Origin of the sequence: Pseudomonas sp. CP-1, from assembly GCF_021213715.1 — a bacterium.
Lineage (GTDB): Bacteria > Pseudomonadota > Gammaproteobacteria > Pseudomonadales > Pseudomonadaceae > Pseudomonas > Pseudomonas aeruginosa.
The window spans coordinates 55,840-170,043 of the sequence record NZ_JAJQKY010000013.1 but is presented as its reverse complement, the minus strand read 5'-3'; the positions used below and the strand labels follow the sequence as shown (position 1 = coordinate 170,043).

Annotated in this window: 98 protein-coding genes and 3 pseudogenes (2 of these 101 cut by a window edge); 58 read left to right on the top strand and 43 right to left on the bottom strand. The window is 68.7% G+C overall.

What is annotated here, in order from left to right; all coding sequences use genetic code 11:
- From LT948_RS23425 to LT948_RS23405, 5 genes are all read left to right on the top strand, one after another.
- Positions 1-464, top strand: the final stretch of a protein-coding gene (locus LT948_RS23425; RefSeq protein WP_033995566.1) for a microcin C ABC transporter permease YejB. Its footprint begins 610 nt before the window's first position; only the last 464 of its 1,074 coding nucleotides appear in the window; its start codon lies beyond the left edge, outside the window; its stop codon occupies positions 462-464.
- A gap of 1 nt (position 465) precedes the next feature.
- Positions 466-1,482 carry an ABC transporter permease gene (locus tag LT948_RS23420; RefSeq protein ID WP_073656899.1) on the top strand — a complete coding sequence of 339 codons (1,017 nt, stop codon included), beginning with the start codon at positions 466-468 and terminating at the stop codon, positions 1,480-1,482.
- A 1-nt stretch (position 1,483) separates the two neighbouring features.
- Positions 1,484-3,094, top strand: a complete 1,611-nt coding sequence (locus LT948_RS23415; RefSeq protein ID WP_023091884.1) for an ABC transporter ATP-binding protein — start codon at positions 1,484-1,486, stop codon at positions 3,092-3,094.
- 145 nt (positions 3,095-3,239) lie between these two features.
- The gene (locus LT948_RS23410) at positions 3,240-4,421 is read left to right on the top strand and encodes an aminotransferase class V-fold PLP-dependent enzyme (protein ID WP_033995564.1); all 1,182 of its coding nucleotides are present in this window, start codon (positions 3,240-3,242) and stop codon (positions 4,419-4,421) included.
- A 202-nt stretch (positions 4,422-4,623) separates the two neighbouring features.
- The gene (locus LT948_RS23405) at positions 4,624-5,847 is read left to right on the top strand and encodes a DUF2235 domain-containing protein (protein ID WP_003088736.1); all 1,224 of its coding nucleotides are present in this window, start codon (positions 4,624-4,626) and stop codon (positions 5,845-5,847) included.
- A 19-nt stretch (positions 5,848-5,866) separates the two neighbouring features.
- Here the strand turns inward: LT948_RS23405 and LT948_RS23400 are convergent, their stop codons facing one another.
- From LT948_RS23400 to LT948_RS23370, 7 genes are all read right to left on the bottom strand, one after another.
- Positions 5,867-6,922, bottom strand: coding sequence for a copper resistance protein B (locus LT948_RS23400; RefSeq protein ID WP_033995562.1), 1,056 nt, complete (start codon positions 6,920-6,922; stop codon positions 5,867-5,869).
- Positions 6,919-8,817, bottom strand: a complete 1,899-nt coding sequence (locus tag LT948_RS23395) for a copper resistance system multicopper oxidase (RefSeq protein WP_033995560.1) — start codon at positions 8,815-8,817, stop codon at positions 6,919-6,921. The genes LT948_RS23400 and LT948_RS23395 overlap by 4 nt, the downstream gene beginning before the upstream one ends.
- Positions 8,818-8,965: 148 nt before the next feature.
- Positions 8,966-9,604 (bottom strand): YdcF family protein, encoded by a 639-nt coding sequence (locus LT948_RS23390; protein ID WP_003088740.1) that lies wholly within the window; start codon positions 9,602-9,604, stop codon positions 8,966-8,968.
- Entirely contained in the window at positions 9,601-10,269 is a 669-nt protein-coding gene (locus LT948_RS23385) for an HAD family hydrolase (protein ID WP_003103648.1), read from the bottom strand. The genes LT948_RS23390 and LT948_RS23385 overlap by 4 nt, the downstream gene beginning before the upstream one ends.
- A gap of 1 nt (position 10,270) precedes the next feature.
- Positions 10,271-11,434, bottom strand: a complete 1,164-nt coding sequence (locus LT948_RS23380; protein WP_073656898.1) for an MFS transporter — start codon at positions 11,432-11,434, stop codon at positions 10,271-10,273.
- 43 nt (positions 11,435-11,477) lie between these two features.
- Positions 11,478-13,202 (bottom strand): carbamoyltransferase family protein, encoded by a 1,725-nt coding sequence (locus LT948_RS23375; RefSeq protein ID WP_023109162.1) that lies wholly within the window; start codon positions 13,200-13,202, stop codon positions 11,478-11,480.
- A 179-nt stretch (positions 13,203-13,381) separates the two neighbouring features.
- Entirely contained in the window at positions 13,382-16,024 is a 2,643-nt protein-coding gene (locus tag LT948_RS23370) for a TonB-dependent receptor (RefSeq protein ID WP_073656897.1), read from the bottom strand.
- 275 nt (positions 16,025-16,299) lie between these two features.
- Between LT948_RS23370 and fusA the strand changes: the two genes are divergently transcribed.
- The 3 genes and pseudogenes from fusA to LT948_RS23355 all read left to right on the top strand — a co-directional run.
- A complete protein-coding gene (fusA, locus tag LT948_RS23365; protein WP_003088751.1) occupies positions 16,300-18,408 on the top strand; it encodes an elongation factor G in 2,109 nt (702 codons plus the stop codon).
- A 171-nt stretch (positions 18,409-18,579) separates the two neighbouring features.
- Positions 18,580-21,174: a bifunctional diguanylate cyclase/phosphodiesterase gene (locus LT948_RS23360; RefSeq protein ID WP_003128667.1), complete on the top strand. Its 2,595-nt coding sequence runs from the start codon at positions 18,580-18,582 to the stop codon at positions 21,172-21,174.
- 159 nt (positions 21,175-21,333) lie between these two features.
- Positions 21,334-21,522: pseudogene (locus LT948_RS23355) on the top strand (nitrilase-related carbon-nitrogen hydrolase); the annotation flags it as partial.
- A gap of 53 nt (positions 21,523-21,575) precedes the next feature.
- Here the strand turns inward: LT948_RS23355 and LT948_RS23350 are convergent.
- Both LT948_RS23350 and LT948_RS23345 read right to left on the bottom strand, forming a co-directional pair.
- Positions 21,576-23,237: a hypothetical protein gene (locus LT948_RS23350; RefSeq protein WP_034054257.1), complete on the bottom strand. Its 1,662-nt coding sequence runs from the start codon at positions 23,235-23,237 to the stop codon at positions 21,576-21,578.
- 176 nt (positions 23,238-23,413) lie between these two features.
- Positions 23,414-23,623, bottom strand: coding sequence for a hypothetical protein (locus LT948_RS23345; RefSeq protein WP_003088759.1), 210 nt, complete (start codon positions 23,621-23,623; stop codon positions 23,414-23,416).
- 513 nt (positions 23,624-24,136) lie between these two features.
- Between LT948_RS23345 and LT948_RS23340 the strand changes: the two genes are divergently transcribed.
- Positions 24,137-25,039, top strand: coding sequence for a LysR family transcriptional regulator (locus LT948_RS23340; protein ID WP_004349593.1), 903 nt, complete (start codon positions 24,137-24,139; stop codon positions 25,037-25,039).
- Positions 25,040-25,075: 36 nt separating this feature from the next.
- Here the strand turns inward: LT948_RS23340 and LT948_RS23335 are convergent, their stop codons facing one another.
- The 5 genes from LT948_RS23335 to kynB all read right to left on the bottom strand — a co-directional run bounded on the left by LT948_RS23335 (position 25,076) and on the right by kynB (position 32,637).
- Positions 25,076-26,980: a 10S-dioxygenase gene (locus tag LT948_RS23335; RefSeq protein WP_033995550.1), complete on the bottom strand. Its 1,905-nt coding sequence runs from the start codon at positions 26,978-26,980 to the stop codon at positions 25,076-25,078.
- A 39-nt stretch (positions 26,981-27,019) separates the two neighbouring features.
- The gene (locus LT948_RS23330; protein ID WP_009876351.1) at positions 27,020-28,894 is read right to left on the bottom strand and encodes a (7S,10S)-hydroperoxide diol synthase; all 1,875 of its coding nucleotides are present in this window, start codon (positions 28,892-28,894) and stop codon (positions 27,020-27,022) included.
- A 285-nt stretch (positions 28,895-29,179) separates the two neighbouring features.
- Positions 29,180-30,586, bottom strand: coding sequence for an amino acid permease (locus tag LT948_RS23325; RefSeq protein WP_073656896.1), 1,407 nt, complete (start codon positions 30,584-30,586; stop codon positions 29,180-29,182).
- A 155-nt stretch (positions 30,587-30,741) separates the two neighbouring features.
- A complete protein-coding gene (gene kynU, locus LT948_RS23320) occupies positions 30,742-31,992 on the bottom strand; it encodes a kynureninase (RefSeq protein WP_003088773.1) in 1,251 nt (416 codons plus the stop codon).
- A gap of 3 nt (positions 31,993-31,995) precedes the next feature.
- The gene (gene kynB / locus LT948_RS23315) at positions 31,996-32,637 is read right to left on the bottom strand and encodes a kynurenine formamidase KynB (RefSeq protein ID WP_003109664.1); all 642 of its coding nucleotides are present in this window, start codon (positions 32,635-32,637) and stop codon (positions 31,996-31,998) included.
- 132 nt (positions 32,638-32,769) lie between these two features.
- On the opposite strand from kynB, the gene kynR reads away from it, so the two are divergent.
- From kynR to LT948_RS23250, 13 genes are all read left to right on the top strand, one after another.
- Positions 32,770-33,246: a kynurenine pathway transcriptional regulator KynR gene (gene kynR, locus LT948_RS23310; protein WP_023099637.1), complete on the top strand. Its 477-nt coding sequence runs from the start codon at positions 32,770-32,772 to the stop codon at positions 33,244-33,246.
- Between the two features lie 201 nt (positions 33,247-33,447).
- The gene (locus LT948_RS23305) at positions 33,448-34,722 is read left to right on the top strand and encodes an aromatic ring-hydroxylating oxygenase subunit alpha (protein ID WP_003109665.1); all 1,275 of its coding nucleotides are present in this window, start codon (positions 33,448-33,450) and stop codon (positions 34,720-34,722) included.
- Positions 34,723-34,809: 87 nt separating this feature from the next.
- On the top strand, positions 34,810-36,642 hold the full coding sequence (gene asnB / locus LT948_RS23300; protein ID WP_003139621.1) for an asparagine synthase (glutamine-hydrolyzing): 1,833 nt from the start codon (positions 34,810-34,812) through the stop codon (positions 36,640-36,642).
- A gap of 27 nt (positions 36,643-36,669) precedes the next feature.
- Positions 36,670-37,179 carry an aromatic-ring-hydroxylating dioxygenase subunit beta gene (locus tag LT948_RS23295; protein WP_003088783.1) on the top strand — a complete coding sequence of 170 codons (510 nt, stop codon included), beginning with the start codon at positions 36,670-36,672 and terminating at the stop codon, positions 37,177-37,179.
- Positions 37,180-37,189: 10 nt separating this feature from the next.
- Positions 37,190-38,092: an alpha/beta fold hydrolase gene (locus LT948_RS23290; protein WP_004349596.1), complete on the top strand. Its 903-nt coding sequence runs from the start codon at positions 37,190-37,192 to the stop codon at positions 38,090-38,092.
- A complete protein-coding gene (locus LT948_RS23285; protein ID WP_073656895.1) occupies positions 38,089-38,745 on the top strand; it encodes a hypothetical protein in 657 nt (218 codons plus the stop codon). The genes LT948_RS23290 and LT948_RS23285 overlap by 4 nt, the downstream gene beginning before the upstream one ends.
- Positions 38,729-39,577: a class I SAM-dependent methyltransferase gene (locus LT948_RS23280; protein ID WP_003088792.1), complete on the top strand. Its 849-nt coding sequence runs from the start codon at positions 38,729-38,731 to the stop codon at positions 39,575-39,577. Before LT948_RS23285 ends, LT948_RS23280 begins: the two co-directional genes overlap by 17 nt.
- A gap of 91 nt (positions 39,578-39,668) precedes the next feature.
- Positions 39,669-42,320: a TonB-dependent receptor gene (locus LT948_RS23275; protein WP_073656894.1), complete on the top strand. Its 2,652-nt coding sequence runs from the start codon at positions 39,669-39,671 to the stop codon at positions 42,318-42,320.
- Between the two features lie 12 nt (positions 42,321-42,332).
- The gene (locus LT948_RS23270) at positions 42,333-43,412 is read left to right on the top strand and encodes an LLM class flavin-dependent oxidoreductase (protein WP_023101304.1); all 1,080 of its coding nucleotides are present in this window, start codon (positions 42,333-42,335) and stop codon (positions 43,410-43,412) included.
- A complete protein-coding gene (locus tag LT948_RS23265; protein WP_024008326.1) occupies positions 43,409-44,689 on the top strand; it encodes an MFS transporter in 1,281 nt (426 codons plus the stop codon). Before LT948_RS23270 ends, LT948_RS23265 begins: the two co-directional genes overlap by 4 nt.
- Complete coding sequence (locus LT948_RS23260) at positions 44,676-45,872, top strand: MFS transporter (RefSeq protein WP_009315678.1); 1,197 nt, start codon at positions 44,676-44,678, stop codon at positions 45,870-45,872. The genes LT948_RS23265 and LT948_RS23260 overlap by 14 nt, the downstream gene beginning before the upstream one ends.
- Positions 45,873-45,974: 102 nt before the next feature.
- Positions 45,975-46,484 (top strand): sigma-70 family RNA polymerase sigma factor, encoded by a 510-nt coding sequence (locus LT948_RS23255; RefSeq protein WP_003107976.1) that lies wholly within the window; start codon positions 45,975-45,977, stop codon positions 46,482-46,484.
- On the top strand, positions 46,481-47,437 hold the full coding sequence (locus LT948_RS23250; protein WP_023094078.1) for a FecR family protein: 957 nt from the start codon (positions 46,481-46,483) through the stop codon (positions 47,435-47,437). Before LT948_RS23255 ends, LT948_RS23250 begins: the two co-directional genes overlap by 4 nt.
- Before the next feature lies 1 nt (position 47,438).
- Here the strand turns inward: LT948_RS23250 and LT948_RS23245 are convergent, their stop codons facing one another.
- Complete coding sequence (locus LT948_RS23245) at positions 47,439-48,284, bottom strand: CmcJ/NvfI family oxidoreductase (RefSeq protein ID WP_003107935.1); 846 nt, start codon at positions 48,282-48,284, stop codon at positions 47,439-47,441.
- Positions 48,285-48,432: 148 nt separating this feature from the next.
- The gene (locus LT948_RS23240) at positions 48,433-49,467 is read right to left on the bottom strand and encodes an AraC family transcriptional regulator (RefSeq protein WP_003118509.1); all 1,035 of its coding nucleotides are present in this window, start codon (positions 49,465-49,467) and stop codon (positions 48,433-48,435) included.
- Between the two features lie 146 nt (positions 49,468-49,613).
- On the opposite strand from LT948_RS23240, the gene LT948_RS23235 reads away from it, so the two are divergent.
- Genes LT948_RS23235 through LT948_RS23225 form a run of 3 tightly spaced genes read left to right on the top strand, consistent with a single transcriptional unit; the run spans position 49,614 to position 52,772 of the window.
- Positions 49,614-51,089 carry a flavin-containing monooxygenase gene (locus LT948_RS23235; protein WP_023084306.1) on the top strand — a complete coding sequence of 492 codons (1,476 nt, stop codon included), beginning with the start codon at positions 49,614-49,616 and terminating at the stop codon, positions 51,087-51,089.
- Between the two features lie 10 nt (positions 51,090-51,099).
- On the top strand, positions 51,100-52,029 hold the full coding sequence (locus tag LT948_RS23230; protein WP_073656900.1) for an alpha/beta hydrolase: 930 nt from the start codon (positions 51,100-51,102) through the stop codon (positions 52,027-52,029).
- The gene (locus tag LT948_RS23225; protein WP_003088821.1) at positions 52,014-52,772 is read left to right on the top strand and encodes an SDR family oxidoreductase; all 759 of its coding nucleotides are present in this window, start codon (positions 52,014-52,016) and stop codon (positions 52,770-52,772) included. The genes LT948_RS23230 and LT948_RS23225 overlap by 16 nt, the downstream gene beginning before the upstream one ends.
- A 519-nt stretch (positions 52,773-53,291) precedes the next feature.
- On the opposite strand, the gene LT948_RS23220 is transcribed toward LT948_RS23225, so the two are convergent.
- On the bottom strand, positions 53,292-53,690 hold the full coding sequence (locus tag LT948_RS23220; protein WP_003088822.1) for a four-helix bundle copper-binding protein: 399 nt from the start codon (positions 53,688-53,690) through the stop codon (positions 53,292-53,294).
- Between the two features lie 170 nt (positions 53,691-53,860).
- Between LT948_RS23220 and LT948_RS23215 the strand changes: the two genes are divergently transcribed.
- A complete protein-coding gene (locus LT948_RS23215) occupies positions 53,861-55,633 on the top strand; it encodes a thiamine pyrophosphate-requiring protein (protein WP_023091864.1) in 1,773 nt (590 codons plus the stop codon).
- Positions 55,634-55,651: 18 nt separating this feature from the next.
- Here the strand turns inward: LT948_RS23215 and LT948_RS23210 are convergent, their stop codons facing one another.
- The 6 genes from LT948_RS23210 to LT948_RS23185 all read right to left on the bottom strand — a co-directional run bounded on the left by LT948_RS23210 (position 55,652) and on the right by LT948_RS23185 (position 61,145).
- The gene (locus LT948_RS23210; RefSeq protein WP_003121670.1) at positions 55,652-56,128 is read right to left on the bottom strand and encodes a DUF4142 domain-containing protein; all 477 of its coding nucleotides are present in this window, start codon (positions 56,126-56,128) and stop codon (positions 55,652-55,654) included.
- A gap of 67 nt (positions 56,129-56,195) precedes the next feature.
- The gene (locus LT948_RS23205) at positions 56,196-57,137 is read right to left on the bottom strand and encodes a biotin-dependent carboxyltransferase family protein (RefSeq protein WP_010794134.1); all 942 of its coding nucleotides are present in this window, start codon (positions 57,135-57,137) and stop codon (positions 56,196-56,198) included.
- Positions 57,134-57,847 (bottom strand): 5-oxoprolinase subunit B family protein, encoded by a 714-nt coding sequence (locus LT948_RS23200; RefSeq protein ID WP_003111803.1) that lies wholly within the window; start codon positions 57,845-57,847, stop codon positions 57,134-57,136. Before LT948_RS23200 ends, LT948_RS23205 begins: the two co-directional genes overlap by 4 nt.
- The gene (locus LT948_RS23195; RefSeq protein WP_023097667.1) at positions 57,844-58,587 is read right to left on the bottom strand and encodes a 5-oxoprolinase subunit PxpA; all 744 of its coding nucleotides are present in this window, start codon (positions 58,585-58,587) and stop codon (positions 57,844-57,846) included. Before LT948_RS23195 ends, LT948_RS23200 begins: the two co-directional genes overlap by 4 nt.
- Positions 58,588-58,619: 32 nt before the next feature.
- Positions 58,620-59,849: an OprD family porin gene (locus LT948_RS23190; protein ID WP_003111801.1), complete on the bottom strand. Its 1,230-nt coding sequence runs from the start codon at positions 59,847-59,849 to the stop codon at positions 58,620-58,622.
- A gap of 24 nt (positions 59,850-59,873) precedes the next feature.
- Positions 59,874-61,145 (bottom strand): MFS transporter, encoded by a 1,272-nt coding sequence (locus tag LT948_RS23185; RefSeq protein WP_003088828.1) that lies wholly within the window; start codon positions 61,143-61,145, stop codon positions 59,874-59,876.
- A 254-nt stretch (positions 61,146-61,399) separates the two neighbouring features.
- On the opposite strand from LT948_RS23185, the gene LT948_RS23180 reads away from it, so the two are divergent.
- Together LT948_RS23180 and LT948_RS23175 are read left to right on the top strand one after the other, a co-directional pair.
- On the top strand, positions 61,400-62,353 hold the full coding sequence (locus tag LT948_RS23180) for a LysR family transcriptional regulator (protein ID WP_003088829.1): 954 nt from the start codon (positions 61,400-61,402) through the stop codon (positions 62,351-62,353).
- A gap of 106 nt (positions 62,354-62,459) precedes the next feature.
- Entirely contained in the window at positions 62,460-63,257 is a 798-nt protein-coding gene (locus LT948_RS23175) for a putative hydro-lyase (protein WP_023091862.1), read from the top strand.
- Here LT948_RS23175 and LT948_RS23170 read toward each other — a convergent pair.
- Entirely contained in the window at positions 63,242-64,225 is a 984-nt protein-coding gene (locus LT948_RS23170; RefSeq protein ID WP_019371825.1) for a hypothetical protein, read from the bottom strand. The two genes, LT948_RS23175 and LT948_RS23170, sit on opposite strands and share 16 nt — an antisense overlap.
- Before the next feature lie 191 nt (positions 64,226-64,416).
- On the opposite strand from LT948_RS23170, the gene ada reads away from it, so the two are divergent.
- Positions 64,417-65,493 carry a bifunctional DNA-binding transcriptional regulator/O6-methylguanine-DNA methyltransferase Ada gene (gene ada / locus LT948_RS23165; RefSeq protein WP_016561851.1) on the top strand — a complete coding sequence of 359 codons (1,077 nt, stop codon included), beginning with the start codon at positions 64,417-64,419 and terminating at the stop codon, positions 65,491-65,493.
- Between the two features lie 166 nt (positions 65,494-65,659).
- Here the strand turns inward: ada and LT948_RS23160 are convergent, their stop codons facing one another.
- From LT948_RS23160 to bsrA, 4 genes are all read right to left on the bottom strand, one after another.
- Positions 65,660-65,902 (bottom strand): DUF2790 domain-containing protein, encoded by a 243-nt coding sequence (locus LT948_RS23160; RefSeq protein ID WP_023091860.1) that lies wholly within the window; start codon positions 65,900-65,902, stop codon positions 65,660-65,662.
- Positions 65,903-66,027: 125 nt separating this feature from the next.
- The gene (locus LT948_RS23155) at positions 66,028-67,140 is read right to left on the bottom strand and encodes a DUF2855 family protein (RefSeq protein WP_023091859.1); all 1,113 of its coding nucleotides are present in this window, start codon (positions 67,138-67,140) and stop codon (positions 66,028-66,030) included.
- Positions 67,141-67,156: 16 nt separating this feature from the next.
- Positions 67,157-67,585, bottom strand: a complete 429-nt coding sequence (locus LT948_RS23150; RefSeq protein WP_003088837.1) for a nuclear transport factor 2 family protein — start codon at positions 67,583-67,585, stop codon at positions 67,157-67,159.
- A gap of 147 nt (positions 67,586-67,732) precedes the next feature.
- Complete coding sequence (gene bsrA / locus LT948_RS23145) at positions 67,733-68,638, bottom strand: LysR family transcriptional regulator BsrA (protein ID WP_033995534.1); 906 nt, start codon at positions 68,636-68,638, stop codon at positions 67,733-67,735.
- A gap of 124 nt (positions 68,639-68,762) precedes the next feature.
- Between bsrA and LT948_RS23140 the strand changes: the two genes are divergently transcribed.
- The 4 genes and pseudogenes from LT948_RS23140 (at position 68,763) to LT948_RS23125 (ending at position 74,079) form a co-directional block, all read left to right on the top strand.
- Positions 68,763-69,899 (top strand): SRPBCC family protein, encoded by a 1,137-nt coding sequence (locus tag LT948_RS23140; RefSeq protein WP_023980968.1) that lies wholly within the window; start codon positions 68,763-68,765, stop codon positions 69,897-69,899.
- A gap of 36 nt (positions 69,900-69,935) precedes the next feature.
- The gene (locus LT948_RS23135; protein ID WP_003088848.1) at positions 69,936-70,868 is read left to right on the top strand and encodes a LysR family transcriptional regulator; all 933 of its coding nucleotides are present in this window, start codon (positions 69,936-69,938) and stop codon (positions 70,866-70,868) included.
- A gap of 104 nt (positions 70,869-70,972) precedes the next feature.
- A complete protein-coding gene (locus tag LT948_RS23130) occupies positions 70,973-72,610 on the top strand; it encodes a GMC family oxidoreductase (protein ID WP_023091857.1) in 1,638 nt (545 codons plus the stop codon).
- A gap of 21 nt (positions 72,611-72,631) precedes the next feature.
- Positions 72,632-74,079: pseudogene (locus tag LT948_RS23125) on the top strand (aldehyde dehydrogenase family protein).
- Positions 74,080-74,114: 35 nt separating this feature from the next.
- On the opposite strand, the gene LT948_RS23120 reads toward LT948_RS23125, so the two are convergent.
- From LT948_RS23120 to LT948_RS23110, 3 genes are read right to left on the bottom strand one after another with little or no spacing between them, the layout of a single operon-like run.
- Positions 74,115-74,750: an IbrB-like domain-containing protein gene (locus LT948_RS23120; RefSeq protein ID WP_218816325.1), complete on the bottom strand. Its 636-nt coding sequence runs from the start codon at positions 74,748-74,750 to the stop codon at positions 74,115-74,117.
- Positions 74,668-75,180, bottom strand: a complete 513-nt coding sequence (locus LT948_RS23115; protein ID WP_003088854.1) for a GNAT family N-acetyltransferase — start codon at positions 75,178-75,180, stop codon at positions 74,668-74,670. Before LT948_RS23115 ends, LT948_RS23120 begins: the two co-directional genes overlap by 83 nt.
- Positions 75,177-76,403, bottom strand: a complete 1,227-nt coding sequence (locus tag LT948_RS23110) for a phosphoadenosine phosphosulfate reductase (protein WP_016253473.1) — start codon at positions 76,401-76,403, stop codon at positions 75,177-75,179. The genes LT948_RS23115 and LT948_RS23110 overlap by 4 nt, the downstream gene beginning before the upstream one ends.
- 852 nt (positions 76,404-77,255) lie before the next feature.
- Here LT948_RS23110 and LT948_RS23105 point away from each other — a divergent pair.
- The 8 genes from LT948_RS23105 (at position 77,256) to LT948_RS23070 (ending at position 86,216) form a co-directional block, all read left to right on the top strand.
- Positions 77,256-77,807: a fimbrial protein gene (locus LT948_RS23105; protein WP_003120281.1), complete on the top strand. Its 552-nt coding sequence runs from the start codon at positions 77,256-77,258 to the stop codon at positions 77,805-77,807.
- A gap of 87 nt (positions 77,808-77,894) precedes the next feature.
- Positions 77,895-78,641: a fimbrial biogenesis chaperone gene (locus LT948_RS23100; protein WP_020750769.1), complete on the top strand. Its 747-nt coding sequence runs from the start codon at positions 77,895-77,897 to the stop codon at positions 78,639-78,641.
- Positions 78,625-81,243, top strand: coding sequence for a fimbria/pilus outer membrane usher protein (locus tag LT948_RS23095; protein ID WP_073656893.1), 2,619 nt, complete (start codon positions 78,625-78,627; stop codon positions 81,241-81,243). The genes LT948_RS23100 and LT948_RS23095 overlap by 17 nt, the downstream gene beginning before the upstream one ends.
- Positions 81,240-82,601 carry a fimbrial protein gene (locus tag LT948_RS23090; RefSeq protein ID WP_003139578.1) on the top strand — a complete coding sequence of 454 codons (1,362 nt, stop codon included), beginning with the start codon at positions 81,240-81,242 and terminating at the stop codon, positions 82,599-82,601. Before LT948_RS23095 ends, LT948_RS23090 begins: the two co-directional genes overlap by 4 nt.
- A complete protein-coding gene (locus tag LT948_RS23085; protein WP_073656892.1) occupies positions 82,591-83,304 on the top strand; it encodes a fimbrial biogenesis chaperone in 714 nt (237 codons plus the stop codon). Before LT948_RS23090 ends, LT948_RS23085 begins: the two co-directional genes overlap by 11 nt.
- A complete protein-coding gene (locus LT948_RS23080) occupies positions 83,301-84,158 on the top strand; it encodes an EAL domain-containing protein (RefSeq protein ID WP_003109869.1) in 858 nt (285 codons plus the stop codon). The genes LT948_RS23085 and LT948_RS23080 overlap by 4 nt, the downstream gene beginning before the upstream one ends.
- A 140-nt stretch (positions 84,159-84,298) precedes the next feature.
- Positions 84,299-84,823, top strand: a complete 525-nt coding sequence (locus LT948_RS23075; protein WP_003088871.1) for a DUF4142 domain-containing protein — start codon at positions 84,299-84,301, stop codon at positions 84,821-84,823.
- A gap of 28 nt (positions 84,824-84,851) precedes the next feature.
- Positions 84,852-86,216 carry a cation:proton antiporter gene (locus LT948_RS23070; protein WP_023098667.1) on the top strand — a complete coding sequence of 455 codons (1,365 nt, stop codon included), beginning with the start codon at positions 84,852-84,854 and terminating at the stop codon, positions 86,214-86,216.
- On the opposite strand, the gene LT948_RS23065 is transcribed toward LT948_RS23070, so the two are convergent.
- Positions 86,194-86,643, bottom strand: coding sequence for a DUF421 domain-containing protein (locus LT948_RS23065; protein WP_003088873.1), 450 nt, complete (start codon positions 86,641-86,643; stop codon positions 86,194-86,196). The two genes, LT948_RS23070 and LT948_RS23065, sit on opposite strands and share 23 nt — an antisense overlap.
- A gap of 25 nt (positions 86,644-86,668) precedes the next feature.
- Positions 86,669-87,193 (bottom strand): hypothetical protein, encoded by a 525-nt coding sequence (locus LT948_RS23060; protein WP_003088874.1) that lies wholly within the window; start codon positions 87,191-87,193, stop codon positions 86,669-86,671.
- Positions 87,194-87,441: 248 nt separating this feature from the next.
- On the opposite strand from LT948_RS23060, the gene LT948_RS23055 reads away from it, so the two are divergent.
- From LT948_RS23055 to LT948_RS23030, 6 genes and pseudogenes are all read left to right on the top strand, one after another.
- A complete protein-coding gene (locus LT948_RS23055; RefSeq protein WP_003161880.1) occupies positions 87,442-87,831 on the top strand; it encodes a response regulator in 390 nt (129 codons plus the stop codon).
- Between the two features lie 17 nt (positions 87,832-87,848).
- Positions 87,849-90,371, top strand: a complete 2,523-nt coding sequence (gene ligD / locus LT948_RS23050; protein ID WP_023095706.1) for a DNA ligase D — start codon at positions 87,849-87,851, stop codon at positions 90,369-90,371.
- Positions 90,372-90,446: 75 nt separating this feature from the next.
- The gene (locus LT948_RS23045; protein ID WP_003088893.1) at positions 90,447-90,662 is read left to right on the top strand and encodes a PLDc N-terminal domain-containing protein; all 216 of its coding nucleotides are present in this window, start codon (positions 90,447-90,449) and stop codon (positions 90,660-90,662) included.
- Between the two features lie 19 nt (positions 90,663-90,681).
- On the top strand, positions 90,682-90,921 hold the full coding sequence (locus LT948_RS23040) for a metallothionein (RefSeq protein ID WP_003088895.1): 240 nt from the start codon (positions 90,682-90,684) through the stop codon (positions 90,919-90,921).
- Between the two features lie 10 nt (positions 90,922-90,931).
- Positions 90,932-91,479 (top strand): annotated as a pseudogene (locus LT948_RS23035) (CinA family protein).
- Positions 91,476-92,336, top strand: a complete 861-nt coding sequence (locus LT948_RS23030) for an SDR family oxidoreductase (RefSeq protein WP_003109865.1) — start codon at positions 91,476-91,478, stop codon at positions 92,334-92,336. Before LT948_RS23035 ends, LT948_RS23030 begins: the two are co-directional and overlap by 4 nt.
- Positions 92,337-92,355: 19 nt before the next feature.
- Here the strand turns inward: LT948_RS23030 and LT948_RS23025 are convergent, their stop codons facing one another.
- Positions 92,356-92,532 (bottom strand): hypothetical protein, encoded by a 177-nt coding sequence (locus tag LT948_RS23025; protein ID WP_169057975.1) that lies wholly within the window; start codon positions 92,530-92,532, stop codon positions 92,356-92,358.
- A 255-nt stretch (positions 92,533-92,787) separates the two neighbouring features.
- Between LT948_RS23025 and LT948_RS23020 the strand changes: the two genes are divergently transcribed.
- Together LT948_RS23020 and LT948_RS23015 are read left to right on the top strand one after the other, a co-directional pair.
- Positions 92,788-93,075: a DUF2513 domain-containing protein gene (locus tag LT948_RS23020; RefSeq protein WP_003088904.1), complete on the top strand. Its 288-nt coding sequence runs from the start codon at positions 92,788-92,790 to the stop codon at positions 93,073-93,075.
- A gap of 52 nt (positions 93,076-93,127) precedes the next feature.
- Positions 93,128-95,566: a glycogen/starch/alpha-glucan phosphorylase gene (locus LT948_RS23015; RefSeq protein WP_003088906.1), complete on the top strand. Its 2,439-nt coding sequence runs from the start codon at positions 93,128-93,130 to the stop codon at positions 95,564-95,566.
- A 6-nt stretch (positions 95,567-95,572) separates the two neighbouring features.
- Here LT948_RS23015 and LT948_RS23010 read toward each other — a convergent pair whose 3' ends face one another.
- Together LT948_RS23010 and LT948_RS23005 are read right to left on the bottom strand one after the other, a co-directional pair.
- Positions 95,573-95,971: a hypothetical protein gene (locus tag LT948_RS23010; RefSeq protein ID WP_003088908.1), complete on the bottom strand. Its 399-nt coding sequence runs from the start codon at positions 95,969-95,971 to the stop codon at positions 95,573-95,575.
- Positions 95,972-96,056: 85 nt separating this feature from the next.
- Positions 96,057-96,221 carry a hypothetical protein gene (locus LT948_RS23005; RefSeq protein ID WP_003088911.1) on the bottom strand — a complete coding sequence of 55 codons (165 nt, stop codon included), beginning with the start codon at positions 96,219-96,221 and terminating at the stop codon, positions 96,057-96,059.
- 248 nt (positions 96,222-96,469) lie between these two features.
- On the opposite strand from LT948_RS23005, the gene LT948_RS23000 reads away from it, so the two are divergent.
- The 9 genes from LT948_RS23000 (at position 96,470) to glgB (ending at position 108,372) form a co-directional block, all read left to right on the top strand.
- A complete protein-coding gene (locus LT948_RS23000) occupies positions 96,470-96,637 on the top strand; it encodes a general stress protein (RefSeq protein WP_003088912.1) in 168 nt (55 codons plus the stop codon).
- 80 nt (positions 96,638-96,717) lie between these two features.
- Positions 96,718-98,847, top strand: a complete 2,130-nt coding sequence (gene katE / locus LT948_RS22995; RefSeq protein WP_003088914.1) for a catalase HPII — start codon at positions 96,718-96,720, stop codon at positions 98,845-98,847.
- A gap of 96 nt (positions 98,848-98,943) precedes the next feature.
- Entirely contained in the window at positions 98,944-99,078 is a 135-nt protein-coding gene (locus tag LT948_RS33205) for a PSPA7_2676 family Cys-rich small protein (RefSeq protein WP_003088917.1), read from the top strand.
- Positions 99,075-99,566, top strand: a complete 492-nt coding sequence (locus LT948_RS22990) for an MgtC/SapB family protein (RefSeq protein WP_003088919.1) — start codon at positions 99,075-99,077, stop codon at positions 99,564-99,566. Before LT948_RS33205 ends, LT948_RS22990 begins: the two co-directional genes overlap by 4 nt.
- Before the next feature lie 13 nt (positions 99,567-99,579).
- Positions 99,580-99,822, top strand: a complete 243-nt coding sequence (locus tag LT948_RS22985) for a hypothetical protein (RefSeq protein ID WP_003088922.1) — start codon at positions 99,580-99,582, stop codon at positions 99,820-99,822.
- A 22-nt stretch (positions 99,823-99,844) separates the two neighbouring features.
- Positions 99,845-100,726: a non-homologous end joining protein Ku gene (gene ku, locus LT948_RS22980; protein WP_019371816.1), complete on the top strand. Its 882-nt coding sequence runs from the start codon at positions 99,845-99,847 to the stop codon at positions 100,724-100,726.
- 143 nt (positions 100,727-100,869) lie between these two features.
- The gene (locus LT948_RS22975; protein ID WP_034083709.1) at positions 100,870-102,864 is read left to right on the top strand and encodes an alpha-1,4-glucan--maltose-1-phosphate maltosyltransferase; all 1,995 of its coding nucleotides are present in this window, start codon (positions 100,870-100,872) and stop codon (positions 102,862-102,864) included.
- Between the two features lie 10 nt (positions 102,865-102,874).
- Positions 102,875-106,177, top strand: coding sequence for a maltose alpha-D-glucosyltransferase (gene treS / locus LT948_RS22970; protein WP_073657398.1), 3,303 nt, complete (start codon positions 102,875-102,877; stop codon positions 106,175-106,177).
- A complete protein-coding gene (gene glgB, locus LT948_RS22965; RefSeq protein ID WP_023091850.1) occupies positions 106,174-108,372 on the top strand; it encodes a 1,4-alpha-glucan branching protein GlgB in 2,199 nt (732 codons plus the stop codon). Before treS ends, glgB begins: the two co-directional genes overlap by 4 nt.
- Position 108,373: 1 nt before the next feature.
- Here the strand turns inward: glgB and LT948_RS22960 are convergent, their stop codons facing one another.
- The 7 genes from LT948_RS22960 to glgX form a co-directional block, all read right to left on the bottom strand.
- Positions 108,374-109,369 carry a lysylphosphatidylglycerol synthase domain-containing protein gene (locus LT948_RS22960; protein WP_016561864.1) on the bottom strand — a complete coding sequence of 332 codons (996 nt, stop codon included), beginning with the start codon at positions 109,367-109,369 and terminating at the stop codon, positions 108,374-108,376.
- Entirely contained in the window at positions 109,366-110,571 is a 1,206-nt protein-coding gene (gene clsB / locus LT948_RS22955) for a cardiolipin synthase ClsB (protein ID WP_003132149.1), read from the bottom strand. The genes LT948_RS22960 and clsB overlap by 4 nt, the downstream gene beginning before the upstream one ends.
- On the bottom strand, positions 110,568-111,305 hold the full coding sequence (locus tag LT948_RS22950) for an endonuclease/exonuclease/phosphatase family protein (RefSeq protein WP_003113649.1): 738 nt from the start codon (positions 111,303-111,305) through the stop codon (positions 110,568-110,570). The genes clsB and LT948_RS22950 overlap by 4 nt, the downstream gene beginning before the upstream one ends.
- Positions 111,302-112,240: a DUF72 domain-containing protein gene (locus tag LT948_RS22945; RefSeq protein ID WP_003139560.1), complete on the bottom strand. Its 939-nt coding sequence runs from the start codon at positions 112,238-112,240 to the stop codon at positions 111,302-111,304. Before LT948_RS22945 ends, LT948_RS22950 begins: the two co-directional genes overlap by 4 nt.
- Before the next feature lie 3 nt (positions 112,241-112,243).
- Positions 112,244-113,491 (bottom strand): zinc-dependent alcohol dehydrogenase, encoded by a 1,248-nt coding sequence (locus LT948_RS22940; RefSeq protein ID WP_003088939.1) that lies wholly within the window; start codon positions 113,489-113,491, stop codon positions 112,244-112,246.
- A 66-nt stretch (positions 113,492-113,557) separates the two neighbouring features.
- Positions 113,558-113,974, bottom strand: coding sequence for a CBS domain-containing protein (locus LT948_RS22935; protein ID WP_003088942.1), 417 nt, complete (start codon positions 113,972-113,974; stop codon positions 113,558-113,560).
- Between the two features lie 99 nt (positions 113,975-114,073).
- Positions 114,074-114,204 carry the final stretch of a glycogen debranching protein GlgX gene (glgX, locus tag LT948_RS22930; protein WP_003132147.1) on the bottom strand. Its footprint extends 2,020 nt past the window's final position, so the window shows 131 of its 2,151 coding nt (coding positions 2,021-2,151); the start codon falls outside the window, past its right edge — the gene reads right to left on this strand; it ends in the stop codon at positions 114,074-114,076.

Genomic DNA, 114,204 nt, shown 5'->3' with positions numbered 1-114,204 from the left:
AGCGCCTCGGCGCGTTGGCGCGTTTCGCCGATTACCTCTGGCACCTGGCGCTGCCGGTGGGTTCGCTGGTGGTCGGCGGTTTCGCCAGCCTGACCCTGCTGACCAAGAACAGCTTCCTCGACGAGATATCCAGGCAGTACGTCGCCACCGCTCGCGCCAAGGGCCTCGGCGAGCGCCGGGTGCTCTACGGCCATGTGTTCCGCAACGCCATGTTGCTGGTGGTGGCCGGGCTGCCGGCGGCGCTGGTCTCGGTGTTCTTCACCGGGTCGCTGCTGATCGAGGTGCTGTTCTCCCTCGACGGCCTCGGCCTGATGGGCTACGAAGCGGCGCTCGGCCGCGACTACCCGGTGGTGTTCGGCAGCCTGTTCATCTTCACCCTGCTCGGGTTGCTGGTGAAGCTGGCCGGCGACCTGGCCTACAGCCTGGTCGACCCGCGCATCGACTTCGCCGCGAGGAGACAGTGAGATGGCCATCGTCCTTTCCCCGCTGCACCGCCGCCGCCTCGCCGCGTTCCGCGCCAACCGCCGCGGGCGCCTGGCGCTGCGGCTGTTCCTCGCGCTGTTCGTCGCCTGCCTGGTCGCCGAGCTGATCGCCAACGACCGCCCGCTGCTGCTGGAATACCGTGGCCAGTGGTTCCTGCCGGTGCTGCGGGACTATCCGGAAACCGCCTTCGGCGGCGAGCTGCCGTTCCCGCCGGACTACCGCGGTCGCTTCATGAGCGAACGCATCGCCCGCGACGGCTGGGCGCTGTGGCCGCCGATCCGCTTCGACGCCCGCAGCATCAACTACGCGCGCCCGGCGCCGGCGCCGCCCTCGGCGGAGAACTGGCTGGGCACCGACGACCAGGGCCGCGACGTGCTCGCGCGGGTGATCTACGGCCTGCGCCTGTCGATCCTCTTCGCCCTCGGCCTGACCCTGGCCTCGTCGTTGCTGGGAATCTGCGCCGGCGCGGTGCAGGGCTACTACGGCGGCTGGATCGACCTGTTCGGCCAGCGCTTCATCGAGGTCTGGTCGGGTCTGCCGATGCTTTACCTGCTGATCATCCTCGCCAGCCTGGTGCAGCCCGGGGTCGGCTGGCTGCTGGCGATCATGCTGCTGTTCTCCTGGACCAGCCTGGTCGACGTGGTTCGCGCCGAGTTCCTTCGCGGTCGTCACCTGGAGTACGTCAAGGCGGCGCGGACCCTCGGCCTCGGCGACGCCGGGGTGATGTTCCGGCACATCCTGCCCAACGCCATGGTTGCGACCCTGACCTTCCTGCCGTTCCTGCTCTGTGGCGCGGTGACCACCCTGACCGCCCTGGAATTCCTCGGTTTCGGCCTGCCGCCCGGCTCGCCGAGCCTTGGCGAACTGGTCGGGCAGGGCCGTGACAACCTCCAGGCGCCCTGGCTCGGGCTGACCGTGTTCGTGGTCCTGGCGACCTTGCTCAGCCTGCTGGTGTTCATCGGCGAAGCGGTGCGCGACGCCTTCGATCCGAGGAAATGAGATGAACCGGGAACTGTTGCGAGTGGAAAACCTGAGCGTCGCCTATGGCGACACGCAGGTCGTGAAGGGGATCGACTTCAGCCTGCGCGCCGGCGAGACCCTGGCCCTGGTCGGCGAGTCCGGCTCCGGCAAGTCGCAGACCGCCCACGCCCTGCTGCGCCTGCTGCCGGGCGCGGCGCGCCTGGGCGGCAGCGTGCGCCTGGACGGCGAGGAACTGCTCGCCCTGTCGCCGCAGGCATTGCTGGCGATTCGTGGGCAGCGCATCGGCATGGTGTTCCAGGAGCCGATGACCTCGCTCAATCCATTGCAGCGCATCGGCCGCCAGGTCGGCGAGGGCCTGCGCCTGCATCGCCGCCTGCGTGGCGCCGCGCTGCGCGGGCGGGTACTGGAACTGCTCGAACTGGCCGGCCTCGAGCAGCCGCGACGCCTGCTCGAGGCCTATCCGCACCAGCTCTCCGGCGGCCAGCGACAGCGAGTGATGCTGGCCATGGCGCTGGCTTGCGAGCCGCAACTGCTGATCGCCGACGAACCGACCACGGCTCTCGACGTCACCGTGCAGAAACGCCTCCTGGAGCTGCTGCAAAGCTTGCAGCGACGGCTGGGCATGGCGATCCTGCTGATCAGCCACGACCTCAACCTGGTGCGTCGGGTCGCCGACCGGGTCTGCGTGATGCACGATGGCCGGATCGTTGAGGAGAACGCCTGCGAGACGCTGTTCCGTTCGCCCCGGCATCCCTACACGCGCTTGCTGATCGAGGCCGAGCCGGGTGGGCTGGCGGAGCCGGTGGCGTGCCGCGAGACCTGCCTGGAGGTGCGCGCGCTGAGCCTCGACTACCCCGCGCCCGGCGGCTGGCTGCGCCGGCGCGCGGGACTGCGCGCGGTGCACGAGGTCAGCCTGCGGCTGCGCCGTGGCAGCACCCTGGGGATCGTCGGCGAAAGCGGTTCAGGCAAGTCCTCCCTCGGCCAGGCGCTGCTGCGCCTGTTGCCGGCCGAAGGGCAGATCCTGTTCCAGGGCGAGCGCCTCGACCGGCTGCACGGCAAGCGCCTGTTGCCATTGCGCCGGCAGTTCCAGGCGGTGTTCCAGGACCCCTACGGCAGCCTCAACCCGCGCCTTAGCGTGGAACAGATCGTCGGCGAAGGCCTGCGTATCCATGGCATCGGCGATGCCGGCGAACGCCGCGCGCGGGTGCTGGAGGCACTGCGCGAGGTCGGTCTCGACGAGCCTTGCCTGGAACGTTATCCCCACGAGTTTTCCGGCGGCCAGCGCCAGCGCATCGCCATCGCCCGCGCGCTGGTGCTGAAGCCGGCGCTGATCCTGCTCGACGAACCGACCTCGGCGCTCGACCGCAGCGTGCAGTGCCAGGTGGTCGAGCTGCTGCGTCGGTTGCAGCGTCGCCACGGGCTGAGCTACCTGTTCATCAGCCACGACCTGGCCGTGGTACGCGCCCTGGCCCACGACATCCTGGTACTCAGGGACGGCCGGGTGGTGGAGCAGGGCAGCGCCGCTGCGCTGTTCAGCCAGCCGCGCCACCCCTATACCCGCGAGTTGCTCGGAGCGATACCCGCGCTGCGCCTGGAAGAGCATCTGCGGGTGGCCGGGCTGGGAATCTGAGGCGGGAAACCATGCTGACTCTAAGGATGTTCCGAAAGGTTCTTTCCAGACGCCCCGGCGCTTTTCTTAAGATCGGCCTGCGGGCCCGTCAGGGACAAGGAGCCATGTCGGCTTCCGGGGCCGTTCGATCGATTGGGGGAATGCGATGAGTTCGTTACCGTTGTACTTCGATTACGCCGCCACCACGCCCGTGGACGAGCGCGTGATCCGGGCCATGGTGGAGTGTCTCGGCTACCAGGCGTGTTTTGGCAATCCCGCGTCGAACTCCCATGCCTACGGTCGCCAGGCGCGGCGGGCGGTGGAGCGGGCCAGGGAGCAGGTGGCCGCGCTGGTCGGCGCCAGCGCCGGGCAGATCGTCTGGACTTCCGGCGCCACCGAATCCAACAACCTGGCCCTCAAGGGCGTGGCCCAGGCGCTGGACACGCCCGGCCACCTGATCACCAGTCGCCTGGAGCACAAGGCGGTGCTGGACACCGTGCAGCAACTCGCCGATGACGGCTGGAGCGTGACCTGGCTGGCGCCCGGCGCCGATGGCCTGATCCGGCCGGAACAGGTGGAGGCGGCCTGGCGCGCCGATACCCGCCTGGTGTCGCTGATGCGGGTCAACAACGAACTCGGCACCCTGACCGACATCGCCGCCATCGGCGAACGGGTGCGCGAGCGCGGTGCGCTGTTCCACGTCGACGCGGCGCAGGCCAGCGGCAAGGTGGCGATCGACCTGGGCCGCCTGGCGGTGGACCTGATGTCGTTCTCCGCACACAAGACCTACGGGCCCAAGGGCATCGGCGCGTTGTACGTCGGGCCGCGCGCCGAGCGCCGGCTGAAGGCGCAGATCCACGGCGGCGGACACGAGCAGGGCCTGCGCTCCGGGACCCTGGCGACCCACCAGATCGTCGGCATGGGCGAGGCCTTCGCCCTCGCCGGCGAGCTTTTCGAGGAGGAGGGCAGGCGCATCGCCGGACTCCAGCGGCGTCTACTGGAGGGGCTGGCGCAGATCGACGGCTGGCACTTGAACGGCAGCGCCGACGCACGCATCGCGCATACCCTGAACCTGACCTTCGACAACCCGGCCTTCGTCCCCCAGGCGCTGGAGTCCAGCCTGGCGGTGTCCAGCACCTCGGCCTGCAACTCGGCGCGGCCGGCGCCGTCCCACGTGCTTCTCGCCCTCGGCCACGACGCCGCCAGCGCCGGCCGCAGCGTGCGCCTGAGCCTCGGTCGCTACACCCGCGAGGCCGACGTCGACGCGGCGGTGGCCGCCCTCAAGGCCGCGGCGGATAGTGGCGCGCCGGCGTGGCAGCCGTTCCTCGGGGTATCCAGGGCAGGCTGAGCGGCCGGCTCGACCCGCCCTCGCCGAAGCCAGGGGCTGCGGATAACCGCGAAGCGGTTATCCGCCCTGCGGCTCCAGGGGCTTTTCGTCTTTGCCGCCGTTTCCCGGCAATGCGCGCTTGGCGGATCATCCAGGTTGGGTATCATGCGTCGCCATTCCCATCCACCGCCGACGGAAGTCAGGCTTTGCCTGCGTGAGCCCAATGGACGATCTCTCCCCCGATTCCGCCTTGCCGCCTGCCGGCAGCGCCCAGGACAACGACGCGCCGCGCCAGTTGGTGGTCTGCATCGACGGAACCTCGAACCGCTTCGGCGACCAGCCGACCAACGTGGTGCGCCTGTACCGCTCGCTGTCGCGCGATCCGCGCAGGGTGCTGGCCTACTACGACCAGGGCGTCGGCACCTTCGGCCTGAAGGAAACCCTGTTCGAGTGGCAGAAGTTTCCCTCGCGGATCGCCGGCCTGGCCTTCGGCTGGGGCCTCAAGCGCAACGTCGAGGGCGCCTATCGCTTCCTCGCCGAGCACTACCGGCCCGGCGACCAGATATTCCTCTTCGGCTTTTCCCGTGGCGCCTACGCGGTGCGCGTGCTGGCCGCGATGCTGCGTGCGGTGGGCCTGATCGATGCGCACCAGCCGCATCTCTTCGACTACGCCTGGACCCTGCTCACCACCCGCATGCCGCCCCGCGACGAAGACAAGCGGGCCGGCACGCGTCGCCGCGGGCCGGACTTCGGCCTGCTGGGACGCTTCCGCAAGGTCTTCGGCCGGCAGGTGAAGGTGCACTTCCTCGGCCTGTTCGACACCGTGACCTCGGTGGGCTGGGTCTACGACCCGCTGACCGTGCCGTATTCCTCGAACAACGAAATGGTCGACGTGGTCCGCCAGGCCCTGGCCATCGACGAATGCCGCTGCTTCTTCCGGCAGAACCTCTGGTTCGGCGAGAAGGACCGCAAGTCCGACGTGTTGCAGGTGTGGTTCCCCGGCATGCACTCCGATGTCGGCGGTGGCTATGCGCCGAAGGACTCGCGGCTGGCTCTGGTGGCCTTTACCTGGATGCTCGGCGAGGCGCTGGAGGCCGGCCTGCATGTCGACCCGGCGCGCAGCCGCGACCAGTTGCGCGCACGTTCGAAGCAGGGCCCGGACCCGACCGCGCCGATCCTGCCGGTGATGACCCGGCCCTGGCGCCTGGCCGAGTGGCTGCCGCTGCTGGTCTGGGACCGCCGCAGCGGCAACCGCGCCTGGCGCTGGTCGCGTGGCCGGCCGCGCTCGCGGCCGCTGGAACCGGTCGGGCAGGAAACCCGGGTCAAGCTGCACCGTTCGGTGCAGCGGCGGCTGGACGAATGCCCCGACTACCGGCCGTGCAACCTGCCAGCGCTGGAACGCTGCGACCTCATCGACGATTCGCCGTTGCTCGACGGCTACCGCTAGCGGTTGGCCGCGATCGCGTTCAGAACCACATGCGGATACCGGCGACGAAGCGCGCCTCGTCGTCGTCCTCGCCCTCGGCGCGGGCCAGGTCGGCGCTGTTGCCGTAGGAGCGGTTCCAGGTCACCCCGATGTAGGGCGCGAACTCGCGACGGATCTCGTAGCGCAGGCGCAGGCCCAGCTCGCTATCGGCAAGGCCCGAACCGATGCCGCGGGCGGGATCGCTCCTGCCGTACAGGTTGACCTCGGCGCTGGGCTGGAGGATCAGCCGGTTGGTCAACAGGATGTCGTACTCGCCCTCCAGGCGCAGCGCGCTCTGGCCGTTCTCGCCGAGGAAGGCGGTGACTTCCGCCTCGAAGTCGTAGAGCGCCAGGCCCTGCACGCCGAACGCCGCCCAGGTCTGCGGCGAGCCGGGCTTGAAATCCTGGCGCACGCCGGCGACCAGGTCCCACCAGGGACCGATGGCGTGCCCGAACAGCGCCTGGACCTCGGCGTCCTCGGTCTTGCCGTCGAGCCGTTCGCCTTCGCTGCGCAGCCACAGGCGGTTGATGTCGCCGCCGATCCAGCCGCTGGCGTCCCAGGCCAGCGCGCTGCCGTCGTCGGCGTCCTGGTATTCCAACTGGTCGAGCAGGAAGAAGCTGTTCAGCGCGCTGTCGTGCACCTTGTGCCCCTCCAGCGGCGGAAAGGCGGCACGGCGGTCGGCCTCGGTCGGCACCGGGATCGGCGTACGGCTCTGGCTGGGCGCGGCCTGCCCCGGAGGTTGCCGCGCAGCGTGGCTCATCCCCGGCATCCGGCCATGGTCCATTCCCTGGTGCTCCATGGGCTGTGCCGGGGTGGGCGATGCGGCGCCGTGGTCCATCCCCGGCATCCGGCCATGCCCCATCCCCTGGTGGTCCATGGGTTTCGCCGGGGCGGAGGTCCTCTGGCCGTGGTCCATGCCAGGCATCGCGCCGTGGTCCATGGCCGAGTGCTCCATGCCATTGTCCTGCGCGGCCTCGACGGGATTCGGCAGGCCCAGCAGCAGACCCAGGGCGAGGGCACCGCCGGCCAGGCGGGCGGGTTTCGGCTGGCGGCTCATGCGTTGTCTCCTTCGTCTACCCGCACTTCGCGGAACATGCCCATCTCCATGTGGAACAGCAGGTGGCAGTGGTAGGCCCAGCGCCCCAGGGCGTCGGCGGTGACCCGGTAGCTGCGGCGGGTGCCCGGCGGCATGTCGATGGTGTGCTTGCGCACCAGGAAGTTGCCTTGCTCGTCCTCCAGGTCGCTCCACATGCCGTGCAGGTGGATCGGGTGGGTCATCATGGTGTCGTTGACCAGGACGATCCGCAGGCGCTCGCCGTAGGTCAGGCGCAGCGGCTCGGCGTCGGAGAACTTGATGCCGTCGAAGGACCAGGCGAACTTCTCCATGTGCCCGGTCAGGTGCAGCTCGATGGTGCGCCCCGGCTCGCGGCCGTCCGGGTCGGCGAAGCGGCTGCGCAGGTCGGCGTAGGTCAGCACCCGCCGCCCGTTGTCGCGCAGGCCGAGGCCGGGGTCGGCGAGCTTCGGTGTCGGCGTCATGGTCTGCATGTCGACCAGCGGGTTGCCGTCCTCCGAAGCCGGATGGGACTGCATCGGCATGGCGCCCATGCCCATCCTGGAATGGTCCATGCCGTTCATGTCCATGCCGGCCATCTTGGAGTGGTCCATGCCGTTCATGTCCATGCCGGCCATCTTGGAGTGGTCCATGCCGCTCATGTCCATGCCGGCCATCTTCGAGTGGTCCATGCCGTTCATGTCCATGCCCGACATCTTCGAATGGTCCATCTCGCTGGCGGGCCTCGTCGCCGCGCCATGCCCCATGGCGCCGTGGTCCATGCCGCCCATGCCCATGTCGTCCATGCCGATCAGCGGGCGCGGATCGGGCGTCGGCACCGGCGCGCTAAGCCCTTCGGCCAGCGCCAGGGTGCCGCGGGCGTAGCCGCTGCGGTCCATGGACTGGGCGAAGAGGGTATAGGCGCGCTCGCCGCCCGGCTCGACGATCACGTCGTAGGTCTCGGCCACGGCGATGCGCAACTCGTCGACGCTGACCGGCTCGACGTGCTGTCCGTCGGCGGCCACCACGGTCATCTTCAGGCCGGGAATGCGGACGTCGAAATAGCTCATCGCCGAGGCGTTGACGAAGCGCAGGCGGAGCTTTTCGCCGGGGCGGAACAGGCCGGTCCAGTTGCCGTCCGGCGGCTGTCCGTTGAGCAGGTAGGTATAGGTGTAGCCGCTGACGTCGGCGAGATCGGTGGGACTCATCTTCATCTCGGCCCACATCTTGCGGTCGGCCAGGGTCGCGGCCCAGCCGTTGGCGCTGACGTCGTCGATGAAGTCGCCGACGGTGCGCTTGTGGAAGTTGTAGTAGTCGGACTGCTTCTTCAGCTTGGCGAGGATGCGCTGCGGCTTCTCGTCCGACCAGTCGCTGAGCAGCACCACGTAGTCGCGGTCGTAGCTGAACGGTTCCGGCTCGCGGGCGTCGATCACCAGGGCGCCGTAGACCCCGGCCTGCTCCTGTAGCCCCGAGTGGCTGTGGTACCAGTAGGTGCCGTTCTGCCGGACCTTGAAGCGGTATTCGTAGAGACCGCCGGGAGCGATGCCCTCGAAGCTGAGGCCCGGCACGCCATCCATGTTGGCCGGCAGAATGATGCCGTGCCAGTGGATCGAGGTGTCCTCGGCGAGGCGGTTGCGCACCCGCAGGGTCACGCTGTCGCCTTCGCGCCAGCGCAGGGTCGGGCCGGGCAGCGAACCGTTGATGGTCATGGCGGTGGCCGGCGAGCCGCTGAGGTTCACCGGGGTCTCGCCGATGAACAGGTCGAAACTGTCGCCGGCGAGCAGGTTCTGCTGGCCCGGCCCGGCCAGGGCCCAGGCCGGGGCGCGCCAGAGACCCAGTCCGCCGAGCAGACCGGTGGCGGCGAGGCCTTTGACGAAGGTGCGTCGCGAAGTTCTGTGCATCCGCTGGTTTCCACGCAGGTGGCAGGACGGACTGCGCGAGCCTGCGCAGCCGGGAGGTCGCGGCCCCGCCAGGGCGGTGCGGCGATGCGGACACCCTAGCGGCGCGCGCCTGTCGGCAAGCTGTGGGGAAGATTACAGAGCTGTCAGCTCAGCGCGGCGGGTTCACCAGGTGGCGGTCGAAACCCCGCGCCACCAGGCGTTCCCAGGCGTCCATGACCTGCGCCGGGATCGGGCAGGCGACCTGGAAGCCCAGCGCCGGGTAACGCATGATGCGGTCGAGGTCGCCAACCATCTCGTCGATCACCCCGAGTACGCCGACCAGGTTCGAGATGCCGTCGGGAAATGCGTAGTCGGGCGCATCCACGTGTCCCTCCAGCCCCGGCCAGCGGACCGGCAGGGTCAGCGCCACGCGGCGGATCGAGTTGGGCTTGGTGACGAAGGTCGCGCGGCGCAGGTCGGGGAACAGCTCGCGGGCGAAGGCGATGTTCTCGGCGAAGTTGGTCGCCCGCGGCTCGATCACGATGAGGCTGTCGCTTACCCCGCGTGCCCTGGCGTGGCGGGCGAACAGCTCGGCTTCCGGCTCGACCCAGAGATGGCGCGTCCAGTGCCCGGTGTTGCCGGTGAACAGCAGGCGTTCGGCGAGGCCGCGTTCGAGCAGTTCGCAGGCGTGGTCGCAGACCCGCAGGTCGTAGGAGCCGCATACCACCAGCAGTTCGCAGGGCACATGGCAGCGGCCCTGGCCGAGGAAGTCCCAGAGCAGCCGGGCATCTTGCAGGGTCGGGCTCATGGGACGCCAACGCTCCTCTCGCTGCCGGTCGTGGCGGGGTGCCGATGCTGGCAGTACAGCCGGTCGTCTTCGCGGACGATCCGTAGCTCGCGGAAATCCCGGACCGACCAGCGCGCGCCGGCGGCGAGCAGGCCGCTCTCCTCGCCGATCGCCACGCAGGTCGCGCCGGCGGCACAGGCGGCCTGCACGCCGCTGAGGGAGTCTTCGAACACCAGGCAGCGCGACGGTGCCACGCCGAGCCTGGCCGCGGCCAGGCGATAGCCATCCGGAGCCGGCTTGCCGTGGACCACGTCGTCGCGGCTGACCAGGGTGCGGAACGCCGCCTGCAGGTCGTGCTGGCGCAGCACGTGGTCGATGCGTGCCGGCCAACTGCTGGTGACCAGCGCCAAGGGCACGTCCAGCCAACGCAGCTGGCGGATCACCGCGGCGACGCCGGGCAGCAGGGGACAGTCGGCGCCTTCCTCCAGCGCATCGACCCGTTGCTTGAGGATCCGCCGGCGCTCCATCGGCAGGTGGCCGAACAGATAGTCCAGGGTGTAGCCGCCCGGGCGACCGTGCACGTGGTCGCGCAGGCAGTCCGGGCCGAGCGCCACGCCCTGTTCGCCGGCAACCCGGCTCCAGGCCGCGGCGATGGCTTCGCGGGAGCTGATCAGGACGCCGTCCATGTCAAACAGAACGGCTGAAAACGCTAGTCGATGCATCTCGGGCACTCTGTAGGGCAAGCCAGACCAGGACCGCGCCGCCGAGGGCGAACAGCGCCATGATCAGATAGGACCACTGCGGCAGGCCTTCGTACAGCCAGCCAGCGGCCGGACTGGCGAGGCCCATGGGCAGCGCTACCGCCAGAGAGTAGTAGATTCCCTGGGTCAGTACCCGCGCGCTTTCCGGCGCGTGGTCGCGGATGTAGCGCATCACCGCGGCGTGGTAGGCGGCGAAGCTGAGGGCGTGCAGGCACTGGCCGAGGAGGATCGCGGCGAGATGTTCGCTGCCGGCCAGCAAGCCCCAGCGCAGCGCCGCGCAAAGGCTGGAGAAGAGCATCATCTGGAGCGCCGGGTGGCGGTCCAGGATGCGGTTGGAGACGGCGAAGAAGCTGATCTCGGCGATCACCGCCAGGCCCCAGAAGGCGCCGACCGAGAACGACGAGTAGCCCAGCGCCTGCCAGCCCAGCGAGGCGGTGGTGAAGTACAGCGAGTGGCTCAGCTGGATCATTCCCGCCGCGGCGATGGCCAGCAGCAGGGGGCGTTGCCGGAGGATCCCGCGCAGGTCGGGACGGCGCCTGGCGCCCGGCAGCGGCGAGTCCGGACGGCGCAGGCTGCGGCGACGGAGGAACAGGCAGGCCAGCGCGGTGAGCAGCATCGTCAGGCCGACCAGGGCGGGCACCAGTTGCTGGCCGAACCGACCGAGCAGCAGGCCGCCCAGGGTCGCGGTGAGGATGAAGGCCAGCGAACCGACCGCGCGTACCCGCCCGTAGTTCTGCAGGGCGGCCTTGTCGCGCTTGAGCAGGTAGGACTCGGTGAGCGGCAGCACGCTGGTCCAGAACGCGCCGTAGAGCACGCTCAGGGCGATGAACAGCGGTAGGCCCTCGGCCAGCTGGAACAGCAGGGCGCAGGCGCCGGCCAGGGCCGCCAGCAGGGTCGCCAGGCGCAACTGGTCGAAGCGCCAGTCGGCCACGTAGGTCAGCGCCACCCCGGCGATCACCTGCGGCCAGTAGGCCGCGGCGATCAACAGGCCGATCTGGCTGGCGCCGAAGCCCAGGCTGGCCAGCCAGGTCGGCCAGAACGGATAGATCAGCCCCTCGGCGGCGAAGTAGCCGGAAAAGATCAGGTACATGCCGGTTCCCGCGTCGCCGTGCCGGTTCGCTGCGGTTTGCGCCTCACTCGAAGCGCGCCCTGGCGAAGGCGTTCTCGCCCTTGCGCCAGACCAGCAGGGACTCGCCCAGCACCACCAGGTCGACCATGCCGTCCTCCAGCGCGCCGAGGGCGTCCTGCGGGGCGCAGACGATCGGTTCCTCGTGGCGGTTGAAGGAGGTGTTGATCAGCGCCGGCTGGCCGCTACGGGCATGCCAGGCATGCAGCAGGGCGTGCATGAACGGATCGGCCTGCGGCCGGATGATCTGCGGCCGGGCGGTGCCGTCGACATGCACCACCGCCGGGCAGCGCTCGCGGAAATCCGCATGGCAGTCGTAGGTCATGGTCATGTAGTCGGCCGCCACCTGGTCTTCACGCCAGCCAACGTAGCAAGCCTCGGCGTGTTCTACCGCGGTGACCGGGGCGAATGGCATGAACTCGGTGCGTTCCATGCGCTGGTTGAGCCAGTCGTTGGCGCTAGCATCGCCGGGATGGTAGACGATGCTGCGGTTGCACAAGGCGCGCGGACCGAACTCCATGCGGCCCTTGAACATGCCCAGCACCTGGTTTTCCCGCAGCGCTTCGACCAGCGTCTCGATCAGGTTGGCCGGCCGGCTGTAGGCCAGCTGCGGGTACTGGCTGGCGATCAGCTCGGCATTCTGCGCGGCGCTGCGCGCGTCCGGCCCGAGGGCCATGCTCGGCGCCGGGAAGCGCGTACCGTTCTCGCGATAGGCCACCGCCACCGCCGCGGCCAGGGCCAGGCCGCCGTCGCCCATGCAGGGCAGCACGTAGACATCGCGGACCCCGGGGATCTCGCGCAGGCGCTGGTTCAGCTTGACGTTGCCGAACACCCCGCCGGCCAGGCACAGGTTGGCACAACCGGTGCGCGCCACGTGCTCCCGGGCGATGGCCACCAGCAGGTCTTCGGAGTGCCGTTGCGCGGCGGCGGCGACATCCGCCGGGCGTTCCGCCGCGCAGCGTTGCAGCAGCGGATCGCTGTAGCCGTCGTAGGAGGGCAGGTACAGTTCGCCGCAGCGGGCGCGCAGGCGGCCGTTCTCCAGGCGGATCATGTCGTTCATCAGCGGCAGCAGCTTTTCCGCGTCGCCGAACGCCGCCAGGCCGGTGATCTTGCCTTCGTGGCGGTTCGGCTTGAAGCCGAGCAGGCGGGTGATGCGCCCGTAGAAGTAGCCCAGGCTGTCGACGCTGGTCTCGCGTTGCAGGACCGTCTCGCCGCCGTCGGCGCGGTAGTGGGTGACGGTGAGCGACTGGAAGTCGCCGCGGCCGTCGCAGGTGAGGGTCAGCGCCTCGTCGAACGGCGAGCAGACGAATGCGCCGAGGGCGTGGCATTCGTGATGGTCGATGTACTCGACCTTGCCGCGCAGGCCGTTGGCGCGGACGAAGGCATCGAATTCGCCGCGCTTGGCCTTGTCGTTGGCCATCTCGTCGGCGATCCGCTTGCGCAGGTGCGGCAGGCCCTCGGGACGCTCGCGGGCTTCCTCGAGGACCCGGTCCAGGTAGAGGTCGAGGTGCCGCCCGGCGTCGAACCCGGCGTTCCAGCCGTAGGCGATGCGGTCGATGTCGGCCAGGTCGATGCCGGCCTCGCCGAGCACATAGTCGATGGAGCGGCTCGGCCAGGCCTTGTGGTCCTTCTGGCGGGTGAAGCGCTCCTCGCTGGCGGCGGCGACGATCCCGCCGTCGCGCACCAGGCAGGCGCCGGCCAGGTCGTTGTTGGTGATCCCGAGAATGATCATGCGGTGTCCTCTTGCGCGAACGGGTGGGGGGCGAGAGGCGTAATAGGTTGCATGGCACCGGGAGCCCAACAACCTGCCAGATCTGGTCGCCTGCGAAATCTGGCAGGGCTACCGGATCTGGTAGCTGGACAGCCGTCGACGGGCTTGCCGGCCATACCGGCCGGGCGCCCGCGCCGGCATCAGAAGCTGTAGCTGAGGCGGCCGAACAGGATGCGCCCGTAGGGATCGGTGTAGCGCGGGTCGTAGCCGCTCTGGAAGGTGTAGGTCTGGTTGCTGAACGGCGGTTCGCGGTCGAACAGGTTCTTCACCCCGAGGGTCAGCCCCAGCGCGTGGCTGAGGCGGTAGCTGCCGGCCAGGTCCCAGAGGTTCCACGAGCCGACCTTGCCGTGGCTGGCGCGGTCGTAGTCGTTGTAGCCGCTGGTGTAGCGGTTGCTCAGGGTGGCCTGCCAGGCGTCGCGGCTCCAGGTGGCGTTGGCGACGTGCTTCCAGCGGGCGATCACGCCGACGCCCTGGAAGTCGCCGACGTTGTCCATGTACTGGCCGCCGATCTGCTGCTGGAAGTCGTAGCGGGACACGTAGGTGCCTTGCAGGTCGAGCCCGAACTGCCCGTAGCGGCTGGCCGGGAAACGATAGTCGAGGCTCAGGTCGACGCCGCTGGTCTTTACCTTGCCGAGGTTGGCCAGTCCGGTGACGACGTGATCGATCGAGCCGTCGGCCTTGCGCACGATGCGTCCGGCGTAGGCCTGCGGGTCGGCGAAGATCGCCGCTTCGGGAAACTCGGCGATCTGGTTGGCGATCCTGATCCACCAGAAGTCCAGGCCGACGGAAAGGTCGCGCAGCGGCTGGTAGACCAGGCCCAGGGTAACGTTGCGCGCGGTTTCCGGTCGCAGGTCGGTATTGCCGCCGGTGGCGTTGTAGAACTGCTGGGCGCAGTCGCGGTTGGCGATGCCGCCCTGGCTCGGCTGGCCGCCGGCGCACAGGCGTGGGTCGTCGTAGTTGGCGCTGGTATAGGTGGTGAAGGTCGGGTTGTACAGTTCGTACAGCGACGGCGCGCGGAAACCTTCGCTGTAGGCGCCGCGCAGGACCAACTGGCGGAACGGCTGGAAGCGGAACGAATATTTCGGGTTGCTGGTGCTGCCGAAGTCGCTGTACTTGTCGTGGCGGATCGCCGCGCTGAGTTCCAGGCTGTCCAGCACCGGCACGTTGAGTTCGGCGTACTGCGCCTTCAGGTTGCGCTCGCCGCTGACCGTGGCGGCGGGATCGACGCCGAGGCTCTGCACGTTGCCGGCGAAGTCCTGGATGTCCTGGTGGAACGCCTCCTTGCGGAATTCGCCGCCCAGCGCCAGGGCCGCCGGCCCGGCGCCGAACCAGTCGCCGATCTCCCGGCTGGCGCGGGCGTCCAGGCCCTTGACGCGGCCGACCGAGGTACGGAAGTCGCCGCTCAGGGCATGGCTGCCGAGGTAGGCGAGGCCGGCGTCGGTCTGCGGCCCGAACGGGTTCAGCGTCCCGTTGGCGATGCCGAGGGCGGCGGCGCGATCATCGACGTAGCCGCTGTGGATGTGGTCGACCACCTTGTTCTGGTTGTACGAGGCGCCGATATCGTAGTCCCAGCCGGCGAACCGGCCGTCGAAGCCGAGCAGCAGGCGCTGGCCGGTGTTCTGCGAGGATTGCAGGCGTGGCCCGAGCACGCTCTGCCGCCAGTTGACCTCCACCGGCCGGCTCGGGTCGAGGACGAAGCCGCCGGGACCGGGAGTGATGCCGTTGCCGGGATAGAAGGCGGTGCCGGGATCGATCTGCAGGCCGGTGAGGGTCCCTGGGCCGACCTGGGTAGCGTTGTCGTTGCGCGACCAGAAGTACTCCAGGCTTACGTTGTGCTCGTCGGCCAGCTTGCCGGTGGCGCGGCTGAACACCGAGGTCTTCTCGGTTTCCGGCACCAGGTCGAGGTAGCGCCACAGGCTCTGCCGGCAGATGCCGTTGCGCGGGATCAGGTCGGCGCCCTTGCAACCGCCGGCGGCCAGCGGATTGCTGGCGTTGGCGCCCTGGCTCCAGTTGCCGGGGAAGGCGGTGCCGGAGCTGTAGTCGAGGCCGCGTCCCGGCTGGTAGTTGTAGGTGTAGCCGCGGTCCTTGGCGCCGAGGCGTTCCTGCTTGTCGTAGTTGGCCACCGCGAAGACATTGAAGCGATCCTCCTCCAGCTCGCCGAAGCCCCAGCTAGCGCTGACGTTGCGCTGGTTGCCGCCGCCGTCGTGGGTGGGGGAGGCGTAGCCGCTGTCGACGCGGCCTTCGTTCAGGCTCTTGCGGGTGATGAAGTTGATCACCCCGCCGATGGCATCGGTGCCGTACAGTGCGGAGGCGCCGTCGCGCAGCACCTCGACCCGGTCGATGGCGGCGAAGGGAATGGTGTTGAGATCCACCGCGGAGCCGTCGATGGCATTGTTCGCCAGACGCCGGCCGTTGAGCAGCACCAGGGTCTTGTTCGCGCCGATCCCGCGCAGGTCGGCGAACGAGGCGCCGCCGGTGGCGCTGCCGACCGAGCGACTGGAGTTGTATACGCCCTGGTTGCCGGAAAGCCGGCCGATCAGTTCCTCGGTGCTGGTCACGCCCTGTTGGCGCAGCTCCTCGGCGCGCAGGACGCTGATCGGCACCGCGGTTTCCGCATCGACCCGGCGGATCGCGCTACCGGTCACCTCGATTCGTTGCAACTGAACCGTGGGCGGGTCGACAGGCGCCTGTCCCTCCGCCGCGGCGGCGCTGCCGGGAGCGAGCTGCAGGGCCAGCAGCAGGGCGGCGCCCAGCGGCGGGTCGGTGTGGAGCGATCGGTGCATGGTCGGGGCATCCCTTGTTCCGGTGTGTCCAGGGATGTCCGTCGAGCCGGGGGATTTTCCAGGGACGGCTTAGACCTTTGCGCCATGAGTTTATGTCCGCTGGGAACAAGCCCTGCCGTTGCGCCTTTCGTCGGCGGGCCGGAGCGGCAGAACCAGTCCCCTCTGCCGAGGTCGAAAAGCAGGCGTCGCGGCGGTGCTGTGGCGTCCTTTCTTCAGCTACATTTTTCTTTCAGCAGTCGTTCCCATCATCCAGGGCAGCACCCAAGGGGCAGATCATGGCTCGCACCACTCCCATCGAGCTTTATCGCAACATCGGCATCGTCGCCCACGTCGACGCCGGCAAGACCACGACGACCGAACGGATCCTCTTCTACACCGGCGTCAACCACAAGATGGGCGAGGTCCATGACGGCGCGGCGACCATGGACTGGATGGTCCAGGAGCAGGAGCGCGGCATCACCATCACCTCGGCGGCGACCACGGCCTTCTGGCAGGGCTCGACCAAGCAGTTCCCGCACCGCTATCGCTTCAACATCATCGACACCCCCGGCCACGTCGACTTCACCATCGAGGTGGAGCGCTCGCTGCGCGTGCTCGATGGCGCGGTGGTGGTGTTCAGCGGCGCCGACGGGGTCGAGCCGCAGTCCGAGACGGTCTGGCGCCAGGCCAACAAGTACCATGTGCCGCGCCTGGCCTACGTGAACAAGATGGATCGCCAGGGCGCCGATTTCCTCCGCGTGGTCGCGCAGATCAAGCAACGCCTGGGCCATGTCCCGGTGCCGATCCAGCTGGCGATCGGCGCGGAGGAAAACTTCAGCGGGCAGATCGACCTGGTGAAGATGAAGGCCATCTACTGGAACGATGACGACCAGGGCACCAGCTACCGCGAGGAGGAGATCCCGGCGGAGTTGCGGGCGCTGGCCGAGGAGTGGCGGGCGCACATGGTCGAGGCCGCCGCCGAGGCCAACGACGAACTGATGAACAAGTATCTGGAAGGCGAGGAACTGAGCATCGAGGAGATCAAGGCCGGGCTGCGCCAGCGGACCCTGGCCAACCAGATCGTACCGGCGGTGCTCGGCTCCTCGTTCAAGAACAAGGGCGTGCCTCTGGTGCTCGACGCGGTGATCGACTATCTCCCGGCTCCGTCGGAAATCCCGGCGATCAGAGGCACCGACCCGGACGACGAAGAGAAGCACGACGAGCGCCATGCGGACGACGACGAGCCGTTCTCGGCGCTGGCGTTCAAGATCGCCACCGACCCCTTCGTCGGCACCCTGACCTTCGCCCGTGTGTATTCCGGGGTGCTGACTTCCGGCGATGCGGTGCTCAACTCGGTGAAAGGCAAGAAGGAGCGGGTCGGGCGGATGGTGCAGATGCACGCCAACCAGCGCGACGAGATCAAGGAAGTGCGCGCCGGCGACATCGCCGCGCTGATCGGCATGAAGGACGTGACCACCGGCGACACCCTGTGCGCCATCGACAAGCCGATCATCCTCGAACGCATGGACTTCCCCGATCCGGTGATCTCGGTGGCGGTGGAACCGAAGACCAAGGCCGACCAGGAGAAGATGGGCATCGCCCTGAGCAAGCTGGCCCAGGAAGACCCGTCGTTCCGCGTGAAGACCGACGAGGAGACCGCGCAAACCATCATTTCCGGGATGGGCGAGTTGCACCTGGACATCATCGTCGACCGCATGCGCCGCGAGTTCGGCGTCGAAGCCAATATCGGCAAGCCGCAGGTGGCCTATCGCGAGACCATCCGCAACACCTGCGAGATCGAGGGCAAGTTCGTCCGCCAGTCCGGCGGCCGCGGCCAGTTCGGCCATTGCTGGATCCGCTTCGCTCCGGCCGACGAGGGGCAGGAAGGCCTGGAGTTCCACAACGAGGTGGTCGGCGGGGTGATTCCCCGAGAGTTCATCCCGGCGATCCAGAAGGGCATCGAGGACCAGATGCAGAACGGCGTGCTCGCCGGCTACCCGCTGATTGGCCTGAAGGCGACGGTGTACGACGGCTCCTACCATGACGTCGACTCCAGCGAGATGGCGTTCAAGATCGCCGCCTCGATGGCCACCAAGCAACTCTCGCAGAAGGGCGGAGCGGTGCTCCTGGAGCCGGTGATGAAGGTCGAGGTGGTGACCCCGGAGGACTACATGGGCGACGTGATGGGCGACCTCAACCGCCGGCGTGGCCTGATCCAGGGCATGGAGGATACCCCGGCGGGCAAGGTGATCCGTGCCGAGGTCCCGCTGGGCGAAATGTTCGGCTATGCCACCGACGTGCGCTCGATGTCCCAGGGGCGCGCGAGCTACTCGATGGAGTTCGTCCGCTATGCCGAGGTACCGGCCAGCGTGGCCGAGGCGATCGTCGCCAGGCAGGGCCGCTGAGAGCCGCCGCGCGCCGCCGAGGCCAGCGGCGGCGCGCGCCTTTCCGGGAGCGGCAGCCGCATCTCCGGCGCCGATGCGCTTGCCAAGCGGGTTTTTTGACGCCCCCTGGATGCTTAACTATAAGACAGTGACCAAGGCCCGCACCTATACGGTCACAAGGATGGCGAATCGATGCTTGCTTCAGCGATTGCCAGCGGTACCGCAGTCTCCCAGGTCTCCAAGCATCTCCTAATGTTCCTGGCCGCCCTTTTCCTCGCCCTCGGTGCATGCGGCTGGGCGATCCTGCACATCGCCAGGCAGCAGGACGACATCGCCATCGAGCAGAGCCATTTCTACGTGGAAAAGGCGCTGCAGAATCGCCGGGAAAATTCCGAGCAGTTCTCCACCACCTATTCGTTCTGGACCGACGCCTACGTCTATCTGGGAAACCGGGTCGACGTGGACTGGGCCTTCACCAAGAACAACCTCGGCTCGGTGCTCTACACCACCAACGGCTACGACGGCGTCTTCGTCATCGACGACCGTGGCACTCGCTACGCCATGCTCGAGGGCGAGCTGTCCGAGCGCTCGCTGGCCGACTCGCTGGGCGCCGATGCCGGAGACATCCTCAGCGCCGCCCGCCGCGCCGCGGTGGACGAGGCGGCGATCAGCCGCTACGTCGACTTCGACGGCGCACCGGCGATCCTGGTCGCTTCGGCGATCAAGCCCACCAGCGATCATGCGCCCATCGACCTGGACAAGGCCTCGGTGATGGTCTTCGTCGACCGGCTGACCCCGGCGAAGCTGGCCAAGCTCGGCGGCGACTACGGCATCGCCAACCTGCACCTGCTGGCCGGCGGCGCGGCGGGCGACAAGGAAAGCCTTGCCCTGGAGGGCACTCCCCATCGCCTGGCCTGGGTGTCGTCGCGTCCGGGTAGCGCCATGCTGCGGGAGACCGCGTTGCCGCTGCTGGGAATCTTCGTGCTCGCCGCCGGGCTGCTGTTCTGGCTGAGCCGCAGCGCCGTGCTCAACGCTCGCGCGGTGGATCGCCAGCAGAAGGTCCTGAAACGCAGCAACCAGGCCCTGCTGGCCAGCGAGGAACGTTTCAAGTCGATAGCCGAGGCGGCGTCGGACTGGATCTGGGAAGTCGACGGGCATTTCGTCTTCACCTATCTCTCCGTGCGCTTCCGCGACGTCACCGGCTACCAGCCGGAGGCCTGGATCGGGCGGCGGCTGGACGAGTTGCTGGATAGCGATACGGTGAACATCGTCAAGTGGCTGGAAGGGCTGCCCGATGCCGGTGCGCCGTCCAGCCTGGTCTGCGCTTTCCGCGACAGCCAGGGCCAGGCGCGGGTCGGCAAGCTGAGTGCCAGCGCGATCCGCAACGGCGTCGCCAGCGGCTATCGCGGCACGGCGGCCGACATCACCGACGAAGTCGAAGCCCATGCGAAGATCCAGCATCTGTCCCTGCACGATGCCCTGACCGGCCTGCCGAACCGCAACAAGCTGTTCCAGTTCCTCGAACGCCTGCTGGCGGAAAAGGCTGGCAAGTCGCCGGTAGCGGTACTGATGCTCGACCTCGACCGCTTCAAGCCGATCAACGACCAGCATGGCCATCCCGCCGGCGATGCGGTGCTCTACGCCATCGCCGAACGGCTGCGCGCCTCGACCCGCGACCAGGACATGGTTGCCCGGCTCGGCGGCGACGAGTTCGTGGTGGTCAGTACCCACGTGTCGTCGAAGCTGGAAATCGAGAAGTTCTGTAGCCGGCTGATCGACGTGATCAACCGCGAGATCGCCTACGAAGGGCACAGCTTCCATGTCGGCGCCAGCATCGGCGTGGCCCTGGCGCCGGAGCACGGCGGCGATCCGCGCGGCCTGCTGCGTTGCGCCGACGTGGCGATGTACGAGGCCAAGGCCGCGGGGCGCAATACCTGGCGTTTCTACTTGGAAGCGATGGACTCCCATCTCGCCGAGAAGAAGCTGCGCGAGACCGAGTTGCGCGCCGCCTTGCAGAACGGCGAGTTCGAGTTGTACTACCAGCCGCGCTTCCTGGCGCAGGAACAGACGATCGCCTCGGCGGAGGCGTTGATCCGCTGGAACCATCCGCACCGCGGGCTGATCGGCCCGGACGAGTTCATCGGCCTGGCGGAAGAAAGCGACCTGATCGTGCAGATCGGCAACTGGGTGCTGCGCGAGGCCTGCGCCACCGCCGCCTCCTGGCCGGGCGAGGTGATGGTCTCGGTGAACGTGTCGCCGGCGCAGTTCATGACCGGCGATATCGTCTGGCAGGTGCGCGAGGCGCTGCGCCTGGCCCACCTGGATGCCCGCCGGCTAGAGCTGGAGGTGACCGAGAACGTCATGCTCAACGATGTCGACGGCGCGCTGCGGACCATGACGGCCCTCAAGGAACTGGGCGTCCGCCTCAACATGGACGACTTCGGTACCGGCTATTCCTCGCTCGGCTACCTGCGCACCTATCCCTTCGACAGCATCAAGATCGACAAGCGCTTCGTCGCCAGCATGGAGAAGACCGGGCGCGACCGTTCGATCGTGCAGGCCATCATCAATCTCGGCAACGCCCTGAACCTGCGGGTCACCGCCGAGGGGGTGGAGACCGAAGGGCAGATGCATATCCTGCGCGACGAGCAATGCCACGAACTGCAAGGATTCCTGCTCAGCCGGCCGCTGGATGCGCAGGGCCTGCGCGACCTGCTGGCGCGCGAGGCGGGGCAGACCCAGGCGCCACAGGTTTCCGCCGAGGGCCATGCTGCGCGCCGCCCTTGAGCGGGGGCAGAAGAGACCACGCGGAGCCTCAGCGGCCCTCGGTTCAGCGAACGCCCTGCGTATGGTTCAGAGAATGCTCAACTGATTATTTGACCTGACTGATTCCCTTCCCGTCTTCGCTTGCCGACACTCCGTCCTTCCCATGGCCTTGTGCCAGGGCCAGCGCCGGTGGTCGCCACCCGCTTCGGGCGAATCGCGGTGATGGTCTGCTACGACCTGGAGTTTCCCGAATGGGTGCGCCTGCCTGCGCTGTCCGGCGCACAACTGCTCTGCGCACCGGTGAACTGGCCGGCGGCACCGCGTCCCGAGGGCGAGCGGCCGGGCGCGGCCGGGCGCGGTTGGGCGAATGAAAAAGGGCGCGGGCCAGTATCGGCGCCGCGCCCTTTTGCCGGAGGAGAACCTTATTCCAGTTCGGCTGCGCTCTCTTCCTGGCGCTTCAACCCGGTATGACTGATGGCGTGCAGAGCGGTATTGAACTGTACGGTCTCGTTGAAACCCTTGACGATCTGCGCCAGCTTCTCGCGGGCGCTTTCCAGCTTCTTGAAGCGCTCGCCGAGTTCCAGGCTGCGCTGCTGGACGCTGGCTTCGCGCTTTTCCAGTTCGGCCTGACGCAGGTTCTGCTGGCTGCGCAACTCTTCGAGGCGTTCCTGTTCGATCTGCAGTACTTCGGCTCGCCGCGCGCTGCTGCGCTCGCGGGCTTCGACGCTTTCCGCGAGTTGTTGCAGGGCCGCGCTGCGCTCGGCCAGGAGACGGTTGCTCTGCTCGGTTTCCCGCTCCAGCGCCTGGCGGTCGTCCTGCAGGCGCTTGTGCCACTGCCGGAGCTGCTTTTCCTTTTCCTGCAATTGCCGCTCCTTCTCGTGCAGTTGCGTCTGGAGCGACTCCAGCGACTCCTGCTGCTTGAGCGCTTCCTGCTTCTGCTGGCTCAGTTGCTGGGCCATTCCGGCGAGGTCGGCCAGGGTGCCCTGCACGTCCTGTAGCAGATGCTCGGTATCGTTGCCGATATCGAGCGCGGTATCCGTATCCACGTGGGCTTCATCCTCGGGTTGGCGAATGACGGCGGCGGCCTGGGTGGGCGCCTCTCTGGCGTCGGCCTCGCCCTCGGCGCCGGCCAGGCGTGCGGGCGGCACCCGGAGGCGCAGCGACAGGCTGGGGACCCTGGCCGATACCGGTTCCGGCGCGGGTGCGGCGAGGGGGGAGGGGCTCGGGGGCATGGAGGATTCCTCGGCGGCGTCTGGAGACGGAAGGTTGGCGCTGCCCGTGGCGTCGGCGGCGTGCAGCGCGGGGTGGAGCATCTGCGCCAGGTCGGCAAGCTCCTCGCGAAGATGACTGGCGTTGTCGACGAAGGCGCCGATGGCCTCGGCATCCGCTACCTTGGCGGACTGCTCCGCTTTCGTCGCGAACTCGGCTGGCGCCCCACCCTCGGGCGCTGCCGTTTCCGCCTCCGGCCGCGGCTCGGGCTCGACGCAGCCGGCCTCGGTGACGGTTTCGTCTTCCGCCGCCTCGGGCTCGTCGATGGGCTCCGCCGGCCCGTCCGTGGCCTCGTCCGCATCGTCCGCGGCGAAGACATCGGGAGCGGCGTCTTCGAAAAGGGCCTCATGGACGAGCGGCGGGACGTCCGCGCAGGGTTCCTCGCCATCCAGGGCGGGGCCGTAGCCATGGGGGGACTCGAAGGTGACGAGCTTCATCACCCACTCGCGTTCGAGCACCAGGGAGCGGTGTTCTTCCCGGCGCGAGGGGGCGATGGCCGCGTCCTGCAGGTCGATGAGGTGGTAGGCCAGGTCGCTGGTCCGACGGTTGCCGGTGGTGGCTTCGCGGACCAGCTGGCGGAACACCTGGATGGCCGCCTCGCAGGCCTCGTCGGTGTCGAGGCGGCCCAGGCGGAAGCCGTCGTCGGTCTTGAACAGGGAGGCGATGTAGACGCGCGAGTCGTTTTCGTCGACCTGTTCGTTGAGGCTGTAGGCGATGAAGTTGCGGTCGCTGGCGGGAATGGCGAAACCACACAACAAGGCCGCATTCAGTTCCGTCTGCTCGGCAGTTTCCACACTGATGGTTCGAAGAAGCATAAGCCCTGGAGATCCCGTTGGTGCTTGGAAGGTGTAACGGGCGAGGGTACCGGGAGCTATGGGCGAGGTAACTTGGACGAGTCCTATTACCTTGTAAGAAAAATCTTGAAGATTTTACTGCGCACCGTGCCCAGCGCACCGCGCAGGCTCGTCCGCTCGTACGGGTCCGGCGCGCTTCAGCGATCCGCCATCAGGACGACGATGGCCTCGGCGACGAAGTCGGCATTGCGCTCCAGGGTCTGCAGGTGGTTCATGACGACATCGTAGGTTTCGCCGCCTTCATGGCGCTTCGCCCAGATCGCCAGCTCCTCCAGGGCCATGCCGAGGGCACTCTGGTTCTGGTTGAGACGGCATAGCAGGGCGACAGTCAGGTCGTGATCCAGCATGGCGGTACTCCTGATCCTGAAAAACTCAGCGTAGACCCCCTGGCGCTCCGCCGACACGGAAGCGGTTCACGAAAAGACGAAGCGGTTCAGCCGCTGCCGACGAGGTGGCCTGAGTTCGTGGCCGGTGCCCACGGCGCAGCGCTTGCGACGGTCCCTGGCAGCTTCGGACCGACCTGGCAAGGGGACCTATCCGAACGGCGAGGGTGGCCCGCGGTGGTGGCGCGCCGCATGGCCAGTTCCCCATGCCGCCTGGCTATACTGGCGGCGCGGGAACAAGACGCCGCCCATGAAGAGCGTCCCGGCCCCGAACGTCGCGCTTCCTGTCATCTCCGCTACCTATCTTTCGTTCTTCTGCCGCGAAACGGCTTTCGGAAGCAGGCTGCCGGCGGTCGTTCGTCGCGCCGTCCCGGGGTTTCCCTGCCCGTGCCGATCCGACCCGTGTTGCCAGCGAGGGGTATGTACGCAATGTCCGTGACCGATGCCAGTTTCCCGATCATCAACTGGTCGAAGGCGATGCCTTCGTTGCGCCAGCTGATGTATTTCGCCTGTGTCGCCGAGTACGGCAGCATCGGCCAGGCCGCCGAGGTGCTGCACGTTTCGCAGCCGTCGCTGTCGCGGCAGATCCAGGCGCTCGAAGTGCACATCGGCGAGGCGCTGTTCGTCCGCGGTCCGGCCGGGGTGAGCCTGACCGAGGTGGGCAGGGTGGTGCATTGCCGCGCGGTGAAGATCATCGCCGAGGCCAAGGCGCTGACCCGCGACATCGGCGACGGCGACGACCGCCAGTTGCACATCGGTTTCAGCCGCTACCTCGATCCCGGCTGGTCCGGCGAGCTGGCCCGGCAACTGAAGGAAGCGCGGGTGTGCAGCGCCGTTTCGCCATCCTGGGCGCCATCGCTGGACCTGCTCAGCCTGGTCCGCGAGTCGTCCCTGGACGCGGCGATCATCGGCGCGCCGCCGAAGGTGGTGCGTGAATACGAGCTGATGGAGATCGGCAGCTACGAGCACGTCATCGCCCTGTCGGAAACCCTGCACCGGCGACTGGCGCCCGACTGGTCGCTGAACGACCTGGTCGGCGAGCCGCTGCTGGTACCGAAGGACTCGCTGTTTCCCGCCTACAGCCAGTTCATGAACGATGCGATGGATGCCGCTGCCTTCGCGCCCCGGCGCAGCGTGCGGCCGAACGACCTGAGCATTCTCCTGGCCCAGGTCGCCAGCGGCGACGGCTTCGCCTTCCTGCCGTTGTCGCTGACCAAGTTCGCCTATCCGGGGGTGGCCTTCACCGCTCTGCCGGCGGCGGTCAACGAAGGCTTCCGCCTGCCGGTGGGGCTGGCGGTGTCGCCGACTTCGCGGCTTCGTGCCAGCGACACCCAGTTCGAATGCTTCGTCGAGACCGCGCGGCGGGTCGCCGCCGGTTGAGGGAGGCGGCCGGGAGCGCCGGCCGCGCGAGGGGCTTCAGAGGGTCTTCATGTACTCGACCAGGGCGCGGCGCTGCTGCTCGTTGAACTGCGCGTTGCCGTAGTCGTGGCCGCCATTGGCGTTGCCCGGCTTGCCGCTGTCGAAGAGGAAGCGGTTGGCGCCGCCGGCATCGGTGATGTAGCCGACGTTGACCGGGTCGAACTCGACGCTGCCGGTATAGAAGGTCCGCGGCCGCAGGTCCGGCGGCAGCAGCAGATCGTAGAGGGTCGCCACCGAGCCGTTGTGCAGGTAGGGCGGGCTGGCCCAGATACCGTTCAGCGGGCGCGCCTTGTAGGCCATCAGGTCGCTGGTCATCGCCAGGCACTGCTCCAGGCGCTGGGCCTTGTCGCTGCCGGCCGCGACGTTTTCGGCCAGGAGCAGGGCGCCTGGCGCGTCCGCGGCGGTCGCTTCGGCGCTGTCGGCGTCGGGGCTGTCCGGCACCGGACTGATCAGCGGCGGCAACTGCCCGTCGAAGATGCCCAGGGCGGCGGTCTGGAAGGCACCCAGGGCGACGCTCAGGCCGCGCGCGGCCAGGGCCTGGACCACCACTTCCTGGAGCACGTCCACCGCATAGGCCTGCTTGCCGTAGAAACCGCGCTGGCCGGTGCCGACGAAGGACAGGTAGGGCTTGCCGCGCACGTAGCCGGTCTTCAGCTGGGCGATGCTGTTGCAGGCGGTCCACGGGTCGGTACCGATCGGCGCGACCTCGCCGCGCGCCTGCAGGTGGGTGAGCACGGTCTTCACCGGGGTCCGCAGGTCGTTGCGGTCCAGCGGCGTGTGGCAACTGGAGCAATGTTGCCGGTACAGCTCGCGGCCCTCGGCGACCCTGGTCGGCTCCGGGGCGCCGAACAGCTGGTTCGGCCAGGCCGGCGGCTTCAGTTGGCCGAGCTGGTCTTCGATGCGGATCAGGTTGTCGACGTTGATGCTCGACGGGTAGCCGATGTGCAGCGCCGACTGGATCGGGCTGAGCACCTTGACGTCGGCGAATACCCCGACCGCCTCGCCGGCGTTGCGCGCCAGGGCGCCGACGTCGAACTTGCGGTTGTCGATGTCGACCACGTTGATGTGGTTCGGGTTGAAGCCGGTCCACTGCACGCGGTCCAGCTGCGGTACGTTCCACAGGAACGGATAGCTCACGGGGGCGTCCTCGGCGCCGTAGATCTGCTCGTCGGCGTGCAGTTCGTAGCCCACCGAGTTGAAGATCGAACCGATGGCGTCCAGGCGGCCGGGGCCGAACTCGGGATCGTGCGGCAGGTTGAAGTGCGAGCCGTCGCGCAGGCGCACGATGGTGGCGTCCAGGGCTGCTTGCAGGCGCGCCTTGTTGGCGTCGTTGTAGCCGCTGACCAGGCCGTCGGCGCCGAGCACCTTGCGGGCGAAGCGCTCGAACTTGGCGGTGTCGGCGCGGGTGTTCTGCAGGGCGCCGAGGATCTCCAGCTGGAAGCCGGCGAGGTCGCCCATGGTCTGCCCGCCGTAGACGGTCAACTGGGTGCCCTGGTAGCTGATGTGCGAGGTGTGGCACATGCTGCAGGTCGGCCCGACCCAGGGTTCCCTGGAGCCCTGCAGGGCCTTCCAGCGCAGCTTGGTGAAGGTCAGGTCGCTGTCGTCGCTGCGGTCGACCGCGTAGCCCTGCACCACCTTCACGCTGGAACCGCCGAGGGTGTGCGGGACATAGCCGTACTGGCGGATCAGCGCGTCGGACATCAGCGGTTCTTCGCTGGCGCGCTGCTCCAGCGCCACCAGCCAGGCCAGCGGCAGCATCCGCGAGCCCTGGCCGGCTTCCAGCCAGGCGGTCTTCTGGGTCTGGTTCCAGCCCTGGTCGAGGTCGACGCCGCTGTCGTCGGCGAATGCCGGGGCACCGGCGAGGACGGAAAGGATGGCAAGGCTGAGTCGCGATAGGGTCATCGGGCGGTTCTCTCTATTGGGCATGTGGGCGGGGCCGGCTCACAGAGTCTTGAGGTATTCGAGCAGCGCCAGGCGCTGGCTTTCGTCGTACTCGCGGGCGAAGTCGTGGCCGGCGTTGGAGTTGCCTTCCAGGTGGGTGTCGAAGAGGAAGGCGTTGTCCGGGCCGGGCCCGGTGAGGTAGCCGACCCGGCTCGGATCGAACTCGTGGCTGCCGGTGTAGAAGGTGGTCGGCCGTTGCTCCTGGGGCAGCAGCAGGTCGTACAGCGACGGCACCGAACCGTTGTGCAGGTAGGGCGCAGTGGCCCAGATGCCGTTCAGCGGGCGAGCGATGTAGCCGAGGAACGGATGCTCGGTGTTCAGGCAGTAGTCCTTGCGCGCACTCTTGTCGGCGGGGACTTCGCCGGCGGCGAGGCTCGGCGCCTGGCTGCCGGCCGGGTCGCCGCCGGCCAGCAGCAGTTGCCCGGTGGGAAGCGCTTGCAGGCTGTCGGAGCCGGGCAGGGTCTGCTGCCCGGTGACGATGGCGTGGATGATCTCGGCGATGCCGTCGGCCAGCTGGCCTTTCTTGCCGAGCATGATCTGGAACACCTCGGGGACCTGCATGTCGGCGATCTTCGAAGTCCGCCCGACGATGCCGACGCCGCTGGGGGTGCCGAGGGACGGTCGGAACAGGCCGAAGTAGTTGCCGCTGGGGCTGCTGAAGGTGAAGGTGTTGCAGGCCATCCACGGGTCGGTGCCGATCGGCGCGTCGTCGCCATGGGCCTTCAGGCGCACCTGGCGGACCTTGATCGGGGTTTGCAGGTCGTCGCGGCCGATGCTCGCATGGCAGGCCGCGCAGTTCTCCTCGTAGAGGCGCTTGCCCTGGGCCAGCCTGGCGCTGTCCGGGGCGCCGAACAGCTGGCTCGGCCAGGCCGGCGCCTTGAGCTTGTGGATCAGGCCCTCGACACGGGTCAGGTTGTCCACGCGGATGCTCGAGATGTAGCCCTCCAGGCCGGACAGCGGATGGCTGACCACGTCGCCGTAGTCGCCCTGGACCACGCCGATGTCGCCGGCCAGGTAGCCGAGGTCGAAGACCTGGCCGTTGAGATCGAGGACCTTGACGTTGGGCACGAATCCGCTGGATTGCAGCTTGTCCATCTGCAACGTGTGCCACAGTGCCGGGAAGCTGGTCGGCGCGTCGGTCGGGTTCGCTTGCAGGTGACGGGCGCCGGAGTTGATCGCCGCGCGGTTGAGCGACTGGCCGGTGGCGTCGAGGCGCCCCGGGCCGGGTTGCAGGTCGGTGGCGGACATGCTCAGCAGGGTATCGATCAGCGCCGCGCGCTTGGCCAGGGCGGCCTTCAGCAGGTCGCGGTTGGCCGGGCTGTCCTCGCTGCCGAGGACGTTGCCGGCGAAGCGCGCGAACTTGTCGCCGTCGTCGCTGGTGCGGCGCAGCGCGGCGAGTACTTCGTCGAAGATCGCCTGGACGTTGGCCAGGGTGGCGCCGGCGTCGACGGTCAGTTCGCTGCCGCGGTAGCTGATGTCGGTGGAGTGGCAGCCGGCGCAATTCAGCCCGACCCAGGGTTCGCTGGACGACTGGCGGGCTTTCCAGCGCAGGCGGGTGTCGGAGAACTGGCTGTCGTCCTGCTGGTCGAGGGCGAAGCCGCGCGGCAGGCGCAGTTCGCCGCCTTGCCAGTTGCGCAGGGGAAAGCCGAGGCGCCGGGCGTTGTCTTCGGAGAACAGGCGCTCCTCGCTGTCCGGACGCTCCAGCGCCTGGGCCCAGGCCAGCGGCAGCAGCCGCGAACCGAGCGAGGCGTCGTACCAGGAGGCGCGTTGCTCGGCGTTCCAGCCTTGCTCGAGCTGGATTTCGGTGGCGACGGCAGGGCTGCCGGCGCTGGCCAGCGCGGCGGCCAGCAGGACCCGCGAAAAGGTCGGATGCATCGTGTTCCCCTCATGGCTGACGACGTCTGCGTCCCCACAGGGCAGAGCGATGCAGTGCGCTCGATGGCTGGGCGTGCCGCCACTTCGTCCCTGACGGGAGCGCGCCGGCCGCGGCGCGCCGCGGGCCGGAACGTCCGGTTGGGCACTACGCTACGGAGTCGCGGCGGCCGGCGGGTAATGCTTTTTGTGCGACGGAAAAGGTATGGGGAACGGAACCGCCCGGTCCGGAAAGGGCGCGCCGGTCGTGCTTCGCCCTGCGCGCCAGGTTCGCAGGGCGGAGAGCGCCTAGGGCGTTGCCCGTTCTATCGGACAATCCCTGCCGGGCTTGCGGACGAAGACCAGGTAGAGTGCGCTGAGCAGCGCGAGGAACGGCACGCCGAAGACCAGGGTCATGCGGAACGCCTCGGTGAATACGGTGGTGACCAGGATCGCCGCCATCAGCGCCAGGCCGAGCAATGTCGACCAGGGCGCCAGGCGCATGCGGAAGGCCAGCGGCGCGCCGCCGTGGCGGGCGCGGTGGCGGCGGAAGCAGAGGTGGGTGAAGAAGATCATCAGCCAGGTGAAGAGGGCGCCGAACATCGACACCGCCATCATCAGGGTGAAGGACTGCTCCGGGTAGACCAGGTTGAGCAGGGTCGCCAGGGCGATACCGACGCTCGACAGCAGCAGCGCGTTCAGCGGCACGCCCTGGCGGCTCAGTTCGCCGAGGCCCTTCGGCGCGTGCCCCGCGCGCGACAGGCTGAACATCATCCGGGTGGTGATGTAGAGCTGGCTGTTCATCGCCGACAGCGCGGCCACCAGCACCACGAAGTTCATCACCCCGGTGGCGCCGGGCAGGCCGATCGCCTGCATCACCGTGACGAACGGGCTCTGGCTCTGCCCGGCCTGGTCCCAGGGGACGATGGCGAGCATCAGCGCCAGGGTCAGCAGGTAGAACACCACCAGGCGCACGATGGTCGAGCGGAACGCCGACCTCACCGCCTGTTCCGGATGTTCGGCCTCGGCGGCGGCGACCGCGATCATCTCCACGCTGAGATAACTGAAGATCGACACCACCACGGCGATCCACATGCCTTTCAGGCCGTGCGGGAAGAAGCCGCCGTGGGCGCTGTAGTTGTGCACGCCGTAGGCCGGGTTGGCGGAGCCGAACACCAGGTAGGCGCCGAGCAGGATGAAGGCGACGATGGCGGCGATCTTCAGTGTCGAGAAGCAGTATTCGAAGTTGCCGAAGGCTTTCACGCTGCTGGCGTTCAGGCCGATCAGCAGGGTCGAGAAGGAGATGATCCAGACCCATTCCGGGATACCGGCGAACCAGTACTTCATGTACATGGCCACCGCCGTGACCTCGGTGCCCACCGCCAGGACGATGGCCGCCCAATAGGCGTAGCGCACCAGGAACCCGGCCAGCGGGCCGACGTAGTGCTCGGCGAAGGCGCCGAACGAGCCGGGGGTGGCATGGGCCACGGTCATTTCCGCCAGGCAGCCCATCAGCAGCAGGGTGATCAGCGCGCCGATGGCGTAGCTGAGCAGGACGCTGGGGCCGGCGAAGCCGATGGCGAAGGCGCTGCCCATGAACAGGCCGGTGCCGATGGCGCCGCCGATGGCGATCATGCTCATCTGCGCGGCCGAGAGCCGCCGTTGCAGGCCCTGTTCGCGGCGCGAGATGGCCTCGAAGCCCTGGGGGTCGTTCATCTGGATGTCCTCTGGAATCTTATTGGGGTTCTTATGAATTGCCGAGGGAACGTCGGTGGCGATGTGCGGGTGCCGGTCGCGGGCTCCTGTGCGCGAGAGCGGTGGGTGTTCGTGGGCCGCCCCGGGAATACCGGCGCGGCCCGCGCGAGCGGGGCTCAGGTCACCTTGTGCCGGACCTGGTAGCGCGGCTCTTTCCAGGCTTCGCTCTGGAGGATTTCCAGCAACGCCTGCACCGCATCCCAGACCTCGACGAAGCGGGTGTACAGCGGGGTGAAGCCGAAGCGCAGGATGCCCGGCTCGCGGTAGTCGCCGATTACCCCGCGGTCGATCAGGGCCTGGACGATGGCGTAGCCCTGGGCATGCTCGAAGCTGACATGGCTGCCGCGCCGGGCATGCTCGCGCGGGGTCACCAGGGTCAGGCCGAAGCGTTCGCAACGGCTTTCCACCAATTCGATGAACAGATCGGCGAGGGCCAGCGACTTGTCGCGCAGGCGCTGCATGTCGGTCCGGGCGAAGATATCCAGGCCGCATTCGACCAGGGCCAGCGAGGTGATCGGCTGGGTGCCGCAGAGGAACCGGGTGATGCCTTCGCCGGGCTGGTAGCGCGGCTCCATGGCGAACTGGCGGGAATGACCGAACCAGCCGGACAGCGGTTGCCAGACACGCTCGCGCAGGCGCGGCGCGACCCACACGTAGGCCGGCGAGCCGGGGCCGCCGTTGAGGTACTTGTAGGTGCAGCCGATGGCGTAGTCGGCCTCGGCCGCGTGCAGGTCCAGCGGCAGCGCGCCGGCCGAGTGGGCCAGGTCCCAGATCGCCAGGGCGCCGTTTTCGTGGACCAGGCGGGTGACCTCGCGCATGTCGTGCAGGTAGCCGGTCTTGTAGTTGACATGGCTGAGCATCACCACCGCGGTATCCGCGTCGATCGCCGCCGGCAGTTGCTCCGGGCCATCCACCAGGCGCAGCCGGTAGCCGCGCTGGAGCATGTCGGTAAGACCCTCGGCGATGTACAGATCAGTGGGGAAGTTGCTCGATTCGGAAACGATCACCTTGCGCCCTGGCGCTTCTTCCTCCTGGATCCGCAGGGCGGCGCTGAGCACCTTGAACAGGTTGATCGAGGTGGTGTCGGTGATCACCACTTCGCCGGCGCGCGCGCCGATCAGGGGCGCCAGCTTGTCGCCGAGGCGCTCCGGCAGGCCGCGCCAGTCGGCGCTGTTCCAGCTGCGGATGAGCCCCTCGCCCCATTCCGCGGCGACCACTTCGGCGGCGCGCTCCACGGCGGCCCGGGGGCGGGCGCCGAGGGAGTTGCCGTCGAGGTAGATCACGCCGTCGGGCAGGGCGAACAGTTGGCGCAGGTCGGCCAGGGGATCGCCGGCGTCGAGCGCCAGGCAGTCGTCACGAGTGGTCATCGGTTACTCCGCGGTAGGCAGGGCGCGCAGCACGGCACGCACCGGGCTGGCATCGAGGTGGGTGAATTTCAGCGGCAGGGCGAGCAGTTCGTAGTCGCCGGCGGGCACGTCGTCGAGGACCACGCCTTCGAGGATCGCCATGCCGTGGCGGCCCACCGCGTGGTGGGCGTCGAGGGTCTTGGAGTGCTGGGGGTCGAGCGACGGGGTGTCGATGCCGACCAGCCTGACGCCGCGCTCGGCGAGGCACTCGATGGTGGCCGGAGCGATAGCGCAGAAGCCTTCCGGCCAGTTCGCCGGGACCCGTTCGAAGGTCCGCAGCAGCACCCGCGAGGGCAGGTCGTCGAGCTGGCCGGCGAGGTGTTCGGGGGTCACCAGCGGGTTAGCGCCGATGCAGTGGATCACCCGGCATGGTCCCATGTAGACGTCCAGCGGCACCTGGCCGATGGGCAGGCCGTCGGCGCGGTAGTGCAGGGGGCCGTCGACGTGGGCGCCGGTATGCGGCGAAAGGGTGATCCGGCCGACGTTGACCGGGCACTGCTCGTCCAGCCGCGCCGCCCATTCCTGCTGGAACGGCGTGTCGCCGGGCCAGGTCGGCGTGCTCGGATCGAGGGCGGGACTGATGTCCCAGTAGCGGAGCGAAGTCATTGTTTTTCTCCGGAAATCCAGCGAATGATAATGAACGAGATTTCGGAGAATTTTCGTGCGAAATGCAAGGTCGCATGGCAATCTATTCGCACAAAATTCGAAGATAGCTATTCATTCTGATAGGAACTGCACATGACCCTGGACGCCATCGATCTGCGCATTCTCCGTCACCTGCAGCAGGACGGGCGGATGAGCAACCAGGACCTGGCGGAGAAGGTCTCCCTCTCGCCATCCGCCTGCCTGCGCCGGCTGCGCCTGCTGGAAAGCGAGGGGATCATCCGCGGCTACTCGGTGGAACTGGATGCCGAGCGACTGGGCGTGGAGCTGGAAGCCATCGTCCATGTGTCGCTGCGCCAGGACGTCGAGGGTTGGCACGAGGCGTTCATCGCCAGGGTCCGGGACTGGCCGGAGGTGGTCACCGCCTATGTGGTGACCGGCGCCACCAACTATGTGCTGAGGGTCCGGGCGCGCAACCTCAAGCACTACTCGGACTTCATCGTGAACAAGCTGAACCGCGCCGCCGGCGTCACCGACATCCGCTCGGAAATCGTCCTGCAGGAGATCAAGGCCGGTGCCGACCTGCTCGACCTGGTGAACCTGAAGAGTTGAACGGGGCGACCCCTCATAAAAGCATGAGTGCAATGAGAGGGACGAATTTTCAGTCGCCGAGGGAAATAATTATTTTGTCTTTTTTCATGGGGTTACGAGTTATTAGCTAATGAATAAATAGTCTGCCGGAATTGATTTTCCCCGTGCTAGGTTTCCTCCGTCCCCGTTGCCGGGTTGTCAACGTTACACGGAGGTTAGGCGGTGAGTGAATATATCGAGACCGACGACGCAAGTTACTTCCGGGTCAGGCGCCAGGCCTATGTTTCCGCGGAACTGCACCGGCGCGAACTGCACGAGATATTCGACGACAGCTGGCTGTATGCCGCCCACCTCAGCGAGCTGCGCGAGCCCGGCGACTTCATCACCCGCGACGTCGGCGGGCGCAACCTGATCATCCAGCGTCGCGCCGATGGCGAGCCGGCGGTCTACCTGAACGCCTGCGCGCACCGTGGGGCCAAGGTCTGCGCCGAGCGCCAGGGCAACAGCCAGCGTTTCACCTGTCCCTACCATGGCTGGACCTACGACAGCCACGGCAGCCTGATCGGCCTGCCGGACAAGGCCGCCTACCAACACGCCGGGCAATGCCATCCGGAGCTGTCCCTGACACGGGTGAAACACGCGGTCTACCGCAACTTCCTGTTCATCCACTACGGCGCCCGGCAAGCGTCCCTGGAAACCTACCTGGGCCAGGCGAAGGACTATATCGACCTGATCTGCGACCAGTCCGAGGCGGAACTGGAGATCATCCCCGGCGGCTTCGAGCATTCGATCAAGGCCAACTGGAAGCTGCTCGCGGAAAACGGCGTGGACGCCTACCACCTGCCGTTCGCCCACAAGCGCTACCTGGAATACCTGAATACCCTCGGCACCGATCCGGAGTCGCACAAGCGCCACGGTCGCGGCGAGGCGCTGGGCAACGGCCACGCGCTGATCATCAGCGGCCCGCCGTCCACCGGACGGCCGATCGCCTACTGGAGCCCGTTGTTCCCGGAAGCGCTCAAGCCGTCCATCGCCGCCAAGTTCGAACGCCTGGTGGAACGCTTCGGGCAGGCGCGGGCAGAGGACATCGCCCACACCAACAAAAGCCTGTTCATCTTTCCCAACCTGGTGATCAACGACATCCTCGGCCTGAACATCCGCTCGTTCTTCCCGACCGCCGCCGATGAGGTCAGCGTCACCGTATGGGGCGCCGGCTTCGCCGATGAGACCCGCGAGGAGCGGGCGGCGCGGATCAATGGGTTGATCTCGTTCATCGGCCCGGGCGGTTTCGGCACCCCCGACGACGTCGAGATCCTCGAATCCTGTCAGCGCGCCTACGCCCACGCCGCCCTCGGCTACAGCGATTTTTCCCGCGGCATGGGGCCGGCAACCCGCCGCCACGTCGACGAGGAACAGAACCGCGGCTTCTGGCGCGAGTGGAGCCGCCGGCTCGGGCAGCAGCCCGCCGCCCTGCGGCGTCTCGCCGTGGCCGTCTGAGCCGTCTTCAACCATCGCTCCCTGCAGATCCCTGCGCGCCGCCCTGGCTACGCGGGGAATAAAGGGTCACTGCAAGGAACGTCATCCATGTGTGGAATCACCGGCTGGACCGACTGGAGCCGCGACCTCGGCGAGCAGCGCAGCATCCTCGAACGCATGACCCGTACCCTGGCCCCGCGCGGGCCGGACGCCGAAGGCCTGTGGCTGTCGCGGCACGCGCTGCTCGGCCATCGGCGCCTGGCGATCATCGACCTGGAGAACGGCGCCCAGCCGATGCTTGCCGAGGCGGGCGGGCGGGTGGCGCTGACCTACAGCGGCGAGGTCTACAACTTCCGCGAGCTGCGCGCCGAGCTGGAGACGCTGGGCCAGGTCTTCCGTACCCGCTCGGACACCGAGGTGGTGCTGCGCGCCTATCTGCAATGGGGCGAGGCTTCCTTCGCCCGGCTCCGCGGCATCTACGGCTTCGCCCTGTGGGACGAGCGCGAGCAGAGCCTGTGGCTGGTGCGCGATCGCTTCGGGGTCAAGCCGCTGTACTACTACCCGACCGCCGGAGGCGTGCTGTTCGCCTCGGAACCCAAGGCGATCTTCGCCAACCCCGAGGCCAACCCGGTGCTCGACGCCAGCGGCATCGCCGAGCTGTTCGCCCTGACCACCGCGCCGACTCCCGGCCACGGCCTGTACAAGGGCCTGCGCCAGGTCCGGCCGGGCCAGGCGCTGCGCTTCGACCGCAATGGTGTGCGCGAGCTGGTCTACTGGGCGCTGCGCGCGGAACGTCACGAAGAGGGCGCCGAGGACAGCGCCGAACGCGCCGGCCAGTTGCTCCGCGAGGCAGTGGCCGAGCAGCTGGTGGCCGACGTCCCGCTGGGCAGCCTGCTTTCCGGCGGGCTCGACTCCAGCGCCATCAGCGCCTTCGCGGTGGCCGCGCTGGATGGCGACGCGCGGCGCCTGCCGACCTTCTCCGTGGACTTCCCCGGCGAAGGCCGCGGCTTCGTCCCGACGCCCTGGCAAAGCAGCTGGGACGAACCCTATGCGCAGCTGGCGGCGAACTTCCTCGGTACGCCGCACCGTACCGTGCTGGTCGCCCCGGAAGAGGTGCTGGAACAGGACGAGGCGGTGCTCCAGGCCCGCGACCTGCCCGGCTGGGGCGAGCTGGACGCCTCGCTCTACCTGCTGTTCCGCCAGGTCCGCGAGCACACCACGGTGGCGCTGTCGGGCGAGTCGGCCGACGAGGTGTTCGGCGGCTACCCGTTCTTCCACGACCCGAGCGCCCTCGCACACGACGGCTTCCCCTGGCTGGCCGGCAAGAGCGGGCCCTGGCAACTGCTGCGGCGGGAGGTCGCCGAGCGGGTGGCGGCGCCGGAATACATCCGGGCGCGCTACCGCGAGGCCCTCGCCGAAGTGCCGCGACTGGATGGCGAGGATGCCGCCCAGCGGCGCCAGCGCGAGGTCGCCTACCTGGCGCTGAGCCGCTGGTTGCCGGCGATGCTCGAACGCAAGGACCGGATGAGCATGGCGGTCGGCCTGGAAGTGCGCGTGCCGTTCTGCGACCACCGCCTGGTGGAGTACGTATGGAACCTGCCCTGGGCGCTGAAGAGCGTCGCCGGGGAAAGCAAGAGCCTGCTGCGCCGGGCCCTGCGCGGGCACCTGCCGCAGGCGATCCTGGAGCGGCGCAAGAGCGGTTTCCCGGCCAACCCCGACCCACGTTACCTGGCGCTGCTGCGCGAGCGGGTCGGCCGCCTGCTCGCCGACGGCCGCTCGCCGCTGTTCGAACTGGTGGACGCCGGGCGGGTCCGCCAGGCTCTCGAACAGGGCACGCCGCTGCCCAGCCCGCGTGCCTCGGCGAGCCCGACCGCCGGCCTGGCCTACCTGCTGAACCTGGACCGCTGGCTGACCCGCCATGGGGTCGACATCAGCCTCTGAGCGGCACTTTCTTCCCGGAGGATACTCATGAGCCTTGCCTTGTCCCGTCCCGACAGCGACCTGCTGGCGCGGGTCAGCGATTTCCTCGTCGCCGAAGCCGAGCTGCTCGACGACCGCCTGCTGGATACCTGGTTCGCGCTGTTCGAGCGCGCCGCACGCTACCGGGTGCTGCCCTTGCAGGAGCAACTGGCCGGCCAGGCGCCGGAGGACAGCCTGTACATCATCGACGACGACCACGTGCGCCTGCGCGAGCGGGTCGACAGCATCCTCGGCGGGCATACCTGGATGGAGCAGCCGCGCTCGCGCACCCGCCGCCTGGTGGGCAACGTGCGGCTGAAGCGGGTCGAGGGCGAACTGGTCAGCAGCCGCAGCAACTTCGTCGTCCATCAGTTCCGCAACCGCGAGGCCTGGAACTTCGTCGGCGAAGCCAGTCATGTCCTGCGCGACGGTCCGGAGGGCTTGCGCATCGTCTCGCGGGAGATCCGCCTGGACCACGAGACCATCAGCGCCCAGCGGCGCATCAGCATCATCCTGTGAGGCGCCGCCCATGAGCACCGATCCGTTGCTGCCCGGCTTCGACTACCTGACCCTGCACACCTCCGCCGCGCGCCTCCGCGTCGCCGTGAAGGGCAGCGGCCCGCCGCTGCTGCTGTTGCATGGCTATCCGCAGACCCACCTGGCCTGGCACCGCATCGCTCCGCGCCTGGCCGAGGACTACAGCGTGGTCCTCGCCGACCTGCGTGGCTACGGCGAATCGCGGGCGCTGGACGAGGAGGGCGCCGACTATTCCAAGGCCGCGCTGGCCCGCGACCAACTGGAAACGATGGGCCAGCTCGGCTTCGAACGCTTCACGGTGATCGGCCACGATCGCGGCGCGCGGGTCGGCTATCGCCTGGCGCTGGACCATCCGCAGGCGGTCGCGGCCTTCGTCTCGCTGACCGTGGTGCCGATCCTCGACAACTGGGCCGCGGTGAACAAGGCCTTCGCCCTCAACGCCTACCACTGGTTCCTCCTCGCCCAGCCATACGACCTGCCGGAGCGCCTGATCGGCGCCGATCCGGAGCACTTCCTCGACTACACCCTGCGACGCATGGCCCAGGGCCGCGACATCTACCACCCGCAGGCGCTGGAAAGCTACCGGCGGGCGTTCCGCGACCCCGCCGTGCGCCATGCGATGTGCGAGGACTACCGGGCCGCGGTGGGCGTCGATGCCGACGCCGACCAGGCCGATCGCGACGCCGGCCGGCGCCTGCAATGCCCGGTCCAGGTGCTCTGGCAGGAACGCCCCTACGCCGCCGGGCAGCATCCGCTGGAAATCTGGAAGACCTGGGCCGGGCAGGTCGAGGGCGCCGCCATCGGCGCCAGCCACATGCTTCCCGAGGACGCGCCGGACGCGGTGCTGGAGCACCTGCTGGGGTTTCTCGCCAGCCACCGGGAGGCGCTCCGATGAGCGCCGTCGAACGCGATCCGGCGGCGCAGGCGACGCTCTGGCGACAGCGGGTGTTCGAGGTGCACGCGGCGATGTCCGCCTACCTCGCCGAGCGCCATCGGCGCGAAGACCTGGGGGACTGGGTGGCGACCAGCGCGCGGATATTCGCCGATCTGCCGGCGACCGACGACCTGCGCGCCGAAGCCTGGCAGGCGGTGTTCTTCCGCGCCCAGGCGCTGATCGAACAGTTCATCGTCGCGCGCCCGGCGGATTACCGGCTCGACGACTGGGCGCGTGCCACCGCGCGCATCTATCGCGCGCTGGAACCGGCGGGGCGGGGCGATCCGGCCAGCGCCGCCGACCGCCTGGCACGCCAGGCCGCGCTCTACGGTTCGCGTTTCGAGGTGCAGGCCGAGGCTGGCGGGCGCGCGGTATTCCACAACCGTCACTGCGCGATCTGGGACTACCGCGAGCGCGCCCGCGCCCGAGGCGTGCCGATCACCCTGGAGTCGGCCTGCACCTATTGCACCAAGCTGCTGTCGGCGTTCGTCGCCGCCAGCGATTGCTACGCCGACTGGCGGCTCTACGAAGAGCCGCAAGGCCACGGCTGCGTATGGACCATCACGGCGGACAGCCTCAACCAAGGAGCAGGCGTACATGAACGCGATCATTGAACAGGCGCGCAGCCTGGACGGCTACCAGGATTCCAGCGAACTGCTGCAACGTCGCGACCAGGACTGGGTGCTCGACCGCGCCGGCATCGAGCCGCGCAGCCTGCTCGATCTCGGCTGCGGCATCGGCTCGCTGCTGCTCGGCGGCGCCCGGCGCTGGCCCGGCCTGCAACGGTTGTGGGGCATCGAGCGTTCGCCGCTGCGCCTGGAGCAGGCGCGCGCGCAGTTGCGCGGGGCTGGCGTCGAGGCGCGTCTGCTGGAGGGCGACCTGCTCGACCTGCCGCCGCTGGCGGAACGCTTCGAGCTGATCAGCATGACCGCCGTGCTGCACTGGCTGTATCCCGACGAAGAGCGGCTGTTCCGGTGGGTCGCGCGGCACCTTGAGGCGCAGGGGGTATTCCTGTTCACCTCGCACCATCCGTTCGCCGAGGATGGCCTCGGCGGCGAGGACGACCTGGTCGCCCAGGCCCTGGTCGAGATGGGCCTGGCCGCGCCGGAACGGGTGGCGGCGCTCTACGCGGAAGCCGGGCTGCTGCCGATGGGCACCCGCACCCGTGGCCGGGAGGCGTTGCGCGAACGCGTCGAACGGCACTTCCGGGTCGACTCCATCGTCTCCCGCCCGGCGGCCCTGCGCGTCGCCGACTCCGCCGAGTACCAGCGTTTCCACGCCGCCACCTTCGGCACCTATTTCGCACCGCTGGTGCCGGCGACGCGCCTGGAGGAATTCTTCGTCCGCCTCGGGCGGATCGCCGAGCGGCGCATGCAGGCCGACGGACAGGTCAGCGAAATCCCGGTCAGTGTCTGGCGCTGCCGGGCGCGGGAGGGCGAGGCATAACCTTATGCGCAATCGGTCTGCCGCGCGGCTGAAAATCGGTACGGGCAATTGCACTCGGTGGCATCCGCAACCGCTCAAGGATGAACCGACCATGCCCAACCCGCGTTCGCCACGTCTTCGACTCGTCCCCGTGCTCTGCGCGGTCGGCCTGGCCTGCCTCGGCCAGCCCGGCGAGTCGGCGGCAGAGGAGGTCCGCGCCACCAGCCGCGCCGAGATCCAGCGCTTCGACATCCCGGCCGGCGAACTGGCCCAGGTACTGCTGAGCATCGTCCGCCAGAGTCGCACCCCGATCGCCTTCGACCAGCACCTGGTGGAGGGCCTGCCGGCACCGGCGATCCAGGGCTCCTACAGCGTCGAGCAGGCGCTGCAGCGGGCCTTGCGGGGCAGCGGCCTGGAATACAGCCGCAGCGCCGCCGGGGTGCTCAGCCTGCAACGCGCCACGGCGCCGGATGCCGCGCTGCCGGCGGCGAAGCCCGCCGGGACCCTGGCCACGGTGGTGGTCACCGGCACCCGCAAGGCCGATGTCAAGGCCGGCGAGAGCCTGGCACCGATCGATGTGGTCAGCGCCGAGCAATTGCGCGACAGTGGCAGCGGCGACCTGCGCGACGCCCTGGTGCGCCTGCTGCCCTCGCTGTCGCGCCAGGCCCAGGCCTACAACGCTTCGGCGCTGACCAACGCGCAGTCGCTGCGCGGCCTGAGTCCCAACCACGTGCTGGTGCTGGTGAACGGCAAGCGCCGCCACGAGACCGCCAATATCAATGTCAGCGGCGGGCTGCAGAGCGGCTCCACCGGGGTCGACCTGGACACCATCCCGCTCGCCGCCATCGAGCGCATCGAGGTGCTGCGCGACGGCGCCTCGGCGCAGTACGGCTCGGACGCCATCGCCGGGGTGATCAACGTCATCCTCAAGTCGGCCGACCACGGCGGCCGGCTCGCCTACGACAACGGTCGCTACGGCGATGGCGACGGCCTGACCCAGAACGGCGGGGTGAATGGCGGCCTGCGTTTCGGCGAGAGCGGTTTCCTCAACCTCAGCGCGCAGTTCCGCGAACAGGCGCGGACCATCCGCGCCGGCATCGACCAGCGTACCGGGCACTACGGCAACCCGTCCATCGGCGACCCTTCGCTGCACCGCCAGGCGCTGGCCTACAACGCCGGCGTGGCGCTGGACGACAACGTCGAGCTGTACAGCTTCGCCACCTATACCCATCGCTCGGTGTCCTCGGCGCAGATCTACCAGTTGCCGTCCCTGGCGCCGCGACTCTATCCGAACGGCTTCACCCCGCGCATCACCAGCGACGAGGACGACTATTCGCTGACCCTCGGCGCCCGTGGCGGCGAGCTGTTCGGCGCCTGGGACTGGGACCTCAGTTCCACCTACGGCGCCGACCGCCCGGAGATCGGCATGGACCATTCGATCAACCTCGCCCTCTACGGCGAGACCGGCGATTCGCCGCGCTCCTTCGACCTGGCGCGCTACAAGGCCACCCAGTGGACCAACAATCTCGACCTGCGCCGCGACTTCGACCTCGCCTGGCTGCCGGCGCCGCTGAATTTCTCCTGGGGCCTGGAGCAACGCCGCGAACTCTACGAGGTCGAGGCCGGCGATCCCTGGTCCTACTACAACGGTGGTTCCAAGGCGCTCCCCGGGCAGGCGCCGGCCAGCGCCGGACAGTGGAGCCGCGACGTGTTCGGCGCCTATCTCGACCTGTCCACCGCCCTCGGCGAGGGTTGGCAACTGGAGACGGCGGCGCGCTACGAGCACTACAGCGACTTCGGCAGCACCACCAACGGCAAGCTCGCCAGCCGCTACCGCTTCAGCCCCGAGGTATCGGCGCGGGCCAGTCTCAGCAGCGGCTTCCGCGCGCCGTCGCTGGCCCAGGAGAACTACACCAGCCTGGGCGTCTCGCCGACCATCGCCAGCGGCCTGCTGGCGGTCAACTCGCCGGCGGCCAGGCTGCTCGGCGCCGAGGACCTGGAGCCGGAAAAGTCGATCAGCTACAACCTCGGCCTGGTGCTCGATCCCTTGCCGGACCTGAACCTGGCCATCGACGCCTATCGCATCGAGATCCGCGACCGCATCGTCGACGGTGCCACCTATTCCGGACAGCCGGCGATCGATGCGCTGCGCGCCGGCGGGATCAGCATCCCGGCCGGACTGACCCAGGTCAGCACCCACTACATGACCAACGGCGCCGACACCCGTACCCACGGCCTCGACCTCACCGCCAGCTACCTGACCCGGCTCGGCGAGTGGGGCCGGATCGACTGGCGCCTGGGCGCCAACGTCAATCGCACGAAGCTGGTCAGGAATCATCGCGGGCGCAACGGCCAGCCGCTGCTCAACGACCAGCAGCAGGCCTGGATCACCAGCTCCACGCCGCGCAGCCAGGTCAGCCTGCAGGCCGACTGGAGCTACCGGCGCTGGGGCCTGACCCTGCGCGAAACGCGCTACAGCAAGACGGTTTCCGAACTGGACTACTACACCGGCGAGCATGCCTATTCGACCACGGTCTTCAACCGCTTCGAGAACTCGCCCAAGTACATCACCGACGTCGCCCTGCGCTATGCGGCGAGCCGCAACCTGACCCTGAGCGCCGGGGCCAACAATCTGTTCGACGTGAAGCCCGACAAGCTGCCGGCCGAGAGCGCCTACCTCGGCTTCAACCAGTACGACACCTATGCCTCGCAGATCAGCTTCAACGGCGCCTTCTACTACCTCGGCGCGGCCTACACCTTCTAAGGAGGACGAACCATGAGCATCGAACTGCGCGGCGGCGTGCGCGCCTCCGCGGTCATCGGCGACAGTGCCTTCGCCCGCCAGGCCGCGCGTTTCCTGCCGGACACCCGCAGTCGCGCGGTGAGTGCCTTCGACATCCAGCAGAAGGCCCGCCTGGAAGAGGCGGACGGCCTCGACGGCGCGCTGTTCACCGTTTCCGCTGCCTGGCCCGACCCCTGGCTGGTCGCCGGCTGGGCTTTGGCCGCGGCGCCGCGCCTGCGCGCCACCGTCGCGCACCGACCGGGGAGCGCCCAGCCGACCGTTGCCGCGCGCGCCCTGGCCACTCTCGACGGCCTGTCCAACGGGCGCGCCGGCGTACATCTGGTGATCGGCTCCAGCGACGCCGACGTGCGCCGCGACGGCGACTTCGCCGACAAGGACGAACGCTACCGGCGCGCCGTGGAGTACCTGGAGGTCTTCACCCGCGCCCTGGAAAGCCGCGACCCCTTCGACTACCACGGCGAGTTCTACCGGCTGGAGGACGCCGGCAGCGGCTTCCTGCCGATCCAGCGGCCGCGCCCGCCGCTATCCGTTGGCGGCTCCTCGGCGCAGGCACAACGCCTGGCGGTGCGCTTCGCTGACGTCTACGCCGGCCACTTCGCCAGCCCCACGCAGACCGCGGAGCTCAAGCGCAGGCTGAACGAGGAGGCGGCGGAGCAGGGCCGGCGGCTGAAGTTCTGGAAGCACTTCCAGGTGATCCTCGGCGACAGTCCGGCGGCGGCCCGGGACATCGCCGAGCACTACCGCCAGGCCGCCTTCGAACTGCTTCTGGCACGGCCCCTCGACGAACTGGCGGCATCGCCGCAGGTCGCCCGCGACGGCGAGCGCGACCGGCTCGCCCGGCTGGAGCCGGAGGCCTTGCGCGAATGGGTGGCGAATACCGTGCAGCGCAGCTTCGCCGGGGTGCTGGTGGGCAGCGTCGGCGAGGTGGCGGAACAGATCCTGGCCTTTCATCGCGCCGGCATCGAGATCGTCCAGCTCGAGGCCACCACCGAGAACGCCGAGGACATCCGCTTGCGCCGCCAACTGATCGAGCGTCTGAGGCGCGACGCATGAGCGGCGTCGCCCGCGAGGCCATGGAGGACGTCGCGCCGGCGCCTGCCGTTGGCGAGTTCGGCGTGGCCAGTTGTGGGGTGCTGCTGGCCTCGGTAGTGGGGGTGATCTTCGGCCCCACCGGGCTGGTGATCAGCAGCTTCTCGCTGTTCATCGAGCCGATCGCCGCCGACCTGGACTGGGACCGCGGCCAGTCGGCGCTGCCGGTGACCCTGCTGGGCCTGGCGGTAGCCCTGAGCAGCCCGCTGAAGGGCTGGCTGGTGGATCGCTGGGGCGCGCGCGCCCTGGTCCTGCCGCTGACCGCCGCGCTGGCCCTGTGCCTGGCCAGCCTGGCGCTGGCGCGCAGCGGCTGGCAGCTATACCTGCTGTTCGCGCTGCTCGGCCTGCTGACGCCGGGCAACATTCCCTATGCGCGGATTCTCGGCGGCTGGTTCGAGCGTCGTCGCGGCGTGGCCTACGGCATCCTCGGACTCGGCTTCGGCGTCGGCGGGCCGCTGGCGCTGTACCTGGGCAGCGCCTGCATCGACGCCTTCGGCTGGCGTGCCACCTTCCTCGTCTATGGCCTGCTCGAAGGCCTGCTGGCGCTGCCGCTGCTCTACGCGCTGTTCCGCGAGCGCCCCGGCGACCTGCCGCAGGCGCGGCGCCCGCCAGCCGGCGCGCTGCCCGGAGCGACGCCAGGCCAGGCCTGGCGCTCGGCGGACTTCTGGCTGATCGTCGGCAACCTGATCCTCGGCGTGTTCGCCGTCACCGGCGTGATGGTGCATGGCGTGCCGCTGTTGCAGGAGCACGGCCTGTCGCGGGAGGTCGCCACCGACGTGCTGGCGGCGCTTTGGGTCGGCATGATCGTTTCGCAACCTGCGCTGGGCTACTTGCTGGACCGCTACGACACCCCGCGCATCGCCTTGCCGTTCGCCCTGCTGGCGGCGCTCGGGCTGCTGCTCCTGCTCCTTGGCGGACCGCCGGCGCTACTCTGGGGCGCGGTGTTCCTGATCGGCCTGGGCGCCGGCGGCGAGACCGGCACCACCCAGTACTTCGTCAGCCGCTACTTCGGCCTGCGCCATTTCAGCGTGATCTATGGCTCGATCCAGCCCTTCACCTTCGCCATCGCCATCAGCCTGGGGTCCTGGCTGCTGGGTTACTTCTACGACCGCGCGGGCTCCTACGCGGGCTCGACGCTGGTCCTGCTCGGCGCGTTCGGCGTGGCGGCAGGGCTGCTGGTCATGCTCGGGCGCTATCGCTATGCCATCGACGGGGAGGCACGCAGCCATGGGCGAGACTGAACGGAGCAGGGCGGAGGTGGGCGTCTGGCTGCTGGCCGGGCTGGCCTTCGTGGTCGGCACGGTGGAACTGGTGGTGGCCGGGGTGCTCGACGAACTGGCCGCCAGTTTCGCCGTCAGCCAGGGCCGGGCCGGGTTGCTGATGAGCCTGTACGCGCTGGTCTATGCGCTGCTCGGCCCGCTGCTGGTCTACCTCAGCGCCGGCATCGAGCGCCGCCGCCTGCTGGCCGGCGCGCTGTTGGCGTTCGTCGGCGCCAACCTGGCCAGCGCCGCCGCGCCGAGCTTCGCCCTGTTGTTGGCGAGCCGGCTGCTGGTGGCGGCCAGCGCCTCGGTCATCGTGGTGGTGGCGATCACCCTGGCGGTGGCCATTGTCGCGCCGGAACGGCGCGGCCGGGCGATCGGTCTGGTGTTCGCCGGCATCGTCGCCTCGCTGGTGCTGGGCGTACCGCTGGGCACCCTGATCGGCGAGTTCTGGGGCTGGCGTAGCCTGTTCCTGCTGCTCGCCGGGGTCGCGTTGCTCGGCCTGCCGCTGCTCCTGCGCCTGCTGCCGGCCATCCCCGGCGCGCCCGGCATCGCCCCGGCGGAGCAACTGCGGGCGCTGGCCCGGGGCCGGGTGCCGTTCGCCCACCTGGCATCGCTGTTGCAGATGACCGGCCAGTTCACCGTCTACACCTACATCGTGCCGTTCCTGGTCGGCAGCATGGCCCTCGACAAACCGACCATCAGCCTGGTCCTGCTGGTCTACGGGGGCGGCGGCATCCTTGGCGCGCTGCTCGGCGGACGCGCCGCCGACCGCTGGCCGGGGCCGGCCACCTTCGTCGCCTTCCTGCTCCTGCACGCACTGGCCCTGGTCCTGCTGCCGTTCGCCACCGGCGGCCTGCCGCTGCTGCTGGGCGCGGTGGTGTTCTGGTGCGTGTTCAACATGGCGCCGGGGCCGGCGATCCAGAAATACCTGGTGGAACTCAGCCCGGACACCGCGGCGATCCAGATCAGCCTCAACACCAGCGCGATCCAGCTGGGCGTGGCCCTGGGCGCCTTCATCGGCGCGATCCTGGTGGACCAGGTGGCGGTGCGCGCGCTCCCCTGGTGGGGCGCCGCGCTGATCCTCGGCGCCGCCGCCTGCGGCTGGCTGTCCGCGCAGCGGCCGGCGGCGGGCACGGCGGACTGCCGGGAGCGCCTCGATTGATTCCCTACCGTGCGCCACGGGAACAGCCCCGGGCGCCGTTCCTCAACCTCCAGGCTCACTACCGCTATCCGTGGCGTGGCCTGCCAGCAGCGAACGCTTACCATGGATAGCCAAGGCTCCATCAAGAACACCCTGATCGCCCAGTTGTTCCAGCAGAACTACGACTGGCTGTGCAAGAAGCTGTCCTACCAGACCGGCTGTAGCCACAGCGCCGAAGACCTCGCCGCCGAGGCTTTCCTGCAGGTCTGGATGCTCCCCGACCCGGCGTCGATCCGCTCGCCGCGGGCGTTCCTCGCGACCATCGCGCAACGCCTGATGTACGAGAGCTGGCGGCGCAAGGACCTGGAGCGCGCCTACCTGCAGATCCTCGCCGAGGCGCCGGAGGCGGTGCAGCCGTCGCCCCACGAACAGTGGATGCTGATCGAGAGCCTGCAAGCCATCGACCGCCTGCTCGACGGCCTGTCCGGGCAGGCCCGCGCGGTGTTCCTGATGAGCCAGCTGGAAGGCCTGACCTACGTGCAGATCGGCGAACGCCTCGGATTGTCCCTGGGGCGCATCCACCAGTTGATGAAGGATGCCTTGCACTGCTGCTACCGGGGATTCCAGGAATGAGCGAGAAGCCGGAACGGCAACGCATCGTCGAGGAGGCCATCGAATGGATGGTGCGCCTGCAATCCGGCGACTTCAGCGTCGCCGAGGGCGATGCCCTGGAACGCTGGAAGGCGCTGTCGAGCGAGCATGCCGAGGTGTTCCGGCAACTGCTTGGCAGCCTCGCGCCGCTACAGGACTCGCCCTGGCGCGGCCAGCCGAGCGCTACCGTGCTGCGCGCCCTGGAGCAGCCGTCGAGCCGCCGGCGCTTCGTCGGCGGCGCCCTCGGGCTGTTCGTCCTGCTCGCCGGCGGCGCCGGCCTGGAGCGCTGGGTCCAGGCCGGCATGGGCCTGCCCGGCGAACTGGCGACCGGCACCGGCGAGCGCCGCGACTGGTTGCTGGCCGACGGCAGCCGCCTGCGCCTGAACGCGCGGAGCAAGGCGCGGCCGCTGTTCGACGGCGCCCAGCGACGCCTGGAACTGCGGCGCGGCGCGTTGCGCCTGGAAGTGAAGGAGGACCCGCGCGGCGCCTTCGCCCTCGACTGCGCCGCCGGACGGGTGGACTGCGCCAGCGGCAGCCTGCTGCTGGCCGAGGAGCGCGGGGCGATCCGCCTGGTGACCCTGCGCGGCAGCGCGCGGCTGACCACCGGTGAGGGACGCCAGCTGGCGGTGGCGGCACGACGTAGCCTGCTGTTCGATGCCGGCGGCCTGCTCGAACAGGGCCCGATGCAGGCCGGAGAGGATGCCTGGGCCAGCGGCTGGCTGGAGGTCCACGACCGCTCCCTGGCCTGGGTCGCGGAGGCCTTCCGGCCCTATCTGCCAGGCATCCTCCAGCTCGACGCGGAGATCGCCGGCAACCGCGTCAGCGGTCTGTTCCCGCTGGACGACATGCACACGTCCCTGGACATGCTCGGACGCAGCCTGCCGATCCGCGTGCTGCGCTACAGCGACTACTGGATCAGCCTGCGCCCCGCCTGACTCATTCGTCGAAGAACAGCAGGCAACGCAGTTCGATACTCTGCCGCGGCGGCGCATCGGCCGGGGTGCAGGGATCGTCGAAGGCGGTGTGCGCGCCGAGGCGGGCCTGCGCGTCCTCCCGCGAATCGTAGATCTTCAGCAGCAGCGCTTCCTCCGGCAGCAGGTGCGGGTAGTAGTACCAGCGGTGCTCCGGGTTGGGCTTGACCGAGTAGGTTTCGCCCACCTTGTCGCGGTACACCAGGTCACTGGCCACCAGGTCGTCGAACGCCAGGCTGCGGGCGTCCAGCAACGCCAGCGGCGCGCGCTGCGCCGGGTGGCCGAACGGACGCCACAGGTTGACGATCTGGAAGCGTCCGGCCAGGCGCCGTTCGGCGCGTTCCGCCGGCAGGTGGTCGCGGACCCGGCGCGGCGCCGAGCGCAGGGTCTGGTCGTTGTGCACGTAGCGCACCGGTTCGCGCAGGCCGCGTTCTTCGCGCCCGGCCTGGTCGACGCGCAGCGTGTGGTCGAAGATCACCGCCTCGGCGGCGCCGGTCAGGCGGCGGAGCAGGGCGATGCTTTCCGGGTAGTAGCGTTCACGAACCTGGGCTTCATCCTCGAAATCGCCCACCGCGCTCGCCTCGCGCACCAGTTGGAAACCCTCGCGCTCCAGGCTGGCCGGTTGCGCCAGCAGACGCGCATTGCGGATCGCCACCCGGGTCGGCTGCAACAGCGCGCTGCGCTGCGGCGTCCCGGCGGGGGCCGGATAGGTGTAGGCGACCGGCCGTTGGCCGTTGTCGCGGATATAGTTGACCTCGGCCTCGACCTGCTCCGGCGCGTGCGCCGGCCATGCGTGTTGCTGGCAACCCATGTGTCGTTCTCCCGTTGCCAGCGGAGATGCCTCCGCTGCCGCGCCGCCGGATGCCGCGCGTGAACGGCCAATCTAGCCGCTGGCAGGCGGCGGCGAAACGAACATCGAGCGCTGGCGTCCTGCCTTCGAGGAATAAGCCCGGAGCGGCTCAGGACATCGCGTCGAGTCGTCGCCGCTGGCGATACTGGCGCGGCGTCATGCCTTTCCAGCGCCTGAAGGCGTGGATGAAGTTGGACACCTCGCCGTAGCCGAGGCGCTCGGCGATCTCCTCCAGGCGGATCGCGCCGGTGGCCAGCAGCTCTTCGGCGAGGGCCTGGCGCACCTCGTCGAGCAACAGGCGGTAGCTGCTGCCCTCGTCGTCCAGGCGGCGACGCAGGGTACGCACGGTGAGGTGCAGTTCCATGGCCAGGGTCTGCATGTCCGGCAAGTGGCCGGGCGTCCTCAGCAAGCGGTCGCGGATGCGTCCGGCCAGACCGCCGCGCACCTGGCGGCGGGCGAGCAGGGCGCGGCACTGCTCCTCGCAGGCGCGCGCCACCTCTGGATTGGCGCCGGGCAGCGGGAGGTCGAGGAAGCGCCGTTCGAAGACCACCCGGTTGTCCGCCTGGCCGAACGCCGGGCACAGGCCCAGCTCGCGCACGTAGGGCGCGGGATCGGCGGGCGGTGGGCGGCGGAAGCCGGCGCGGAGGATCGGCAGGCGCTGCCCGGTGAGGTCGCGCTGGATGCGCAGCACGCCACCGGCGTCGCGTTCGAGGAGGAAAATCCGCAGGTCCTCGGGAATGCCGGCGTCGTCGAGCACCAGGTGCGCTTCGTCGTCGTGTACCTCCAGGCGGATGCCATGGAAGGCGAAGGTCAGGTCGAGGTAGCGCAGGCCCAGTTGCGCGGCGCTGAGGAAGGTCGGGCTGCTGAGCAGGGCGAAGCCCCAGATGCCGTAGGCGTTGAGGTGATAGCGCAGGCCTGCCGCCAGGCCCGGTGCGCAGGCGTCGCCCAGGTGCCGGACCAGGTTGCGCACGACGCTCAGTTCCTGGGCCGCGTCGATTTCCCCGGAGGGATCGCCGAGCAGGCGGATATCCAGGCCGCTACCTGCCAGGCACTGCTCCAGGCCGAGGCCGCGGTCGATGCCGAACTGGATCAGCAGGTGCGCGCTGATGGCGCTGCGGCGGGGAGACCAGGGCGGAGTGGGCATGGTGGCGTCCGAGGTTGACCGAAAATCACAACTTTATGTCCGGCCCGGCCATAACGCCAGTCGCCCCGGCGAACTAGGATGCTGCCATCCGCCGCTGGGCGGAATCGCGCCGGACGGCGTGGCAAGCAACAAACGGGAGCACAACAATGCACAACGAGTCCCGCCCTGAAGCCCCCTTGCGGGTGCTGGTGGTCGGCGCCGGCTTCGCCGGTCTCGGCCTGGCGATCCGCCTGCGACAGGCAGGCATCGACGATTATCTGGTGCTGGAAAAGGCCGCCGATGTCGGCGGTTGCTGGCGGGAAAACCGCTACCCGGGCGCCGCCTGCGACGTCCCCTCGCATCTCTATTCGTTTTCCTTCGAGCCGAAGGCCGACTGGTCGCGCAAGTTCGCCCCGCAGGCGGAAATCCTCGACTACCTGCGGCATTGCGCGGACAAGTACCGTCTGCGCGAGAAGATCCGTTTCCACTGCGAGGTGGAGGAGGCCCGTTTCGACGCCGGCAGCGGCGAATGGCAGGTGCGCTGCGCCGATGGCCAGACGCTGCGTGCACGGGCCCTGGTCTGCGCCACCGGCCAGTTGAGCCGGCCGCTGCTGCCGCGCCTGCCCGGCCTGGAGCGCTTCCAGGGTCCGGCGTTCCACTCGGCGAACTGGGACGCCGAGGTCGAGCTGGCCGGCAAGCGGGTCGCGGTGATCGGCACCGGAGCCAGCGCCATCCAGTTCGTCCCGCGGATCGCCCCGCAGGTGCAACGCCTGTCGCTGTTCCAGCGCAGCGCGCCTTACGTGATCGCCAAGCCGGACCGCGCCTACGCTGACTGGGAACGCCGCCTGAAGGCGCGCTGGCCGTGGCTGCAACGTCTGGATCGGGGGCTCAAGTACCTGCACCACGAATCGCGGATGCTCGCCTTCGCGACCTTCCCGGCGCTGATGAAGGTGATGCGGCTGAGCTTCCATCGTCACCTGCACCGGCAGATCGCCGATCCGCAACTGCGCGCGCGGCTGGTTCCCGACTACCCTCTGGGTTGCAAGCGCATCCTGATCAGCAACGACTATTACCCGGCGCTGGCCAGGAGCAATGTCGAACTGGTCGACACGGGCATTCGCGAAGTCACCGAAGACGCCGTGGTTGGCCGTGACGGCCGCCGGCACGAGGTCGACGCGATCATCTTCGGTACCGGCTTCGCCGCCACCGAGTTCCTCGCCCCGATGCGCATCCTCGGCCTCGACGGACGCGACCTGCGGCAGGCCTGGGCGGATGGCGCGGAAGCCTACAAGGGCATTAGCGTCAGCGGCTTCCCCAACCTGTTCATCCTTTACGGGCCGAACACCAACCTCGGTCACAACTCCATCGTCTACATGCTGGAAAGCCAGTTCCCCTACGTGCTCGGCTGCCTGCGCCAGCTCCAGGCGCAGGGCTTGCGCTACCTCGACGTGAAGCCCGAGGTCCAGCGGCGCTTCAACCTGGAGGTGCAACAGGGGTTGCGCCATACCGTCTGGGAGCGTGGCTGCGACAGCTGGTACAAGACTGCCGCCGGCAAGAACACCAACAACTGGCCAGGCTACACCTTCGTCTATCGCTGGCGTACGCGCCGGCCGGAGCTTGCCGACTATGACCTGGCCCGCTGAAGCGCCCCTGATGTCGCCGCCGCAACGCCTGCGCGCCGGTCTCCTGCGCGGCTGCCTGCGCCTGTTGTTCCGCGGGCTGGTCCGTCCGCCCATGCCAGTGGCGCTGCAACGCGGCGTGCTGCGCGGGCTGAGCCTGGCGACGCTGGGCGCCGGCGGCGTCGTTCGCGAGCGCCGCAGCCTCGCCGGCGTGCCCTGCGAGTGGTTGCGGCCGCGCGGGGTGGAGGCGCGGCGCCGGGTGCTCTACCTGCACGGCGGCGCCTACCTGATCGGCTCGCCGGCGACCCACCGGGCGATCACCACGCACCTGGCCCGGCGCTGCGCCGCCGAGGTCTGCGCGGTGGACTACCGGCGTGCCCCGGAACATCCGTTCCCCGCCGCCCGCGACGACGCCCTGGCGGTCTACCTGGCATTGCTGGAGGCCGGCCATTCGCCGCGCCGACTGCTGCTCGCCGGTGACTCGGCGGGCGGCCACCTGGCGCTGTCCCTGGCCCTGGAGCTGAAGGCGCGCGGCTTGCCGTTGCCGGCCGGGTTGCTGCTGCTCTCGCCCTGGACCGACCTCAGCTGCCAGCGCCTGCACACGCCGGAGGCCGGCGACCCGCTGCTGTCGCGGGCCTGGCTGGAAAGCGCGGTGCGCCTGTTGCTGCCGGCCGACGCGGAGCCAGGCTCGGCCGCCCTGTCGCCACTGCATGCCGACCTGGCGGGGCTGCCGCCGCTGCTGGTACAGGTCGGCGAGGACGAATTGCTGCGCGACGACAGCCTGCGCCTGGCGCAACGGGCCGGCGAGCAGGGCGTCGCGGTGCGGTTGCAGCGCTACGCCGGTTGCTGGCACGTGTTCCAGGCCCACGCCGGCGTGTTGGCCAGCGCCGACCGGGCGCTGGACGAGGCGGCCGCGTTCGTCGTCGAATGCAGCGCGGAGGGCGACAGGTGCAGAACATCCTGATCAGTGGTGCCGCTTCCGGAATCGGCGCCGCCAGCGCGCGGCTGTTCCACCGCCGGGGCTGGCGGGTCGGTTTGCTGGACATCGATGCCGAGGCGTTGCGCGGCTTGGCCGCGCAACTGCCGGGCGCCTGGCAGCGTGCCGTGGACGTCAGCGAGCCCGACGCGGTCGGCGAGGCGCTTGCGCAGTTCTGTGCCGACGGCCGCCTGCGCCTGCTGTTCAACTGCGCCGGCATCCTGCGTTTCGGTCGCTTCGAAGAGGTCGCCCTGGAGGACCACGCGCGGTTGCTGGCGATCAACCTGCAAGGCGTCCTCAACTGCTGTCACGCGGCCTTTCCGTTCCTGCGCGCGACGCCGCAGGCGCAGGTACTCAACATGGGCTCGGCATCGGGGCTTTATGGCGTACCGGAGATGGCCGTCTACTCGGCTTCGAAGTTCGCCGTGCGCGGGCTCACCGAGGCGCTGGAGCTGGAATGGCGCCGCCACGGGATTCGCGTCGCCGACCTGATGCCGCCGTTCGTCCGCACGCCGATGGTCGCCGGGCAGACCTACCGACCGCCGGTGTTGCGTCGCCTGGGGCTGAGACTGGACGCCGAGGATATCGCCGAGGCGGCCTGGCGGCAGGCGCACAGCCGGCGGGTACACCGGCCGGTGGGCGGGTTGTTCACGGCGCTGTACTGGGCTGGGCAGTTGTCTCCGCCGTGGGTGAACCGGGCGGTGATGGCGTGGTTGTCGCGGGACGAATAGGCACTTGCGTTTATCCGCCGCTTATCCGGGGTATTGGCGGATACCGCCTGTGGCGGTATTCGCCCTACAGGCCTCCGGAAACGCCGGCTGCCGCTCCAGCTCCGTAGGGCGAATAACCGCTCGCGGTTATCCGCCGCTTATCCGCGACATCGGCGGATAACGCCCGTGGCGGTATTCGCCCTACAGGCCTCCGGAATCGCCGGCTGCCGCTCCAGCTCCGTAGGGCGAATAACCGCTCGCGGTTATCCGCCGCTTATCCGCGACATCGGCGGATAACGCCCGTGGCGTTATTCGCCCTACGGATCAGGACTTCGAAATGAACTCCTCTCTCAGGCTCATGGCGTCTCTCGTGGTCTTTCTCCGGCAACTCCGCACACCTGTCCGCTATGTCTCCGGTCCGTACAGACGCTTGCAAAAGGGGCTCGCCTGGGAAGGCGAAACGAGAAGCCGGGGCAGGCAAGGAAATCAGCTTGCCCAGCACATTCAGACTCAAGACCACGACGGCAGAAATGGCCAGCCTCAGGCCGGCAACAATGGCCGGCAGGCCTCGACGAAGCGCCGGCAGGCACCCGCACATTCGCGCTCCAGCGGCTCGTCGCCATCGCAACGCTCCGCGCATGCCAGGGCATAGCGCGCCGCCAGCTCGCAGGCGGCCGGCGCCCATGGGCTGCGGCGCTCCAGCAGCAGGGCAGCGAGGCGGCAGAGGTCGGCGCAGTCGCCGGCGTGCTGGCGTTGTTCCCTGCTGGACTCGATGCAGAGCGCCAGGTAGCGCTCGCACGCGCGGATGCAGGCCTGGGCTGCGAGCCGGCAGCGCTCTTCCGGCGCCTGGGCGGCGGCACCGCCGAGCAGGGCGTCGGCGTCGGTTTCCAGCAGGGAACCGGGGTCTTCGTTTCCGGGATCGTTGATGGCGCGGGTCATGGCGGCACCTCCTGGCGATTGCGCCCATGCGGGCCCTGTCCCTTGGGCCGGTCGCCCGCGCCGACAGTTCAGTCGATTTCGCCGTCGGCACCGCCGCTCGATTGCCTTGAACCCTCGCCTGCGGCGCCAGTCCTCACTGGTACGACCCCAGACACGACCAGGAGGCGAGAATGTCCAGCACGGTTGCCGATCAATTGCTCGAACGCTTGAGCCAGTGGGGGGTGAAGCGCGTCTTCGGCTACCCCGGCGATGGCATCAACGGGATCATGGGCGCCATGGGCCGGCGCGCCGAGGCATTCGACTATATCCGCGTGCGCCACGAGGAGATGGCGGCCTTCATGGCCGGCGCCCACGCCAAGTTCACCGGAGAGGTCGGGGTGTGCCTCGCCACCTCGGGGCCGGGCGCGATCCACCTGCTGAACGGGCTCTACGACGCGCGCATGGATCATCAGCCGGTGCTGGCCATCGTCGGCCAGCAGGCGGCTACCGCGCTGGGCAGCGACTACCAGCAGGAAGTCGATCTGCAGAGCTTGTTCAAGGACGTTTCCGCCTATGTCGAGACCGTGGTCAGCCCGGCACAACTGCTCCATGTGCTGGACCGAGCCCTGCGCGTGGCAGTCGGCGAGCGGCAGGTGGCGACGGTGATCGTGCCCAACGACGTGCAACAGATGGCGGTCCCGAAGCGCCAGCCCCACGAGCACGGCCACGTGATGTCGGCGGTGGGCTTCGTCCAGCCGCGACCCTACGCGCGCGACGCCGACCTGGAAGCCGCCGCGGCGATCCTCAATCGCGGCCGGCGCGTGGCGATCCTCGCCGGTGCCGGGGCCCTGGGCGCGCACCGGCAACTGGAAGCGGTCGCCGAGCGCCTGGCCGCCGGAGTGGCCAAGGCGCTCCTGGGCAAGGCGGCGGTTTCCGACGACCTGCCGTACGTGACCGGCTCCATCGGCCTGCTCGGCACCCGCGCCAGCAGCATGCTGATGGAGCATTGCGACACCCTGCTGATCGTCGGCAGCACTTTCCCCTACAGCGAGTTCCTACCCAAGGCCGGCCAGGCGCGGGCGGTGCAGATCGACCTGTATCCGCGCAACATCGGTATCCGCTATCCGATCGATCAGGCCTTGCTCGGCGATGCAGGGGAAACCCTGGAGCGCCTGCTGCCGCTGCTCGAGCAGAAAAAGCACGGCGCCTGGCGCCGCCGGGTCGAGCGGGCGGTGACGGCCAGTCGCGAGGAAGCCCGGCGCCAGGCCGAAGAGCCAGCCGACCCGATCAACCCGCAGCGGGTATTCCGTTCCTTGTCGGAGCAACTGCCGGACGATGCGATTCTCTGCGGCGACAGCGGCTCGCATACCAACTGGTACGCCCGCGACATCCGCATGCGCCCGGGCATGCTCGGCTCGCTGTCGGGCAAGCTGGCGACCATGGGCAGCGGCGTGCCCTACGCCATCGCCGCCAAGCTCGCCTATCCGCAGCGGCCGGTGGTGGCGATGGTCGGCGACGGCGCCATGCAGATGAACGGCAACGCCGAACTGGTCACCGTGCAGCAGTACTGGCAGCGCTGGGACTCGCCGACCTTCATCGTGCTGGTGCTGAACAACGGCGATCTCAACCAGGTGACCTGGGAGCAGCGTGCCCTGGCCGGCGACCCGGAGTTCAGCCCGGCGCAGGAAGTGATCGATTTCCCCTACGCGCGTTATGCGGACATGCTCGGCTTCAAGGGCATCCGCGTGGATCGCCCGGAGGACATCGACGCCGCCTGGGCCGAGGCCTTCGCCGCCGACCGCCCGGTGCTGCTGGAGGTGGTCACCGACCCGAACGTGCCGCCGCTGCCGCCGCACATCAGTTTCGAGCAGGCCAAGCACCTGCTTGGCGCCATGCTGCAGGACGATCCCAAGCGCTGGGGGGTGATTCGCCAGAGCGCCCGGCAGGTCCTCGCGCGGCACTGAGCAAGGCGGTCGCGGCGCTCAGTCGGCGCGGCCGCTACGCAACTGGTCGGCCAGTTCGCGGTGGTGGTAGAAGCGCGCCAGCCATTCGTCGGCGAAGCGGCGCAGGTCGGGATCGGCGGAGTTTCGGGCGATTCCCTCGAAGCGTGCGACCAGACGGTCCTGCTGGCGAATCTGCGCGTCGAGGAAACCGCGCTCGTCGAAGCCGCCGGGAGCGGCGGCCTGCCGTTCGGTCTGGCGCGGCGAGGGCAGCGCCAAGGCCTTTTCCCCGGCCAGGGCGCGCAACTGATGGTCGAACTCCTGCTGTTCGGTGAGTACGCGCTTGGCATAGAGCTGCACCGCCTTGTTTTCGGAACGGCGCATGGCTTGCTCGGCTGCCTCCACCTGGGCCTGGCTGTCGGCCAGGCTGTCGGCGAGCAGGGCGCGGGTATCAGCGGGTTCGGCCTGGACGGCCAGGGGCAACAGCAGGGCGGCGATCAGTGACAGGCGACTGGGCATGGCGAACCTCCGGACGGGACGAGTGTGCGGTGGACGCTCGCCATACCGCGCCGTTCAAAAAAACCGCCTACGCGTCCCAGGCCGCCAGCAGGCGTCGATGCTCGCGGTGCGCCGCCTCCTGCACCGTCGGCAGCAGCCGTACCCGCTGGCCTGGCAGGCATTGCGCCAGGCGCGCCAGCGCCAGCGGGGCGAGGGCGCCGAGACGGGGATAGCCGCCGATGGTCTGCCGGTCGTTGAGCAGGACGATCGGCTGGCCGTCCGGCGGCACCTGCACCGCGCCCAGGGCGATGCCTTCGGAGATCATCGATTGCTGCCGGCATTCCAGGCGCGGGCCGAGCAGACGTACGCCCATGCGGTCGGCGCGGGTATCCACCTGCCAGTCGCCGTTGAACGCATCGAACAGGCTCATCGCCGGGAAGTCGCCGATCTGCGCGCCGAGGATCAGCTCCAGGCGCGCTTCGCCGGTGCAGTCCATGATCCGTTCGCTGGGCATCGGCAGCGTGCGTGGCCGTGCGCCATCGGCCAGCCAGCCGAGGCTGTCGCCTGCGGCCAGGGCCTTGCCGTCGGCGCGGGGGCCGCCCAGGCCTTCGCGGGCCACCGTGGCCAGGCTGCCCAACTGGCGCTCGCCGGCGAAGCCGCCGGGCGCCGCCAGGTAGGCGCGGGCGCCCTGGCGCGGGTGGGCGAAGGCCAGGCGCTGGCCGTCGCGCACGGCGAACGCGCCCCAGGCCGGCAGCGGCTGGCCATCGAGGGTCGCGCCGAGATCGCCGCCGGCCAGGGCCAACCAGCCGTCGGCACGGCATTCGGCGACGAAACCGCCGAGGGCGATCTCGATCACCGCGGCGTCCAGGGGATTGCCCAGCAGCCAGTTGGCCCAGCCCATGGACAGCCAGTCGAGGGCGCCGCCCTGGGTCACGCCGAGATGGCGGCAGCCGAAGCGGCCGCGATCCTGCAACTGGACCAGCGGGGTGCTCTGGCACACCCGCAGTCCGCCGTGGATGGAGTCGTTCATGCCTGGACCTCCAGGGGCGTGTCGTCGCCGCCGAGGCGGACGAATTCGGCGTGTCCGATGGGTTCGAAACGCACCCGGTCGCCGGCGCGCAGCAGGCTGTAGCCGTCCAGGGTGAGGTCGAACAAGCGCACCGGGCAGCGCCCGAGCAGGTTCCAGCCGCCTGGCGAGGCCTGCGGATAGACCGCCGTCTGGCGCTCGGCGATGCCGACGCTGCCGGCGGCGATGCGTTGCCGGGGAGTCGCCAGGCGTGGCGCCGCCAGGGCTTCCTCGACCAGCCCCATGAAGGCGAAGCCGGGGCTGAAACCGAGGGCGAAGACCCGGTACTCGTGCTGGCTGTGGCGGCGGATCAGCTCGGCGACGCCGAGCTGCTTGCGCCGCGCCAGGGGTTCCAGGTCGGGGCCGACCCGCGGGTCGTACCAGGTCGGCAGGACGTGCAGGCGGCCGCCGTCCTGGCGTCTCGGGCTCAAGTCGGACAGCGCCGCGGCGATCCGCGCGCGGGCTTCGCCGGGGTCGAGCTGGAGCAGGTCGTATTGCAGGAGCAGGGTGGTGTAGGACGGCACCAGGTCGAGCAGGGCGGCGCCGAACGCCGCCCGCAGGTTTTCCTCCGCCGCCAGCAGCCAGGGCATGTTGGCTTCGTCGATGCGCTCGAACAGGCGCAGGACGAAGCTGTCGATGGCGGCCACCTCGATGCGCGGTTGCGGTTGGCTCATGCCGCCTCCAGGGCGTCGCGGATGCGCCGCACCGCGGCCAGCGAGGCGGGGTTGTCACCGTGTACGCAGAGGGTCTGCGCCTCCAGCGCCAGGGCGCTGCCGTCGCTGGCTCTCAGCGGCGCGCCACGGGCCAGCAGGAGGGCCTGGGCGAGCACCGTCTCGGCGTCGTGGTGTACCGCGCCGGGCTGGCTGCGCGAGACCAGGTAGCCGGCGCCGTCGTAGGCGCGGTCGGCGAACGCCTCGAACCACAGCTCGATGCCGTGGGCCTCGCCCAGCGCGCGCGCCGCGGTGTTGTCGCGGGTGCTCATCAGCATCAGCGGCAGGGTGCGGTCGTAGGCCGCCAGTGCGCGCAGCACGGCGGCGAGGATCGCCGGGTCGCGCATCATGTCCTGGTACAGCGCGCCGTGCGGCTTGACGTAGCGTACCCGCGTGCCCTGGGCGCGGCAGAGTCCGTCGAGGGCACCGATCTGGTAGAGCAGCAGGTCTTCCACTTCCTGCGCCGAGCAGGCCAGCGAGCGCCGGCCGAAGCCGACCAGGTCGGGGTAGCCGGGGTGCGCGCCGATGCGCACGCCATGCTCCACCGCCAGGGCCACGGTGCGGCGCATGGTGCCGGGATCGCCGGCGTGGAAGCCGCAGGCGATGTTGGCGCAATCGATCAGCGGCATCACCTCGGCGTCCAGGCCCATGCTCCAGGCACCGAAGCTCTCGCCGATATCGCAGTTCAACAACAGGCTGTTCATGCTGGTTCCTTCAGGTCATTGCTCGCCGGACCTCACCACAGCGCCAGGCTGTAGCTGAGGATCAGGCGGTTTTCGTCGAGGTCGTTGGCGAAATTCGAACGCACCGTGGCGTTGCGCCATTTCACTCCAAGGTTCTTCAGCGGCCCGCTCTGCACCACGTAGCCGAGGTCGGTGTTGCGTTCCCATTCCTTGCCGTCGTTGGCCGCGCCGCGGGCGACGTTGTCGCCGGAGACGTAGCGGCTCATGAAGCTCAGGCCGGGCAGGCCGAGCGCGCCGAAATCGTAGTCGTAGCGCAGTTGCCAGGAGCGCTCGTCGACGTTGCCGAAGTCGCCGATCTGGATGAAGTTGACCAGGTACGGGTCGCTGCCGGCGATGTAGGGATAGGGATCGTCGCCGCTGATCCGCTGGTAGCCGGCGGCCACCGCGTGGGCGCCCAGGCGCAGGCTGAAGAGGGCGCCGAAGGCGCGGTTGTCCAGTTCGCGGAAGCCGCCGTCCTCGCTGGCCCGGGCGAAGCGCAGGTCGCTCTTGAGCGAGCGCTGTCCGCCGAGGTCGAGGGTGTGTACCAGGCCGGCGAAGGTCTGTCGGTAGATGTCCTTGAGCCGACCCTGGTGCAGGCTGGCGGTCAGCGCCGGGGTCAGGCGATAGTCGCCGCCGGCGAAGTCGAAGGCATCGCTGCGCCCGCCGATGCGGTTGGCGCTGAACACCTGGTAGTCGCTGGAGCTGTTCAGCTTGTTGCGGTCCAGGTGCGCGCCGCGCAGGGTCAGGCCGTCGATCTCCTGCACGTCGAGCAGCGCGCCGCGGAACAGTTCCGGCAGCAGGCGGGTGTCGTTGGCCGAGACCAGCGGGCTCTTGAAGTGCAGCGCGCCGACCTTGAGCAGGCTGTTGGAGACCCGCGCCTTGGCGGTCAGGCCGAGCTTGGCGTAGTCGTCCTGGGAACCCCCGGCGGAGCCGTCGGCCGGCAGCAGCCCGGTTCCGCCGCTGCCGCCGCCGGAGTCGAGCTTGAGGCCGAGCAGGCCGATGGCGTCGACGCCGAAGCCGACGGTGCCTTCGCTGAAGCCGGACTCCAGGCGCAGGAGGAAGCCCTGCGCCCATTCGTCGGCGTTGTCGCGCGCGCCGCTCTGGCGGAAGTCGCGGTTGAAGTAGAAGTTGCGCAGTTCGAGGCTGGCGTGGCTGTCCTCGACCAGGTCGGCCTGGGCGAGCAGCGGCCAGCCCAGCCCGCTGCCGACGAGCAGCGCGGCAGCCAGGCGGGGAGTGGGATGCATGCTGGGGTTTCCTCGGTCGACGGCTCAGAGTTCCAGTTGTTTGCCGCGGGTTTCCGGCAGGCTGAGGGCGGCGAGGATCACCACGCCGTAGGAGACCGCGGCGAAGGCGCCGATCCCCAGGCCCAGCGAGAGCTTCTGGCCGAGCATGCCGATCAGCATCGGGAACAGCGCGGCGATGGCGCGCCCGGCGTTGTAGCAGAAGCCCTGGCCGGAGCCGCGGATGCGGGTCGGGAACAGTTCGGTGAGGAACGAGCCCATGCCGCTGAAGATGCCCGAGGCGAAGAAGCCGAGCGGGAAGCCGAGCCAGAGCATGGCGCCGTTGCTTACCGGCAACTGGGTGTAGAGCAGGACCACGGTGAAGGAGCCGACGGCGAACAGGACGAAGTTCTTCTTGCGCCCGATCAGGTCGGTGAGGAAGGCACTGACCACGTAGCCGACGTAGGAGCCGAGGATCACCATCGCCAGGTAGCCGCTGGTGCCGAGCACGGTCAGCCCGCGCTCGGTCTTGAGGAAGGTCGGCAGCCAGGCGGTGATGGCGTAGTAGCCGCCGAGGGCGCCGGTGGTCAGCAGCGAGGCGCGCAGGGTGATGCTGAGCATGCCGGGGGCGAAGATCTCGTAGAAGCTGACCTTGTCGGCGCCCTGGTTGCGCTGCCTGGCCTCGCGGTAGATCGCCGGTTCCTTGACCAGCCGACGCACCACCAGGACGAACAGTGCCGGCAACAGGCCGAGCATGAACAGCGCGCGCCAGGCCTCCTCCGGCGGCAGCAGGCTGAACATCAGCGAGTAGAGGATGGCGGTGAGGCCCCAGCCGATGGCCCAGCCGGACTGCACCAGGCCGACCGCCTTGCCGCGGTCGCGGGCCTTGATCACTTCGCCGATGAGTACCGCGCCGGCGGTCCATTCGCCACCGAAGCCGAAGCCCATCAGGGTCCGCGCGACCAGCAACTGCTCGTAGTTCTGCGCGAGGCCGCAGAGGAAGGTGAAGAAGGCGAACCAGAGCACCGTCAGTTGCAGGGTCAGCACCCGGCCGATGCGGTCGGAGAGGATCCCGGCGATCCAGCCGCCGGCGGCGGAGGCGAGCAGGGTCATGGTGTGGATGAAGCCGGCTTCGCCGGTGCTGATCCCCCACAGGGCGATCAGGGTGGGGATCACGAAGCTCAGCATCTGGGTGTCCATGCCGTCCAGGCCGTAGCCGATCTTGCAGCTCCAGAAGGCCCGGCGTTCCTGCTTGTCGAGGGCGCGATACCAGCCGAAATGACCGTCCCGGGAAGCGTCCGGGCCGGCGTCGAGGGTCATGTGTTTTTCCATGGGGGCACCGATCGTCGTTATTGGTGTTATGAGGATTCGGTGGGCGCCGTCGCACCCGGTGGTCGCATTCTTCGAGGCTGGCCAGCGAGCGTCCAACTAATTTATGCGGCCGCCGGGGATAAGAAATTTCGATGGCGGAGCAGGCCGTCATGCGTCGATCATGTGCCGCCGGAAGGCGGGCGCTGGCATGGAAGCTGCTCGCTCCTGCCACCTTGTGTCCCTTGCCCGTCGGTGCCCGCCACATGAACCTGAAATTCCTCGAGACCTTCGTCTGGGTCGCGCGCCTGAAGAGCTTCCGCCTCACCGCGGAGAAGCTGTTCAGCACCCAGGCTTCCATTTCCAGCCGGATCGCCGTGCTGGAGGACGAACTCGGCGTGAAACTGTTCGTCCGCGACTCTCGCGGCGTGACCCTGACCCCGGAAGGCGACAAGGTACTGGCCTACGCCGAGCGCATGATGGACACCATGCACGCGCTGAAGCAGTCGCTCGACACTGGCGCCAGCACCCAGGGACGGATTCGCATCGGCGCCATGGACACGGTCATCCACACCTGGCTGAGCCCGTTGGTGGCCAGGGTCACGGAAACCTTCCCGGCGGTGGAGATCGAGCTGATGGCGGACACCGCGCGCAACCTCTCCGAGCAGTTGCAGAAGGGCTACCTGGACCTGATCTTCCAGACCGACTCGCTGCGCCACGAGTCGGTGCTCAACCTGGAACTGGGCAGCTACCCGCTGCGCTGGATCGTCTCCACCGGCTCGATCTACCACCGCGACTACGCCTCGCTGGCGGACCTGGCGCGGGAGCGGGTGGTGACCTTCTCCAAGCACTCGCGGCCGCACCAGGACGTGCTCGGCCTGCTGCACGCCAACGGTGTCGCGGCACCGCGCCTGAACTGCGTGAACTCGGTGGCGGCGATGACCCGCCTGCTGCGCGATGGCTTCGGCGTCGGCGCCTTGCCGCCGGCGCTGGTCAGCCAGGAACTGGAACGCGGCGAACTGACCCTGCTGCGCCTCGGCCCGCCGCCGCCGAACCTGCCGGTGGTGGTGTCCTGGCGCGGCGGCACCGGCCTGGAACTGGTGGACGAAGTGGTGGAGCTGAGCAAGACGGTGCTGGCCGACTACGCGGCCAACGTCGGCCCGGAGTGCATGCTCCTGGCGCCGCTGAAGAAAGGAGTGGGGCGGCTGCGTTCGCGCTGATTCGGATTTTCCGATCGCCCCCGGCGGAAAAATTTCGTTGGACGCTGACCGCCGTCCGCTTCTACAAACCCGCCAACAACGACGTCCGCCAGCGCACGGAGCCGCCATGCCCGAACCGACCTTCCACGAACTCGCGCAACTGCCGCCGCCGGTCCTGCGCCAACTGATCCGCCGCGGCGACTACACCGGCCATACCAGCGGCCTCGGCCAGCGCCACTTGCAGGCCAACCTGGTGATCCTGCAGAAATCCTGGGCCGACGAGTTCCTTCGCTTCTGTGCCCTGAACCCCCGGGCCTGCCCGCTGCTCGACGTCAGCGAACCCGGCTCGCCGCACTTCGCCCGGCTCGGCGCGGATATCGACGTGCGCAGCGACCTGCCGCGCTACAGGGTGCATCGACGTGGTCAGGAGCCCGTCGAGGTGAGCGACATCGGCACCTTCTGGGAAGCGGATTTCGTCGCCTTCGCCATCGGCTGCTCGTTCTCCTTCGAACAGGCGTTGCTCGACGCCGGCATCGGCCTGCGCCACCTCGAGCTGGGCCGCAACGTGGCGATGTACCGCACTGCCATCGCCACCCGGCCGAGCGGTCGCCTGGCTGGCCCCACGGTGGTATCGATGCGGCCGTTGAAGGCCGCCGAGGCGATCCGGGCGATCCAGGTCACCAGCCGTTTCCCGATGACCCATGGCGCACCGCTGCACCTGGGCGATCCGGCGCTGATCGGCATCCGCGATCTGGCGCGGCCCGACTACGGCGACCCGGTGCCGCTCGCGGCGGACGAGATCCCGCTGTTCTGGGCCTGCGGGGTCACGCCCCAGGCGGTACTCGCCGAAGCCCAGCCGGAGCTGTACATCAGCCACGCGCCGGGGCACATGCTGGTCAGCGACCGACTCTACGACGAACTCTGAGAGGCGTCGTCCTTCGCCGGACCGGGGATGATCGCCAGGTGGCGCAGGGCGTCCGGCTCCAGGCTGTAGCTCTTGCCGCTCGGCGCCTCGACGAGCCGGCCGAGGGCGTAGAGGGTGAAGTAGCGCACCGTTTCGGCGCAGCCGAGGATGTCTTCGAGGTAGCGCCGATGCGGATAGGCCTGCAAGGTTTCCGGGGCGACGTAGAGGAATACCGGCTTGCCGTCGATGCGGTCGCGGAACTTGAAGCGGAAGCCTTGCGGTCGGTTCGGCGAGCCGTAGCGCTTGGGCAGCAGGTCGGCGCCGCCGTAGAACACCTTGCCGGCGCTGCCCGGGGTAGCATAGCCGATGTGCTGGAAATAGGCGCGCAGCGCTATCCGGCCGAGGCCGCTGATGTGGATGTCCAACTGCTTGAATTCTTCCGCCGGCAGTTCGGCGCGGGCCTGGCGGAAGGTGTCGACGAGCTGTTCGAAATCGCGGGTGCGCCGCCGCCGTTGCGTTCTCTGCCGAGGCGCGGCGGGAGCGTCGGCGCGCACTGCGGCGGAGGCCGGCGGCTGTTCCTCGGCGTCCGGGTCCGCTGGTGGCGGCGCGGCTTCCTCGGCGATGGCCGGATCGAATTCCTCGACGTAGGCGTCCAGCTTGTCGCGGATGCGCCGCTGGCCGGCCTCCTCGGCGGATTCGCCCGGGCGCAGAGCGTCCTCGTCGTCCTCGACGAACCACTCGCAGTCCGGCAGGTGGGTGGAATGCGGGAACTTGCTGAAGTGCGCGGCCTTGCGGGTGTCCTGCGGCAGCTTGTCGTAGTTGCTCGCCGATACCTTGATCCCCTGTGCCCGGCACCCTTCGCTGGAGCAGAGGAAGTCGAAGCGTTTGCGCGGCTCGGCCTGGGAGAAGTATTCGCGGCGGGCACTGGCGATGGAGATCACCCGATCCAGTTGCACGCAGTAGGCCAGTGCTATCCGTTTGAACGCCATGTTCCCAGTCCTTCCGCCGGTTCGAGCGGGCCATTATGGCGCCTGGCGATGGGTAGGCAAGCCGGCGGCCTCCCGCGCCTGCCGAAGCCGGGCGCACGGCCTCGCTCGAATTCAAGCGCAAGAACCGGAGTTCTTGCGCTTGAACGGCGAATTAGTCTGCGGGCATCATCCGCTCCCACAGGGGAAACGCCATGAGCCAGCAGCCCGATCCTTGCAACGCCTACCACACCGACGAACAGCGCTGGGCCGCCGTACTGGCGCGCGACGCGGCGGCGGACGGGGCGTTCGTCTATGCGGTGAAGACCACCGGGGTCTATTGCCGTCCGAGTTCCTCGGCGCGTCGGCCCAGGCGCGAGAACGTCGAGTTCTTCGCCACTGCCGAGGCCGCCGAGGCCGCCGGCTATCGGCCCAGCCGGCGCGCCGCCGGCGACCGCAGCCTGGCGGCGGAGCAGCGCGCCGAGCGGGTGGCGCAGGCCTGCCGGATGATCGAGACGGCGGAGACGCCGCTGGCACTGGAGGCGCTGGCCGCCCGACTGGGCATGAGTCCGTTCCACTTCCATCGCCTGTTCAAGGCCGAAACCGGCCTGACGCCCAAGGCCTACGCCTCGGCCTATCGTGCCCGGCGCCTGCGCGAGCGCCTGGGCCAGGCATCCGCTTCGGTGACCGAGGCGATCTACGAGTCCGGTTTCAACTCCAACAGCCGCTTCTACGAGTCCTCGTCGCAACGCCTCGGCATGCGCCCGCGCGATTACCGCGATGGCGGCGCCGGCGCGGCGATCCGTTTCGCCATCGGCCAGTGCTCGCTGGGCGCGATCCTGGTAGCGCAGAGCCAGCATGGCATCTGCGCGATTCTCCTCGGCGAGGAGCCGGAGCCGTTGCTGCGCGAGTTGCAGGACCAGTTCCCGCGCGCCCAGCTGCTCGGCGGCGACGCCGACTTCGAACGGCTGGTGGCGCAGGTGGTGGGCTTCGTCGAGTCGCCTCAACTGGGGCTGGACCTGCCGCTGGACGTGCGCGGTACGGCGTTCCAGGAACGGGTCTGGCAGGCGCTGCGGGAAATACCGCCGGGCAGCACGGCGAGCTATGCGCAGGTCGCCGAACGGATCGGCGCGCCGCGAGCGGTGCGCGCGGTGGCGCAGGCCTGCGCGGCGAACCGGATCGCAGTGGCGATTCCCTGCCACCGGGTGGTACGTCGCGACGGCGACATTTCCGGCTACCGCTGGGGCGTGGAGCGCAAGCGCGAACTGCTGCGCAGGGAAGAGCGGGATTGAGCCCAAGGCCAGGCGATACGCGGCCCGGAATGCAAAAAGCCCACTCGATGGTGGGCTCTATGCAATGGGGCGCTGGTCCTTCAGCTGGTTCCAGTATCCATGTCAGCGGTGAAAATTTCGTGAAATGAAACGACAACCCTGACCGTTCGTCCTTTCCTCCGTCGTTTCATTCGTCGCTGCACGCACGCGCCTGCTTCAGGTAGTGCAACACCTGGCGCTCGCCGTGGGAGTCCAGGTACACCAGGGTGGCGCGCACCACCTGGCAGGTATCGCTGGGCGCCTCGTCGACGCTCAGCACCCTGGCCACGTCCAGCGGCATGCCGTAGACGTAGTCGGCAGTCGCCGCACCGGTGATGGCCGGCACCAGCAATAGTGCGACGCAGCAGAGGTAGAGCTTGGCTCGGTTCATGGACGGTATCTCTCCATCCCCCCGCGAAGCGACGGCGCAAGGGCGCCGCCGACGCCATGGGTGGAACCCGCTTCGTCGGTCGCGACGGGTTCGCCACCTCCGTCCAGCAGTATAGAACGGCGGCCTCAGCCGCCGTCGAGGGAAAGGATGTAGCCCAGTTGCGGTGCCGAGCGCCCGGCCAGCAGGTCCTGGTAGACCTCCAGCACCTCGCTGCCGCCGACACCGTGGCGGACCTGGATCCAGCCGCCGACGAAGGCCGAGAACTCGCCCCAGACTTCCGCCAGGCGCGCCTGGAACGCCGCGCCGCCCCAGTCCTTGAGGCGTTTTTCCGCCTGCGCCGGGGCGAAGAACAGCTTCGGCGTCGGACCCGGCAGCGCCTTCGGCAGGCCACCGCGCTGGTCCCAGTGGGCGGCGCCGACCAGGCAACTGTAGCGCAGGCGGTCGTCCAGGCGCTGGTGCAACTGGCCGAGCAGGGCGCCGTTGCCGGCGAAATCCACGCTCAGCGCGTCTCCGCTGGCGTCCAGTGCGTCCAGGCGGTCGTAGGCCAGGACCTCGTCATAGCAGCCCAGGCCTTCGACGAAGGCGCGGTTGCCCGCGGAGGTCAGGCCGACGATGCGGTAGTCCTGGCCGCGTTGCGCACGATTGCGCTGGAGGAGGAAGGCCAGGCCGATGGCGGTCTTGCTCGAGGCACTGCTCAGCAGCAGGTCGGTGGCGCCGAAGAAGGCATGCTCGGCGAGGAAGTCGTCGAGCAGGAACGAGGTGGTGAACAGCGGCCGCAGGAGCATCTGCAGGGCCTCGTCGGAGGCCCGGTAGAGCGGGTCGCTGCTGCAGCGCAGGTACTGGTTGTAGACCGACGGGAGGTTCCGGCGGTGCTCGCTGGCGTCGACGAAGCCGCTGCCGCGGACCTGCGCCGGCGCGACCAGCAGGTGGCTGGCCATCGGATAGTAGCCATAGAAGCGCTCGCCCGGTTCGACCCCCGGGCAGCGCGAGGCAAGCACCTCGGCGAAGCCCCAGACCGGGACGATGCCCAGCCCCTCGCCGGCCGGGAAGAACTCCCAGTAGCGCAGGGCATCGCCGAGGGCGGCATAGGTGACGTTGTTGGCGGTCAGGGCGAACTCGCCGACCGCCAGCAGCGCCTGGCCTTCCGCCAGCGCCTCCGGGGCGGGCAGGTTGCGCGTACGCAGGGCGGCGGTGGCGAGCTGGCGACGCTCGACCACGACTTCGGTGATGCGGGTCATGGCAGGTTCCTCCGCCTCAGGCCTTGCTCGCGGCCAGATAGGGCGCCAGGCGCCGGCCCATTTCCTCGCCGAGGGCCTGGAGGCCGCTCATGGGGCGGACCATCACTTCGAAGTCGACGATCCGGCCGTCGTCGTCGAAGCGAATCATGTCGATGCCTTTCAGTTCGCGTTCGCCGACCCGCGCGCTGAACTCCAGCACCACGCTGCGGCCGTCGGCGCTGGCCAACTGGCGGTGATAGGCGAAATCCTCGAAGACCGTGAGCACGGTATTCAGGATCATCGAGACCACCGGCGCGCCGGCATACGGCTTGTGCGCCATCGGCGAGCGGAACACGGCGTCGGGATGCAGCAGGCGCGGCAACCCGGAGAGGTCGCGGCGGGCGATCAGCCCGTGCCATTCGGCGAGGGTGGCGGCGGCGTTGGCTTCGAGCGGCAGGCTGGTCATACGGTGGCTCCTCTGGCGGGTGCTGGACTGTATCCCCGGGGCGGCCGGGGACCGGCAGCGGGGCGCAGCCTCACCATAGGGCGCGGGAAAGGCCTCGCTCAATGATCGAAAGTGACGGAAGACTGATCCTGGCGCGCAACCTGCGACTCAGCCCTGTTCGATCTGCACGATCTGCTCGCGCAGCCATTGCAGGCCGGGCGTCGCTTCCTGCTGGCGATGCCAGATCAGGTTGACCTGCACCGGGGCCATCTCGAAGGGGACGTCCGCCAGTTGCAGACCATGGCTGCCGGCGAAACGCTCGGCCAGGCGGCGCGGCACGGTGCCGAGCAGCTCGGTGCTGGCGACGATGGCCGGGATGGTCAGGTAGTGCGGCACCAGCAATTGCACCTGGCGCTGTACCCTGGCCGAGCCGAGGACGATCTCCAGCGGACTGCCGCGCCCGACGCGCGGCAGGATCGAGACGTGCTGCGCGGCCTCGTAGGCGGCGCGGTCGAGGCCGCCGCGGAAGGCCGGATGGCCCTGGCGGCCGATCACCACCAGGCGTTCCTCGCCGACCGGCCGGTAGGCCAGCTCAGGCTCGTCGAAGTACAGGTAGTCGATCGCCAGGTCGAGTTCGCCGCTGGCCAGCTGCGCCGGGATCGAGGCGCCTTCGTCGGGCCGCACCTCCAGCGTCACCTGCGGGGCCAGGGTCTTCAAGCGGGTCACCAGGCCCGGCAGCAGGCGCAACTGGGCATAGTCGTTCATCGTCAGGCGAAAGGTCCGCGCAGTGTGCGGATCGAAGGTTTCCTGGGAGCCAAGGCCGGCCTGCAGCAGATGCAGGGCCTGGCGCACCGGCACGTACAGGGCGAGGGCGGCGGCGGTGGGTTCCAGGCCCTTGGCGGTGCGCCGGAACAGCGGCTGGTCGAGCTGTTCGCGCAGGCGGGCGAGGGCGTTGCTCACCGCCGGCTGGCTGCGATGCAGGCGGATCGCCGCGCGCGACAGGTTGCGTTCGCGCATCAGGGCATCGAAGACCAGCAGCAGGTTGAGGTCGAGCTGCTGCAAGTTCAGCTTCATGAATAATCCTCATTCTATTTATCCATTACCCTGATAAGACTGGCATCGCTACACTCGAATGCAAGCCCTTCCGCCCGGCGGATCGGCCCGGTTCGCGGCCCAGCCAATAACAATCACACGCGAGATGCCGACCATGTCCTTCGATCCCCAACCCTTTCGCCAGCAGTACCGCGCGGCCATCCGGCCCGGCTACAACCCCTGGCTGCACGCCGGCTTCGTCCTCGCCTACGGCGGCGCCTGGATCGTCTTCTTCCTCTCCCGGCTCGAGCAGCCGAGCCTGCTGGAATGGCTGACGGTGCCGGCCGCGTTGGTGTTCTTCAACTGGGGCGAGTACCGCATCCACAAGTCCCTCGGCCACCACAAGCACCCGCTGGGGCGGATGTTCTACAAGCGCCATACCGGCGACCACCACAGCTTCTTCGTCGCCGGCCAGATGCGCTACGAACAGGCACGCGACTGGCGGGTGATCCTGTTCCCGGCCTGGCTGGTGGTGGTCTTCAGCCTCGGCGCGCTGCTCGCCTGGAGCCTGCTCGGCCTGCTGAACGACAACCTCGCCGCGCTGTTCGCCGCGACCCTGCTGCTGGGCTACCTCAGCTACGAGATCTTCCACGCCTGCGAACACCTGCCGCCGGAGCATCCGCTCAGCCGTCTGCCGTGGATCCGCCACATGCGCCGCCTGCACGAACTGCATCACCGTCGCGAGCTGATGCAGACGCACAACTTCAACCTGGTCTTCCCGTTGATGGACTGGTGCTACGGTACCCTCCACTGGGAAGCGGAAACCGCCGAGGAGCACACCATGACCCGCATGCAGCACCGAATCGAGATCGCCCGCGGGCCCGAGGCGACCCTCGCCTACGCCGCCAGCCCGGCACTCTGGCCGGAATGGCATCCCTCGTCGTTGCGGGTCGACGGCGCCTCGGGCCCGCTGCCGGCCGGCGCGCGCTTCGAGGAGGACATCCACGCCGGCGGCCGCGCCGGGCACCTGTCCTGGACGGTGGTCGAGTACCAGCCGGGACACCTGTGGCGCGCCAACGCCCGTGGCGACCGGGGGCTGCACCTGCGCCTGAGCTACGAATGCCAGCCGAGCGCGGCCGGCACCCGCTTCGTGCGCACCCTGGAATACCGCTTCGATGGCTGGTCGATGCGCCTGGCCAACCTGTTCCTGCTGCGCCGGCGCATCGAACGCGAGTCGGAGGAGTCCATGCAGCGCCTGCGCCGGGTCGCCGAGGCGCGGATAGCAGCGGCGGAAAGCGTATGATCGGGGTCCGCGGGGGCGGATCGCAGAAGGACACCGATGAACAAGTTTGCCGAAATGACCACCTTCGTCAGCGTGGTCGACGCCCGTAGCTTCTCCGAAGCCGCCCGCCGCCTGGGCACCACCAAGTCGCAAGTCAGCCAGCGGATCCAGCAACTGGAGAGGCGCCTGGGCCGGGTGCTGCTGAACCGCACCCGGCCGCTGAGCCTCACCGACCCCGGTCGCACCTACTACGAACACGCCTGCCGCCTGCTACAGGAGCTGGAGCAGGCGGAAGCCTCGGTGCTCGACGCCGACGACGACCTGCGCGGCCAGTTGCGCCTCTCCGCGCCGCTGGCCTTCACCCCGCGCTACCTGGCGCCGCTGCTGGCGCGCTTCGCCGAGCGCCATCCGCAATTGCGGGTGGACGTGCAGGCCGACGATCGTTTCGTCAACCTCCAGGAACCGCGCTTCGACATGGCCCTGCGCATGGGCCGGCTGGACGACTCCTGCCTGGTGGCGCGGCCGATCACCGCCAACCGCCACCTGCTCTGCGCCAGTCCCGACTACCTGGCGCGGCATGGCGTGCCGCAGCATCCCGAGGAATTACAGGCGCACGACGGGCTGGTCTACTACAACCGCGAGCCCGGCGGCATGCTCTGTCTGCCGGTGGACGGCGAACCGGCCTCGTTCCGCATCCGGGTGAGGATGCGCACCGACTCCGGGCACCAGTTGCTCGAAGGTGCGCGCGCCGGGCTCGGCCTGGCGATCCTGCCGAGCTTCCTGGCCGCCGATGCCTTGCTGGCCGGCGAGCTGCTGCCGGTCCTGCCTGGCTACTCGCCGGACGGCGGGCAGGTTTCCGTGGTCTACCGCAAGACCCAACGGACGCCCCGGAAGATCCTCGTCCTCGGCCAGTTCCTCGAAGAGGAAATCGGCGATCCGGCGCCCTGGGACCGCGCGCTCATCGAGCGTGGCCTGTTGCCGCCGGGCTGAGTTCGGAAAAACCGAACCAGCGGTTCGCCTTCCGCTGTCTGTCGCCGAGGGCGCGCCGGGCATAGCGTTGCTCCCGTCAATCGATCTGGATACGGGAGAACCCCATGCACCAACCCGAAAACCCGGCGCGCCGCACCTTGCTGGCGCAGACCGTCGCCGGCTCCGCCGCGCTCGCCCTGGGCTCGCTGCTCGGCGGCGCGCCCGGCGTGGCCAGCGCCACGGCGGAAACGCCCCGCAAGGCCTTCGATGGCGGCAGGATCGATGTGCTGATCGTCGGCGGCGGCTCCGCCGGCGCGGTCCTCGCCCGGCGCCTGAGCGAGCGCGGCGACCGCCGGGTACTGTTGCTGGAAGCCGGCCAGGCCTATCCGGCCTGGGACTACCCCAGGATCATCGCCAGCAGCGACAGCGTCGGCGGCGACCCCGCCAGCGACTGGGGCTACCAGTCCCAACCGGGGGCGATCGGGCATCCGATCCATGCGATCCGCGGCAAGGTCCTCGGCGGCAGCTCGGCGATCAACGGCGCGGTGGCGATCCGCGCGCGGCGCGAAGACTTCGCCCGCTGGAACCTGCCGGGCTGGTCCTACGACGACCTGCTGCCGGCGTTCCGCCGCCTGGAGACCCGCCAGGGCGGCGACCCGGCCCTGCACGGCGGGGACGGACCGCTGCCGGTGCGGCAACTGAGCCGCGCCGATCTCTCGCCGATGCAGAGGGCCTTCATCGACGCCACCCTGGCCAACGGTTTCAAGGCCATCGCCGATTTCGACGGCGCCGACGCCAACGGCGTCGGGCCGTACCCGATGAATGTCGTCAACGGTGTGCGCGTCAACACCGGCATGGCCTATCTTGACAACGCCGTGCGCGGCCGCGCCAACCTGTCGATCCGCGGCGACGCGCTGGTCGACCGGGTGCTCTTCGAAGGCAAGCGCGCGGTGGGCGTGCGCCTGGCCTCCGGCGAGGAAATCCACGCCGGCGAAGTGATCCTCAGCGCCGGCGCCTACGGCAGCCCGGCGATCCTGCTGCGCTCCGGTGTCGGCCCGGCCGACGAGCTGAAGGCGCTGTCGATCCCGTTGCTTGCCGACTTGCCGGTGGGCCGCCGGCTCAAGGACCATCCGTTCTACTACAACGCCTATGCCGCCCGGCCGGAGCGCATCGGCGCGCAGTCGCCGGTGATCGGCGCCAAGCTCTGGACCCATAGCTCGCGGGCGCAGAACGGCGAGCTGGACCTGCACATCACCGCCACCCACCTGTTCCCCGCCGAGATGAGCCCAACCGGGGTCGGCTTCGTCCTCGCCGTGGCCCTGACCCGGCCGCAATCGCTGGGCAGTGTGCGCCTGGCCAGCCGCGACCCGGCCGTCGCGCCGCTGATCGACCTGAACTTCCTCGCCGAGGCCGAAGACCGCGCGCGGTTGCTGGAAGGGGTCAAGCTGGCGCGCCGGATCGGCCGCAGCGAACCGCTCGCCGGGCTGATCCACGCCGAACTCGGACCAGGGCCCGAGGCACGCAGCGATGCGCAGATCGAAGCGGCGATCCGCGCCACCCTCGATACCTACCACCACCCGACCTCCAGCGCGCCGATGGGCCGCGCCGGCGAGCGCTGGGCGGTGGTCGACCTGGAGGGCAGGGTGCATGGCCTGCAAGGATTGCGGGTGATCGACGCCTCGATCTTCCCCGATGCCATTTCGGTGGCCACCAACATCACCACCATCGCCGTTGCCGAGCACCTCGCGCAGCACATCGCCTGACCGACCCAGGAGAACTTGCAGATGAACGGACACGCCAGACACTGGATCGACGGCGCATGGCTCGATTCCGCGCAGCGGGGACAATCCTTCGACCCGGCCAGCGGCCAGCCGATCGGCACCTACGCCGACGGCGGGCGGGCCGAGGCCGATGCGGCGATCGCCGCCGCTGTGCGCGCCTTCGAAGATGGTCCCTGGAAGGACGACCACGCGCTGCGCGCGACAGCCCTGGAGGAAATCGCCGCGGCCTTCGAGCGGCATGCCGATGCGCTCATCGACCTGCTTGCCCTGGAGAACGGCAAGATCAAGCCCGAGGCTGCCTTCGAGGTCGGCATGGTGCCGGGCAAGCTGCGCTACTACGCCGGCCTGGCGCGCAGCGAACGGGGCGCCAGCGGCACGCCGCGCCCCGACGTGGTGTCGCTGGTGCTGCGCGAGCCGATGGGCGTCGCCGGCATCATCGTGCCGTGGAATTCACCGGTGGTGCTGATGATCCGCTCCCTGGCGCCGGCGCTGGCCGCCGGTACCACCACGGTGGTGAAGATGCCGGGGCAGACCGCGCAGACCAACGCCCTGGTCGCGCGGATCATCGCCGAAGCGCCGTCGCTGCCTGCCGGGGCGGTGAACATCTTCAGCGAATCGGGTTCCGAAGGCCCCGGCGATTGATCGACGCGGCCGAGGTGCCGGTGATCAGCTTCACCGGCTCGAGCGCCACCGGCCGAGCGATTTCCGCCGCCGGCGCGCGGCACCTGAAGCGCTTCGGCCTGGAACTGGGCGGCAAGACACCGCACCTGGTGTTCGACGACGCCGACCTGGACGCCGCCTTGCCCGTGCTGGAGAAGTCGCTGACGGTGTTCGCCGGGCAGTTCTGCATGACCGGTTCGCGCCTGCTGGTGCAGCGCGGCGTTGCCGAACGGCTACGCGAACGCCTGGCGCAGCGCCTGGAAAACCTGCGCGTGGGGCCGGCGGCGGACCCGCGCAGCGACATGGGGCCGCTGATCGACAAGGCCAACGTCGAGCGCGTCGAGCGAGCCGTACGCCAGGCCATCGCCGCCGGCGCGCGGGTGGTGGTCCGCGGCGGCCCGGTAACCGAGGGCGAGCTGGCGGCCGGCGCCTTCTACCGTCCGACCCTGCTGGAGGTCGATGATCCGGACCTGGACATCGTGCAACAGGAAACCTTCGGACCGGTGCTGACCCTGCAGGTATTCGACCGCGAGGAGGAGGGCGTCGCCCTGGCCAACCGCAGCGAGTACGGGCTGGCGGCCGGGGTCTGGACCCGCGAGGTCGCGCGTGCCTTCCGGGTGGCGCGGAAGATCCGCGCCGGCACCGTGTGGATCAACGACTGGGCCAAGGTCTACGACGAATTCGAGGAGGGCGGCTACCGCCAGTCCGGCCTCGGCCGGCTGAACGGGGTCGCCGCCCTGGACGACTTCGTCGAGTACAAGCACATCAGCCTGACCACCGGCGCGGCCTGAGCCTGGGCGAGCGGTGCGGCCGACGGCGCCGCCCGCTACTCCCAGGAGCGGGAATACACGTGTTCGAGGAACAGCTCGGGCAATCCGGAAACCTGCTTGAAACGCAGCACCTCGTCATTGTCCATGCCCAGTTCGCGGGCCACGTCGGTCTCGCTCCAGCCGGCCTTGAGCAGGGTCACCACGATCGCCGTCATCGGCAACACGCCGTGCACGCCGCGTGCGCGGTTGTGGCGGATGGTGGCGGCGATGCGCTCGCTGTCGCCTTCACGCCCGGCGCGTATCGCGGCGATCGGCAGGTAGCCGTGCAAACGCTGGCGCAGCGCGCCCTTGGCGCTGCCCACGCGCAGGCGGTGAAAGCCGTCGACCACCTCGTAGCGCCCGTCGGCCTGCGGATAGGCGACGATGGGCTGGGTGAATCCGTCGGACTCGATGGACAGCCTCAGCAGTCGCATCTCCGGCGGCGCGACGGTATTGGGGTTGTAGTCGTTGCCGGCGACGCGCTCGGCACGCACCCACTGCACGCAATCGACCGGCTCTTCGGCGAACGGACTGTGCGCGTGGAGCAGCCGGCGGATCCGGTTGATGGCTTCAATCCGCTCGGCAAGCGGCAACCCGTGCAGTTCGCCGAACAGCGCCTCGGCCCGCTCCGTCAGTGTCTTTGTCTGTGCCATGGGCTTTCCTCATGAGCGTCACCCAGCTACCCCGGGTGGAATGCACGGCGAAGCCGTGCGGTTCGAGAAGGCGCGCGCAGGCCTGGGGCGCGCGGGTGGTACAGGCCAGCCCGAGTTGGTCGACATGTCCGAGAACCCGCTCGCGTAGGGTGCGGAACAGCCCGCGACCGCGCGCTTCCGCACGCAGGTAGGCATCGCGCAGGCGAACCACGTCGGGATGTTGCTCCAGGCTGACGAACCCCAGTATCCGCGTGTCCCCCTGGCGGCGGAGCACGAACCAGCGGTGGTAGGGACCGTCGCTCAGCGGGTAGCCGCCGCATTCGCGGCGCACCCGGGCGCTGGCGAAGAAGCGGCCCATGCTGGCGAAGAAGGCGGCCTCGTCGTCGAACGAGCGCCACTGCAGGATCTCGCAGTCTTGCGGGCGGATCACGAGCGCTTCTCCCGACCGGGGACCAGTCTGTCGATATCGGCCTGGGAGAAGCCGAAGGACAGCGAGCGGGCCATGTCCTGCTTCAGCAGGGATAGCGCAATACGCCGCCAGGACGGCTGCTTGCGACGATTCTCCAGGGCCGGGATCCCCGCGTCCGGCCAGATGGCAAGGGGATAGTCGTGCTGCTTCCACCAGAGGATGAAACGCTCGATGCGCCGCTGGTAGATGCCGCGCAGGGGCGGCGGCATGCTGCGCAGGAGGAACTGGCTGTACTCGCGCCAGGTGCCGAAGGAGGGCGGCAGGCCAAGGCCGCCACGGTAGCCGAGGAAGCGCTGGCGACAATAGCGCGCCCCGTAGTTGGCGCCGGCGACGCGCCGGACCACGCGGAACCAGGTGCGCGGCTCGATCCGGTGGAACAGGTCGAGGCCCTTGCGCTGGTCGTCGCCATAGGGCTGGCAGATGCGCATCTGCGAGAACGGCACGCCGGCGCGGTACATCTGGTCGTAGAGGCGGTTGTAGGCGTAGCCATGGTCGGCGACGCAGCGCCAGAGGTCCTCGAAACGCCAGTCGTAGATCGGGAAGAAGCTCACCGCCTGCGGGTTGGCCCGGTCGCGCGCGCTCCAGGCCAGCGGCGCGGAGCCGCCCGGCGGCGTCCAGGCGCATTGTTTCGCCCGGCTCCTGCGCTTGACCGCCAGGTAGCGATTGAGCGATTCGTCCGAACGGATGCCGACCAGGAACGCGGTAGGCTCTTCCCTGGCCAGCCAGGCGTTGAAGCCGGCGACGAACTCCTCGAACTCCATGCGGTAGCGGTAGAAGGGGAAGAACGCCGGGTCGCTGATCACGCCTCGCTGCTTCGGTAGCGGGCGCACCCAGTCGGCCTCGGCGCCGGGCTCCCAGCAGCACCAGTAAGGTTCCTCCAGGCTGGAGGCGTTGCGCAGGTTGAGTGGCAGGCAGACCCACCAGGGGCGTACGTCGGGACGCCCGAGCATCTCGCTGACGTGATCGATGGTGGCCTGGTACTGCCCCTCCAGGTCGATGAACAGTACGTCCACCGGGCTGCGTCCCAACTCGCGTGCCACGTCCAGCGCCAATTGCAGGGTGACCGAGCTGTCCTTGCCACCGGAGAAGGCGACACAGACGCGCTCGAAGTTCCGGAATACCAGTCGGAGGCGGGATAGGGTTGCGGCATGCACATCGGCATCCTGGTAATGCTTGCCTGCCATGGGTGCGAACCTCTTCTTTTAATAACTATTGAGGGAGACCGTTGCGACGACGGTCCATGTGCAATGTTTGTTTCGGAGTTTCTCCAGGCTATTTTTTCGAGAGTCGCGGCAGCCGGCACGTTCGGCGACGTTGGACTCCGAATCAGTGGATAACGGAAATATGTCCAGGCACTTGGCAGAGCGACGACCAACAGGCCCGACAACTGTCGTGCAGGAACTTTTTCAATGCTAGGCGAAGCCGTGGTTCGAGTTGTTGACTTGTCGCAAGACGGATTCTCCGAACAGCATCGGCGCAGCGCCCACTTGCAACGAGAGTGCGCACGCCGCCGTTGGCACTCGTCTGCGCACCGGACTTCTGAGCGGCGGCGGAAAAAGCTTGCTGCGCAAGGAGAAGCGCCTGCGGGTGAACATGAAAATTGCCCGGGAAAAGTCGAAGGTAATTATTCGTTGAATAACAGGGAAGTGCATACTTCCAACTTGGAAGTTAACTGCATGGCACCATCCATGCATTACACGGATGACGGTTTTTATTATAAGTCCAAACTGGCGAAGACAAGCAAGAGAGGCCGGATGCCAGAGTTCCATAGTCGGAAATACAAGCGTTGCAATGTCGACGGATAGCGCGAAGAGGCGGCGGTACCCTGCGAAACGAGGCAATTCCCCGAATGGCGGGCACTCGAACGGATTTATAAGTCCGCCGTTCGGCGTTCACCTCGACGCCTGTGCACGGGATACTTATATCGGTGGTTCGCACCACTGATTATCGATTTGAACTCGTTCGAGTCTTTACCGCGTTCCCGGCCGAAATAAAAGGCGGGTGGACGATTATTGCCTCACACAAGGAACATAGGCATGACCAGAACTTCGAACCCATGCGCAGTGGTATTGGCCTTTGCGGCAATTGCCGCTTCGGGAACCGCGATGGCGGCAAACACTATCACATTCAGCGGCGAAGTGACCGACCAGACCTGCCAGGTCGCGGTCAACGGCTTCACCGACCCCACGGTGATCCTCGACAGCGTACCGGTGAGCGCCCTCGATGGCGCAGTGGGCCGCAGCGCCGGCGAAACCGCCTTCACCCTGCAACTCACCGATTGCGTCGCGCCGACGGCCGACGAGCATTTCACCACCCTGTTCCAGGCCACCAACCCCAGCGCCGCCGGGAACCTGGTGAACACCGCCGCCAGCGGCGCGACGGGCGTGGCGCTGCAATTGCTCGATAGCGTCGGCGGCAACCCGGTCGACCTGGCCGGCGGCGCGGCGGTGCCCGCCGGCGACATCGTGCTCGCCAACGGAGCCACCAGCACCAGCTACGACTACGCGGTGCAGTACGTCTCCGAAGCGGCGACCGTGACGCCCGGTCCGGTACTCGGCGCCGTGACCTACACGCTGCGTTACGAGTGAATGCCGGCGGCGCATGCGCCGCCCCTTCCTTTTCCCAGCACTAAAGCCGGGCCCGGTCGCTGGACCGTGCCCGGCCAGGTAAGCCGCATGCCCAGACATTCGTACCGATCCGGCAGGACATCGGCGCTTCTGCTCGTCCTGCTGGCGAGCATCGCCCAGGCGCGGGCAAGCGTGGTGGTGACCGGGACCCGGGTGATCTATCCCGGCGAGGCACGGGAGAAGACCGTGCAACTGAGCAATCGCGATGCGTTTCCCAACGTCGTCCAGGCCTGGGTCGACATCGACGCCCCGGACGCGCCGCCGGATCAGGCGGACGCGCCGTTCCTGGTCAACCCGGCGGTATTCCGCATGGCCCCGGACAGCGGCCAGACGCTGCGCATCGTCTACACCGGGCAGGGCCTGCCGGGCGATCGCGAATCGCTGTTCCATCTCAACGTCCTGCAGATCCCGCCACGCAACAGCAGCCATGCGGATCGGAACCAGATGCTGCTGATGCTGCGCAATCGCCTGAAGCTGTTCTACCGCCCGGCGGGCATCCATGGCCGTCCCGAGGACCTGCCCGGGCAACTGCGTTTCGCACTGGTCCGGCGCAGCGCCGGCTGGGCGGTGCGGGTGGACAACCCGAGCGGCTACTACGCCTCGTTCGCCAGCGCCACGCTCAGCGTCGGCCAGCGCCGCTGGCGCTTGCGCAGCGGCATGCTGGAGCCGCGCAGCCATGCCGAATGGCAGGCCGAAACCCGCGAAGCCCTGCCGCCGGGACGTGTGCGCCTGCACGCGCTGCTGATCAACGACTACGGCGCCCATATGGATATCCGTCATGACCTATCGCCATGAACGCCGCTGCCGCACCGGCACGGCCCTGATGGCGGGCGGCATGGCGCTGGCGGCGAGCGCCTTCGGTCATGCCCAGCCCGGCTACGAATTCGATGATCGCCTGTTGCTCGGCTCTTCCCTGGGCGGCGGCGACCTGTCGCGCTTCAACCAGGACGGTCGGATCGATCCGGGTCGCTATCACGTCGATGTCTACCTCAACGAGCGCTTCGCCAGCCGCAGCGAAGTGAGTTTCCGCGCCAACCCCGCCAGCGGCGCGGTGGAGCCCTGCCTCGAGGAAGACTTCCTGCGCCAGCGCCTCGGCGCCAAGCCTGGCGAAAAGCCGCGCAAGAGCGACGAAGGTGCCCACTGCGCCTTTCTCGACACGCGCCTGCCCGGCTCGCGGTTCAGCCTGGACGTCGCCCGCCTGCGCCTGGACCTCTCGGTGCCGCAGGCCTTGCTCGACCTCAAGCCGCGCGGCTACGTCAGCCCCGAGGAGTGGGACGCCGGCGACAGCATGGGCTTCGTCAACTACGACACCAACCTCTATCGCTCCGACTACCGCGGCGGCGAATCGGGACGATCGGACTACGCCTATGTCGGCCTGAACAGCGGCATCAACCTCGGCCTGTGGCGTTTGCGCCACCAGTCCAACTACACCTATTCCCGCTACAACGGGCAGGCCAGGCGCAAGTGGAACGGCATCCGCACCTATGCCCAGCGCGCCTTGCCGGCCTGGCGCAGCGAACTGACGGCGGGGGAGAGCTACACCACCGGCAACCTGCTCGGCAGCATCGGCTACCGCGGCCTGAGCCTGGCCACCGACGACCGCATGCTGCCCGAGTCCCTGCGCCGCTATGCGCCGCAGGTGCGCGGCACCGCGGCCACCGCGGCGCGGGTGGTGATCAGCCAGAACGGCAGGAAGATCCGCGAGGTGAATGTCGCCCCCGGTCCGTTCGTCATCGACGATCTCTACGACAGCGCCTATGCCGGCGATCTGGATGTCCAGGTGTTCGAAGCCGATGGCAGCGTATCGAGCTTCAGCGTGCCGTTCGCCTCGGTCCCGGAGTCCATGCGTCCCGGCCTGTCGCGCTACAGCTTCACCCTGGGCCAGGCGCGCCAGTACGGTGACGGCGACGACCTGTTCGCCGACTTCACCTACCAGCGCGGCATGAGCAACGCCCTGACCGCCAACCTGGGACTGCGTGTCGCCGACGACTACCTGGCCATGCTGGGCGGCGGCGTCCTCGCCACCCGCTTCGGCGCCTTCGGCCTGAACAGCACCTATTCCAGCGCACGCGTCGAGGATGGCGCGCGCAAGCAGGGCTGGCGCATCGGGCTCGACTACAGCCGGACCTTCCAGCCCACCGGCACTACCCTGACCCTGGCCGGCTACCGCTATTCCACCGAAGGCTACCGCGAACTCGGCGACGTGCTCGGCTCGCGCGACGCACTGCGCCACGGGGACACCTGGGATTCCGGCAGCTACAAGCAGCGCAACCAGTTCAACCTACTGGTGAGCCAGGCCCTCGGCGGTTACGGCAACCTCTATCTTTCCGGCTCCTCCAGCGATTTCTACGACGGCAAGAGCCGCGACACCCAATTGCAGTTCGGCTACTCCAACACCTGGGGGCAGTTGAGCTACAACCTCGCCTGGTCGCGGCAGACCACCACCTACTACCAGGAGCAGGGCGACCAGGACCCTGGCGTCGAGCTGCTCCGGCGCGACCGGCGCAGCGGCCAGCGCAACGACACCCTGACCCTCAGCGTCTCCATGCCGCTGGGTTCTTCCAGTCGGGCGCCGACGCTCAGCGCCATGGCTACCCGGCGCTCCGGCGACAGCCGTGGCGGCAGCCTGCAAACCGGGCTGAACGGTACGCTGGGCGACGAGCGTACCTGGAGCTACGCGCTGTCCGCCAACCGCGACAGCGAAGTCGCCGACACCACCTGGAACGGCACCTTGCAGAAGCAGGCGGCGCTGGCCACCGTGAATGCCGGCTATGCCCAGGGCGATCGCTACCGGCAATACAGCGGCGGCATCCGTGGCGCGCTGGTCGCCCACCGCGACGGGCTGACCCTTGGCCCCAGCGTCGGCGATACCTTCGCCCTGGTCGAGGCCAAGGGCGCCAGCGGTGCCGCGATACGCGGCGGGCAGGGCGCGCGCATCGACGGCAACGGCTATGCGCTGGCCCCCTCGCTGTCGCCCTATCGCTACAACCCGATCTCCCTCGATCCCGTTGGCATCGATCCCGACGCCGAACTGCTGGAAACCGAGCGCAAGGTCGCGCCCTACGCCGGTGCCAGCGTGCGCGTGACGTTCAGGACGCTGACCGGCCATCCGCTGCTGATCCAAGCACGGCGCGAGGACGGCAGTGTGCTGCCGCTCGGCGCCGTGGTGGTCGACGACGGCGGGGCGGCCATCGGCATGGTCGGGCAGGGCGGCCAGGTCTATGCGCGCGCGGAAAACCAGCGGGGCAGGTTGCTGGTGCAATGGGGAACGGCACGGCAGGAGCGTTGCGAGCTGCCCTACGACCTGGCCGGCGCGCCCCGCGACCAGGTGCTGATCCGCCTGCGCGGCACCTGCCGGGCAGCCGCCATCGATTCCAACCCGGAGACCGCCAGATGAACCACATGATTCTCCTGTCGTCCGCGCTGGCCCTCGGCGTGTCGCTGGGGTTTCCCGCCAGCGCCCAGGCAACCTGCTACCGGGTCACCTCGGTAGGCAGCGAGACGACCACCTCGACCACCCAGATCCGCCCCGGCGAAGGCACTGCGGGCAGTTGGACCGGCGCCTGCGACACCTGCAATGGCTCGCTCGGCCTGCCCAGCGTGGTCAACGTCAGCGACGAGAGTTTCCAGCCCTATCCGACGCTCATCGCCAGCGCGGTGGCGCCGCTGACCCAGTACGGCGCCACCGGCGGCTACGACCCCGAGCGGGTGTTCTTCCGCTGTAGCGCCGGGGACGCCGTCTACGAGATGTTTTCTACCAACGGCGACGATCTCTATAGCGGCTACTACACCGGCGCCGACACGGTGGGCAACGACATCGGCCTGCAGGATGCCTACCGGACCGCCTGGCCCAACGTGCTGCTGCGCCTGACCAACGTCGAGACGGGGGAAACCATCACGCCGATCTGGAAGGAGCGCCAGCTCTCCGGGCTGGACATCGACTCGCGCGGCTTCCAGCTGGTCAAGGCGAAGAACCTCGCAGCGGTACGCGCCGAGCTGTACAGCGCGCCGCTGGAGGCGATCCGCTACTACTCGCCGACGATCCTCTCGCAGCCCTATTCCTACACCCAGCCGGCGGCCTACATCGCCATCAAGGGGCCGGGCCTGACCGCGCCGACCGTCGGCCAGGCGCACGTGGGCGGCAACTGGGGCGGCTGGTACAGCAACTGGCCGGGTGCCATCGGCCTGTACCGCTACGTGACCCTGAAACGCTATCCCACCTGCGCGGTGATGACGGTCACCCCGCACGTGCAGTTCCCGCCCATCACCCTGGCCGAGATCGATAGCGGCGGCGTGCGCGAGGCGCCCTTCGAACTCACCTTCAAGTGCCAGAGCGGCATGACCAACGGCACCGGGGCCGGCGCCACGGCGCTGGGCATCCGCGTGTCCAGCGGGGCCCTGGCGGCCAGCCCGGCGCTGGGCCTGGTCAACGCCAGTGGCGGACTGTCCTACCTGCTCTCCGACCGTTACGGGGAGCCGGGCATTGCCCGTGGGGTCGGCATCCGCATCTACCGCGACGGCACGCCGATGACGCTCCTGGCCAACGAGAACTCCGCCGGCGGCAGCAACGCCGAGGCCACCGGCTGGTACCCCGCCATCGGTGGCGCGACCCAGGCCAACGGCGGTAGCGGCGGCATCGACCTGTACCGCGAAACCTTCCGCGCGCGCCTGGAGAAACTCGCGCTCGGCAGCCAGCCCGGCGTCACGGCGGGGCGAGTCGAGGCCACGGCGCAGGTGGTTATCCGTGTCCAGTAGGCGCGCGCTCGCGCTGCTGGCCATGCTTTGCCTCGCGCCGACGAGCGAGGCCGGAGTGACCGCGGAGCGCACCCGCCTGGTGTTCGTGGAGGGCCAGCGCGAGGCCTCGTTGCTGCTGGTCAACCAGAATCCCTACCCGGTGCTGGTGCAGGCGTGGGTCGATGACGGCGCCCTCGACGGCGAACCGGATACCGCGCTGGCTCCATTCCTGCCGCTGCCGTCCGTATTCCGCCTGGAGCCGGGACGCCAGCGCAGCCTGCGCCTGCTGGCTACCGGCCAGGCCCAGGCACGGGATCGCGAATCGCTGTACTGGCTGAACATCTACGAGATCCCCCCGCAAGCCACCGCCGAGGCCGCTGGCCGGCCCCGGCTCACGGTCACCCTGCGAACCCAGATGAAGGTGCTGTACCGCCCGCACGGCCTGCATCCGCACGCCGAGGACGCGGCCGCCGAACTGGGCTTCGCGCTGCGCGACGAGACCCTGCGGGTGGACAACCCGACGCCGTACTTCGTGTCCCTGGCGGGGCTGGCGCTGGAGATAGGGGAGACGCGCCTGGATCTGCCCGGAACGCTGCTGGCTCCGCGCTCGCAACGACGCCTCGGCCTGCCGCGGCGGGTGGACGGCGGGACGCGCGGCGAGGTGGCGTTCGACTGGATCGACGACAACGGCGTCAGCCGCCAGGAAAGGAAAGCTCTACAGTGAACAGTTCCCCACAGGCTCGCCAGCACGAGCACCCGCCGGCCGTTGCCGCCTCCCTGGCCGGCGACCTGCGCCTGGCCCGGCGTTTCCAGGCCGCCCTGGCGCGCGGCCGGGTGCGCCTGGACTGGCAGGCCGTACGGCATGCCGGGCATCCGGAATGGGAGCCGCTCTACCGGGAAACCCTGCTCAGGGTCACGGCCGCCAGCGGCGAGCCGCCGTTGCCGACCCAGGAACTGATCCTGGCGCTGGAGCGGCTCGGCCTGATACGCCTGCTCGATCGCTGCGTGCTGGGTACGGTCCTCGACCGGCTGAACGCCGAGCCTACCTTGCGCCTGGCCTGCAACCTGTCGCGCCAGAGCGCGGCGATGGATGCCTGGTGGGAAGCCGTCTGCCGATGGCTGGCCGCCCGTCCGCAGGTGGCACGGCGGCTGACGCTGGAGCTGACCGAGACCGCCGTGGGCGAGAGAGTCGCGACCCGGGAGTTCATCCGACGCCTGCGCGAACATGGCGTGCGCATCGCGATAGATGACTTCGGCGCGGCGCACAACAACCTGGACTTCGTCCTCGATGCCCGTCCCGACGTGATCAAGATCGATTGCCGGTATACCCGCGAAGCACGTCGCTCGGCGAAGGGCGCCGAAGTGCTGCGCCACCTGCTGGCCCTGTGCCGCGAACTGGCGCCCTGCGTGGTCCTGGAAGGTCTCGAGGAGGACGATGCGTTCGCCCGGCTGCCGACCGGGGACGTCTATCTCCAGGGCAACGCGATCGCGCCGCCGATGCGGGTCGAACCGCCGCTGTCCGTACGCCGGCCGAAGAGCCGGGCGCGGATCGAGGCGCTGGCGAGCCGCCAGGGGTGACCGGGGAGGGCGCCCGGCCTGGCACGGTCGGCGAAAAATCTGAACGGTCGGCCAGCGGCGCCGTCACAGCAGCGACGATGCCGAGGTGCGTTGTGCCGAAGTCCCGGCATTTTTTCCCTGTCACGCCAACGGAGTCGACCATGAACAGAGCAATCAGCCTTCCCCTCAAGGGAGCCGCCTGGCTCCTGCTGGTCCTGGCCCTGCCTTTCGCCAACGCCCAGGACATGAACAAGACCGCGCCACAGACCTTCGTCAGCGAGGCCTCGGCGGCCGGCGTGGCGGAAATCGAAGCCGGCAAGATGGCGCTGGAAAAGAGCACCGCCGCCGATGTGAAGGTATTCGCCAAGCAGATGATCGACGACCACGGCAAGGTCAACGCCGAACTGCGCAGCCTGGCCGAGCGCAAGAAACTGGAGGTCGAAGACGACGCCAGCCTGACCGACAAGGCCAAGGCGACCCTGCTCGACCTGCGCGACGCCTCCTTCGACCCGGCCTACGCCAACAACCAGGTGGCGGCCCACGAGAAAGCCGTGGAACTCTTCACCCAGGCCGCAGACAACCTCACCGACCCGGAACTGCAGGCCTTCGCCAAGACCCACCTGCCGGCCCTGAAGCACCACCTGGAAATGGCCCGCGCGCTGGCCAAGGCGCACCCATCCAAGTAACGCCCCCGCGGGCGGAGCCTGGCCAGGCATGAGCTTCAGCCTGTGGTTGCTGGTACTGGGCTGCATCCTGCTGACGCTCGGCCTGGCCTCGGCCTACCTGCGCCTGCTGCCGGTCAGCACCTCGTTCCTCTACCTGCTGTTCGGCCTGGCCATCGGCCCGGCCGGGCTGCATGCCTGGCGCAGTGGCCTGGCGGACATCAGCGGCTGGTTCGAACACCTCGCCGAGGCGGCCCTGCTGATCTCGCTGTTCATCGGCGGCCTCAAGCTGCGCCTGCCGCTGCGCTCGCCGGCCTGGACCGCCGCCTGGCTGCTGGCCGGACCGGTCCTGCTCGGCTGTATCCTCGGCCTGACCCTGGGCGCGCATTTCCTGTTCGGCCTGGACTGGGGGCTGGCCTTGCTGGTCGCGGCGATCCTCGCGCCCACCGACCCGGTGCTGGCCAGCGACATCCAGGTCAACCACGCCGGCGACGACGATCGCCTGCGCTACGCCGTATCCGGCGAGGCGGGACTCAACGACGGCATCGCCTTTCCCTTCGTCATCGCCGCCCTGCTGCTGATCGGTCAGGGCGGCGGCCTGCCTGGCGAGTTCGACCGCAGCGGCCTGGACTGGCTGTTGCGCGACGTCCTCTGGGCCATCCCCGCCGGATTGCTGGTGGGCTATTGCCTGGGCCATGGCCTCGGCCGCCTGGCCATCCACCTGCGGGCGCGGCACACCGACACCTCGGTGTCGGCCAACGACTTCCTCGCCCTGGCGCTGATCGCGCTGTCCTATGTCGGCGCCGACGCGCTGGGCGGCTGGGGCTTCCTCGCCAGCTTCGCCGCCGGGATCGGCCTGCGCCACGCCGAGGTGGCGACGCTGGGACACGCCTCGGCACCGGCCGAGGCGCAGGCGGCCGCCGCCGACGTGCGCGAGGCCGGGCAGGCCAGCGGCACCATCGAGTATGGCGCCGACCGCAGCGAACACCCGAAGGTGGCAGCCGGCGCGGTGATGCTCGACGTGCTCTCCTTCGGCAACCTGCTGGAGCGCTCGCTGGAAGTGCTGCTGGTGACCCTGCTCGGCGCCATGCTCTACCAGCACTGGGACTGGCGCGCGCTGCCGCTGGCGCTGCTGCTGTTCTGCGTGTGCCGGCCGGCGATGGTCTGGCTGCTGGTCGGCCGGCGGCTGATGCACCCGGCGCAGCGGCGCCTGCTCGGCTGGTTCGGCATCCGCGGCATCGGCAGCCTGTACTACCTCAGCTACGCGCTGAACCAGGGGCTGCCTACGGCGCTCGCGCATACCGCCAGCGACCTGGTGCTGAGCCTCGTCGCCCTGAGCATCTGCGTGCACGGCCTGAGCATCCAGCCGCTGCTGATGCGCCACGCGCGCAGCGTCAGTCGCCGCGATCGGGAATGATCGAGATCTTGCCGTTCTTCTCGAGGATGGCGAAGCGGATCTGCTCCATGCGTTCCAGGCCCTGGGTCTCGCGGGCGGCCAGGAGAATGTCTTCCTCGCGCAGGCGGGCCTCGGCCAGGCGTGCGTGCAATGGCCTGCCGTACTCGACGATGAGCGTCGGCGAGCCCTCGATCAGGGTGTCGAGCTTCGGATGGCGCAGCTTGAGCAGGGACAGACCGACGTCGATGACGATCAGGGTGATGATCACCAGTACCGCGTTGACCAGCGAGAAGTCGTCGCCCAGCAGCGCCTGCTGGGTGGCTTCGCCGATGATCATCAGCAGCAGCAGGTCGAAGGTGGTGATGTCGGTCAGTGAACGCCGCCCGGCGATGCGGAAGAGTACCAGCAGGACCAGGTAGAGCGCGGCGGCTCGCAGTACGGAATCCATCGTGCGCCTCCTCGGAACGGATGACTCAGGGGTAGATGAACTGGTCGAAGGCCAGGCTTTCGCCGGCGAACTCCAGTCGACTGGCGACTTCGCCGAGCTGGTTCGGCAACAACGTCAGGAACAGGCTCAGGCGACCGTCTTCGTCGAGCCTTCCCTCCAGTTCCAGGCCACCCCGCCAGCTGTGACTGCGCAGCGGTTGCGGTTGCAGGCTCTGGATGCTGTGCGCCTGTAGCAGTCCGCCGCCCAGGCGCACGCCAACCTCGGTGCCCGGCGCGCCGCGCAGATCGATGCGCAGGCGGCTGGCGGCGCCGCTGCGTTCGAAACGCTCGTAGGCCAGGGTCAGCCTGCCGCTGTCGCTGACCAGCGTCCGCGAACTCAGAGGCCCGCCGGCGAACACTCCGGTCAGCGCCAGGAGGATCACCCCGAGCAGGACCCACAGGCCCGCCCGTTCGAAACGCCAGGCGCGGCGCTGGCTTTCCAGGCGCTCCGGGATCGGATACTCGCGCTGGTCGAACGCATCGTCTGCGGCGTCTTCTGGGGCAGGGCGCATGGCTGGCTCCTTCGCTCGCGGTCTCTCAGGCTGGACCCCGGTCGACGCGGTTGGTGCCGGCGGGCTTACCAGCGGTCGGCGCGGATCGGGCAATCTGCACGATGAACAGGCGCCTTCCGGGCACTCTGCTGATCGCACTTTGCGATCAGCCCGCGCCCAATCGCCGTGGTCACGCTGCTCCGGCGCAAGCGGGGCGGACGGCGCGAACCTTGCAGCGAAGCCTTCCTGACAATCCGACAGGGAGAACCATGGTGAACGGAGAAAACAAGATCGTCCTGGTCCTCGAAGAACACGCCGAGCAGCTCTGGCGGATCGAGGAATTCCTCCTCGATCGAGGCTACGCGGTGCTCAGCGCGGCGAGTCGCGACGAAGCCCTCGACCACCTGGCCTCGGACGCGGTGATCGACTTGTTCCTGCTCAGCGAGCAGCTCGAAGGTCCTCTGAGCGGCAGCATGCTCATCGAAACCAGCCTGCCGGTGCGCCCGCGGATGCGGGTGATCCTGCTCAGCGACAGCGCTCGCGTCGGCATCGACCCGGCGGCACCCTATCCGGTGCTGCTCAAACCGGTGACCCTGGAAGAACTGGGGAAAGCCATCGACCTGGTCCTGCACAGCGCGCCGGTCTGCCCCGGCGTCTGACCACCGAGGAGCCCACCATGCCCAGCAGCAAGCCGCTCGCCGAGTACGCCCGCAAGCGCGATTTCCGCCAGACCCCGGAGCCCAGCGGCCGCAAGCCTCGCAAGGACAGCACCGGTCTGCTCCGCTATTGCGTCCAGAAGCACGACGCCAGCCGCCTGCACTACGACTTCCGCCTGGAGCTGGATGGCACCCTGAAGAGCTGGGCGGTGCCCAAGGGGCCGTGCCTCGACCCGGCGGTGAAGCGGCTCGCGGTGCAGGTTGAGGACCATCCGCTGGACTATGCCGATTTCGAAGGCAGCATCCCCCAGGGGCACTACGGCGCCGGCGATGTCATCGTCTGGGACCGAGGCGCCTGGACGCCTCTGGACGATCCGCGCGAGGGCCTGGAAAAGGGCCATCTCAGCTTCGCCCTGGATGGCGAGAAACTCTCCGGGCGTTGGCACCTGATCCGCACCAACCTGCGCGGCAAGCAGCCCCAGTGGTTCCTGGTCAAGGCCAAGGACGGCGAGGCGCGCAGCCTGGATCGCTTCGACGTGCTGAAGGAGCGTCCCGACAGCGTGCTCAGCGAGCGTACGCTGCTGCCCCGCCATGGCGAAGCCGCCACGCCCGCGGCCAGGCCGGCGCGACGCGGCAAGAGCGGGGGGAAGACGCCGATGCCCGAATGGATCGCCCCCGAGCTGGCCAGCCTGGTCGAGCAGCCTCCGCGAGGGGAGTGGGCCTACGAACTCAAGCTGGACGGCTATCGGCTGATGAGCCGCATCGAAGACGGCCGCGTGCGCCTGCTGACCCGCAACGGCCATGACTGGACCGAACGCCTGCCGCACCTGGAGAAGGCCTTGGCCGGGCTCGGTCTGCAGCGCAGTTGGCTGGACGGCGAACTGGTGGTCCTCGACGAGAAGGGTCGACCGGACTTCCAGGCCCTGCAGAACGCCTTCGAGGAAGGTCGCGGCGAGAACATCCTGTACGTCCTCTTCGACCTGCCGTACCACGAAGGCGAGGATCTGCGCGATGTCGCCCTGGAGGAGCGCCGCGCGCGCCTGGAGGCGCTGCTGGAAGGGCGCGACGAAGACCCGCTGCGGTTCTCCGCGACGCTCGCGGAAGACCCCCGCGACCTGCTGGCCAGCGCCTGCAAGCTCGGTCTCGAAGGCGTGATCGGCAAGCGTCTGGGCAGCGCCTACCGTTCGCGCCGCAGCAACGACTGGATCAAGCTGAAGTGCCAGTTGCGCCAGGAGTTCGTGATCGTCGGCTATACCGAGCCGAAGGGCTCTCGCCGGCATATCGGCGCCTTGCTGCTCGGCCTCTACAGCCCTGACGAGGAGCGCCGGCTGCGCTATGCCGGCAAGGTCGGCAGCGGCTTCACCGCGGCCAGCCTGAAGAAGGTCCGTGAGCGCCTGGAACCCCTCGCGGTCCGCTCCAGCCCATTGGCGAAGGTGCCGCCGGCGCGCGAGACCGGGTCGGTGCAGTGGGTGCGCCCGCAACAGCTGTGCGAGGTTTCCTATGCGCAGATGACCCGTGGCGGGATCATCCGCCAGGCAGTGTTCCACGGCTTGCGCGAAGACAAGCCGGCGCGCGAGGTGACCGGCGAGCGTCCCGCCGGCCCGCCGTCGCTGCGCGGCGCGCGCAAGGCCGGCGCCGGTGCGTCGCGGGCGGCCACCGCCGGCGTGCGCATCAGCCATCCGCAGCGGCTGATCGACCCGTCGATCCAGGCCAGCAAGCTGGAACTCGCCGAGTTCCATGCGCGCTACGCCGACCTGCTCCTGCGCGACCTGCGCGAGCGCCCGGTGTCGCTGGTGCGCGGCCCCGACGGAATCGGCGGCGAACTGTTCTTCCAGAAGCACGCGGCGCGCCTGAAGATCCCCGGCATCGTCCAGCTCGACCCGGCGCTCGATCCCGGTCATCCGCCGCTGTTGCAGATCCGCAGCGCCGAGGCGCTGGTCGGCGCGGTGCAGATGGGCAGCATCGAATTCCATACCTGGAACGCCAGCCTGGCCAACCTGGAGCGGCCCGACCGTTTCGTCCTCGACCTCGACCCGGACCCGGCGCTGCCGTGGAAGCGCATGCTCGAAGCGACCCAGCTGAGCCTGACGTTGCTCGACGAGCTGGGCCTGCGCGCCTTCCTCAAGACCAGCGGCGGCAAGGGCATGCACCTGCTGGTGCCGCTGGAGCGCCGGCATGGCTGGGACGAGGTCAAGGATTTCGCCCAGGCCATCTCCCAGCACTTGGCGCGCCTGATGCCGGAGCGTTTCTCGGCGGTTTCCGGGCCGCGCAACCGGGTCGGCAAGATCTTCGTCGACTACCTGCGCAACAGCCGCGGCGCCAGCACCGTGGCCGCCTACTCGGTGCGTGCCCGCGAAGGGTTGCCGGTGTCGGTACCGGTGTTCCGCGAGGAACTCGACTCGCTGCAGGGCGCCAACCAATGGAACCTGCGCAGTCTGCCGCAGCGCCTCGACGAACTCGCCGGCGACGATCCCTGGGCCGACTACGCCGGCACCCGCCAGCGCATCAGCGCGGCCATGCGGCGCCAGCTCGGGCGCGGCTGACCGTCCGCGAAAAAGGCGGAACTCCCCCGGCGCACAGGGCCTCCACCATGCAACGAGATGCCGAGGAGGCCCCCGATGGATACCGCCTACCTGATCCTCGCGCTGCTGGTCCTGTTGCTCCTGGTGGATGCCTGGGCCATCAACAGCGTGCTCCGCAGCGACAGCTCCGCCAGTCGCAAGCTCGGCTGGTCGCTGCTGATCCTGCTCCTGCCCGTGCTCGGCCTGGTCCTCTGGGGCTGGACCGGCCCCCGTGGCTTGCGCCCGGTGACCTCACCGGAACACAGCAAGTGAACCCCACTGGAGACTGCCCATGAACAGCGAAACCTGTGCCTGTCCCAAATGCACCTGCCAGCCCGGCGCCGATGCCGTCGAACGCGACGGCCAGCACTATTGCTGCGCGGCCTGCGCCAGCGGCCACCCCCAGGGCGAGCCGTGTGGCGACGCCGATTGCCCCTGTGGCGGCACCACCCGGCCCCAGGTGGCGGAGGATCGCCAGCTGGACGATGCGTTGAAGGAGACCTTTCCCGCCAGCGACCCGATCTCGCCCTGAGGAGCGTGCCATGCCCGACCTGCAACTCGCGGACGAGGCCTCTCGCCTGGTGGCCTACCTGCGTAGCGCCGACCTCAGCCTGATCACCGCGGAATCCTGTACTGCCGGGCAGATCAGCGCCGAACTGTCGGCGGTGGCCGGCAGCGGCAAGGTGATGGAAGGCGGCTTCGTCGTCTATTCGCCGGCGGCCAAGCTTGCCCTGCTGGGGCTCGACCCGAACTGGCTGGAGCGTTTCAACCTGACCAGCGTGGAGGTCGCCGAGGCCATGGCCAGGGCGGCCCTGCAACGCAGTCCGGCGAGCGCCGCGCTGGCGGTCACGGGGTTGCTCGGCAGTGAAGCGAAGGACGGCATCCCGCCCGGTACCGTGTGCTTCGCCTGGGCCTTCCGGTTGCCCGCCGGCCTCGCCCTGTTCTCGCGCCGCGAGCGCTTCCACGGCGACCCCGCGCGGATGCGCCGGGAAGCCACCCGCTGGGCGCTGCGGCGCCTGCCTGAATTCCATCAACGCGCCTTGCGCGGCGAACGCGCCTGAGGCGTCCGACAGAGAGGAAACCACCATGAGCGAACAGCGACAGACCCTGCCGGCGCAGCACCAGGACCAACGTCCCGGCCACGAAAGCGAGATGCAGCCGAAGCCGGAGTTCGTTTCCGCCGATTACCGTCCGGCGGCCAAGCTGGAGGGTAAGGTGGCCCTGGTCACCGGCGGCGACAGTGGTATCGGCCGCGCGGTGGCGGTGGCTTTCGCCCGCGAGAAGGCGGATGTGCTGCTGGTCTACCTGGATGAGAACGAAGACGCGGCGAAGACCCGCGAGATCATCGAGTCGCTCGGCCGCCAGTGCCTGGCGTTCGCCGGCGACGTCGCCGACGCCGGATTCTGCCGCCAGGTGGTGGACACGCTAAGGCAGAAATGGGGGCGCCTCGACGTGTTGGTCAACAACGCCGGCGAGCAGCATCCGCAGGCGCGCCTGGAGGACATCAGCGAAGAGCAGTGGGAGAAGACCTTCCGCACCAACATCTTCGGCATGTTCCAGTTGACCAAGGCGGCCCTGCCGCTGATGGGCAAGGGCGGGGCGATCATCAACACCACCTCGATCACCGCCTACAAGGGCAACCCCCAGCTGATCGACTATTCCTCGACCAAGGGCGCGATCACCTCGTTCACCCGCTCGCTGTCGATGAACCTGGTCAACCGCGGCATCCGCGTCAACGCCGTGGCCCCGGGCCCGATCTGGACGCCGCTGATCCCGTCCACCTTCAGCGCCGAGAAGGTCGCCCACTTCGGCGCGGATACGCCGATGGGCCGGCCCGGCCAGCCGGAAGAGCTGGCCGCCAGCTACGTCTACCTGGCCTGTAACGACTCGTCCTACGTCAGCGGCCAGGTGCTGCACGTCAACGGCGGTACGGTGGTCAACGGCTGAGGCGCCCCGGCGGCCGCGTTCACTCGCGTGCCGCCGCCGGCAGCAGGGGGTAGACCCGCACCGCGCTCAGACGCTGCGGGAACAGCAGGGGATAGCAGAGTTGCAGGCGAACGTGCGCCTCGCTGGTGCTGAGGGTTGGCGCGAAAGTGGTGAGCACGGTCCGGCCGGGTTGTCCGGCGTCTGAGAAATGAACCATGAAAGCCTGCATCGGAGCGCTCCTGCCGGAATACGGGAAAGGTCACTGCTCAGTGAAGCTGCGCTCCAGCTCTCGCGCCAGTTCGCGCACCGACCGTTGGCAACGACATTCCTCCCGACTGACGCCGGCGCCCGGCGGTTCCGTCGTGCGGCCCAGGCGGGCCGCCGGCGAAAAAGAATGAACCATCGCGGCCGCCGCGACTCCGCTTCTAGGTAGCCGGAACGGCCGGCCGCGACGCAGACAAGGAGCACGGCGATGAAACGCGACTGGGGGTTGATCAGGGATCTGCTGGAGCATCTGGAAAGCCTTGGCTTCGGCCAGCACTGGGAAGCGCGCGAGCTGCCCGGTCATTGCCGCGAGGCGGTGGCCTACCACTTGCAGTTGCTCAACCAGGCGCAACTGCTCTGCGGCAGCGTCCAGCATTCCTGGACCGGCCAGGAGCACTGGGTGGTCCACCACCTGACCCTGGCCGGCCACGACCTGCTCGACCGCCTGCGCCAGGAAAGCGCGGCGGCCGCCGTGCCGGTACGCAAGAGCGCCTGAGAAAACCCCGCAAGCACCGGCCTGCAGCGGCGGGCCGGAAGGAAGCCCGGCGATGCCCGACAGCCAAGACCAGACCCCGAGCACGGTCCAGACCCTGAAAGCCAGCATCCTCGCCAAGCTGCGCTACAGCGTCGGCCGCGACCCATCCACCGCCTGCCCGCACGACTGGTTCGAAGCGGTGGCCCTGGCGGTGCGCGACCACATCATCGACCACTGGGAGGAGGCCACCCCGCAAGGCGAAGCGCCCGCGCGCAAGCGGGTCTACTACCTGTCCCTGGAGTTCCTCATCGGTCGCCTGTTGCTGGACAACCTCGGCAACCTCGGGCTGCTCGAGGAAACCCGCCAGGCCCTTGCCGAGCTGGGCGTCGACCTGCAGCGGATCGTTGCCCTGGAGCCGGACGCGGCGCTCGGCAACGGCGGCCTCGGACGCCTGGCGGCATGCTTCATGGAAAGCATGGCCAGCCTCGACATTCCCGCGCATGGCTATGGCATCCGCTACGAGCATGGCCTGTTCCGCCAGGTGCTGACCGACGGCTGGCAGCAGGAGCAGACCGAGACCTGGCTGGATTTCGGCAATCCCTGGGAGTTCGAACGACCCGAGGTCAGCTACTACATCGACTTCGGCGGCAGCGTGCAGGTCGACAGCGAGCACAGTGGCCGAGCCATCTGGCGGCCGGACGAGCGGATCCGGGCGATCGCCTACGACACGCCGATCGTCGGCTGGCGGCGTGCCAGCGTCAATACCCTGCGCCTGTGGCGCGCTCGCGCCGAGGAAGATCTGCAACTGGACCGTTTCAACGCCGGCGACCATATCGGCGCGGTGGTCGACGTGGTCAAGGCGGAGAGCATCTCGCGGGTGCTGTATCCGGCCGACAGCACCGAGGCCGGTCAGGAACTGCGCCTGCGCCAGGAGTACTTCTTCGTCTCAGCCTCGCTGCAGGACCTGCTCGACCGCCACCTGCGCCATCATCACGACCTGCGTAGCTTGCCGGAACAGGTGGCGATCCAGCTCAACGACACCCACCCGGCGATCGCCGTCGCCGAGCTGATGCGGCAACTGGTGGACGTGCACCAACTGGCCTGGCCGGACGCCTGGGCGCTGAGCGTGGCGACCTTGTCCTACACCAACCACACGCTGCTCCCGGAAGCCCTGGAATCCTGGCCGGTGGCGCTGATGGAGCGCCTGTTGCCGCGCCACATGCAGATCATCTACCTGATCAATGCCTTCCATATAGACGCGCTGCGTGCCCAGGACATCCACGACTTCGACCTGTTGCGTTCGGTCAGCCTGATCGAGGAGGGCCACGGCCGGCGGGTGCGCATGGGCAACCTGGCGTTCCTCGGTTCGCACCAGATCAACGGGGTATCGGCATTGCACACCGAGCTGATGCGCGAAACCGTGTTCCATGACCTGCATCGCCTCTATCCGCAGCGCATCAGCAACAAGACCAACGGCGTGTCGTTCCGCCGCTGGCTGTTCCAGGCCAACCCGGGGTTGACCGAGCTGCTGGTGGAGACCCTCGGCGCCGACCTGCTGGACACCCCGGAACGGCGCCTGCCGGACCTCGAGGAGCACGTCGAGGACGCCAGGCTGCGGGCGCGCTTCGCCGAGCAGCGCCGGCAGAACAAGACCGCCCTGGCGCGCCTGGTGCTGGACAGCCTCGGCGTGGCGATCGAGCCGGAAGCGCTGTTCGATGTGCATATCAAGCGTATCCACGAATACAAGCGGCAGTTGCTCAACCTGCTGCACACCGTGGCGCTGTACCAGGAGATCCGCAACGACCCGACCGCCGACCGTGTGCCGCGGGTGAAGATCTTCGCCGGCAAGGCTGCCGCCAGCTACCACCAGGCCAAGCTGATCATCAAGCTGGCCAACGACATCGCCCGCACCATCAACGACGACCCCACCGTGCGCGGCCTGCTCAAGCTGGTGTTCCTGCCCAACTACAACGTCAGCCTGGCCGAGGCGATCATTCCCGCGGCGGACCTCTCCGAGCAGATTTCCACCGCCGGGCTCGAGGCCTCCGGGACCAGCAACATGAAGTTCGCCCTCAACGGCGCGCTGACCATCGGCACCCTGGACGGCGCCAACGTCGAGATGAGCCAGCGGATCGGCCTGGAACACATGTTCATCTTCGGCCTCAGCGCCCAGCAGGTGGAGCAGCGCCGGCAAGCCGGGGAGCTGGAGATGGGCGGGGTGATCGCGGCCTCGCCGCGGCTGGAGGAAGCCCTGGAGGCGATCCGCAGCGGGCTGTTCTCGGCCGACGACCGCAGCCGCTACGAAGGGCTGGTGGACGGCCTGGTGCACGACGACCGCTTCATGCTCTGCGCCGACTTCGAGGCCTACTGGCATGCGCAGTGCCGGGTCGAGGAAGTCTGGCGCGAGCCCGATCGCTGGTGGCGCTCGGCGTTGCTCAACGTGGCGCGGATCGGCTGGTTCAGCGCCGACAGGACGATCAGCGAATACGCCCGGGATATCTGGAAGCTATGAAGGGCCTTACCAGAAGCCGGCCGGGTGACGGCGTTCGGGGCCCTCCAGGCGAAGGTCGAAGGCGCGGCGGAAGAATACCGCCAGCTCGCTGTCCAGCACCATCGGGTTGATCGACGCCAGCTCGGCCGGCAGGCTGTGCCATTCCTGGGCCCCGGCCAGGTACTGGCGATGGATGACCCGCTCGCCGGGAATCGCCAGCAGGCTGTAGTGGCTTTTCTCGCCTCCCGGCTCGCCGACTTCCAGGCGCAGGCGAGGATGGCCGTCCTCGTCGAGGTTGAGGTCCACGTTGCAGTCCAGGCCGTAGCTGCGCGCCTCTTCGCAGGAGTCGACGAAAAGCGGTTTCGCCACCTGTTCGACGAGAGAAATGAAATAGTGCTGGAATCGCACTTCGTCACTGTTTTCCATGGCGAGTTCCATTTGTTTTAAAGTTCGACGATTAATTATTGAATGGGTCTATCGGAATGTCAGGGGTTGCAATAGAAAAGAATAATTAAGTGCCTCCGCCTGGGGCTTCTTCGGTATTCGCTCCATGATATTCGGGGTAGGGTTCCTGATCGCTGTCTCCCGGTTCGAAATTCCATTCATGGCAATCGCGATCGGGTTCTTCGTTGCTTACCACGGGATCGCTGTAGGCCGGATGCTCGTAGGGTTTCATGGTGCTCCTCCGAGATGTGCGGGCTTTCATCTGACGCAATTCTGGGATTTCTGTCAATGCTGGCAATGGAATAAGGCAAGGATCTTTGAACCCTATGGATTGCGCTCGAAACATGCTGGCAAAACGCTTCGCTTTCATTCGCTGAAAATAATCTGAACCCCTGGCGAAACACCCTCTCAGAGTTAGGGCATGCGCAACGCATGCGTCCATGAAATCTGTTCTGAAGAGATTATTCGGAGGAAATAGAAATGGCACAGCATCAAGGTGGTAAAGGCAACTTCGCGGAAGACCCGAAACGTGCTTCGGAGGCCGGCAAGAAGGGCGGCCAGGCCAGCGGCGGCAACTTCAAGAACGATCCGCAGCGGGCCTCCGAGGCTGGCAAGAAAGGTGGCCAGCGCAGCCACGGCGGGAACTGATAACCGCGCAGTGAAGTGAATGGGGCGGAGCAGGGAGGCATCCGCCCCATTTTCATGCCCAGGATGAGGAGAGGAAACCGATGAGCGAGCAGAACAACGAGCAGCGCAGCCAGGCGGCCGGCACCGACACCGTCGACCGTGGCAACAGCAACGCCAAGCTGGAACAGCTGGAGGCCTATCGCGAGGACGCCACCGGAGAGGCCCTGAGCACCAATACCGGCACCCGCATCGCCGATAACCAGAACACCCTGAAGGCCGGCGAGCGCGGACCGTCGTTGCTCGAAGACTTCATCATGCGCGAGAAGATCACCCACTTCGACCACGAGCGCATTCCCGAGCGCGTGGTCCACGCTCGTGGCTCGGCGGCGCATGGCTACTTCGAGGCCTACGAGGACCTCAGCGACCTGACCAAGGCCGGCTTCCTCGCCGAGGCGGGCAAGCGTACCCCGGTCTTCGTGCGTTTCTCCACCGTGCAGGGGCCGCGCGGGTCCGCGGATACGGTGCGTGACGTACGCGGCTTCGCCGTGAAGTTCTATACCGACGAAGGCAACTTCGACCTGGTCGGCAACAACATGCCGGTGTTCTTCATCCAGGATGCGATCAAGTTCCCGGACTTCGTCCATGCGGTGAAACCCGAACCGCACAACGAGATTCCCACCGGAGCGTCTGCCCACGACACCTTCTGGGACTTCGTTTCGCTGACCCCGGAGTCGGCGCACATGGTCATGTGGCTGATGTCCGATCGCGCCATTCCGATCGCCTACCGCAACATGCAGGGCTTCGGCGTGCACACCTTCCGCCTGGTCAACGCGGCCGGCGAGAGCGTGCTGGTCAAGTTCCACTGGCGACCGAAGTCCGGGACCTGCTCGCTGGTCTGGGACGAGGCGCAGAAGCTCGCCGGCAAGGACCCCGACTTCAACCGGCGGACCCTCTGGGAGGACATCGAGAAGGGCGACTATCCCGAATGGGAACTGGGCCTGCAGGTGATCCCGGAGAACCAGCAGGACAGCTTCGACTTCGACCTGCTCGACCCCACCAAGCTGGTGCCCGAGGAGTTGGTGCCGGTAAGGGTGGTGGGACGGATGGTACTCAACCGCAACCCCGACAATTTCTTCGCCGAGACCGAACAGGTGGCGTTCCACGTCGGCCACCTGGTCCCCGGAATCGACTTCACCAACGACCCGCTGTTGCAGGGTCGGCTGTTCTCCTATACCGACACCCAACTGCTGCGCCTGAGCGGGCCGAACTTCAACGAAATCCCGATCAACCGCCCGCTGTGTCCGTTCCACAACAACCAGCGCGACGCGCCGCACCGGCAGACCATCAACCGCGGCCGGGCTTCCTATGAACCGAACTCGATCGACGGCGGCTGGCCGAAGGAAACCCCGCCGGCGGCGCGCAACGGCGGCTTCTCCAGCTACCACGAGCCGGTCAGCGGCAGCAAGCTGCGCAAGCGCGCCGACTCCTTCGCCGATCATTTCAGCCAGGCCGCTTTGTTCTGGCACAGCATGAGCGAGGCCGAGCAGGCGCATATCGTCGCCGCCTACAGCTTCGAACTGTCCAAGGTCGAGCGGCAATCGATCCGTGAGCGCGAAGTCAACCAGATACTCCTCAACATCGATCCGCAACTGGCCGCCAGGGTCGCGGCGAACGTCGGTGTGCAGCTCGCCGCGCCGGCCAACCCGGCACCGCAGCCGAAGCCGTCGCCGGCGCTGAGCCAGATGAACCTGCTGTCCGGCGACATCCGTTCGCGCAAGGTGGCGATCCTGATCGCCGACGGCGTCGCCGAGAGCGACGTCAGCGACCTACGCGACGCGCTCCGACAGGAGGGCGCGGACGCCAAGCTGATCGCCCCCAGCGCTTCGCCGGTGCAGGCCGAAAACGGTGCCGAACTGATCCCGGAGGGAACCTGGGACGGCCTGCCGTCGGTAGCCTTCGACGCGGTCTTCGTGCCTGGTGGCGCGGCCAGCAGCCAGGCCATCGGCGCGGACGGACGCGGTCTGCACTACCTGCTGGAAGCCTACAAGCACCTGAAGCCAGTGGCCTTCGCTGGCGATGCCCAGGCGCTGGCCAGCCAGCTTTCGTTGCCTGGCGACCCCGGCGTGGTGCTCGGCGCCACGGCCACCGATGTCTTCCCCGGTCTGCGCCAGGCATTGATGCAGCACCGGATCTGGCAGCGCGAGGCGGCGACCAAGGCGATCCCCGCCTGAGGAGCGCCGCTGGCGAATCCGATCGCACCTTCCCGTCGTCTCGTCGGTCACAGCTGGAAAGGGCGGCTGGCCGAGCGATTCGGCGGGAGGACCCGGATGACCTTGCGTTGCCTGATCGGCGGTTGCGACTGGTGCCGGCAACCGGCGTTGCGACTGGGTGAGGAAACCTTCGACTGCGAGCGCTGCCTGCGTTGCGGTGCCCTGCGCTACAGCGGGATACAACGCCGATGAGCGCCTGGGAGACGCTGTGGAAGATCCTCGGCGAGGAGTTCGCCGATCTCGCCGACTTCGAGCAGACCGCCCGCGCCGCGTTGCGCCTGCTGCTGGCGGCGGCGCTCGGCGCGGTACTCGGCTACGAGCGCGAGCAGAGCGGCAAGGCCGCCGGCCTGCGCACGCACATGCTGGTAACCCTCGGCGCGGCGCTGTTCGTCATGCCGCTGCAATTGCAGGGTGGCGGGGCGGACGCGCTGAGCCGGGTGATCCAGGGCACCGTCGCCGGCATCGGCTTCCTCTGCGCCGGCACCATCCTCAAGGCAGGTCGGGAAAGCCGGGTCAGGGGCCTGACCACCGCGGCGGGACTCTGGGCCAGCACCGCCATAGGCGTCGCGGTCGGACTCGGTCACCAGGGTACCGCGGTACTCGGGACGGTCCTGGCGCTACTGGTGCTGCATGTCCTGGCCTGCCTGAACCGTTCGCCGCCATCTTCCGATAGCCATTGAGGAGAGTTCCGTCATGTTCAAGGACTTCGACGCCTGTACCGCCTGGACCGACGCGATGCAGGAGCGCTGCCAGCCGGTCGGCCTGATCCTCTATCAGCCCAAGCGGCGTGGCGCGGCGGTACGCATGCTGTGGGTAGTGACCCCGGGTTGCAGTTGCCTGAGCGACGCCGAGACCGCCGCCGACAACCTGCTCCAGCGCATCACCGACATCGCCGCCGACGGCCGCGTGCGTTACGCGGACGGCGGCACGCTGTAACCATCAAGAGGAGGAAACCGGCATGGCGCGTGCGATCTGGAAAGGCGCGATCAGCTTCGGCCTGGTGCATATACCGGTGAGCCTGTCGGCGGCGACCTCGTCGCAGGGCATCGATTTCGACTGGCTCGACCAGCGCAGCATGGAGCCGGTCGGCTACAAACGGGTGAACAAGGTCACCGGCAAGGAGATCGAGCGCGAGAACATCGTCAAGGGCGTGGAGTACGAAAAGGGCCGCTACGTGGTGCTGAGCGAGGAAGAAATCCGCGCGGCGCATCCCAAGTCGACCCAGACCATCGAGATCTTCGCTTTCGTCGATAGCCAGGAAATTCCCCTGCAGCACTTCGATACCCCGTACTACCTGGCCCCCGACCGGCGCGGAGGCAAGGTCTACGCGTTGCTCCGGGAGACCCTGGAGCGCACCGGCAAGGTCGCCCTGGCCAACGTCGTCCTGCACACCCGCCAGCACCTGGCGCTCCTGCGGCCTCTAGAGGACGCCCTGGTGCTGATCACTCTGCGCTGGCCGTCGCAGGTGCGCAGCCTGGATGGCCTGGAGCTGGACGAAAGCGTCACCGAGGCGAAACTCGACAAGCGCGAGCTGGAGATGGCCAAGCGCCTGGTGGAGGACATGGCCTCCCACTGGGAGCCGGACGAATACAAGGACAGCTTCAGCGACAAGATCATGAAGCTGGTCGAGGAAAAGGCCGCCAAGGGCCAGCTGCACGCGGTGGAGGAAGAGGAGGAGGTGGCCGGCAAGGGCGCCGACATCATCGATCTCACCGACCTGCTCAAGCGCAGCCTGCGTTCCCGCGCCGGCGGCGGCAAGGACAAGGGCAGCGAAAAGGCCGGGGCCGACGCGAAGGGACGCGCCAAGTCCGGTGCCTCGCGTTCGCGGCGCAAGGCCTGAGGCGAGCCGCTGGGTAAATCAACCTGAACCAATCGGTCGCCGGCGGGCTCGGAATCAATGATCGTCCGCGCCGCCGGCCATTCGAGGCCGGCGGAAGCCTCGCGACCCATCGCCGAACCCACGTCCCGGAGGAGCGCGCCTCGATGAGTTCGATTGTCCGCAACAGCGACGATGATCCGCTGGTCATCGCCATCCAGCAGCCCCGTATCGCCATCGAGTCGGTCAGCCCGGTGGTGGAAGAGGGCGCCTATCCCGCGAAGACCGAGAGCGACCGCGACCTGCGCCTGGCCGCGCGAATCTTCACCGATGGCCATGAGGTACTCGGTGCCGAGGTGGTCTGGCGGCGTGTCGGGGAAACCGCGGAGCGGCGCCTGCCGCTACTGCCCGAAGGCAACGATTTCTGGAGCGCGCAGCTGCGCACGCCGCCCTGCGGCCGCCTGTACTTCCGTATCGAAGCCTGGATCGACCGTTTTGCCGGCTACCGCCGCGAACTGCGTGCCAAGCATGGCGCGCGCCTGCCGCTGGACCTGGAGCTGCGCGAGGGCGACGAACTGCTGCGGCGCTGCGCCGAGCGCGGCGGTCTGGAGATCGCCGCCGCCTGTGCGCCGCTGGCCGAACGCCTGCAGGCCTGCCAGAGCGTCGAGGAGCGGGTGGCGCTGTGGCTGGCGGCGCAGACCGGCGAACTGTTGCGTCTGGTCGGCCCGCGCGAGCACCTGGTGCGCAGCCGCGAATACCCGCTGGAGGTGGAGCGACCGCTGGCGCGCTTCGCCAGTTGGTACGAGCTGTTCCCTCGCTCGGAAAGCGGCGACCCGACACGCCACGGTACCTTCGACGACGTGATCCGGCGCCTGCCGCAGATCGCCGCGATGGGCTTCGACGTTCTCTATTTCCCGCCGATCCACCCCATCGGCCGCACCCATCGCAAGGGCCGCAACAATTCCTTGCGTGCCGAGGCCGGCGACCCCGGCAGCCCGTATGCGATCGGCAGCGAGGAGGGCGGCCACGAGGCGATCCATCCCGAACTGGGCGACCGCGAGGATTTCCGCCGGCTGCTCGTTGCGGTGCGCGAGCACGGCATGGAACTGGCGCTGGACTTCGCCATCCAGTGCTCCCCCGACCACCCCTGGCTGCGCGAGCATCCCGGCTGGTTCGCCTGGCGTCCGGACGGTAGCTTGCGCTACGCGGAGAACCCGCCGAAGAAGTACGAGGACATCGTCAACGTCGACTTCTACGCCGAACAGGCCCTGCCGAGCCTGTGGGAAGCCTTGCGCGACGTGGTGCTGGGCTGGGTCGAGCAGGGCGTGACGCTGTTTCGCGTCGACAACCCGCACACCAAGCCACTGCCGTTCTGGGAGTGGCTGATCGCCGAAGTGCGCGGCCGCCATCCGCAGGTGATCTTCCTTTCCGAGGCGTTCACCCGTCCGGCGATGATGGCGCGCCTGGGCAAGGTCGGCTTCAGCCAGAGCTACACCTATTTCACCTGGCGCAACGACAAGCAGGAACTGGCGGAGTACTTCGCCGAACTCAACCAGCCACCCTGGCGCGACTGCTACCGGCCGAACTTCTTCGTCAACACCCCGGACATCAATCCCTGGTTCCTGCAAAGCTCCGGCCGCCCCGGCTTCCTCATCCGTGCCGCCCTGGCGACCATGGGTTCGGGGCTGTGGGGCATGTACTCCGGCTTCGAGCTGTGCGAGGCGGCGGCCTTGCCGGGCAAGGAGGAGTACCTCGACTCGGAGAAATACCAGTTGCGTCCGCGCGACTACCAGGCGCCGGGCAACATCGTCGCCGAGATCGCCCGGCTCAACCGCATCCGCCGGGAAAACCCGGCATTGCAGACGCACCTCGGGTTCCAGGCCTACAACGCCTGGAACGACCGCATCCTGTATTTCGGCAAGCGCACCGCGGACCTCGCCAACTTCGTCCTGGTGGCGGTCTGCCTGGACCCGCACGAAGCCCAGGAGGCGCATTTCGAACTGCCGCTGTGGGAGTTCGGCCTGCCCGACGACGCCAGCCTCCAGGGCGAGGACCTGATGAACGGGCATCGCTGGGTCTGGCACGGCAAGGTCCAGTGGATGCGCATCGAACCCTGGCACCTGCCGTTCGGCATCTGGCGCGTGCGGCGCGTCGACGCATAAGGAGAAACCCATGGCCAGACGCGAGAAACCGGTCTTTCTCAACGACCCGCAATGGTACAAGGACGCGGTGATCTACCAGGTCCACGTGAAATCCTTCTACGACGCCAACAACGATGGCATCGGCGACTTCGCCGGGCTGATCGAGAAGCTCGACTACATCGCCGACCTCGGCGTGAACACTCTCTGGCTGCTGCCGTTCTACCCGTCGCCACGCCGCGACGACGGCTACGACATCGCCCAGTACCGTGGCGTGCACAGCGACTACGGCAGCCTCGCCGACGCCCGCCGGTTCATCGCCGAGGCCCATCGACGCGGTCTGCGGGTGATTACCGAGCTGGTGATCAACCACACCTCCGACCAGCATCCCTGGTTCATCCGCGCCCGCCACGCGAAGAAGGGATCGCGCGCCCGCGACTACTACGTCTGGTCGGACAGCGACGAGAAATACCAGGGTACGCGGATCATCTTCATCGACACCGAGCAGTCCAACTGGACCTGGGACCCGGTAGCCCAACAGTACTACTGGCACCGCTTCTATTCCCACCAGCCGGACCTGAACTTCGACAACCCGCAGGTCCTGCGCGAGGTGCTCGGGGTGATGCGCTACTGGCTGGACATGGGCGTCGACGGCCTGCGCCTGGACGCGATTCCCTACCTGATCGAACGCGACGGCACCAGCAGCGAGAACCTGCCGGAGACCCACCAGGTGCTCAAGCGCATCCGCGCCGAGCTGGACGCGCACTATCCCGACCGCATGCTGCTGGCCGAGGCCAACCAGTGGCCGGAAGACACCCGGCCGTACTTCGGCGGCGAGGATGGCGGCGAGGGCGACGAATGCCACATGGCCTTCCACTTCCCGCTGATGCCGCGCATGTACATGGCCATCGCCCAGGAGGATCGCTATCCGATCACCGACATCCTGCGCCAGACCCCGGACATCCCGGCCAATTGCCAATGGGCGATCTTCCTGCGCAACCACGACGAGCTGACCCTGGAGATGGTCACCGACGACGAGCGCGACTATCTCTGGAACCACTATGCCGCCGACCGCCGCGCGCGCCTCAACCTGGGCATCCGCCGGCGCCTGGCGCCGCTGGTGGAGCGTGACCGGCGGCGCATCGAGCTGCTGCACAGCCTGCTGTTGTCGATGCCGGGCACGCCGACCCTGTACTACGGCGACGAGATCGGCATGGGCGACAACATCTACCTCGGCGACCGCGACGGCGTGCGCACGCCGATGCAGTGGTCGGTGGACCGCAACGGCGGCTTCTCCCGCGCCGACCCGGCGAAGCTGGTGCTGCCGCCGATCCTCGACCCGCTGTACGGCTACCAGACGATCAACGTCGAGGCGCAGGCGCGCGACCCGCATTCGCTGCTCAACTGGATGCGCCGCCTGCTCGCCGTGCGCAGCCAGCAGAAGGCCTTCGGCCGCGGCAGCCTGAAGATGCTCGCGCCGAGCAACCGACGGATCCTCGCCTACCTGCGCGAATACGCCGAGGGCGAACGGCAGGACAGCATCCTCTGCGTGGCCAACCTGTCGCGCGCGGCCCAGGCGGTGGAACTGGACCTCGCCAGCCATGCCGGCAAGGTGCCGGTGGAGATGATCGGCGGCATGTCGTTCCCGCCGATCGGCGAGCTGACCTACCTGCTGACCCTGCCGCCCTACGGCTTCTACTGGTTCTACCTGGCCGACGCGACGCAGATGCCGAGCTGGCACGTGGCCGCCGACGAGCGCCTGCCGGAACTGCCGACCCTGGTGGTCAAGCAGCGCCTCGGCGAGCTGCTGCAGGGCGCATCGCGGAACATCCTGGAAGGCGAGACACTGCCGGCCTACCTGCCGAAGCGCCGCTGGTTCGCCGGCGAGAAAGGCCAACCACGGCTCTGCTACATCGTTCCGCTGGACGAGGCGGAGCCGCGCTGTGCGCTGTGCGAAGTGGAGATCGACGGGCTGCGCTACCAGTTGCCGCTGGGCTTCCTCGACGCCGACCAGCGCGGCGACAGCCTGCCTCAGTTGCTGGCCCTGGCGCGCCTGCGGCGCGGGCGCAAGGTCGGCCTGCTGACCGACGCCGCCAGCCTGCCGCTGTTCGCCCGCAAGGTCCTCGCGCAACTCCGCGCCGAGGCGGTGATCGCCCACGGCGACGGCGAGATCCAGTTCATCCCGGCGGCGGGACTGGCGGAACTGGACGACATCGCCGACGAAGACGTCCTGCCGTTCTCGGTGGAACAGTCCAACAGCTCGATCCGCTTCGGCGAGCGCATGGTCCTCAAGGTGCTGCGCAAGATCCTTCCGGGGCTGCACCCGGAAATCGAGGTCGGCGGCTACCTGACCCGCCACGGCTACCCCGGCATCGCCCCGTTGCTCGGCGAGGTACGGCGGGTCGGCGCGGATGGCGAGCCGCACACGCTGATGATCCTGCAGGGCTACCTGAACAACCAGGGCGACGCCTGGAACTGGACCCTGGACAACCTGGAGCGAGCCGTGCGCGACGAGATATCCGCGGCCAGCGAGGCGCTCGAAGGGCAATACGACAGCCTCGCCGAACTGCGCGGCTTCGCCGCCAACCTCGGCGCCCGGCTCGGCGAGATGCACAGCGTACTGGCCGGCGAGTCGGACGATCCGGCCTTCGGCAGCCGCGAGAGCGACGAAGCCAGCGTCCAGGCCTGGGCGCTGCGCATCGCCGAACAGTTGCGCGAAGCCGGCAAACGCCTGAGCGAGCCGCCACGGCCGTTGCAGGGCGAGGCGGCGGAACAGGCGCGGCGCCTGCTGGAACGCCTGCCGGTGCTGCTCGAACGCCTGCCGCTGCTGGCCCGGCAGGCAGCCGGCGGGCTGCTGATCAGGGTTCACGGCGACCTGCACCTGGGCCAGGTGCTGATGGTTCAGGGCGACGCACGCTTCATCGACTTCGAGGGCGAGCCGGCGCGCAGCCTGGAAGAGCGCCGCCAGCGCCACAGTCCGATGAAGGACGTCGGCGGCATGCTGCGCTCGTTCGACTACGCGGCGGCGATGGTCCTGCGCAACGCGCAGAGCACCGATAGCTCGGAACAGGCCGACAGCGCCCGGCGCAAGGTCGCCATGCGCTATCGCAGCGAAGCCCGCGACGCCTTCCTGGTCGGCTACCGCGCCGCCGCAGCGGGCCTCGCGCACGCCTGGCACGGCCGCGAAGGCGAGGGCGCGGCGCTGGCCCTGGCCTGCCTGGAAAAGGCCGCCTACGAACTGCTCTACGAAGCCGACTACCGCCCCGTCTGGCTGGAAGTGCCTCTCGCCGGTCTGGCCGAACTCACCGAACACTTCCTGAAGGGCAAGAACCGATGAGCGAACCGATGTCCGAACGCGAACGCTGGCAACTGGAGCTGGACAAGCTGCAGCGCGGCCTGCAGGGCGATCCATTCGCCTTCCTCGGCCCGCAGCGCGACCCCGGCGGCGAAGGCGGCGTGCTGCGCGCCTACCTGCCCGGCGCGCAGCGCGTCGAGCTGCTCGACGAAGACGGCGCGACGCTCGCCGAACTGGAGCAGAGCGACCCCGGCAGCGGCTTGTTCCAGCGCCGCCTGGAGCGCCTACCGCCGCGCTACCGCCTGCGCGTGCACTGGCCGGACGGCGTGCAGGAAAGCGAAGACCCCTATGCCTTCGGGCCGTTGCTCGGCGAACTCGACCTTTACCTGTTCGCCGAAGGCAACCACCGCCAACTGGCCTCCTGCCTGGGCGCGCAACTGACCCGTCACGAAGGCGTGGAGGGCGTGCGCTTCGCGGTCTGGGCGCCGAACGCCGTGCGCGTCTCGGTGGTCGGCGATTTCAACGGCTGGGACGGGCGCCGTCACCCGATGCGACGACGCTATCCATCCGGCGTCTGGGAACTGTTCGTCCCGCGCCTCGGCGAGGGCGAACTGTACAAGTACGAGTTGCAGGGCCACGACGGCCTCCTGCCGCTGAAGGCCGACCCCCTGGCGCTGGCCTGCGAGACGCCGCCCGGAACCGCTTCGAAGACCTGCGCGGCGTTGCGCCACGAGTGGCGCGACCAGGACTGGCTGGCCCGGCGCGCGGAGCGCCAGGGCTATGCGGCACCGCTGTCGATCTATGAAGTCCACGCCGGCTCCTGGCGCCACCGCGACGGCCGGCCGCCGCACTGGTCGGAACTGGCGGAGGAGCTGATTCCCTACGTGCGCCAGCTCGGCTTCACCCATATCGAGCTGATGCCGGTGATGGAACATCCCTTCGGCGGCTCCTGGGGCTACCAGCCGCTCGGGTTGTTCGCCCCCACCGCGCGCTACGGCACGCCGGAGGACTTCGCCGCGTTCGTCGACGCCTGCCACCAGGCCGGCATCGGCGTGATCCTCGACTGGGTGCCGGCGCATTTTCCCACCGACGCCCACGGCCTGGGCCGTTTCGACGGCACGGCGCTGTACGAGTACGAACATCCCTTCGAAGGCTTCCACCAGGACTGGGATACCTACATCTACAACCTTGGCCGCAGCGAGGTGCACGGCTTCATGCTGGCCTCGGCGCTGCACTGGCTGCGCACCTACCACGTCGACGGCCTGCGGGTGGATGCGGTGGCCTCGATGCTCTATCGCGACTATTCGCGCAAGGAAGGCGAATGGCTGCCGAACCGCCATGGCGGCCGGGAGAACCTGGAGGCCATCGACTTCCTCCATCACCTCAACCAGGTGGTCGCCAGCGAAACCCCCGGCGCGCTGGTGATCGCCGAGGAATCCACCGCCTGGCCCGGCGTCAGCCGTCCGGTGGCGGAGGGCGGCCTGGGCTTCAGCCATAAGTGGAACATGGGCTGGATGCACGACAGCCTGGCGTACATCAGCGAAGACCCGCTGCACCGGCGCTATCACCACCACCAGTTGACCTTCGGCCTGCTCTACGCCTTCTCCGAGCATTTCATCCTGCCGATCTCCCACGACGAGGTGGTACATGGCAAGCACTCGCTACTGGACAAGATGCCCGGCGACCGCTGGCAGAAGTTCGCCAACCTGCGCCTGTACCTGAGCTTCATGTGGTCGCACCCGGGCAAGAAGCTGCTGTTCATGGGCTGCGAGTTCGGCCAGTGGCGCGAGTGGAACCACGACGGCGAACTGGACTGGTACCTGCTGCGCTATCCGGAGCATCAGGGCGTACAGGACCTGGTGGCGGCCCTCAACCGGCTGTACCGCGAACTCCCCGCACTGCATGCGCGCGACGGCGAGGCGCTCGGCTTCGAATGGCTGATCGGCGACGACCAGGCGAACAGTGTCTACGCCTGGCTGCGCCACGCGGCCGGCGAGCCATCGCTGCTGGCGGTACACAATTTCACCCCGGTGCCGCGCCAGGGCTATCGGATCGGCGTACCGCAAGGCGGCGACTGGGACGTGCTGCTCAATAGCGACGCCCAGGCGTTCGCCGGTTCCGGCTCAGGCAGCCAGGGCCGCGTCTCCAGCGAGTCGTGCGGCGCCCATGGCCAGGCGCAGTCGCTGCTGCTCGACCTGCCGCCGCTGGGCACGCTGCTGCTGCGTCCGGCCGGCTGATTCAAGCCTGGCCCTGGCGCAGGCGGCGCTGTTTGCGGCGCAGGCGGATCGCCCGGCGCTCCAACAGCAGGTAGACCACGCAGGCCAGCGCCAGGGGTAGGAGGAAATACAGCACCCGGTAGCCGATCAACGCGGCCAGCAGCACGCCCTGGGACAGGCGCCCCTGGAGCAGGGCGATGAACACCGCTTCGAGCACCCCGAGCCCGGCCGGGATATGGGTGATGACCCCGGCGATGCTGCTGATCAGGAGGATCGCCAGGACGCTCGGGTAATCCACGCTGTGCGGCAGCAGGCTGTACAGCAGGAGCGCCATCAGCGACCAGTTGCTCGCTCCGAGCAGGCCTTGAAGGGCCGCCAGCCGCCAGGACGGCAGGGTCAGCCGATGCTCGCGCCAGCCCCAGGCGCGGCGTCGGGCGAAACGGCAGGCCAGCAGGTAGCCGGCGGCCAGCGCCAGGAGCAGGGCGCCGATCAGGCGCAGGCCGTCGCTGCCGAGCTTCCAGCCCGGCGGCAAGGCCGGCAGGCCGCAGCTGAACAGGATGCCGGCGAGCAGCAGGTAGCCGAACCAATTGGTCACCAGGCTGAAGGTGAGGATCCGGGTGATGTCGGCGATGCCCAGGCCGAGCCGGCTGTACAGGCGATAGCGCAGCGCCACGGCGCCGACCCAGGAACTCAGGTTGAGGTTGAACGCATTGCACACGAAGGCCACGGTGAAGACCCGCCGCTTGGGCAGCGAGTGGCCGATGTAGTAGCGGCTGAGCAGGTCGAAACTGCTGAACACCGTATAGCCGGCGGCCGCCAGCAGCAGTCCGAGGAACAGGGTCGCGGGGCGATACTCGCCGAGGGCGTGGCGGACTTCCTGCCAGTCGAGATTCTTCACCAGCAGGAACAGCAGCACCGGGACCAGCACGAAGAACGCCAGGGTCAGCAGCCTGCGCAGCCAGCGCCAGTGAGCGCGGCGTGGCGCCGCCGAGGCAGTTGCGTGACCGCCGCCGTTCATGGGTTGCCCCGCTGGCCCTGGCGTTCCTGCCAGCGCCGCGACGGACGCGGCTCCAGCGATTTCAGGCGCGGCAGATGGGCGGGTACCCAACCGGCGATGGCCGGGAAATGCCGGGAAAAGTGGAAGCCGAGGAAGATCAGCGGCGCCCGCCACCAGTAACCGCGCCTGGCGTGGCGGCGGCTGATGCGCCGGCAGTGGCGGCGCGCCAGCTCGCGCAGGTGCTGGTAGAGCTGGCCGTTGAAGGCGACGTCGTGGATCACCAGGTTGGCCTCCAGGTTCAGCGACAGGCTGAGGGGATCGAGATTGCTCGAACCGATGGTCGACCAGTCGTCGTCGATCACCGCGACCTTGCCGTGCAGCGGACGCTGGCAGTATTCGTGGATACGCACGCCCTCGCGCAGCAGGTAGTCGTAGAGCAGCCGGCTGCACAGGCGCACCAGCGGCATGTCCGGCATGCCCTGTAGTACCAGGTCGACGCGCACGCCGCGGCGCGCCGCATCGCGCAGCTCGCGAAGCAGGCGGTAGCCGGGGAAGAAATAGGCGTTGGCGATCAGCAGGCGTCGCCGCGCCTGGCGGATCGCCTGCAGGTACTCGCGCTCGATGTCGTCGCTGGACTGGTCGTTGTCGCGGATCACCAGGCGCACCCGCGCCGGCTGCCCGGCGCCCGACGGCCGCAACGGCGGGTAGTCGGCGTCCGGTTCGAGCAGCGCCAGGCAGGCCTGGCGGATATCGCGCACCACCGGGCCCTCGACGCGCACCGCGTAGTCCTGCTTGGCCATGTTGCCGCGACGCACCAGGTGGTCCTCGCCGTAGTTGATGCCGCCGACGAAGGCCTGCTGGCGATCGATCACCACCAGCTTGCGGTGCAACCGGCGAAACAGGTTGGTACGCATGCCGAGCAGGCGCGGGCGCGGGTCGAACAGGTGCACGCGAACCCCGGCGGCGGTGAGCCTGGCCAGGTAGTCCGGGCTGAGCGAGGCGGTGCCGTAGCCGTCCACCGTGACCTGTACCTCGACACCGCGCTCGGCGGCGGCGCTGAGGGCTTCCTGCAACTGCCGGCCGACCTCGTCCTCGAAGATGATGAAGGTTTCCAGGAGGATCTCCCGGCGCGCCTCGGCGATGCACTGGAACAGGCGCGGAAAGTACTCTTCGCCGTTGATCAGCAGTTCTACGCGGTTGCCGTCGCGCCAGGGGAAGTTCATGGCTCCACCTCCACCGCCAGCGGCAGGTGGTCGGACAGGTGCGACCAGGGCCGCCGCGAGAGGATGCGCGGCTGGCGCCCGCGGGCATTGCGCAGGTAGATGCGGTCCAGCGGCAGCACCGGCCAGCGCGCCGGGAAGCTGCGCGCCGGCCGGCCCTGGGCGCCGACGAAGACTTCGCGCAGGCCGCAACCAGCGAGCAGGCGGTCGGCGCGCTGGCGCCAGTCGTTGAAGTCGCCGGCGACCACCACCGGCTCGCGCTCCGGCAGGCCCGCCACCAGCTCGCAGAGCAGTTGCAACTGGCGCTGGCGCTGCGCCTCGCGCAATCCCAGGTGCACGCAGACCGCGTGCAGCGGACGGCCGATGTCGATCACCGCATGCAACAGGCCGCGTTCCTCGTTGCCCGCCACCGAGACGTCGAGGTTGCGGTGGGCGAGGATCGGATGCTTGGAGAGCACGGCATTGCCATGGTGGCCTTCGGGATACACCGCGTTGCGCCCGTAGGCGAACTGCGGCCACATGCTGTCGGCCAGATACTCGTATTGCGGCGCCGGCGGCCAGGACGGCAGGCGCGCGGCGTGCAGGCTATGGGAGCCGAGGACCTCCTGGAGGAACACCAGGTCGGCACCGACGCTGCGCACCGCTTCGCGCAACTCCGGCAGGATGAAGCGCCGATTGAACGGGTTGAAACCCTTGTGGGTGTTCACCGTCAGCACCTGCAGGCGCGGCAGGATCATGCGGCACTCTCCCGCAGGTCATCGGGCAACTGTCCGGGCACCGTGCGCAGGCTGCCGTCGAGTTCCAGCAGCTGCAGGAGGCGCCGGGCGTCGTAAGGTGCGCGCACCTTGACGTCGTTGTCGAAGTAGCAGTACAGGTCGCGCGCCGTCGCCTTCGCCGGTGCGTCCTGGCTGGCCCGGCGCAGGTCGTCGGCCTGGCCGCCGCTGGCCCAGGCGTGGATCCGTGCCTGCCACTGGCCCAGGGCCGCTTCCGAGTAGCCGCTGCGGTACAGCTCCTTGTCGCCATGCAGGCGCAGGTAGAGGAAGTCGGCGCAGACGTCGCCGAGCAGCGGCCACTTGCCGGCGGTATCGGCCACCACCAGGGCCACCCGGTATTCGCGCAGCAGCTCGATGAACGTCGGGTCGACGAAGCTCTCATGGCGGATTTCCACGGCATGCCGCAGGCGCTGCGCCGGATCGCCGTCGAGGTAGCCCTCGCGGTGCAGGCGCGCGGCGCTGTGCCGGGCGAGCTTCTGCGCGGCGGCGCCGTCGCGCGGCAGGCGGGCGAGGAAATCGGCGAACAGCTCGCGGTCGAAGCGCATGCTCGGCGGGAACTGCCAGAGGAACGGGCCGAGGCGCTGGCGCAGGGCGAGGGGGCCGGAGGCGAAGAAGTTCGCCAGCGGCTCGTCGATCTCGCGCAGGCGCCGCACGTGGGTGATGTAACGCGGGGCCTTGACGCTGAAAACGAAGTCCTCGGGGGTGTCCTCGGCCCAGCCGCGGAAGCGCTCGGGCGTCTGCAGGGCGTAGAAGGTGCCGTTGATCTCGATGCTGTTCACCGCCCGCGAGGCGAAGCGCAGTTCGTCCTTCTGGCGCAGCCCCTCGGGATAGAAGTCACCTCTCCAGGGGGCGTAGCGCCAGCCGGAAATGCCGATGCGCAGGCGTGCCGGTGCGCTCATGCATCACCCCCGGGCGCCGCTTTCCGGCGTCGGCCGGCGCGCCAGTTCGTCCACCGCGCGTTCGTCGAGGCGTTCCTCGCTGCCCTCGACCTGGCGCTTCTGCGGCACCAGTTCGACCTTGATCCAGCCGGTCTCGCGGCGGTCGAAGGCTTCGAAGGCCTCGATGGCGTCGCCGATCGGCTTCACCTGGGTGAGGATCTTCGCCGGGTCGATGCGTCCGCTGAGCACATGTTCGAGCAGCAGCGGAATGTACTTGCGATGGTGGCAGTTGCCCATGCGGATGGTCAGGTTGCGGTTCATCGCCAGGCCGATGGGAAACTGCCGCGAGTCTTCGGCGTAGACGCCGATGATCGACAGGGTGCCGGCCTTGGCCAGGCCCTGCACCGCCCACTCCAGGGCCTGTGCGGGGGCGTTGCCGGGACTCCAGCTGGTGCCCTCCTGGCGCGGCGCCGGGGTGGCGGTGCCATGGCTGTGCTCGGCGTCCACGCCGACGGCGTCGATGGCGCGGTCCACGCCGATCCCGGCGGTCAGCCAGCGCAGGGCCTGGACCGGATCCTCGCGCTCGAAGTCGATCACTTCGGCGCCTTGCTGGCGGGCCATGTGCAGGCGGTCCGGGTGGCGGTCGATGGCGAACACCCGGGCGGCGCCGAGGAGCAACGCGCTGGCGATGGCGAACTGGCCGACCGGACCGCAGCCGAACACGGCGACGGTGTTGCCGGGGGCGATACCGGCCAGTTCGGCGCCGAAGTAACCGGTGGGGAAGATGTCCGACAGGAGTATCGCCTGGTCGTCGCTGATGCTGCTGGGCAGGCGGATCAGGCCGATGTTGGCATAGGGAATCCGCGCTTTCTCGGCTTGCAGCCCATGGAAGCCGCCGTTGGCCCGGGGACCGCCGAAGAACGCGGTGCCGGCCTGGCTGCCGCCGGGGTTGGCGACGTCGCACTGGGCGTAGTAGCCGGCTCGGCAATACACGCAATTGCCGCAGGCGATGGTCGAGGGAATCACCACCCGGTCGCCGACCTGCAGGTTGCGCACTTCGTCGCCGAGCGCCTCGACGATGCCCACGCCCTCATGGCCGAGGATGGTTCCCGGACGCATGCCGCCGACGCTGCCACGGACGAAGTGCAGGTCGGTGCCGCAGATCGCCGAGGCGGTCAGCCGCACGATGGCGTCGGTGGGTTCCTGCAGGCGCGGCTCCGCCACGTCTTCCAGGCGGATGTCGCCGATGTCATGGAATACCACGGCTTTCATGGCGTTCTCCCGGTTGGGGCCCGGCCTCGGCCGGAACGGCAAAGGCGGGCCGGGTGGAAGAAAGGCTCAGTAGTGGGCCTGGGCGACGCCCTGCAGGACGGTGGCGCTGGAGGCCTGGTCGCGGCAGCTGGCGATGTTGCCCAGGGAAACCACGCCGACCAGCCGCTTCTCGCGGTTGAGCACCGGCAGGCGGCGCATCTGGATGTCGGCCATGTTGCGGGCCACGTGCTGGACGTCTTCGTCTTCGAAGCAATAGTGGATGTCGCCGCTCATGATGCGGCCCAGCGGGGTATCCCCGGACAGGCCGCCGGCCACCGCGCGGATGGCGATGTCGCGATCGGTGATCATCCCGACCAGGCGGTCGCCTTCGCCGACCAGCAGGGCGCCGCTGTCGATCCTCGCCATGGTGGCGGCCGCCTCGCGGATGCTCTGCTGCGGGTCGGCGACCTGGACGTTGCGGGTCATGATGTCGCTGATCTTCATGCTGTCCTCCTGTGTAGGGTGGATGTGCAGGCGCCGCGTGCGGCACCTAAAGGTTCCGACTGGAGGTGCCGGGGGCGGTTCAGCTTTTTTCCCCGCCGTTCATCCTTCCGCTCCGGCGCCCGGCGGTTGTAGCTCGAACAGCAGGAAACTGCGGCCGCCGACCAGGAACTCGCTGGCGAACGGGTAGCGTTCGCCGAGCGGGTCCTCCGGCCGCTGGGTATCCAGCAGGC

Coding starts and splice junctions, on each gene's coding strand:
- LT948_RS23275 (WP_073656894.1), top strand. CDS start 39,669: ATGCCCAACCCGCGTTCGCCACGTCTTCGACTCGTCCCCGTGCTCTGC.
- LT948_RS23000 (WP_003088912.1), top strand. CDS start 96,470: ATGGCACAGCATCAAGGTGGTAAAGGCAACTTCGCGGAAGACCCGAAA.
- LT948_RS23215 (WP_023091864.1), top strand. CDS start 53,861: ATGTCCAGCACGGTTGCCGATCAATTGCTCGAACGCTTGAGCCAGTGG.
- LT948_RS23200 (WP_003111803.1), bottom strand. CDS start 57,847: ATGAGCCAACCGCAACCGCGCATCGAGGTGGCCGCCATCGACAGCTTC.
- LT948_RS23245 (WP_003107935.1), bottom strand. CDS start 48,284: ATGGGTTGCCAGCAACACGCATGGCCGGCGCACGCGCCGGAGCAGGTC.
- ligD (WP_023095706.1), top strand. CDS start 87,849: ATGCCCAGCAGCAAGCCGCTCGCCGAGTACGCCCGCAAGCGCGATTTC.
- LT948_RS23370 (WP_073656897.1), bottom strand. CDS start 16,024: ATGCACCGATCGCTCCACACCGACCCGCCGCTGGGCGCCGCCCTGCTG.
- LT948_RS23045 (WP_003088893.1), top strand. CDS start 90,447: ATGGATACCGCCTACCTGATCCTCGCGCTGCTGGTCCTGTTGCTCCTG.
- LT948_RS23335 (WP_033995550.1), bottom strand. CDS start 26,980: ATGACCCTATCGCGACTCAGCCTTGCCATCCTTTCCGTCCTCGCCGGT.
- LT948_RS23280 (WP_003088792.1), top strand. CDS start 38,729: ATGAACGCGATCATTGAACAGGCGCGCAGCCTGGACGGCTACCAGGAT.
- LT948_RS23150 (WP_003088837.1), bottom strand. CDS start 67,585: ATGACCAGCCTGCCGCTCGAAGCCAACGCCGCCGCCACCCTCGCCGAA.
- LT948_RS23360 (WP_003128667.1), top strand. CDS start 18,580: ATGCTTGCTTCAGCGATTGCCAGCGGTACCGCAGTCTCCCAGGTCTCC.
- LT948_RS23210 (WP_003121670.1), bottom strand. CDS start 56,128: ATGCCCAGTCGCCTGTCACTGATCGCCGCCCTGCTGTTGCCCCTGGCC.
- LT948_RS23060 (WP_003088874.1), bottom strand. CDS start 87,193: ATGCGCCCTGCCCCAGAAGACGCCGCAGACGATGCGTTCGACCAGCGC.
- LT948_RS33205 (WP_003088917.1), top strand. CDS start 98,944: ATGACCTTGCGTTGCCTGATCGGCGGTTGCGACTGGTGCCGGCAACCG.
- LT948_RS23235 (WP_023084306.1), top strand. CDS start 49,614: ATGCACAACGAGTCCCGCCCTGAAGCCCCCTTGCGGGTGCTGGTGGTC.
- LT948_RS23160 (WP_023091860.1), bottom strand. CDS start 65,902: ATGAACCGAGCCAAGCTCTACCTCTGCTGCGTCGCACTATTGCTGGTG.
- LT948_RS23295 (WP_003088783.1), top strand. CDS start 36,670: ATGAGCCTTGCCTTGTCCCGTCCCGACAGCGACCTGCTGGCGCGGGTC.
- LT948_RS23170 (WP_019371825.1), bottom strand. CDS start 64,225: ATGGCGTTCAAACGGATAGCACTGGCCTACTGCGTGCAACTGGATCGG.
- LT948_RS23020 (WP_003088904.1), top strand. CDS start 92,788: ATGAAACGCGACTGGGGGTTGATCAGGGATCTGCTGGAGCATCTGGAA.
- LT948_RS23075 (WP_003088871.1), top strand. CDS start 84,299: ATGAACAGAGCAATCAGCCTTCCCCTCAAGGGAGCCGCCTGGCTCCTG.
- LT948_RS23100 (WP_020750769.1), top strand. CDS start 77,895: ATGCCCAGACATTCGTACCGATCCGGCAGGACATCGGCGCTTCTGCTC.
- LT948_RS23135 (WP_003088848.1), top strand. CDS start 69,936: ATGAACAAGTTTGCCGAAATGACCACCTTCGTCAGCGTGGTCGACGCC.
- bsrA (WP_033995534.1), bottom strand. CDS start 68,638: ATGAAGCTGAACTTGCAGCAGCTCGACCTCAACCTGCTGCTGGTCTTC.
- LT948_RS22960 (WP_016561864.1), bottom strand. CDS start 109,369: ATGAACGGCGGCGGTCACGCAACTGCCTCGGCGGCGCCACGCCGCGCT.
- LT948_RS23395 (WP_033995560.1), bottom strand. CDS start 8,817: ATGCACAGAACTTCGCGACGCACCTTCGTCAAAGGCCTCGCCGCCACC.
- LT948_RS23345 (WP_003088759.1), bottom strand. CDS start 23,623: ATGCTGGATCACGACCTGACTGTCGCCCTGCTATGCCGTCTCAACCAG.
- LT948_RS23385 (WP_003103648.1), bottom strand. CDS start 10,269: ATGGACGGCGTCCTGATCAGCTCCCGCGAAGCCATCGCCGCGGCCTGG.
- LT948_RS23065 (WP_003088873.1), bottom strand. CDS start 86,643: ATGGATTCCGTACTGCGAGCCGCCGCGCTCTACCTGGTCCTGCTGGTA.
- ku (WP_019371816.1), top strand. CDS start 99,845: ATGGCGCGTGCGATCTGGAAAGGCGCGATCAGCTTCGGCCTGGTGCAT.
- LT948_RS22985 (WP_003088922.1), top strand. CDS start 99,580: ATGTTCAAGGACTTCGACGCCTGTACCGCCTGGACCGACGCGATGCAG.
- LT948_RS23330 (WP_009876351.1), bottom strand. CDS start 28,894: ATGCATCCGACCTTTTCGCGGGTCCTGCTGGCCGCCGCGCTGGCCAGC.
- LT948_RS23400 (WP_033995562.1), bottom strand. CDS start 6,922: ATGAGCCGCCAGCCGAAACCCGCCCGCCTGGCCGGCGGTGCCCTCGCC.
- LT948_RS23415 (WP_023091884.1), top strand. CDS start 1,484: ATGAACCGGGAACTGTTGCGAGTGGAAAACCTGAGCGTCGCCTATGGC.
- LT948_RS23340 (WP_004349593.1), top strand. CDS start 24,137: ATGCCTTCGTTGCGCCAGCTGATGTATTTCGCCTGTGTCGCCGAGTAC.
- LT948_RS23240 (WP_003118509.1), bottom strand. CDS start 49,467: ATGCCCACTCCGCCCTGGTCTCCCCGCCGCAGCGCCATCAGCGCGCAC.
- LT948_RS23155 (WP_023091859.1), bottom strand. CDS start 67,140: ATGACCCGCATCACCGAAGTCGTGGTCGAGCGTCGCCAGCTCGCCACC.
- LT948_RS23230 (WP_073656900.1), top strand. CDS start 51,100: ATGTCGCCGCCGCAACGCCTGCGCGCCGGTCTCCTGCGCGGCTGCCTG.
- LT948_RS23265 (WP_024008326.1), top strand. CDS start 43,409: ATGAGCGGCGTCGCCCGCGAGGCCATGGAGGACGTCGCGCCGGCGCCT.
- asnB (WP_003139621.1), top strand. CDS start 34,810: ATGTGTGGAATCACCGGCTGGACCGACTGGAGCCGCGACCTCGGCGAG.
- LT948_RS23030 (WP_003109865.1), top strand. CDS start 91,476: ATGAGCGAACAGCGACAGACCCTGCCGGCGCAGCACCAGGACCAACGT.
- LT948_RS23325 (WP_073656896.1), bottom strand. CDS start 30,586: ATGAACGACCCCCAGGGCTTCGAGGCCATCTCGCGCCGCGAACAGGGC.
- LT948_RS23190 (WP_003111801.1), bottom strand. CDS start 59,849: ATGCATCCCACTCCCCGCCTGGCTGCCGCGCTGCTCGTCGGCAGCGGG.
- LT948_RS23195 (WP_023097667.1), bottom strand. CDS start 58,587: ATGAACAGCCTGTTGTTGAACTGCGATATCGGCGAGAGCTTCGGTGCC.
- LT948_RS23205 (WP_010794134.1), bottom strand. CDS start 57,137: ATGAACGACTCCATCCACGGCGGACTGCGGGTGTGCCAGAGCACCCCG.
- LT948_RS23040 (WP_003088895.1), top strand. CDS start 90,682: ATGAACAGCGAAACCTGTGCCTGTCCCAAATGCACCTGCCAGCCCGGC.
- LT948_RS23095 (WP_073656893.1), top strand. CDS start 78,625: ATGACCTATCGCCATGAACGCCGCTGCCGCACCGGCACGGCCCTGATG.
- LT948_RS23420 (WP_073656899.1), top strand. CDS start 466: ATGGCCATCGTCCTTTCCCCGCTGCACCGCCGCCGCCTCGCCGCGTTC.
- LT948_RS23375 (WP_023109162.1), bottom strand. CDS start 13,202: ATGATCATTCTCGGGATCACCAACAACGACCTGGCCGGCGCCTGCCTG.
- LT948_RS23410 (WP_033995564.1), top strand. CDS start 3,240: ATGAGTTCGTTACCGTTGTACTTCGATTACGCCGCCACCACGCCCGTG.
- LT948_RS23175 (WP_023091862.1), top strand. CDS start 62,460: ATGCCCGAACCGACCTTCCACGAACTCGCGCAACTGCCGCCGCCGGTC.
- LT948_RS23010 (WP_003088908.1), bottom strand. CDS start 95,971: ATGGAAAACAGTGACGAAGTGCGATTCCAGCACTATTTCATTTCTCTC.
- LT948_RS23250 (WP_023094078.1), top strand. CDS start 46,481: ATGAGCGAGAAGCCGGAACGGCAACGCATCGTCGAGGAGGCCATCGAA.
- LT948_RS22940 (WP_003088939.1), bottom strand. CDS start 113,491: ATGAAAGCCGTGGTATTCCATGACATCGGCGACATCCGCCTGGAAGAC.
- treS (WP_073657398.1), top strand. CDS start 102,875: ATGGCCAGACGCGAGAAACCGGTCTTTCTCAACGACCCGCAATGGTAC.
- LT948_RS23380 (WP_073656898.1), bottom strand. CDS start 11,434: ATGTACCTGATCTTTTCCGGCTACTTCGCCGCCGAGGGGCTGATCTAT.
- LT948_RS23120 (WP_218816325.1), bottom strand. CDS start 74,750: ATGGCACAGACAAAGACACTGACGGAGCGGGCCGAGGCGCTGTTCGGC.
- LT948_RS23285 (WP_073656895.1), top strand. CDS start 38,089: ATGAGCGCCGTCGAACGCGATCCGGCGGCGCAGGCGACGCTCTGGCGA.
- kynU (WP_003088773.1), bottom strand. CDS start 31,992: ATGACCACTCGTGACGACTGCCTGGCGCTCGACGCCGGCGATCCCCTG.
- LT948_RS23055 (WP_003161880.1), top strand. CDS start 87,442: ATGGTGAACGGAGAAAACAAGATCGTCCTGGTCCTCGAAGAACACGCC.
- LT948_RS23105 (WP_003120281.1), top strand. CDS start 77,256: ATGACCAGAACTTCGAACCCATGCGCAGTGGTATTGGCCTTTGCGGCA.
- LT948_RS23220 (WP_003088822.1), bottom strand. CDS start 53,690: ATGACCCGCGCCATCAACGATCCCGGAAACGAAGACCCCGGTTCCCTG.
- LT948_RS23255 (WP_003107976.1), top strand. CDS start 45,975: ATGGATAGCCAAGGCTCCATCAAGAACACCCTGATCGCCCAGTTGTTC.
- LT948_RS23090 (WP_003139578.1), top strand. CDS start 81,240: ATGAACCACATGATTCTCCTGTCGTCCGCGCTGGCCCTCGGCGTGTCG.
- LT948_RS23025 (WP_169057975.1), bottom strand. CDS start 92,532: ATGGTTCATTTCTCAGACGCCGGACAACCCGGCCGGACCGTGCTCACC.
- clsB (WP_003132149.1), bottom strand. CDS start 110,571: ATGAACTTCCCCTGGCGCGACGGCAACCGCGTAGAACTGCTGATCAAC.
- LT948_RS23350 (WP_034054257.1), bottom strand. CDS start 23,237: ATGCTTCTTCGAACCATCAGTGTGGAAACTGCCGAGCAGACGGAACTG.
- LT948_RS23260 (WP_009315678.1), top strand. CDS start 44,676: ATGGGCGAGACTGAACGGAGCAGGGCGGAGGTGGGCGTCTGGCTGCTG.
- LT948_RS23270 (WP_023101304.1), top strand. CDS start 42,333: ATGAGCATCGAACTGCGCGGCGGCGTGCGCGCCTCCGCGGTCATCGGC.
- LT948_RS23140 (WP_023980968.1), top strand. CDS start 68,763: ATGCCGACCATGTCCTTCGATCCCCAACCCTTTCGCCAGCAGTACCGC.
- LT948_RS23185 (WP_003088828.1), bottom strand. CDS start 61,145: ATGACCCTCGACGCCGGCCCGGACGCTTCCCGGGACGGTCATTTCGGC.
- glgB (WP_023091850.1), top strand. CDS start 106,174: ATGAGCGAACCGATGTCCGAACGCGAACGCTGGCAACTGGAGCTGGAC.
- fusA (WP_003088751.1), top strand. CDS start 16,300: ATGGCTCGCACCACTCCCATCGAGCTTTATCGCAACATCGGCATCGTC.
- LT948_RS23015 (WP_003088906.1), top strand. CDS start 93,128: ATGCCCGACAGCCAAGACCAGACCCCGAGCACGGTCCAGACCCTGAAA.
- LT948_RS23180 (WP_003088829.1), top strand. CDS start 61,400: ATGAACCTGAAATTCCTCGAGACCTTCGTCTGGGTCGCGCGCCTGAAG.
- LT948_RS22945 (WP_003139560.1), bottom strand. CDS start 112,240: ATGAGCGCACCGGCACGCCTGCGCATCGGCATTTCCGGCTGGCGCTAC.
- LT948_RS23070 (WP_023098667.1), top strand. CDS start 84,852: ATGAGCTTCAGCCTGTGGTTGCTGGTACTGGGCTGCATCCTGCTGACG.
- LT948_RS22975 (WP_034083709.1), top strand. CDS start 100,870: ATGAGTTCGATTGTCCGCAACAGCGACGATGATCCGCTGGTCATCGCC.
- LT948_RS22990 (WP_003088919.1), top strand. CDS start 99,075: ATGAGCGCCTGGGAGACGCTGTGGAAGATCCTCGGCGAGGAGTTCGCC.
- kynR (WP_023099637.1), top strand. CDS start 32,770: ATGACCCTGGACGCCATCGATCTGCGCATTCTCCGTCACCTGCAGCAG.
- LT948_RS23405 (WP_003088736.1), top strand. CDS start 4,624: ATGGACGATCTCTCCCCCGATTCCGCCTTGCCGCCTGCCGGCAGCGCC.
- LT948_RS23390 (WP_003088740.1), bottom strand. CDS start 9,604: ATGAGCCCGACCCTGCAAGATGCCCGGCTGCTCTGGGACTTCCTCGGC.
- ada (WP_016561851.1), top strand. CDS start 64,417: ATGAGCCAGCAGCCCGATCCTTGCAACGCCTACCACACCGACGAACAG.
- LT948_RS23110 (WP_016253473.1), bottom strand. CDS start 76,403: ATGGCAGGCAAGCATTACCAGGATGCCGATGTGCATGCCGCAACCCTA.
- katE (WP_003088914.1), top strand. CDS start 96,718: ATGAGCGAGCAGAACAACGAGCAGCGCAGCCAGGCGGCCGGCACCGAC.
- LT948_RS23130 (WP_023091857.1), top strand. CDS start 70,973: ATGCACCAACCCGAAAACCCGGCGCGCCGCACCTTGCTGGCGCAGACC.
- LT948_RS22935 (WP_003088942.1), bottom strand. CDS start 113,974: ATGAAGATCAGCGACATCATGACCCGCAACGTCCAGGTCGCCGACCCG.
- LT948_RS22950 (WP_003113649.1), bottom strand. CDS start 111,305: ATGATCCTGCCGCGCCTGCAGGTGCTGACGGTGAACACCCACAAGGGT.
- LT948_RS23290 (WP_004349596.1), top strand. CDS start 37,190: ATGAGCACCGATCCGTTGCTGCCCGGCTTCGACTACCTGACCCTGCAC.
- LT948_RS23005 (WP_003088911.1), bottom strand. CDS start 96,221: ATGAAACCCTACGAGCATCCGGCCTACAGCGATCCCGTGGTAAGCAAC.
- kynB (WP_003109664.1), bottom strand. CDS start 32,637: ATGACTTCGCTCCGCTACTGGGACATCAGTCCCGCCCTCGATCCGAGC.